This window comes from Ideonella sp. BN130291 (assembly GCF_036231905.1).
GTDB lineage: Bacteria > Pseudomonadota > Gammaproteobacteria > Burkholderiales > Burkholderiaceae_C > CAMLIZ01.
Map to the genome: position 1 here is coordinate 393,325 of NZ_JAZARE010000001.1, position 113,315 is coordinate 506,639.

Below are 113,315 nucleotides of genomic sequence, written 5' to 3' on the forward strand. Positions count from 1 at the left end.
CTCACCGAGCGCGGGCGCCTGGAACTCAGTGGACGGCAAGGACATGGAGACCCCGGGTGGACTTGACGCGCCGCATGCTAACAAGGCACAGTGATAGCAGGAAGCAGATCTATTCGTATGAAGTGATATACGAATTGCAATAACGGAGACCTCTCTTGCCCGAACTCAGACCGATTGCCGCCGAGCGGCTTGCCAGCTACCCCAGCCTGAAAGGCCAGCGGGTCTTCATCACCGGCGGCGGCAGCGGCATCGGTGCCAGCCTCGTGCAGGCGTTTGCGCGCCAGGGCGCCCATGTGGCCTTCGTCGACATCGCCGAAGCCGCCAGCCGGCAGCTGGCCGACGACATGGTGGCCGCCGGCCTGCCACCGCCCTGGTGGGAACGCTGCGACGTGCGCGACATCGCGGCCTTGCAGGGTGCGATCCGCCGCGCCAGCGATGCGCTGGGCGACTTCGGCGTGCTGGTGAACAACGTGGCGCGCGACGACCGGCACACCATGGACTCGGTGACCCTGGCGGACTGGGACGAGCGCATGGCGGTCAACCAGCGCCCCGCCTTCTTCGCCATCCAGGCGCTGGTGCCCGGCATGCGCCGCCTGGGCGGCGGCTCCATCGTCAACCTGGGCTCCTCCGGCTGGCAGCTCAAGGAGCCGGGCTACCCCTGCTACGCCATCGCCAAGTCGTCGGTGAACGGGCTCACGCGCGGCCTGGCCGCGGCGCTGGGGCCGGACCGCATCCGCATCAACACCGTCACCCCCGGCTGGGTGATGACCGAACGCCAGCTCACGCTGAACCTCACCGACGAGAGCGAGCGCGCGCTGCGCGCCGCGCAATGCCTGCCCGACCTGCTGCAAGGCGAGGACATCGCCCGCATGGTGCTGTTCCTGGCCTCCGATGACGCCGCGATGTGCTCGGCGCAGGAGTTCAAGGTGGACGCCGGCTGGATATAAGGACCACCCCGGAGCGCCTGCGGCGTTGACCCCTCGTTCCTCTCCCCTCAAGGGGCGCGGCCAGCGGCCCGGCAAAGCCGGTTCCGCGGCCGCCGCTGGGCTTTGAGCAGTGGTCGTCGACGATTTGGTCAGGCGGCCGCCAGCGACACGCCGTACACCTCGCTGGCCGCGGCCTTCAGCGCCTGCAGCATCACATTGGCCGCAGGGGACAGCGGGCGGTCGGTGCGGGTGATCACGCCGAAGGTGTCCATGCGGCAGGGCAACTCGATCGGCAGCACCGCCACGATGCCGTGCCGGGCGTAGTAATGGCCGACGTCGCTGGCCACCAGGCCCACCATGTCGCTCTGCTCGATCATCTTGGTGGTGAACAGCAGCGCGGCGGTCTCGATCAGGTCGGCCGGTGCGTCCATGCCTTCCTCGCTGAACATCAGGTCGAAGCGATGGCGCAGCACGCTGCCTTCGGGCGGCACGATCCAGCTGGCCGCCGCCAGGTCACGCAGGCCGAGCTTGGCCATGCCCAGCAGCGGATGGCCGGGCCGCACGATGGCCACCGCCGGCTCTTCGGCCAGCGCCTCGTAGCGCAGCGCGGTCTTGTCATGCTGGGCGAACAGGCGCGCCACCATCATGTCCAGCTTGCCCTGGGCCATGCGCTCCATCAGCACGTCGCTGGTCTCGATCTGCAATGACACCCGCAGGCTGGGGTGCGCCTGCTTCACCAGCGAGATGGCCTGGGGCATCAGCATGATGCCCGGCGTGGTGATGGCGCCCAGCGCCACCTGGCCGAAGCGCCCGGCCTTGAGCGACTGCACCTCGTCGTGCGCCTGGTTCAGGCTGGCGAGCGCCGCCCGGGCGTGGCGGATCATGGCTTCGCCGTACCAGGTGGGCCGCATGCCACGCGGCAGGCGGTCGAACAGCTGCACCTCCAGCACGTCCTCAAGGTCCTTCAGCAGCTTGGAGGCGGCCGGCTGCGTCATGTTGAGCACCTGCGCCGCGCGGTGGATGTTGCCCTCCTCGGCCAGCGCCACCAGCAGCAGCAGCTGCCGTGTCTTCAGGCGGGCGCGGATGAACCAGTGGGTGTAGTTGGTCATGCTCGGGTTTCCATGGATTCGAAATCCTATATCCCAGACGGGCAAAACACTATTAGGCGTATATCCCAGCCCTCCCTAGCATTCAGGCCCACGATGAGCACCCGCTTCAAGAACTTCATCAACGGCCGCTGGGACACCGGCGTGACCACCGGCACCAGCGAAAACCCGTCCGACCTGGGCCAGCCGGTGGGCGACTACGCCCGGGCCGACGCGCACCAGACCGAGATGGCGATCCGTGCCGCGGCCGACGCCGCGCCGCAATGGGCGCTGTCCACGCCGCAGCGCCGCTTCGATGCGCTGGACCAGATCGGCGCCGAAATCCTGGCGCGCAAGGACGAACTCGGCGAGCTGCTGGCGCGTGAAGAGGGCAAGACGCTGCCCGAAGCGGTGGGCGAAGCGGCACGCGCGGGCAACATCTTCAAGTTCTTTGCCGGCGAGGCCTTGCGCGGCGGCGGCGAGAAGCTGGCCTCGGTGCGGCCCGGCGTGGAGGTGGACATCACCCGCGAGCCGGTGGGCGTGGTGGGCATCATCGCGCCCTGGAACTTTCCGCTCGCGATTCCGGCCTGGAAGATTGCGCCGGCGCTGGCCCATGGCAACACGGTCGTCTTCAAGCCGGCCGAGCTGGTGCCGGGCTGCGCGTGGGCGCTGGCGGACATCATCAGCCGGGCCGGGCTGCCGGCCGGCGCCTTCAACCTGGTGAACGGCAGCGGCCGGCAGGTGGGCCAGGCGATCCTGGACAGCGAACTGGTGGACGCGGTGAGCTTCACCGGATCGCAGGCCACCGGTGCGGCGGTGCTGGCGGCGACATCGAAGCGCGGCGCCAAGGTTCAGCTGGAGATGGGCGGCAAGAACCCGCTGGTGGTGCTGGCCGACGCCGACCTGGACCTGGCGGTGGATTGCGCGCTGCAAGGCGCCTTCTTCTCCACCGGGCAGCGCTGCACGGCATCGAGCCGGCTGATCGTGGAGGCGGCGGTGCACGACGCGTTTGTCGCCAAGCTGCGCGAGCGCACCCGTGCGCTGAAGGTGGGCCACGCGTTGGACAAGGGCACGCAGATCGGCCCGGTGGCCAGCCGCGCCCAGCTGGAGCAGAACCAGAGCTACCTGGAGATCGGCCGCCAGGAAGGCGCCGAGCACCTGCTGGGCGGCGAGCAGCTGGAGCGGCCCACGATGGGCCACTACATGAGCCCGGCCCTGTTGCTGGCGAAGCCGGAGCACCGCATCGCCCGCGAGGAGATCTTCGGCCCGGTGGCGGTGGTGCTCAAGGCGGACGGCTACGAACATGCACTGGCGCTGGCGAACGACACGCCCTTCGGGCTGTGCGCGGGCATCTGCACCACGTCGCTCAAACACGCCACCCACTTCAAGCGCCATGCCAAGGTCGGCATGGTGATGGTCAACCTGCCGACCGCGGGTGTGGATTTCCACGTGCCCTTCGGCGGCCGCAAGTCCAGCAGTCATGGCCCGCGTGAGCAGGGCCGCTACGCCGCGGAGTTCTACACCACCGTGAAGACGGCCTATACGTTCACCTGACGCTTTCCTCGCAGACCGACCAACAACCACCGGAGACAACGCATGAAGATCACCCGCCGCATCACCCTCCTGGCCGCCCTGGCCGCCGCCGTCGTGGCGGGCATGCCCGCAACCGCCCTGGCGCAGAAGAAGCTGGTCGTCGGCTTCAGCCAGATCGGCGCCGAAAGCGAATGGCGCACCGCCAACACCGAATCCATCAAGCAGGCCGCCAAGGACGCCGGCGTGGAGCTGAAGTTCGCCGACGCTCAGCAGAAACAGGAGAACCAGATCAAGGCGATCCGCTCCTTCATCGCCCAGAAGGTGGACGTGATCGCGTTTTCCCCGGTGGTGGAAACCGGCTTCGAGACCGTGCTGCGCGAGGCCAAGGCCGCCAAGATCCCGGTGATCCTCACCGACCGCGCGGTCAATGTGAAGGACGACTCGCTGTACGTCACCTTCATGGGCTCGGACTTCCTGGAAGAAGGCCGCAAGGCCGGCCGCTGGCTGGTGGAGAAGATGAAGGACCAGAAGGGCGACGTGAACATCGTCGAGCTGCAGGGCACCGTGGGCTCCGCACCGGCCATCGACCGCAAGAAGGGCTTCGAGGAGGTGATCAAGGCGGACCCGAAGTTCAAGATCATCCGCTCGCAGACCGGTGACTTCACCCGCGCCAAGGGCAAGGAAGTGATGGAAGCCTTCCTCAAGGCCGAGGGCAAGAAGATCAATGTGCTCTACGCGCACAACGACGACATGGCCATCGGCGCCATCCAGGCCATCGAGGAAGCGGGCCTGAAGCCCGCCAAGGACATCACCATCATCTCCATCGACGCGGTGAAGGGCGCCTTCGAAGCCATGATGGCCGGCAAGCTGAACGTCACCGTGGAATGCAGCCCGCTGCTGGGGCCGCAGCTGATGGCGGCCGTGAAGGACCTGAAGGCAGGCAAGACGCTGCCCAAGCGCATCGTCACCGAAGAGGGCATCTTCCCGATGGAAGTGGCGGCCAAGGAGTTCCCGAAGCGCAAGTACTGAGCCAGGACGGCTGACCCACGGCGCCGGTGCGGCTGGGTGGCGCCGCACCGGGCGTGTTAGTACTGATTGATGTTCTGAACGTTACTTTAAGAATTCATAACGGCCGCTTCCCTCGGCGCCGCATTCACAGGAGACAGACGATGAAACGCAAGACCTTCCTGGTCACCCTTTTTGCAGCCGGCGCTGCCCTTGCCGCGCCGCTGGCCGCCCATGCCCAGGCCAAGGGCCTGGTGGCCATCTCAATGCCCACCAAGTCCTCCGCCCGCTGGATTGCCGACGGCGCCAACATGGTCAAGGAGTTCCAGGCCAAGGGCTACAAGACCGACCTGCAGTACGCCGAGGACGACATCCCCAACCAGCTGGCGCAGATCGAGAACATGGTCACCAAGGGCTCCAAGGTGCTGGTGATCGCCGCGATCGACGGCACCACCCTGAGCGACGTGCTGCAGAAGGCGGCCGACAAGGGCATCAAGGTCATCGCGTACGACAGGCTGATCAAGAACTCGAAGAACGTGGACTACTACGCCACCTTCGACAATTTCCAGGTGGGCGTGCTGCAAGCCAGCTCCATCGTCGACAAGCTGGGCCTGAAGGCCGGCAAGGGGCCGTTCAACATCGAGCTGTTCGGCGGCTCGCCGGACGACAACAACGCCTTCTTCTTCTACGACGGTGCGATGTCGGTGCTCAAGCCCTACATCGACAGCGGCAAGCTCGTGGTGCGCAGCAAGCAGATGGGCATGGACAAGGTGGGCACGCTGCGCTGGGACGGCGCGGTGGCGCAGGCCCGCATGGACAACCTGCTGTCGGCCTACTACGGCAATGCGCGCCTGGACGCGGTGCTGTCGCCGTACGACGGCATCTCGATCGGCATCATCTCCTCGCTCAAGGGCGTGGGCTATGGCACGCCCAAGCAGCCGATGCCGGTGGTGTCCGGCCAGGATGCGGAGATCCCCTCGGTGAAGTCCATCCTCGCCAAGGAGCAGAGCTCCACCGTGTTCAAGGACACGCGTGAACTCGCCAAGGTGACGGCCAACATGGTGGACGCGCTGCTGGCGGGCAAGCAAGTGCCGGTGAACGACACCAAGACCTACAACAACGGCGTGAAGGTGGTGCCGTCCTATCTGCTCAAGCCGGTGAGCGTGGACGCCAGCAACTGGAAGAAGGTGCTGGTGGACTCGGGCTACTACACCGAAGCGCAGGTCAAGTAAGAGGAGCCGCAAGGGTGGACGCGATTCTCGAGATGCGCGGCATCACGAAGACGTTTCCCGGCGTCAACGCGCTGGACAACGTCAACCTGGTGGTGCGCAAGGGCGAGATCCACGCGATCGTCGGCGAGAACGGTGCCGGCAAATCAACCCTCATGAAGGTGTTGAGCGGCGTCTACCCCTGCGACAGCTTCAGCGGCGAGATCCGCTACGAAGGCGAGCTGCGGCAGTTCCGCGGCATCGCCGACAGCGAACGGCTGGGCATCATCATCATCCACCAGGAACTGGCGCTGGTGCCCATGCTCTCCATCGCCGAGAACCTCTTCCTCGGCAACGAGCCGGCGCGCAACGGGCTGATCGACTGGTTCGAGGCCCATGCCCGCACCCGCGAACTCCTGGCCAAGGTGGGCTTGCGCGAATCGCCCTCCACGCTCATCACCGATCTGGGCGTCGGCAAGCAGCAGCTGGTGGAGATTGCCAAGGCCCTGGCCAAGCAGGTGAAGCTGCTGATCCTGGACGAACCCACCGCGAGCCTCAACGAAACCGACAGCGAGGCCCTGCTCAAGCTGCTGCTGGAGCTGAAGGCCCAGGGCGTGTCCTGCATCCTCATCTCGCACAAGCTGAACGAGATCGCCAAGGTGGCCGATGCCATCACCGTGCTGCGCGATGGCGCCACGGTGGAGACCATGGACTGCCGCGCCGGCGCGGTGAGCGAGGACCACATCATTCGCCAGATGGTGGGCCGCGAGATGGCCGACCGCTACCCGCAGCGCCACCCGCACATCGGCGAGACGGTGTTCGAGGTGCGGCAATGGCGGGTGCACCATGCCCTGCACCCGGACCGCGAGCTGATCAAGGGCGTGAATCTCAAGGTGCGCCGCGGCGAGATCGTGGGCATTGCGGGCCTCATGGGCTCCGGCCGCACCGAGTTTGCGATGAGCGTGTTCGGCCGCAGCTACGGCCAGCGCATCAGCGGAACCGTGCTGATGCATGGCCAGGAAGTGGACGTGCGCACGGTGGAGAAGGCGATCGCGCACGGCATTGCCTACGTCACCGAGGACCGCAAGGGCGCGGGCCTGGTGCTGCACGACGACATCCAGCACAACATCAGCCTGGCCAACCTGCCGGCAGTGGCGCACGGCGGCGTCATCTCCGAAGGCGAGGAATACCGCGTCGCCAATGACTACCGGCGCTCGCTGCGCATCCGCACGCCGCATGTGCGCCAGCCCGTGGTGAACCTCAGTGGCGGCAACCAGCAGAAGGTGGTGCTGGCGAAGTGGCTGTTCTCCAAGCCGGAGCTGCTGATCCTCGACGAGCCCACGCGCGGCATCGACGTGGGCGCCAAGTACGAGATCTACACCATCATCGATGAACTCGCCCAACAAGGAAAAGGCATTCTGATGATCTCCTCAGAGATGCCCGAGCTGCTCGGCATGTGCGACCGCATCTACGTGATGAACGAGGGCCGCTTCGTGGCCGAGATGAGCGGGAAAGAAGCCACGCAAGAGCGCATCATGCGGGCCATCGTCAACACCGGCGAGACGCTGACGGAGGCTGCACATGGCTGAGTCCACCGCGGGCAAGCTGCCCACCCCTTCCCCGGGCGAAGCAACCCCTTCGCATGCCGGCTTCCTGAAGAACAACCTGCGCGACTACGGCATGCTGCTTTCGCTGGTCGCGATCATGGGGCTGTTCGCCGTGCTCACCGACGGCACGCTGCTGCAGCCGCTGAACCTGACCAACCTGCTGCTGCAGAACAGCTACATCGTGGTGATGGCGCTGGGCATGCTGCTGGTGATCGTGGCCGGCCACATCGACCTGTCGGTGGGCTCGGTGTGCGGCTTCATCGGCGCATTGGCCGCCGTGCTGATGGTCAACTTCCAGTGGCATTACCTGCCCACCGGGCTGGTGTGCATTGCCGCCGGCGCGGTGATCGGCGCGGCGCAGGGCTGGTTCGTGGCCTATGCGCGCATCCCCTCCTTCATCGTCACGCTGGCCGGCATGCTGGTCTTCAAGGGCCTGAGCCTGGCGCTGCTGCAGGGCCAGTCGGTGGGGCCGTTCCCGGTAGAGTTCCAGAAGCTGAGCTCCGGTTTCATTCCCGAGCTCGCCTCCGGCAGTGAACTGCGCATCACCTCGCTGGTCATCGGGCTGGCAGCGGCCGCCGCGCTGGGCTTCTTCAGCCTGCGTGGTCGGGCCCAGCAGATCAAGCACGGCATGGAGACCGAGCCGCTGCCGTTTTTCGTCGGCAAGACCATCGCGTTCGTCGCGGCCATCGTGTACCTGAGCTATGTGCTGGCCTCGTACAAAGGCCTGCCCAACGTGCTGGTGGTGATGGCGCTGCTGATCGTGGTGTATGACTTCGTCACCCGCCGCACCACCGTCGGCCGGCGCATCTACGCGCTGGGGGGCAACGAGAAGGCGGCGCGGCTGTCGGGCATCAAGACCGAGCGGCTGGCGTTCATGACCTTCGTGAACATGGGTGCGCTGGCCGCCTTGGCCGGCCTGGTGTTCGCCGCGCGCCTGAACACCGCCACGCCCAAGGCCGGCCTGGGCTTCGAGCTGGACGTGATCGCGGCCTGCTTCATCGGCGGCGCGTCGGCCTCGGGCGGCGTCGGCAAGGTGGTGGGCGCGGTGGTGGGCGCCTTCGTGATGGGCGTGATGAACAACGGCATGTCCATCCTGGGCGTGGGCATCGACTACCAGCAGGTGATCAAGGGCCTCGTCCTGCTCGCCGCCGTCTTCATCGACGTCTACAACAAGAACAAGTAGCCATGCGCAGCGCTGCAGTGGATCCGGTCCTGGAACTTTCCGGCATCGGCAAACAGTTCGCGGGCGTGTGGGCCCTGAAAGGGGCCGGCCTGCGCCTGTTTCCGGGCGAGGTCCACGCCCTCATGGGCCAGAACGGCGCGGGCAAATCCACGCTCATCAAGGTGATGACGGGCGTTTACCGGGCCGATGCCGGTAGCGTCACGCTGCGCGGCGAACCGATCGCCCCGCGCTCGCCGATGGATGCCCAGCGCCTGGGCATCAGCACCGTCTACCAGGAGGTGAACCTCTGCCCCAACCTGTCGGTGGCGGAGAACGTCTTTGCGGGCCGCTATCCGCGCAAGCTGTGGCGCATCGACTGGGCGGCCATGAACGCCCGTTCGGCGGAGCTGCTCACGCGCCTGAACCTGCAGATCGACGTGACGCAGCCGCTGGGCAGCTTTCCGGTGGCGGTGCAGCAGATGGTGGCGATTGCCCGCGCGCTCAGCGTGTCGGCCGGCGTGCTGATCCTGGACGAACCGACGTCCAGCCTGGACGATGAGGAAGTGCAGCGCCTGTTCACCGTATTGCGCCGCCTGCGCGACGAGGGCATGGCGATCCTCTTCGTCACCCACTTCCTGGACCAGGTGTACGAACTGGCGGACCGCATCACCGTGCTGCGCAACGGCGAGCTGGTGGGCGAACACCTCACGCAGGACCTGCCGGCTCAAGCGCTGGTGTCGGCCATGGTGGGACGCGAGTTTGCGCAGTGCGTGGGCGAGTGGTGTGCACCGGCGACACAGGCCGAGGGCACGCCGATCGTGGAGATGAACGGCCTGGGCCAGCGCGGCCTGCTGCATCCGGTGGACCTGGCGGTGCGGCGCGGCGAAGTGGTGGGCCTGGGCGGCCTGCTCGGCTCGGGCCGCACCGAGCTGGCGCAGCTGCTGTTCGGCCTGCAACCCTCGGACGCCGGCGGCATGCAGGTGGGCGGCAAGCCGGCGCAGATCAAGGCACCCGCCGACGCGCTGCACCACGGCATCGGCCTGTGCCCCGAGGACCGCAAGGCCGATGGCATCGTGGCCGAGCTGTCGGTGCGCGAGAACATCATGCTGGCGCTGCAGGCGCGCCGCGGCCTCTGGCGCCGCGTGCCGGCCGACGAGCAGGTGCGCCTGGCGCAGCACTACGTGAAGGCGCTGGGCATCAAGGTGGCCGACATCGAGATGCCGATCGGCCAGCTTTCCGGCGGCAACCAGCAGAAGGCGGTGCTGGCGCGCTGGCTGGCCACCGACCCGCAGCTGCTGATCCTCGATGAGCCCACCCGCGGCATCGACGTGGCCGCCAAGCAGGAAATCATGGACGAGATCCTGCGCCTGGCCGGCGACGGCATGGCGGTGCTCTTCATCTCGTCGGAGATCGAGGAAGTGGTGCGCGTGTCGCACCGCATCGCGGTGCTGCGCGACCGCCGCCTGGTGGGCGAGCTGCCCGGCGGCAGCAGCGAGCAGGACGTGTACCAGATGATCGCGAGCCCGGCATGAGCCCATCGCCCACTTCGACCCTGCTGCACGCCGCGCGCCGGCATCCCCTGCTGTGGCCCCTCGCCACGCTGGCCATGCTGCTGGTAGTGAACGCCGCCTTCAACTCCAGCTTCCTGCACCTGGAGTGGCGCGACGGCCACCTCTACGGCAGCCTGGTGGACATTGCCAAGAGCGCCTCGCCGCTGATCCTGGTGTCGCTCGGCATGACGCTGGTGATCGCCACCCGCGGCATCGACATCTCGGTGGGTGCGGTGGTCGCGGTGTCCGCCGCCATTGCCGCCTGGATGGTGGGCGGCTCGCTGGTGGTGCAGGACGGCGTGGCCGTGCACGCCAGCCGCTTCCCGATGGCCGTGGCCATGGCTGCGGCGCTGGGCGTGGCCTTGCTGTGCGGCGCATGGAACGGGCTGCTGGTCTCCAAGGTGGGCCTGCAACCCATCATCGCCACCCTGGTGCTGATGGTGGCCGGCCGCGGCATCGCCCAGCTGATCACCGGCGGCCAGATCATCACCGTGTACTACCCGCCGTACTTCGTGCTGGGCAACGGCTACCTCTTCGGCCTGCCGGTGGTGGTGTACGTGGTCGCCGCGTTGCTCGCCGCGCTGCTGTGGCTGACGCGCCGCACCGCCCTGGGCCTGTTCATCGAAGCCGCCGGCATCAACCCCGCGGCGGCCCGCATCGCCGGCGTGCCCACCCGCCGCATCGTGTTCTGGGTCTATGCGTTCTGCAGCCTGTGCGCTGGCGTGGCGGGCCTGGTGATCAGCTCCAACGTGAAGAGCGCCGACGGCAACAACGCCGGCATGCTGATGGAGCTGGACGCCATCCTCGCGGTCACGCTGGGCGGCACTGCGCTCACCGGCGGGCGCTTCAGCCTGGGCGGCAGCGTGATCGGTGCGCTCTCGATCCAGACGCTCACCTATGCGATCTATTCGCTTGGCGTTCCTCCCGAGGTGAACCTGGTGGTGAAGGCGGTGGTCGTGTTCGCCGTGATGCTGCTGCAGTCGGCCGAGTTCCGACGCACGGTGGTTGGGTGGGCGCGTCGACCTCAAGCGGTCGGGGGAATGCAATGAACCCGTATTGCATGCGAAGGTTGGAGCTTGATCGGGCCGCCGGGGTGCTCTGCTGCGCTCATGTCCCCCGTCGTCGCCCTTCGGGCGCCGCCTCCTCCTTTACTTCGCTACGCAGAACACCCCACCGTCCCGATCCGGCACCACCGTGGCTGTTCGACGGTGGAGAACACCCAACGCACCGAATCGAGGACGGTGGGTACCCGACTCCGGGAAGTAAAGGAGGAGGCACGGGCGAAGCCCGGGCCGGGGGAGAGAGCCCGGACACAAACAGTCCAGTGGACTGTTTGTGCCTGGCGAGCGCCCGGGGCCCCCGCCCCGGGCATGAGCGGAGTCGGGTGCCCGCCGGCCTCGCCGCACCGCACTTCCGCGCACTATCCACCGAGCACTCAGCATGAGCGCCCAACTACAGATGCCCACGCCGACCGCGCTCCCGGCGACACCGTCACCCGCCGCGGCACGCCGCCTTGACGCACGTCTGCTGCCGCTGACGGTCACCATCGCGCTCTTCCTCGTCGCCGCAGCGGCCGGCTCGGTGATGTACACCGGCTTCCTGTCCCTGCAGGTGTTCCTCAACCTGCTGATCGACAACGCGTTCCTCTGCATCGTCGCAGTGGGCATGACCTTCGTCATCCTGTCAGGCGGCATCGATCTCTCCGTGGGCTCCGTGGTGGCGCTCACCACCATGGTGTCGGCCTCGCTGGTGGAGCGGCATGGCTGGCATCCGCTGGCGGTGATTCCGCTGGTGCTGCTGATGGGCACCGCGTTCGGCGGGCTGATGGGGCTGCTGATCCAACGCTTCCGCCTGCAGCCTTTCCTGGTGACGCTGGCCGGCATGTTCCTCGCGCGCGGGCTGTGTTATCTCATCAGCATCGATTCGATCAGCATCACGAATGCCTGGTTCTCCGATGTCTCGCAGCTGCGCGTGCCGTTGTGGGCCGATGCCAGCCTGTCGGTGGGCGCGATCATCGCCCTGGCGGTGGTGGCGGTGGCGATGTGGATCGCGCACTTCACGCAGTTCGGCCGCACCGTGTATGCCGTCGGCGGCAACGAGCAGTCGGCCGTGCTGATGGGGTTGCCGGTACCGCGCACGCTGATCGGCGTGTATGCCTTCAGCGGCTTCTGCTCCGCGCTGGGTGGCGTGGTGTTCACGTTCTACATGCTGTCCGGCTACGGCCTGCATGCGGTGGGCCTGGAGCTCGACGCGATCGCCGCCGTGGTGATCGGCGGCACCCTGCTCGCCGGCGGGGTGGGCACCGTGTTCGGCACGCTTTTCGGCGTGCTCACCTTGGGGCTCATCCAGACCTTGATCATGTTCGACGGCACGCTGAGTTCCTGGTGGACCCGCATCGTCATCGGCGCGCTGCTGCTGGCTTTCTGCCTGCTGCAGCGGCTGTTCGAACTTCGGCGACACCGGCGCAGCCCATGAGGCTGCACCGCGGCAGCGGCTGACCCAGCCGCTCTTTCCTTCCCCGTTCCCTTCATCGCAAACGCGGTGTTTCACCGCGCCGGGCAGCGCTTTGCCTTGGCGCATCCATTTGCAGACCAACAAAACGGAGACCTCACCTTGACCTTCACCTTCAAGACCACCGCCTTCGCGGCCGGCCTGGCCGCGCTGCTTGCCAGCGGCGCCGCGCATGCCCTGGACTACAGCGGCTACTTCCGCGCCGGCCCGGGCCTGACCTCGGCCAACAACACCTCACGCGCCTGCTACGGCCTGAACGGCGGCTCCTCGGGCATGAAGTACCGCCTGGGCAACGAATGCGACTTCTACGGCGAGTTCCAGCTCAGCCAGGGTTTCAAGAAGGACGGCATCGAGTACAGCGCCAACCTGATGGTCAACCACTACACACCGGCCACGCAGGACAGCCCCGACGAAGGCCTGAACATCGAGCAGATGTGGGCCGAGGCCAAGGGCTTCGACATCGCGCCGGAAGCCACCTTCTGGATCGGCAAGGAGCGTGGCCGCCGCAGCGACGTGCACATCGTGGACACCTTCTTCGTGGAGATGAAAGGCGTGGGCGCCGGCGCCAAGGGCTTCAGCGTGGGCCCGGGCAAGCTCGGCGTGGCGTTCTACAAGACCGACAGCGACGCGGAGCACCCCGGCAACCGCCTGAACGTGGAGTACGTGGACATCGGGCTCAACCCGGGCGGCACCTTGAACTTCTTTGCCACCGCCACGCAAGGTGACTTCGACGGCGGCACCAAAGGCGCGGGCCTCACCCTGCGCCACGACCAGAAGGACCTCTTCGGCGCCGGCAGCGGCGTGAACAACATGCTGTGGCTGCAGTTCGCCGCCGGCTCCACTGCCCTGAACGCCAACTTCGGCGACCTCACCCGCCCGTTCGACAACAAGAGCTGGCGCGTGGTGGAAAGCATCAACTGGCAGAAGGGCGCCTTCGGCGGCCAGGCGATGGCGCTGTTTGCACGCGAGAAGGATGCGGCTGGGGTCAATACCGACTCCACCAGCATCGGCGGGCGGGTGTCCTATGCGATGACCAAGAACTTCAAGCTCCTGGCTGAAGTGGGCGTGTCGCAGTACAAGCCCGACGGCGGCGAGAAGGCTCGCCTGACCAAGGTGACGCTGGCGCCGACGCTGTCGGTGGGCCCGGGCTTCTTCGACCGGCCGGAGTTCCGCCTGTACGTGACGCACGCCAACTGGAACACCGCCGCCGGCAACGTCACCGGCCAGCCGGCGTTTGCAGACAAGACCTCGGGCACCAGCTATGGTGCCCAGGTCGAGTGGTGGTTCTGAATCCGGCCCACCCCCGGAGCGCCTTCGGCGCTGCCCCCTCAAGGGGGCGCCGCCAGCGGCCCGGCGAAGCCGGTTCCGCGGCGGCCGCTGGGCTTTGCAATGGTTCATGCGCCGGGTGTGGCACCCCGGCCGCTAGGAGAATGGCGACATGAACACGTCGGCTCAACTTCCCAGCGGCATGCCCTATCGGCGCTGCGGCCACAGCGGCCTGTTGCTTGGCGCGGTGTCGCTGGGGCTGTGGCATAACTTCGGGGAGGGCGATGCCGTGGACACCATGCGGGCCACGCTGCGTACGGCCTTCGACCACGGCATCACCCACTTTGACCTGGCCAACAACTATGGGCCGCCTCCCGGGGCGGCGGAGGAACACTTCGGCCGGCTGTTCCGCGAGCACTTCGCGGCCCACCGCGACGAGGTCGTCATCGCGACCAAGGCCGGACACCCGATGTGGCCCGGCCCCTATGGCGACTGGGGCTCGCGCAAGCACCTGATCGCCAGCATCGACCAGAGCCTGAAGCGCCTGGGGCTGCCCTACGTGGACATCTTCTATCACCACCGGCCCGACCCCGACACGCCGCTGGAAGAGACCATGGGTGCGCTGGCGCACATCGTGCGCAGCGGGCGGGCGCTGTACGTCGGCCTGTCGAAATACGACGCGCCCCGGCTGCGCCAGGCGGCCGCCATGTTGCGCGACCTGGGCACACCGTGCGTCGTCCACCAGCAGCGCTACAGCCTGCTCGACCAGACGGCCACCGACCAGGTGCTGCACACGCTGGCGGAGGAACGCATCGGCGCCATCGCCTTCTCGCCGCTGGCCCAGGGCCTGCTGACCGAGCGCTACCTCGGCACCGACATCCCGGCCGATTCGCGCATCGCCAAAGGCGTGGGCTTCCTCACCCGCGAGCAGCTCACGCCGCAGCGGCTGCGCGTCATCCAGGCGCTGCATGCGGTGGCGCGGCAACGCGGGCAGCCGCTGGCGCAGATGGCGCTCACCTGGGTGCTGCGGCGGCCGGAGGTGAGCTCGGTGCTGATCGGCGCCAGCCGGCCCCAGCAGGTGCTGGACGCGGTGCGCGCCACCCGCGCCATGCCGCTGAGCGAGGCGGAGCTGCGCGACGTGGATGCGGCATTGGCGGTGGACTGATCACCCCGGGGCCGGCCGAATCAAAGCCCTGGTTCGCCGTCATCGAAGGCGTCGATCGCCCGCACCACCGCGTCCACCACCACGCTTTCGGCGATGGCGTCGGCCGCCGGCGTCTGCGCGGCCACGGTGCCGCCTGGCTGCAGGCGGAGCTCACCGTCCTGCAGCACGCTGGCGTTCCAGACCACGTTGCCGTCCTGGGTGCGGTACTCCGCGCGGTAGCTGTAGACCTTGCCGCTCTTGGCGTGCTGGTGGGTGCCTTCAAGGGGGATGGACATGGTTTGCCTCCGGAGTGCGCCTTCCGGCACAGCAAGCCACAGGCCCGGCCGGCCTAAAATGCCCCCTTCCCCCACAGCCCCTGGATCTACACCATGCTTCGCTGTGCACCCCTGGCCGCCTGTGCGGTGGCCCTTGCACTCGCCCTGCCCGCCGCTGCCCAGATGCAGCGCCCCTTCCCCCGCAACGCGCTGCGCGGCGACATGGTGTTCACCGCGCCGCCGGAGGTGCTGCTCAACGGGCAGCCGGCCCGCCTGGCGCCCGGCGCCCGCATCCGCGGCGAGAACAACATGCTCGTGCTGCAGGGCAACGTCGTTGGCGGCAAAGCGATCGTGCACTACACCACCGAAGGCAACGGCCTGGTGAAGGACGTGTGGATCCTCAACGCCGATGAGCTGGCCGTGAAGCCCTGGCCGCGCACGCTGCAGGAGGCCGAAACCTGGGAATACAACCCCGCTGCCCGCACCTGGAGCAAGCCATGAAAAAAGTCTTCATCAAGACCTTCGGCTGCCAGATGAACGAGTACGACTCGGACAAGATGGCCGACGTGCTGAAGGCCGCCGAGGGCTACGAGCCCACCACCGACGTGGAGCAGGCGGACCTGATCCTCTTCAACACCTGCTCGGTGCGCGAGAAGGCGCAGGAAAAGGTGTTCAGTGACCTCGGCCGCGTGAAGCACCTGAAGAACAAGGGCGTGCTGATCGGCGTGGGCGGCTGCGTGGCCAGTCAGGAAGGCGCCGCCATCGTGGAGCGCGCGCCTTATGTGGACATGGTGTTCGGCCCGCAGACGCTGCACCGGCTGCCGCAGATGATCAAGGCACGCACCGAAACACGCCGCCCGCAGGTGGACATCAGCTTCCCGGAGATCGAGAAGTTCGACCACCTGCCCCCTGCGCGCGTGGACGGCGCATCGGCCTTTGTCTCCATCATGGAAGGCTGCTCCAAGTACTGCTCGTACTGCGTGGTGCCCTACACCCGCGGCGAGGAGGTGAGCCGCCCGTTCGAGGACGTGTTGACGGAAGTGGCCGGCCTGGCCGACCAGGGCGTGAAGGAAGTGACGCTGCTGGGCCAGAACGTGAACGCCTACCGCGGCACCATGGGCGGCACCAGCGAGATCGCCGACTTTGCACTGCTGATCGAATACGTGGCCGAGATTCCCGGCATCGAGCGGATCCGCTACACCACCAGCCACCCGAACGAGTTCACCCAGCGCCTGATCGACGTGTACGCCAAGGTGCCGCAGCTGGTGAACCACCTTCACCTGCCGGTGCAGCACGGCAGCGACCGCATCCTGATGGCAATGAAGCGCGGTTACACGGCGCTGGAATACAAAAGCACCATCCGCAAGCTGCGCGCCGTGCGGCCCGACATCAGCATGAGCAGCGACTTCATCGTCGGCTTCCCCGGCGAGACCGAGGATGACTTCAACAAGATGATGAAGCTGATCGAGGACGTCGGCTACGACAGCAGCTTCAGCTTCGTGTTCAGCCCACGCCCCGGCACGCCGGCCGCCGCGCTGGAGGACAGCACGCCGCAGGACGTGAAGTTGAAGCGCCTGCAGCACCTGCAGGCCACCATCGAAGCCAACGTGCAGCGCATCAGCGCCAGCCGCGTGGGCACGGTGCAGCGCATCCTGGTGGAAGGCCCCAGCCGCAAGGACAAGACCGAGCTGATGGGCCGCACCGAGTGCAACCGCATCGTCAACTTCAAGGGCACGCCGCGCCTGGTGGGCCAGATGATCGACGTGACCATCACGCAGGCGCTGCCGCATTCATTGCGCGGCGAGGTGGTGGTGCGGGCCGACGAAACAGCGCCGGCTTAAGCATCTGGTTACACAGCTCCCCATACTGAGGGGGGCGGCACGCCGGGTTGCTCCCGGACAATCCCGCCGACCACGCGCCACAGCGTGGACGCAACACAGGGAGTGTCAATGCACGGCGTGTCGCCAACCGCCTTCCAGGCGGCAAGCAGTCGTCTTGTCGATGAGGGAAGCCAACTGGCGGCGCAACTGCTCGGCAGCGCCTTCGGCTTCCTCGATGTGCTGTCGCCGCAAGGCCGTCTGCTGCAGCTCGAGACCGCCCTGCCGCACAGCGCGCTCATCCCCGAGCGCGCCCACATCGTCGAACAAACCGACGCCCCGTTCCACATCGAGATCGAAGCGCTGTCCACCAGTGCCTACTTCGACCTCGCCGCGCTGATCGGCCAACAGATCACCCTGCGCCTGCGCACCGCCGACAGCACCTACCGCCCCTGGCACGGCTACGTCACCGAAGCCTCCCAGCTCGGCGGCGACGGCGGCCTGGCGCGCTACCGCCTGCTGATGCGCCCGTGGCTCGCCTTTTTGCAGCGGCGCGAGGACAGCTTCCTGTTCCAGGACAAAACCGCGCTGCAGGTCATCGAGGAGGTCTTCCGCGACCACCCCCAGGCCCACTGGCGCGTGGAAGTGAGCGACACCCTGCGCGTGCGCAGCATCTGCACGCAATACCAGGAAACCGACTTCGACTTCATCAGCCGCCTGCTCGCCGAAGAAGGCCTGAGCTACCACTTCGAGCACCTGGACGGCGACGCTGCCAGCGACGCCGACGCGCGGGCCCAGGCCCGCCACTGCCTGGTGATCCGTGACACCCGTGCTGAGCGGCCCTCCTTCGGTGCGATGCGCTTTGCGCCCGCACGCGACAGCGCCGAGCGTGGCGCGGCGGTGGACACCCTCACCCGCTTTGCCGCCACGCGCCAGGTGGTGACCAATGCAGTCACCCGCGGGTCGTGGGACTACAAACGCCTGGCCGGCGTGGCGGCCGAAGAACGCAGCGCGGTGGCCGGCGAACTGCCGCCGCTGGAACACTACGACGGCTCCGGCGCCTACCGCTACGAAAACACCGCCCACGCCCAGCGCGCCGCCACCCTGGCGCTGCAGGCGCACGAACAACACGCCCTGCGCTACGAAGCGCAAGGCACGGTGCGCGGCCTGGAGCCGGGCCAGCGCTTCGAGCTGGTGGAGCATGGATCACTCAGCGGCGACTACCTCGCCCTGCGGGTGGAACACGAAGCCGTCAACAACCTGGGCGCCCAGGCCGCCCGCCTGACCGGCCGCAGCGAGCTCGACAAAGGCAGCTACCGCAGCCGCCTGCTGGCCCAGCCGGCCGACGTGCCGGTGCTTCCCGCCCAACACCCGCGCCCCACTGCGCACGGCACCCAGACGGCGCTGGTGGTCGGCCTGGACGGCGAGGCGATCACCACCGAACGCGACCTGCGCGTGAAGCTGCAGTTCCACTGGCAGCGCGGCCAGCGGCCCAACCCCGGTGGCCTGCCGCACGACGACACCAGCGCACTGCCGGAAGGCAACGCCCCGGGTGACGAACGCAGCGGCGCCTGGGTGCGCGTGGCCCAGCCGGCGGCCGGCGCCAACTGGGGCGCGGTGTTCGTGCCGCGCATCGGCACCGAGGTGGTGGTCGACTTCGTCGAAGGCGACATCGACCGCCCCGTGGTGACGCGCCAGCTGCACAACGGCCGGGACACACCGCCCTTCGCAGCCGGTGTGGACTCCGGCGTCAACCATCCCGGCGTGATCAGCGGCGTGCACAGCCCCACGCTGGACCGCGGCGGCTACAACGAATGGACCTTGGACGATGCCACTGGCCAGTTGCGCATGCGCCTGCTGTGCAGCTACGCCGCCAGCGAAATCGGCCTGGGGCACTTGATCCAGCAAGCCCCGGCCCAGGGCCAGCGCGGCAGCGCCCGCGGGGCAGGTTTCGAAGTGACGACACAAGGCTGGGGCAGCCTGCGCGCCGCCCAAGGCCTGCTGATCAGCACCAGCGCGCGGGCCGGCACCTACGGCAGCGCTGAGTCCACCCAGATGGATGCGGCTGAAGCGGTGGCGCAGCTGAAGGCCGCCCAGGACCTGGGCGAACGCCTGAATGGCGCCGCGCAAGTGATGAAGGCGCAGGTGCTCAAACCGCACGAAGCCGAGCAATCCCTCCCTCGCCTGATCCGCAGCGTGGACCCGCAGCAGGACGGCAAACACGAGGGCACGGTCAACGGCCAGGACGCCCGCAAGGCCGACAGCCAGCGCCAGCCCACCGACCCGGTGGAGCGCCCTGCCACACCCACCGTGCTGATCGACTCGGCCAGCGCCATGGCGCTCACCAGTGAAGCCAGCATTGCAACCTTCGCGGGGCAGGACCAGGCCTGGGTGAGCCAAGGCGACTGGCAGGAAACGGCGGCCCACACGGCGAGCGTCGTGGCCGGGCGCACGGCCAGCTGGTACACGCACGACAACGGCATCCAGGTGAAGGCGGCCAACGGGCCGGTGTCCTTGCGCGCCCACACCGACCGGCTGGAGATCCTGGCCGATCAGGCGGTGCAGGTGGTCAGCGTGAACGACGAGATCTCGATCAGTGCGAAGACCAAGATCGAGCTGGTGGGCGGGGACAGCTCGGTGGTGCTGGATGGTGGCGACATCACGTTCAAGACGCCGGGTAGTTTTACGGTGAAGGCGGCCACGCATGACTGGCAAGGCGCGGCGAGCGCTAGAGCGACGTTGGACGCGCTGCCGATGGGCTCAACAGCCGAACTCATCCACTTCATCGAGATTGAGCGGAAGTACAACGACGGCTCACCTGTACAAGGAGCGCCGGTACAAGTCCGCTTTGAGGATGGGAGCATTCGCCGCACAACGCTCGGCGATGACGGGCAAGCCCGCATCGATGGGGTGCACAGTGGTCTTGCGACTGTCGAGATTGGCGAAGATCAACGCGCTTGGCAGCCTGACCCCGTCGAGGAATCTCCAGCGAATCCTGCGTATGGACGAACTGTAAACCCCGACCAGGCCGCGGCGCTCTACGCCCTGTTCTTTGGTGGTCGCACAACATGAATGACGCGCTTGATTGGTTTTGGGGCGTCCTGCAAGGCGACTTCAACGAAGATCCAAGCCTTTCCCAGACGATCGTTGGCGGAATCATCACAGCGATCCCGGTTGTCGACCAAGTTGCTGACGTGCGAGACGTCATCGCGAATCTTCACCAACTATCCAAAGACTCCAGCGACAAGTGGAAGTGGGTGGCACTGGCCATCACCTTGGTTGGGTTGATCCCTGTCCTCGGTAGCTTGCTTAAGGGCGTATTCAAGGTCTTGCAGAAGTTCTTGAAGCAAGGAGGAAAGCACGGCGATGAAGCGCTTGAAGTGATTCTCGCTATCGTGCGCGGAGCGGGCAAAGGCGATCCGGTGAAGTGGCTCAAGAGCCTACCTATCGACCAGTACAGCAAAACCGCACTCAAGCACTTTGATGAAATCACCCAGAAGATTGTTCTTGGGATTTCCGACGTTCGCCACATGTGGCTGGCTCGACAAGTCCTGGGCGACAACCTAAAGCGGTTGGAACTCGTAGAGCGACAAATCGCCCAATTACAGAAGCTCGGGCGAGAGAAAGTCCCTGAGGCTATGCGATTCCTCAAACAGGAACTGGACACACTGCTCGCCCGAGCAAAACCAGCAAAGCTAGAAGGGGCGACCGACACCGCGAACACACTCGCGCACAGCGCAAAGCCGCTTTTGCGTCTGGATTACGAAGTAGCGGTCAAGCGCCGCGTAGGTGGCATGGTCGACGGCATGAAGGCCGCTGGAAAGAGCGAAGAGGAAATTGCCAAAGCCGCGAATGCTGAACGGCGCGCTATAGGCAAGGAGTTCAAGGACAAGACCGACCCCGAGCTTCGTGAGGTCATCTATAAGCGCAACCAGGAGCTCTACGGCGACCCTCTTGGCCCCAAGTACGACGACCTTAAGCGGGGCTACGCCATTCACCCAAAAACGCGTGAACGAGTGCCCATCGGGAAAGGCAAGCCGAAGACGGACACGCAGATTATTGAAGGCGCTCAGAACCCTGGCGGAGGGGATTTTCCTTGGGACTTGATCATGGAGTTCCACAGGGAGAAGAAGACTGGAGACCCTGCAACGACAGCAGACCTCCTGAGGCGCATTGACGCCATTGTTAACCCTTCCCCCTAGGAGACCGCTGTGTGGCTCTATCGACATCACACTTGCAGCGACATCATCGACCTCGACCACTTGAGCGGCCGCTGGAGGCCCGTCGATGACTCAGAAAAGCCGGCTAGCGCGCGTGTGTTGGCTGACTTACCGGTTCGAGGCAGTTATACAGTTGAGGACGGCAGACGCTACTTCTCCTACTGGACCGACGATGACCGCTTTGTCTTTCGCGCGGATGACGGCACCGTTTTCGAAATCTGCCAGAAGCTGACGGACGGCAGAACCTTAGAGTCACGTCCCGGCATGCGTTGCCGGATTGAACCGGCGAAGCACGGCGACGGCCGTCTCCGTCAGGGACTGAGTACTGTGACCCTCGTTGACGCAGATGGTGCGCCGTTGTATGAGCTCACATACAACTCCGAGCATTACCTCAAGCTCTACGGCTCTGACTTCACCGCCGCGGCCATGGTGCAGGACCTCTCCGACTGGGACTTCTTCGTAGCGTTAAAGGGCGCTATCGAGATCTTCTCGGAAAGAGCTGCCTCGGGCAAAGTTCCATTGACCATCGACGACAAGGGCCGGGCGGAATTAAACGGCAACACAGTGCCGTATGACGAGCTTGTATTTGCGGATAGCGGGGCACCCTCCCCACGCAGTGGCATTTGGGTAACAGTCGACGATGTACGTTCAAGCGTCGAGGTTCGAAAGGGCGAGCCGCTGCCCTCGTATCGCGGAAACGAGGTACGTTGGGTATGGAGCCGCGAGCGGTAGCGCAGCCCATGACGGCCGTGCAACCCATGCACCGCAATCTGAGCCTCGAGGCACACCTTTGGTACACCGCAACGTCGTCGTCGTTCATGACGCGTCCACGTGATCTCGCGCAAGAAGCAGTGGTTACTTTGCTTGGCGGGGTGAGCTCGAATCCATGGGTCGCCGACTACAGACCCGTTCCCTATTGGGGAGGAGTGCTGGAGAGCTTGCTTCAGACATTCGATTCAGCCAAGGCGGCACTGGACCATGGTGAATTCGATCCAATGATCTCTTGGGGAGGTCGTTTGGAAGATGTCCCCCGCGGGCTTCGCGAGGGCAACGTGAACTGGATGGAAGGCGATCTGCAAGCGCTTTTCCTTGATCAGCTCAATGGAGCCTATTCCGTGTGCAGCACCTTTTGGTTCGCGCTTGTCATGAGCCAGATGTACACAAGTGACAGCTACAAGAACGGCACAGAAGACTGGCGGACCTGCGTTCCGCATGACTTGGGGCGCCCGAGCGATTTCATTCTCAACAGTCAAGAGGAACTGCTCACCTCCACCACGACCGCCATCCCTGAATATCGAGCAGATACCACCATGTCATGCCGCACGGGTGACATCGTCCCTTGGAGCGGCGTGTGGGTCCCATCCACTGGCATGGGGCGTGCAGCCCTTGTATTCGCACGTCAAGGCATTCAGATCATGCAACCGGCCTATGAAGTGCTTAGTATCGACGAGGACTACGGCACTGCTGACGAATTCGAACTGATTGAAGCCGTGTGGCACCCCGTACGCCCAACAGGTCGTACGGTGATGCTTAAACCGAACGACGAAACCAGCAGCTCAAGCGGCCGCGTCGAAGCCGGTCACCCGGCCGGCGGCCGCCGGCACTTCCAGCAAGCGAGGTAATGCCGACCTTCACCACTGACAACGGCGCGACCATCTGGCAGCGGGACGAGCGTCAAGGCTGACCAGCTGGTTGAGCCGGCCGCTCGCCACACCAGGATTCAGCATTGACATCGGCGTCCAAATTGTTGCCACTGCGCAATGAGGGCTGACATCAACGTGCACACACGCGGAGCTGCTCTGGAGGCAGGCCTGTCGTTGCAGCAGAAACGGCAGGCCACGCTGCTGTACCACTGGATGTCGCTGGACTACCTCAAGGCATTGAAGACCTTGATCGACGCCTTGCTCCACGGAGTGGATGTGGACCTCGAACTTGCCAAGCAACAGGGGCGAGACATATTGCTGACCAACGATCGTTGGGGAGTGCGCGACACAGCCACCAACTGGTCCACATTCGTTTACTCCTCGCTGGAGGACTTCCGCAAGGCGACCATCAAAGACATCGCGCTGCGGGCCGTCGAGTCATATGAATTTACCGGCGCGAATCAATGCTCTCGCATGATTGAAGAGCACTCTTCCCTTTGGATGACGCCAGACGAAGAGCAGCGCTTCAAGAAGCAGTGGGAAAAGGTCTATAGGTACGCAGGGAAGGTGGATAGCGCAGCAGGGACGGGGGGTGCCAGAAACTTGGACGACTTCGCTATGGTGATGGCCTGGGAGGAGAGCCGCACGCTTTTTCCCAGGCTGCCAAAGCTACGGGTCAGAACCGATGTTTTTGGAGTTTCCGGGAAGCGCCCGCCTCGGACAGGCGTTTACGTTGCCCAAGACGATCCACATGCCACTCTTCAATTTGCTTGGACGGGAAACGGCGATGGCGTCATTGGGCAGGCGCGCACTTTTAACGACATTGGCCTCCGCGCACTGGCTGCTGTTGGTCGGGACGCGCTCTGGGTAGACGGCTCCAAGATGGCCGCTTTTGCGTCGGATGCCTTTCGGCGCGGCGAAGTGACCGACCGGCATGGCTTCGACGTCGACGACGAGAAGGATCCGCGATGGGCTGGAACGATCGTAAGCATGCAGAGCTTCGTGAAGCGGCCTACCGATTGGTATTTTGTGGAGATGATCGACGGCGAATCCGATGAAGAGGATGGCGTCGAGAACACGAACGAGGTTGTGGCCACTCGATTGCGGTGCGCCGCGGGCCAGCCTTGCCCCCGTGAAGGGTGGTGGTTCACTCCGTCGAAGGCCAATAGCCGTCGCCCCTTTCATCAGGGCGAGGTGATGCCAGCCTTCACCACCGACTACGGCGCGACCCACTGGCAGTGGGACGAGCATCAGGGCTAACGGTTGACTCCCTCTCCAGCTGGCAGGACAGCCACATAGTCGATTCACAGCGGCGATCAGATGGACATGATCTTCCTTCAGCGTGCGTTCCTCTCCATCACGCTTCTCGTTCCGTCCTGCTACGCTGCCACACCTCTTCCCGATGGCTCGGCGCTGGCGATCTCGCTGTCAACCACCGGCACGGTATCCGTCGCATTGAGCGCCGATCGCCCGCGCGCCGTCTCCGTCGGCGCCGAACTCAACCGCGCATGGTCCAGTGCCAGCGAACTGCTGGTGGTCGGGCAGCGCGGCATTTCGGTCCAGGGCCGTGCGTTCGTCGTCGTTGCGATTGCAACGCCTTCGACGAAGCGGCACGGCGGTGGCCACTGCGGTGCGGGAACGGAAGACAAGCTCTTACTGCTGGAGTGGCAAGCAGCCGTGCGACGACTGCAGCTGCGCGACACGCTGTTGATGCAGAGCTGCTTGACCGCCCTCTCCCTGGTCGGCGACCAAGCTGCGAACGTCAAGGACTCGCTCGGCAAGATCTCAGACCCGACACGCCTGACGCTGCAATGGCTATCTCACCCTCGCCATGGCGCAATGCCTAAGACGGTGACGGTCAGGAACGGCAGGTTTCATCTATCGTGAACGCAATGGGCGCCGTGCAACGACGTGGCTGGTCGCTGCTGCTCGCCTGCCTACTGACCTGCGGGTGCGAACAGCATGGCGGTCCGAAGGTGAACGTCTCTGTGGCCGAACTGGGGACACACATCAAAGTTCCTGCTGCGGCGACCTCCGCCCAATGGGAGCTGGTGACCCTTCCGGAACAGGACTCCAGCAGCGTTCCCGGTCCGACCGACTACGTAAGCCTAGTCGCATTCATGCCACTCGACAGGGAAGCACTGGAGCGGTTTCAGAGCTCCACGCAACGAGCGCATCAGATAACAAGGATCCCACCGCAGTTCGTTCGAGCTTGGCTTCCTGGTGTAGCGGCGGCCGCTCTGTCGCAGCCATCTTCCAGCACCTCAGGCACTGTCCAGTACGACGTTACAAGCATCGTGCGCGGCCACCCCAAGCGCGCGTTTGCGGTAGCGGTTCCCGAAGGCGTCGCACTCTATGTGGAGTACGTCGGCCCTTCACCTCCGTCACAGTGACAATACGCCCGCTGCCACAACGCCCCTCCGCATCTGCCGGTCAACATGTCTGCACTGCTCTCTCCCCTGTCCTCCGCCGCCCCCTGCGGCGACGACCTCTCCTTCTCCCCCGAGTTCGACCACATCCAGGAGCTCCGCCGCGCCGACGATCCCACGCTCGACCAAGGCGAGTGGGTCACGGCACTGAAGTCCGCCGACTGGCCTGCCGTGGTGGCGCAGTGCGACGCCTTGCTGAAGGACCGCACCAAGGACCTGCGGCTGCTGGTCTGGCGGGTGGAGGCGCTGGCACAGGTGAAGGGCTACCCCGGCCTGGCGCAGGGGCTGGAGGATTGTGTGCAGGTGTGCGAAGCCTTCTGGGATGGCCTGCACCCGCTGCCCGATGGCGGCGACATGGAGCAGCGCGCGGGCTCGATCCGCTGGCTGCTGGCGCAGTTGCAGCGGCTGGCGCGCAGCCTGCCGGTGACCTCCGCGCCCAGCGGGCGCTTCACGCTGGCACAGATGGACGAGGCGCGGCAGTTGCAGATGGCGATCGAGCGCGACCCTGACCACGCAGCGGCGCTCGGCGAAGGCAAGGTCACGCTGGCCCAGGTGCAGCGCGCACGCAGCGACACGCCTGCGGCCTTTCTCCGTGCCAACGTGGCGGCGATGGCGGTTGCCCGCACGCAGCTGCAGGTACTGCAGGCGCTGATGGATCCGCGCCTGGGCGACGAGGGGCCGAGCTTCGTGCACGCCCGCCAGGCGCTGGACGACGCGTATCACGCGGTCGAAAAGCTCGCCCGTGACGCCGGCGTGATCACCGAGGCACGCAGCGATAGCGCCGCCGACGAGGCACAAAGCGCATCGGGCGACCCTTCTTCGGGTGCGGCGCGTCCGACCGGCACCTTTTCAGCGTCCGGCGAGCCGACCGACCGCGCCCAGGCCTTGCGCCAGCTGCGCGTGGTGGCCGACTTCTTCCGCCGTACCGAGCCGCACAGCCCCGTCGCACTGCTGGCCGACAAGGCCGCGCGCTGGGGCGAGATGCCGCTGGAGCAGTGGCTGCGCGAAGTGATCAAGGACCCCAGCAGCCTGGGTCACCTGGAAGAGCTGCTGGGCATGAAGCCGCCGGCTGATCCGGCGGGCTGACGCGGCACGACAGCCACTTCCGCAGACGCGCTACTGCGACACCCGGAACTCGATGCGCCGGTTGCGCGCCCGCCCATCGGGCGTGGCGTTGCTGGCCACCGGCCGGTCCGGCCCCGCGCCTGACGGCTCGATCATGTCGGCCGGCATCGCCTTGGCCACCAGGTAGGCCTTCACGCTGTCGGCGCGCGCCGCGGCCAGCGCGATGTTGGCGTCGCGGCTGCCCAGGTTGTCGGTGTGGCCGATCACCTGCACCTTGCGGCCGGGCGGCAGCGTCTTCATCGCGTTCAATACTTCGTCCAGCACCGCCACGCCGCGCGGTGTGAGCGTGGCGCTGCCCGACTCGAATTCGACGATGCGGTTGGCCAGCGCGTTGTCGATCACACCTTGTTCGTTGGACGCCACGCGCAGCCCGTTGCGCACGGTGTAGGTGGGGTTGAGTTGCGTCGACATGTCGCTCACCACCTGCTGGCGCAGCGCTTCGTTGCCCACTTCCCCTTTCAGGTCCACCGTGTTGCCGTTCACGGCCAGCTGGCCGCGGCTCACCTGCTTGAGCCCCGGGCCGATCAGGCGCTGTACATAGCCGCTCCAGTTGGGCGGGGCCACCACCGGGCCGATGGCGAGCTGGTCCACCACGCGGTCGGCGCCGTACACCTCGCGGGTGCGTTGCAGGATCGCCTGGCGCGTCGCTTCGTCCGGCACGGTGCCGGCCACCACCACCGCATTCGGCGTGGCGGGTGCGGCGGCGATGCGGGCGCTGGCGGCCGGCGCAGAGGCTTGCGCCCCGGCGGACGCTGCGCTGGCTGCCAGCGCGGCCGCTGCCACCGCGCGGAGGAATGAAGAACCGATCGTCATCGTCATTGCCCCAGGAACGCTTCGATGAAACTGTCGAACGCCGTCTGCAACGGCAGCTCCGGCTGCTGCAGATGGCTGGAAAGCTTGCGCAAGCCATAGGACTGGTCGACCATGTCCTCCACCCACTCAGCATCGCTCACGGCGATCAGGTCTTCCTGTGCGAAGCCGGGGTCCATCAGGGCCCGTAGGGTGCGGGCGGAGGCGCCGTTGAAGCCAACGATCAGCTGCTGCACCGGCTTCGCCCGCAGGAACACGGCCAGCTCGAAGTCATGCCGGCACAAAAAAGGCGTGATCAGCGCCAGCCAGAGCGAGCACACCAGCGGCCGGTACAGCGGATCCTGTGGCGCGGGCAACAGGAGCCCGCGCTCCAGTTGCGTGACACCCTGGGTGACCACAGGCTGCAACAACAGGCCGATGGCCAGCAGGGTCTGCCGCAGCGACAAGGTGTGGCCCGCCTGCCGCAGCTGCGCTTCCAGCCCGCCCAGCGTGTGGATGCCCAGGAAGTCGGCGAAGTTGGCCGCATAGGCCTGGGGCTCCACCTCCACCTCCACCGTGGTGCCGGCCACTTCAGCCAGCACCGGCCCCAGCTCGGCGCCCGAGCCGCAAGCCTGGCGCGACAGGCTCTCCAGCTTGGTCCACAAACGCGCCAGCGCAGTGGGTGAACACGCCAGGAACGCCTGCGACGCGGCCGGCACGTCAAACATGCCGGCCATCACGAACGGGAAGCGCCGGCCGGAGGCATCGGCGCTGGCGGTCAGGTGGCCGGCGAGTGCCACGCGGCCCTGTGTGCCCAGGAAGGCGAAATGCGCCGGCGGCACCTGGTCGTAATTGAGCTTCCAGCGCGTGTCCGCGGCCATCAGCTCCATGCCCTGCGTGAGCCAGCGGTCCAGCGTCTGGGTGAGCGGTGCCTGGCCCACGCTGCGCACGAAGTCGCCACGCGCGGGCAACTTGCCAAAGTAGGCCAAGGTCACCGGTGAGGCACTGCGGCTCATCGCGCAGCTCCCTGCGCCACCACCACGCCGCTGGCCGGCCGCGCGGGCGCGGCAGGCGGCGCACTGGCCGCCGGCGCGGGCGCGATGGCCTGCGTCACGGTGGCGGGCAGCTTCATGCCGCGCAGGCTGTTGGCGCCCGAGGCCGACTCGGCCGATGCGCCTGATGAGGTCACCTGCCCCGGCGTGCTCACGATGCGCAGCTTCACGGTGACGGCGAGCTTGTCCTTCGGCCAGGTGAGTTCGAACAGCGAGGGCTCCAGGCGCTTGCGCTGCGCCATCGCCACCATGCGCTCCAGGCCGAAACCGCCCGGCTCGTTGAGGAACTCGATGGTGCGGCCATCGAAGGCCACGCCGGTGATGCGCACACCGCCACCCGGCTTGGGGCCGGGCCAGACGAAGTCGCTCCAGGCCGGCGCGCTGTTGCGGTAGCGCAGCTGCTGGCCGTCGATCTCCAGCGTGTACTCGGACAGGCCCGAGATCGGCATGGGCTGGATCTGGAAGCGCGTCTGGGTCTCGGCGGCGCCCCCGCCGCTGGCAGCCGAGCCGCCGGCTCCGTTGAGCGGTGCCACCCAATGCGTGAACTGCGAGGTGAACTCGCTGTTCAGCCGCAAGCCCATCTCGGCCCATTGGCGCGGCGTGATCTCGTCACCCCGGCGCAGCACCAGCGTGCCCAGCGCCTCGCCCTGGAACTTGGCGATCGCACCGTCGGGGCCGAACATCTTGGCGATCTCCGCCGGTGCCGCCTCCACCCGCGAGCCGGTGTCGAAGGGGTACTTGGGCGCCAGGCTGCGCTGGAAGGGTTCGTAGATCTGTGCCGTCCACAGCCGGTTCACCTCGGCTTCGGCCGAGGGCACCAGGGTGGCAAAGGCCTGCATCAGCGGGCGCACCAGCAGCGGCCGCAGCGCGGCCTTGGCGCTGTCGCTCATGCCCACAAGCATCTGCTCGTCCACGAAGCGCAGCGCTTCCGACAGGTCCGAGCCGCTGCCGTCCAGCGTCTGCGCCATCAGCGTGCGCGCAGCCGGACCGGGGTCACCCTGGTTCTTGATCTGGTTGAACTTGGTGCGGATCTTCGACAGGTGCTCGAGGTAAGTCTTGGAGAGCGAAGCCCCGTCGCTGCGCGAATTCATCAGGCGCATCACGCCGGCGAACTCCTTGCCGATCGGCCCCATCGGGATCTCCGCCTGCGGGCCGCCCACCTTCAGGTCGACCTCCACGCGCGAAGGCGCCTGGCGCAGGATCACCTGCTTGAACCACTGGGTGAAGCCGCGCTGGGTGTCCTTCAGGCGCTCGTTCAGCAGCGAGGGGTTGTCCCAGGAGGTTTCGTTGTACAGCGTGTCCAGCACCTTGTAGACGGGTGACCCGGTGGGGTCGCCCAGGCGGTTCATGCGTGCCACCGCGTTGTCGAAACCGCCGAACTCGTTGACCGTGATGCCACGCAGGAACTTCTGCCACTCGGCCACGTACTCGGTCTTGTACATCTGCACCAGGGCCTTCTGGATCTGCTCCGGGCTGCCTTCGAGGGTGAGGTCATCGTGCGCCGCGGTCTTCAACACCCAGTCGGTGCTCTGCAGGTCCTTGCTGGCGGCCTCCTTGAACGCGGCTTCGATGTACTTGTCCCAGGCATCGCGGGTGAAGGCACCGTTGATCGAATAGGAGCCGGCCACCACCTCACGGTCCTGCTCGCCGACGATGCGGGCCACCGTCATCGGCGCGAAGCGGGTCGAGGCCCGCGACTTGATCTCGCTGTACACCCGCTCGCGCGCCGGCATGCCACGCACCACGCGGCGCAGGTTCTCCCGCGTGGTGTCCACCAGCGTGATGTTGTTCTTCAGCTGCGGGAAAGTGGGATCGGCGGTCTGCGCGAGCACGAAGCTCAGCATGCGCTCGGCGCTGCGGATCAGCTGTTCGCGCGGCATGGTGCCGCGGTTGGCCTCCAGCCAGCCGCGCCAGAAGCGGGTGATCTGGTCGGCGAGATGGCCCTGCTCCATGCGGGCACGGTCCCCCAGCATCAGGTAGGTCTTGAGCGCGTTGTAGGCGTCTTCCACGCTTTCGGTGGAGGCAGCCTGGTAGCTGCCGGGTGCGCTCACCCGCACCGCCTGCACGTTGGGGGCACCGGAGGCGGGCGTGCGGCTCACTGGCTGCAGCTGGTCGGCATGCGTGTTCACCTCGGTGAGGTAGGCCTCGATGCTCTCGGCCACCGGGCCCAGCATCACCTCTCGCACGCCGGCAAAGTATTCGTCGCGCAGCTTGCGCTCCACCGCGTCGCCTTGATAGAGCCCCAGGCTCACGCCCAGCGGCCGGCTGTCGCGCCAGGCGTGAAGCTGCTCGATGCGGTCCTGCAGGATCTCCAGCGCCTCGATGCGTGACTGCAGGTCGGTGCGTTCCTTCTGCAGCTTGGCCGCCTTGGCCACGTCGGCGTCCACATTGGCCAGCAGCTGCCGGTTGCCGGCATACGACCAGGCCCAGCCGCCCAGCACCACGCCGAGCGCCACCACCGAGGCGGCAAACACGCCGTAGCGCAGGCGCAGCTTGGTGCGGCTGGCATGCTGGCGCACCAGGTGGCGGTCCGCGAAGATCACCTTCTGGAACAGGTCCTTCAGGAAGAAGCCGTTCTGCGAATACACCGCCGCGGTGGTGCGGGGCTTCAGGTCCAGCGCGAACTGCTGCGCGATGCGCTCGCTGGCGCGGCTGTTGGAGGAGCCTTCCTGCACCGAGCTGGTGAAGTAGAAACCGCGGAAGATCGGCCGGTACTGGTAGGGGTTGTCCTCGAACAGGGTGCCGATGAAGGAGCGCAGCGCGGGCTTGAGCGCAGCGAACTCCAGCGGGAAGGTGAGCACGCCGGGTGGCAGGCCTTCGCCGCGGTGCATGGACATGCGCGTGACTGACATGTCCTTCAGGCCGGCGAACAGCTCGTCGAAGCGCGTGTCGAACTGCGCGATGGCGTCGATGCGGCCATCGGCCTGGTAGGGCAAGGTGGCGCCCCACACCCGGTCGCGCTCGGACGGGTCGCGGTCCTCGAAGAATTCGGCAAAGCCGGCGATCAGGTCGGCCTTGGTGAACATGATGTACACCGGCGCAAACACTTCCAGTTGCTCGGTGAGTTCCTGCACGCGCTGGCGCAGCTGCTTGGCCAGGGTGATCGCAAAGTCGGGCCGGCTGCCCACGACGTCGGCCACGCTGGCCGCGATGAGGATGCCGTTGATCGGCGCCTTCGGCCGGTGCTTCTTCAGCAGCGACAGGAAGCCGCGCCATTCCTCACGGTCTTCCTCATGCACCGCATAGCGGCCGGCGGTGTCCAGCAGGATGCCTTCGCTGGTGAAGAACCAGTCGCAATTGCGGGTGCCGCCGATGCCCTGGATGATGTTGTCGGTCTGCTCGGCAAAGGGGAACTTCAGTCCCGAGCGCACCACCGCCGTGCTCTTGCCGGCGGCCGGGTTGCCGATCACCATGTACCAGGGCAGCTCGTACAGCGCGGCCGAGCCGGAGAGCTGGCCCAGGCGCGAGGTCTTGATCGTCTTCACCGCGGCGCTCATGCGCGTGCGCAGGGCCTGCACATCGGCCTTCGCAGCACTGGGTGCGTTCTTGGCGGCGCGCTCGCCCTGCTGCTCCAGCGCCTGCTCCAGGCCTTGCGCGGCCTTGCGGGCGCGATAACGCTTGACGGCCCACACCACGAACCACAGCAGCAGCGCCACGCCCAGCGCCACACCCGCCCACACCAGCGCGATGCTCAGCGTGTCGGCCCCGATGAACAGGAAGGCAGCGAGGGCCAGGAAACCGAGCACGCACAGCACGCGGACGTCGGTGAGAAGGCTCCAGAATCGACTCATGATCTCGGGGTACAGCTTGGGTGCGGCAGGCCGCGGGTGGATCGGAACATGCGGGTCAGGCAGTGGGGTTGGCAGGAGCGCTGAGCACCACGGCCAGTCGGTCGAAAGGGTCGGCGTGGCTGAGCATCAAGGTCGGCGCCTGCCCGCGTTGCACCTGCGCTGCCGCCAGGGCCAGCGCCAACGGTGCGGCCGCGATGCCCACACTGCCGGTGGCGGCGCCGGCGCAGCGGCATAGCTCCATCTGGCCGAGTCGAGGCGCCACCTGTTGCAGGGCGTCGAAAAACTCGCTGGTGCGTGAGCGTTGCAGGTCGGTGTCGCTCACCGCGCGCGACAGCTGCTCCACGGGCACCTGCGACACCTCGATGGCCTGGCGCACCGCCTCGGTGAGCTCGGTGGCGGCCAGGTGGCCCGGCGCATCGGCCGACTTGTCGCGGCGCTGCGCCGACAGACGATGCAGCTGCACCGCCGGCGCGCCGCCGTCCGCGGCGGGCGTGCTGGTGTCGCGCGCGGGCGGCGCCAGCAACAGCGCGGCAGCCGCTTCGCCGGGCATCACGCCACTGGGCCGCTGCGCGGTGAAGAGCTGGCCGGCGGCGTCCAGCCGATCGACCAGCGCCTCGTCCACCAGGGATTCGGCGGCCAGCACCAGCAGGCGGTCGTCCCGCCCGTCGCGGTGGCTCATCACCAGGCGGCGCTCGGCTTGCAACAGCAAGGCCACGCCGCTGCGCACGGCGCTCACCTCCAGCTGCCAGTCGAAGGCCGGCAGTTGGGCCGCCCATTGCCCGAGCAGTGTGCCGGCCTGCTGGGCGATCGCCGCGCGCGCCTGCGCATCATGGCGTTCGTCCACGCCCCACAGCAGGTGCAGCGAGGGTTTGGCAACAGGCGCTGCCCGGCGCCGCGTCACCAGCGTGGGATGCTGGGCTTCGGCCTCTTCGGGCGCTGGCGGTTCGACGGGTGGCGCGGCCTGGTGCAACCACTGCAACACCGGCGCGATGGCCTGCTCGGCGAGTTGAACCGCACGCGCCGGTGCCTCACCCTCGATGCCGGTGCAGCGCCGCGAGAACACGCCCAGTCCATCACCGTCGCGGAAGAGCGGATCTAGTTGCACCGGCGGGGGTTCGTTGATCAGCTCCAGGGCGGAGTCTGTGTCGCCGGCCCCCGGCATTGCAATGCCCTGCGCCAGCACTTGCATCGTGAGCTGCCGCTCTGCCACCGGTGCAGCAGCCGCTGGCGCGGCCGCCGATGCAGCAGCGCTCGCGCGCGCGGCCTGCGCCAGCGCAGCGCGACGCCAGGCCCAGCGCAGGGCAAGCGCACCACCCACCACCAGCAGCGGCAGCAGCACCAGGTACAGCAGGATGTCCTGCGTGTCGATCGCGCGGCGGCTGGTCTGCCACTGCCAGACGACGATGGCCCACACCAGCGCCGTGGCCAACAGCGCCAGGAACAGCAGGCGGACCAGCTTCAGCATCGTGTGGCGCCTGGCGTCAGATATCGGTGCTGACGGACTGGGTGGCGATCAGCGTCGCACCGCAGGCCGTCTTGTCACCATGGCGCGCCGCCGGCTTGCCATCGATCAGCATCGTGGGATCGCCACTCACGATCACGGTCGGACCATGATTGCGTTTGGGGCAGGTGACCTTGTCACCCACACGCGCAATGCGCTTGCCACCGGTGTCGGTGGTGGCCGCGGCTTCGACGACTTCGCCGCCGTGATCCGTCTTGTCGCCCAGCACGATGAAAGGTCGTCCCATGATGTGTTCCTCCTCTTCGGGTGTTTCAGTTCGCCGGCGCCGTGGCGCGGCCGATGACGCCGGGGCGGCGCAGCTCCAGGTGGCCCAGGTCCACAATGGACGTCCAGCGCCCACCCCAGCCCAGCCCCACCGATTCCGCCACTTCGCCCATCAGCTCATAACCGCGCTTGGCCCACGGGTCCTTTTCGCTGATCACCAGCTTGCCGTCGCGGTAGAAGGCGCAGTCGGCCGCCAGGCCGAACTGGTGGTAGCTCTGGAAGGCGCCCGCCTGCGTGACATGGGCGCCGCGGCTGCGCAGCAGCTCCTGTCGCTCAGGGCTGCGATAGCCCTCCAGCAGGGCCAGCTCGTAGCCGTGTTTTTCACGCATCAGCTTGAACACCAGCAGCAGGCGCTGGCGGAAGTCGGCATCCAGCGCGGACCATTCGCGGCTGGCGCTGGCCAGCAGCGGACGTTCTGCCTCCACCTCGCGGGTGCTGAACACCTCCGGCGGCAATGGGGACGGCGGCACCAGTTGCTCACCTTGCAGCAAGGTGGCGATGTGCGGGTCGATGCGGCGCTGCGTGGCCTCGTCATAGCCTTGCAGCCAGCGGTCCGTGCCCAGCCACAGCGCCAGGATCGAAGGGGCCGCCAACGCGGTAAGCAGCGCGCCCGCGATGGCCCATTCGCGCGTGCCCCACTTCGCCAGCGAATGCGCCATGCGTCGCAGGAGACCTTGCAGGCCGGTGGCTGCGGCGCCCAGCACGCCGCCCGCATCGCATGCCGCCTGCCAGCAGCCGCTCACCTGGCGCTGCGTCCAGCCCAACACGCCGCGCCGCCACGCCGGCAGCACTAGCAAGGCTACAGCTGCAGTGAACAGCAACAGGTAGGCGACGAGCACCAGGCCAAGGTTCATGGCAGCGCCCTCATCGCCGGCCAGTTGCAGAAGGCTTCAAACAGGTGGTTGGCAACCGGCACCGCATCCCTACAATCGCGCCCCACGCCAAAACACGAGGAGAGGGATGTGGATGCGCCGCAAGAGAATCGACGTCCGCCTGCGGCGCGCCCCTCGCTGCTCGGCTCCGGAAATGCGGCCGCCACGAAGGGCGACGAGCTGAAGATCCTGTCCGCGCTGCAGGCTCCCGGCCGCCCGGCAGTGCGATCGAACAGGTGGCTGCCGGTGTCGTTGGGCGTGCTGGCGATCGCGGGCGTCGCCATGGCGGCATGGCAATACGCGCCCAACTCGCAGGCGGACGCCCCGGTGGTGGCGGCCACGCCGGCCGCCACCGCTGCATCCGCCGCAGCATCGTCGCCCAGCGCCGTGAAGGTGGCCGCCGCCGTGCCGCTCGCCGCAAGCGCGGCATTGATCGAGAACCTCCCGGCACCCGCAGCGGCAGCGTCCGCGGTGGTGGTTGCCGCCGCGTCTCCGGCCGAACGCATCGCCTCGGCACCCGCCTCCCCGCTGGCCGCACTGGCCGCTGCCGAACCGGCGGCCAGCGCAGTCACCCCACCGGCCGTTGCCACGCCGACGCGTGCGGCCAAGCCCGTGAAGCCCGCGGCGCGGCACGGCGACGTGCACACCGCCTCGGCCAAGTCCACGAAGCCGCCCAAGAAGAAGTCACCCGCCAACGAGCCGGCCAAGGCGCCGCCCGCCGGCAAGGACGCGGATGTGGACCTGCTGGAAGCCATGGTCGCCCATGTGCGCGGCAAGAACGCGGTAGCCAAGGGCAAGGCAGCCCCCAGCGCCACGGCCGAGCCGGCCCAGCGCTGAAGCGGCGCACCAGGCGCTGCGCGTTGCGCGTTGCGCATCACGGCAGCGTGATCGTCACGTTGGCCGCACGCGGGGCGAGCTTCACCAGCTGCGAATACGCCGCCAGTTGCTCCCCGGTGCTGCGCGCAAGGTGCGCACGCAGCCCGATGAAGGCCAGCAGCCCGCCCAGTGCAAACACCGACACCACCACCCACAGCGGCACGTCGTTGCGCAAGGTGTGGGCCACCCGGTCGGGCAGCAGCCCGTGCGGTGCAAAGCCCGGGCGTGTGCCCCGCAGGTGGGCGATCTCGTCGCCCAGGCGCACGGTGAGGTAGTTAAGCTTCTCCGTGCCTTCCAGCAGGTACTTGCCCTGGAAACCCAGCAGCAGGCACATGTGGAACACCTCCAGCACCTGCAGCTTGGCAGCGCCCTGGCGGCGCAGCTCTTCCAGCTTCTCGAAGAAGGTCTCGCCGGCCAGCTGGTCGCCGAAGTATTCGAGCTGCAGCGGCCGCAGCTGCCACTCGTCGCGGATCTTGAACTGCGACATCAGCACCGTTTCATCGACCAGCGCGCAGAACGCGTACTTGGCGTTGTAGATGTCCTCGGCGCTGCAATCGAGCTTGCGCGTGCCACGCTCGAACTGCGTCAGGAAGTCGCGCAGGCGCTGGCGAAAGTCCTCGAAGCCCAGCGGCGCATGCCGGTTCTTCAGCAGGAACAGCATGTAGAAGCCGTCGTACATCAGGTCCAGCAGCGAATGCGCATCGGCGATGAGCACGCCGCTGCGCGGCTGCGGCGCGGTGCCCGGACCGCTGGCACCAAAAAGAGAAGGCGGGTTGCTGGAAGCAGGGGCCATGGTGGACACGCTATTGCGTCACGGCCACCAGCTCGAGCTGGAAGCCCGAGCCGCTGGGGACGTAGAGGGAGATGGACTGCGCCTGCAGCATGCGTTCGTACAGCGCACCGCGCGGCTCGAGCAGGAAGTAGAAGTGGCCGGGCCGTACCGGGATCGCCGCCGGCACCTGTGGCGCATGCGTGAGGCGCACGCCCGGCATGGCCGACAGCACCAGCTTTTCCACGTCGTCCGGCGCACCGAGTTTGAAGCGCAGGGGCACCGCTTCCACCAGCTCGTTGGGCGGCATCGTGCCCGCCACGCCGAGGTACAGCGCGGTGCTGGCCGTGATCTTCTCGGAATCGAGCCGGCCCTGGTGGAACGACGGCTTGGCCTCCTGCAGCGCGATGGAGAAGCAGCGGGTGGAGATCACCGCCTCCAGCAGCTCGCGCACGATATGGTCGAGCTTGGCGAACGACGGCCCCGGATTCTCATGCTGGTAGGCCGGCAGGTCAGCCAGCGTGAAGCTGCGCGAAAAGGTCATCAGCGCACCGGCCAGCTCCAGCAGACGCTCGAACAGCCGCTCCGGATGCAGCTTGGGGTTCTGCAGGTAGTGCGACAGGCCGGCGAAGGCTGCGCTGGCGGTGTGCAGCAGCCAGAACGAGGCCACGTCGCCGGAGCGGAACTCGATCACGTTCTTCGACGGCTCACGATGGAAGCCGTAGAGCGCGTCCACCTTGGCCTGCAGCACATCGAGCAGGCGGCGCAGTGCCGCATGCAGCACCGGTGACGAAGCGATCGACAGCGAGGGCGGCACGAAGCGCGGGTCGAGCTCGAAATCGCCGGTGGAGGTGCGGCGCAGGCGCAGCAGCGGCAGGTTCACCAGGTGGTCGCGCGGCTCGGTGTCCGCCAGCAGGCGGGCATGTTTGCGCAGCGTGCTCACCTCGGCTTCCACAGCGCCCGTGAACCAGTCGGGCGCTTGTTCGTTGTGCTGCACGAAGCGCACGCCGCTGCTTGCACCGGCTTCGCCGGGTGCACTGAAGTTGGAACCCACGCTGCGCAACGGCGGCATCGCGAGGTAGAACACCACGCTGGTGGTGTTGGGCGGAAGCGAGGACAAGGACACCGGCGCGGGCAGCTCGTCTTCCTGCGGCGCGTTGTAGATCTCGCCGTCGGGCAGCACCACCTGCAGCTCGTTGAGCCGCAGCACGCCGGTTTGCAGCGCATCGGTGGCCACCTTGAGCGAGCGCACGCCCCAGGCATAGGGATGCAGCGCGCGGGACATTTCCACCAGGCGCCACTCGTGGTACGCGTCCTGGCGCTGGAAGTGCTGCGGCCGCAGGAACAAGCCTTCGCCCCACAGCACCTTGGATGACTGCATCACTTCACTCTCCTCGTCCGCACACGCTGCCGTTCAGGTCTCTCCGCAGCGCGTGCCTCCCAATCGTTGTGCGTCCAGCTGCGTGCCCACCGGCGCGCCTTGCGCGACAGTCAGCGCGCAGCCATGCGCTCCCAGCACCAGACCGCTTTTTTCAGCAGCACCGGCATCGAACACGTACTTCCAGCGCTGTGGCGACGGCGCATTGAACAACGCCACCACGCCCACTGCCACCGCATCGCGCGGCACTTTTTCTTCGGCTTCGTAGCGCTGCCCAGGCACCAGCGTGACCTCGCGCATGTCGAGCACGTCATCACCCAGGACCTCCTTCTCGCGGCCCGGGCTGGCAAAGGCCTCGTAGGGCGCCTGCAAAAAGGCCGCCGTGCTCTTGAGCTTGTAGATCCGCAGCACCAGCGACAGCGGCTTGTGGGCCGCGTCGTGGTTCAGCTCCTGGCCCGCGTGCACCCGCAGGGCCACCTTGCGCGGCAGCCTCAACGCCTCCGCCTGCGGCACCTCAGGCAGCTTGGGGGCCTCGGGCTTTTTCAAGCCAGTGGATTCGAGCAGGCTCTTGGTGAGGTCGCCCAGTGTCTCGTCGGCGACCTTGGTTGCAGCGCACCCTGTCAGCACGGAGAAGGCTGTGACCAAGGGCAACAAACGCAGTGTGCGCGGGGCGATGACGTGAGCTTGAAAAGACAACATCGCAAGGCCGCTCGGAATGCGCTCATGACCACAACAAAGGCGGCGAGTGTAATGACCAGCACCCCTGCGCGAACCCCCCACAAGAGGGGTTCGAAGGCACGAGGTCACACGCTTTACTTTGCTTACTTAAGGACACATAAAACACATCCCCACTTCGAGGGATCGCCTCCCGAAGGGGGATCACAAGGCCACTCGGCGTCGATATATTCCGCTCGCCTTCAACGACATGGAGTTCGTGTCGTGAAGAAGTACAGAAGGTCTTGTTGAGGGAGAAAGCGCGTGTCGCGTGTTGAGTTGTGCACCCCGTCCGGGGCGTTGTCCTTGCGTGTTCCTTTCACACGCGTTCCCCGTGCGGCGCGGCTTGCGTCCATCGTCCTGAGCGGTGCCCTGCTGGTGGCGTGTGCCAATGCGCCCAAGTCCGCAGACGCCGCACCCCCCCCCTACGAGCAACTGCTCGAGGACGGCCGCCAGGCCCAGAAGGCCGGCAACAACGTGCAGGCACTGGAAGCCTGGCGCACCGCCGCCAAGCAGAACCCGTCTGCCAAAGAACCGTGGCTGCGCATGGCGCAGCTGCACTTCGACGCGGCCGACTACGGCAATGCGATCACCGCAGCGCAGGAAGCCATGCAGCGCGACTCCACCGATGCCGTGGCCAACGGCCTGCTGGCCGTGAGCGGCCTGCGCGTGTCGTCCGCCGCGCTGGCGCGCATGCACACCGACAACCTGCAAGGCTCCACGCGCAACGAGGCCGAAACACTGGCCAAGACACTGCGCGAACTGCTCGGAGCGCCGGTGCTCGTGCCGCAGCCGGCCACGGCCTCCACGCCGGCCCCGCGCACCGCCCGTGCCGCGGCGCGCCCCACCGCCGCAGCAGCCTCGGCGGCAGCAGGCGCTGCGCCCAAGGCCGTTGCCGCCAAGCCAACCGACACCGCGCCGGCCGCCAAGCCGGCCGCTCCTGCGCCCTCGCGCGACCCATTCGGCGCGCTGCGCTGAGCCCTCCACCACCAGCCCAGAGAATTCCCATGGCCAAGAAAGACAGCATCCAGAAGCGGCTCGAGCGGGTGCGCCCGCCGCGTGTGCAGCTCACGTACGACGTGGAAAAAGGCGACGCCATCGAGCAGAAGGAACTGCCCTTCGTGATGGGCGTGCTGGGTGACTTTTCCGGCAACCCCAAGGAGCCGCTGCCCAAGCTGCGCGACCGCAAGTTTGTCAACGTCGACCTGGACAACTTCGACGAGGTGATGAAGGGCATCGCCCCGCGCGCCACCTACCGCGTGCCGAACGAGCTGAGCCCCGAGGGCGGTGAATTCGCCGTCGACATGACCTTCGAGAAGCTGGACGACTTCCGCCCGGAGGCCGTGGTGGAAAAGGTGGAGCCGCTGCGCAAGCTGCTGGAAGCCCGCACCAAGCTGGCCGACCTGCGCAACAAGCTCGCCGGCAATGAAAAGCTCGAGGACATCCTCAACGATGTGCTCACCAGCACCGAGAAGCTGGCCGAGCTGAGCAAGACCACCGCGTCCGAGGAATAAGCCATGAACAGCCCCGTACTCGACGCCTCTCGCAGCGCCGGCACCACCGAAGCGCAGAGCCTGCTCGATGACATCGTCGCGCAGAGCAAGGTGGCCGCCTCCACCGCCGAACACCACCGCGCCAAGGACCTGATCTCCGAGCTGGTGAAGGAGGTGCTGCAGGGCACCGTCGTGATGTCGAGCAACCTCTCGGCCACGCTGGATGCGCGTGTCGCCGAACTCGACCGCCTGATCTCCGCGCAACTGTCGGCCGTGATGCACGCGCCGGAGTTCCAGCAGCTCGAAAGCACCTGGACCGGCCTGCACTACCTGTGCAAGCACACGTCCACCGGCGAGTCGATGAAGATCAAGCTGCTGAACGCACCCAAGAAGGACCTGGTGCGCGACTTCAAGACCGCCATCGACTTCGACCAGAGCGCCCTGTTCAAGAAGGTGTACGAAGAAGAATTCGGCACCTTCGGCGGCGCTCCCTTCGGCGCGCTGATCGGCGACTACCAGATCGGCCGCCAGCCGGAAGACGTGTACTTCGCCGAGCAGATGGCCCACGTGGCCGCCGCCGCACACGCGCCCTTCATCTCCGCCGCATCGCCCGAACTCTTCGGCCTGGAAGGCTTCACCGACCTCGGCAAGCCGCGTGACCTGTCCAAGGTGTTCGACACCGTGGAATACGCCAAGTGGAAGTCCTTCCGCGAGTCGGAAGACGCCCGCTACGTCGGCCTCACGCTGCCGCGCTTCCTCGGCCGCCTGCCCTACAACCCCAAGGACGGCACCGTCACCGAGGGCTTCAACTACGTGGAGGATGTGGACGGCACCGACCACTCCAAGTACCTCTGGGTCAACACCGCGTATGCCTTCGGCGCGCGCCTGGTGGCGGCCTTCGAGAGCTACGGCTGGTGCGCAGCGATCCGCGGCGTGGAAGGCGGCGGCCTGGTCGAGGACCTGCCCACCCACACCTTCAAGACCGACGACGGTGAAGTGGCGCTGAAGTGCCCCACCGAGATTTCCATCACCGACCGTCGCGAGAAGGAGCTCAGCGACCTCGGCTTCATCCCGCTGGTGCATTGCAAGAACACCGACTACGCCGCGTTCTTCGGTGCGCAGTCGGCGCAAAAGGCCAAGAAGTACGACAGCGATGCCGCCAACGCCAATGCGTCGCTCTCGGCCCAGCTGCAATACATGTTCGCCGTCTGCCGCATCGCCCACTACATGAAGGCGATGATGCGCGACAAGATCGGCAGCTTTGCCTCGGCCGCCAACGTGGAGGATTTCCTCAACCGCTGGATCGGCCAGTACGTGACCTCCGACGACAACGCCACGCAGGCCGTCAAGGCGCAGTACCCGCTGCGTGAAGCCAGCGTGCAGGTGTCCGAAGTGCCGGGCCGCCCCGGCGTGTACCGCGCCGTGTCCTTCGTGCGCCCGCATTTCCAGCTCGACGAACTCTCGGTCTCGCTGCGCCTGGTGGCTGAGCTGCCCACGGGCGGCAAGGGCTGACCCTCATCCTGATGCAGTACGGCCGGGGTCCCGCTCGACCCTTTTTTCTCGCTCTCTGTAGGGAGCCTCACCAAGTGGAGGATTGATGAAAGATATCTATGTCGTTTTCAAGAACGGCGACATCAAGGGTGAAACCCGCGACGCCAGGCACTCGGCCGACAAGGCCATCGAAGTGCAATCGTGGAGCCACGTGATCCAGCAGCCGAAGTCGGCCACTGCATCCACCGCCGGCGGCCACACGGCCGAGCGCACCGAGCACGGCGAAATGATCTTCACCAAGGACATCGACGCCGCCAGCACCAAGCTGTGGCAAGCGGCGTCCGCCGGTACCGTCTACAAGGACGTCGAGATCTATTTCTACCGCGCCCTGGGCGGCTCTGACACCACGCAGACCGGCAACAAGCGCATCAACTACCTGAAGATCCAGCTCAAGAACGTGCTGGTCAGCAAGGTGGAAACCAACATCGGCGGCGGCAGCTCTGCCAGCGCCGACGAAATCCCCACCGAGACCTTCGGCCTGCGCTACTCCGCCGTGCAGTGGACCTACAACGATTCGCCGCTGGACGGCGCTTCGCAGAAGGCCACGAACGTGTCCGGCATGTGGAACCTGGCCAAGAACGAAGTCAGCTTCAACTGATTTCCTGCGGGGCTTGCCCTGCACCTTAGAAAGAGCGGCACATCGCTGCCGCTCTTTTTTCTTCCCCTCGCTGGACCGTTCATGGCCCGATTTGCGCCGTCCCTGCTGGACCGGCTGCTCGACGACACGCCCGCCGCGCCGGCCGAACATGCCACGCCGCAGGTGTCGCTGGAGCAGCTGAAGGACTCGGTCGTGCGCGACCTGGAGTCGCTGCTCAACGCACGTTGTGGGCTGCACCGCGACACGCTGTCGGCGCACCCGCAGGCCCAACGCTCCATCCTCAGTTTCGGCATGCTGGACTTCTCCAGCATGAGCCTGGCCAACACCGATGAGCGCGACTCGATCTGCCGCGCCATCGAAACCGCCATCACCGCCCATGAGCCGCGCCTGAAGCATGTGCGCGTGGGCCTGGGGCAGGACGGCAGCGCCAACCGGCTGCTGTTCACCATCCAGGCGCTGCTGGTCGTGAACCCGGCGCGCGAGCCGGTGAACTTCAACGCCATGCTGCAGCCGTCGACGCAGCTGTACTCCGTGAGCAAGGCGCGCCGCCCGGCGCTGTCCTGAACACCATGGACGACCTGCTGCACCACTACGAGCGCGAGCTGGCCTTCCTGCGCCAGCGCGCCAAGGGTTTTGCCGAGCGCTACCCCAAGATCGCCGGCCGCTTGCAGGTGTCCACCGAGATCGCGGAGGATCCACACGTCGAACGCATGATCGAATCGTTCGCGCTGCTCACCTCGCGCATCCACAAGCGGCTGGACGACGACTTTCCGCTGTTCACCGAGACCTTCCTCGAAGTCCTCTACCCGCACTACCTGCGGCCGATGCCCTCGGCCTCCATCGTGCAGTTCGACATCGAGGGGGCGCAGTCGCAGATGAGTGCGCCGGCCATCGTGCCGCGCGGCACGCAGCTGCAAAGCAAGCCGGTGCAGGGCGTGAACTGTCGCTTCCGCACCTGCGCCGACGTCACGCTGCTGCCGCTGAAACTGGCCACTGCCGCCTATCGCGCTGCGGTGAGCGCGCCGTCGGGCACACGCCTGCCGGATGGAGCCACTTCCATGCTGTCCTTGCGTTTCGAGCTGCAGTCGTCGCAGCTCACGCTGGGCGGGCTGGAGATGGATCACTTGCGGCTGTACCTGGACGGCGAAGCGGCGCAGGTGAGTGCGCTGCGCGAAGCGCTGGCCGCCCGCGCCGTGGGTGTGATGGTGCAACTCGATGAAGTGGGGCCATGGGCCACGCTGTCCGCCGCTGGCCGGCGTGCCCAGCCCCGGCTGGCCGGCTTCGAGGAGGAAGAAGCGCTGCTGGAGATCGACGCACGCTCGCACCCCGCGTACCGGCTGCTCACCGAGTACTTCGCCTTCCCCGAGAAGTTCAACTTCATCGACCTGCCGTGGCCGCGCGAAGCATTGCGAGGCAGCGCACGCCAGAGCCTCACCTTGCATGTGCTGTTCTCCCAGGTGCGCAGCGACTCGGATCAGTCCCGCCTGCTGGAAGCCGTGTCGCCGCGCCAGTTCGTGCTCGGATGCGCGCCGGTGATCAACCTGTTCAAGCAGCGCGCCGACCCGATTCGCGTCACGCACCAGGCGAGCGCCTACCCGCTGGTGGTCGACGCCCGCCGGGCCTATGGCCACGAGGTGTATTCGATCGACAAGGTGTGGCGGGTGCAGCAGACGCCGCAGGGCGACAGCGTGGTCGAGTTCAAGCCGTTCTACTCGCTGCAGCACACCGACCTCGACAGCGCCGGGGGCCGCTACTGGCATGCACACCGCGACGAATCGATCGCGCAGCAAAGCCCCGGCTACGAAACCGAGCTGTCCATCGTGGACGTGGATTTCAACCCCGCTGCGCCCCACGCCGACACGCTGTCGGTGGAGGTGACCGCCACCAACCGCGACCTGCCCACCTTGCTGGCGATCGGCCACCCAGGCGGCGACCTCACCATGGACGGTGGCAGCGTGGCGCGCGCCATCCGTCTGCTGCGCAAGCCGACGCCCAGTGCGCGCTTCGAGCGCGGGCGTGGGGCCTTGTGGCGCCTGATTTCGCACCTGTCGATCAACCACCTGTCGCTGGCCGCGGGTGGCGCCGACGCGCTGCGCGAAATGATCCGCCTGTACGACCTGACCCGCGGCGCGAGCACGCGGCGGCAGGTCGATGGCATCACCGCGCTGGAATACCGCCCCGCCACCGCCTGGCTGCCGGGGCAGCCGTTTGCCACCTTCGTGCGTGGCATGGAAGTGCGCATCACGGTGGACGAAGAAGCCTTCGTGGGCAGCGGCCTGTCGGTGTTCGTGGAGGTGATGGACCGGTTTTTTGCGCTGTACGTGAACGCCAACAGTTTCACGCAGCTCGTGGTCTTGTCAGACCGCAGTGGGGAGGAGTTGTTCAAGTGTCCGGCACGAAGCGGCGAGAGCCCGTTGGTGTGATCGACCGGCTGCTGGAGCAGCCGTACCGGTTCGAGTTCTTCCAGTCCTTGCGGATGCTGGAGCGCTGGCATGCGCGCAGCGCCGGCACGCCGCGTCGCGAGGTGCTGGGTCAGCACGTGCACTTTCGCAACTCGCTGGCGTTGACCTTTCCGCCCAGCGAGATCGAGTCGCTGCGTGTGTTGCCGCAGCCGCGGCGCACGGACGCTGGCGACGCCAGCGTGCCGGCTGGCCTGCCGGGCGTGGAAATCGTGCCGGCCTTCTTCGGCCTGCTCGGCGTGGGCGGCGCACTACCCCTGTTCTACACCGAGCTCTTCGCCCAGCGGGAGCTCTACCAGAAGGACACCGCCGCCCGCGCCTTCCTCGACGTGTTCCAGCAGCGTGCCGTGTCGCTGTTGTACGAGGCCTGGCGCAAGCACCGCCTGCCGCTGCACTATGAGGAAGACCGGCGCCAGCATTTCCTGCCCGGCGTGCTGGCCCTCACCGGCCTGGGCGCCACGCCGCGCAAACCGGGCAGCGCCGTGTCCGATGAAGCCATCGCCTATTTCGCCGGCACCTTCCAGCAGCGCGCCCGCTCCGCGGTGCAGATGCGGCGCGTGCTGGCCGAGCACTTCGGCGTGGCGGTGCGCATCGACCAGTTCGTGGGGCGCTGGCACAGCCTGCCGCAGGAGGCGCAGACCTCGCTGGGCTTACGCGGTGGCGTGCTGGGGCAGTCAGCCCTGGTGGGCGCGCGCGTCTGGCAGCGCGACCTGCGCCTGCGCATCACGCTGGGGCCGCTCAGCCGGGCCCAGTTCGACGATTTCCTGCCGCAAGGCCGCAGCGCCGCCGCGCTGCGCGAGCTGCTCACGCTCATGTCCGGCATGACGCTGGAATACGAGGTGCAGCTGCTGCTCAAGGCCGAAGAAGCGCCCGCCCTGGTGCTGGGCGCCGGCCCCGCGCCCGCGCGCCTGGGCTGGGACAGTTGGCTGCACGGCACCCCGCCGGCCCGCGCGCTCAACGATGCCCGCTACGACATCCACGCCGCCGCCTAAGAAGTACGACATGACGACCACGCTGAAAACGCTGATTTCCAAGCTGAACGACACCACCCGCAAGGCGGCCGAACGCGCCGCCAGCCTGTGCATGGCCCGCGGCCACTACGAGGTGGACCTGGAGCACCTGTTCCTGGCTTTGCTGGAGCAGCCGCAGAGCGACCTGGCACTGCTGTGCCGGCATTTCGATGTGTCCACCACGGGGCTGCAACGCGACCTGGAGACCGAGATCGGCCGCTTCAAGACCGGCAACAGCCGCACGCCGGTGTTTTCGGCCCACCTGCCCACGTTGCTGGAGCATGCCTGGCTCATCGCCTCGCTGGACGCGCACACCGCCCGCATCCGCAGCGGGCACCTGCTGCTCGCCTTGCTCACCGAGCCCGACCTGCAGCAACTGGCCTTCCGCGGCTCCAAGCTGTTCGTGAAGTTCAAGGCCGATGAACTGAAGCACCGCCTGGCGGAGCTGACCACCGGCTCGGTGGAAACAGTGGATGCGGTCAGCGTGCCGGATGCTGCGGCCGCGGACGACGGCGCCACACCGGCCGGCAACAAGACACCGGCGCTGGACCAGTTCACCACCAACCTCACCCAGCGTGCCAAGGACGGCAAGCTCGATCCGGTGATCGGCCGCGACACCGAGATCCGCCAGGTGATCGACATCCTGATGCGGCGGCGGCAGAACAACCCCATCCTCACCGGCGAAGCAGGCGTGGGCAAGACGGCGGTGGTGGAAGGCCTGGCCCTGCGCATCGCCGCCGGCGACGTGCCGCCTCCCCTGCAAGGCGTGGCGCTGCATGTGCTGGACATGGGCCTGCTGCAGGCCGGTGCGTCGGTGAAGGGCGAGTTCGAAAACCGGCTGAAGAACGTGATCGACGAGGTGAAGAAGAGCGCGCACCCGATCATCCTGTTCATCGACGAGGCGCACACCATGATCGGCGCCGGCGGCCAGGCCGGGCAGAACGACGCAGCCAACCTGCTGAAGCCTGCGCTGGCGCGTGGCGAGCTGCGCACCGTGGCCGCCACCACCTGGAGCGAATACAAGAAGTACTTCGAGAAGGACGCCGCGCTCGCCCGTCGCTTCCAGGTGGTGAAGGTGGAAGAGCCCAGCGAGCCGGTGGCCGCCAGCATGCTGCGTGCGATGGCCGCGCTGATGGAGCAGCACTTCAAGGTGCGGGTGCTCGACGAAGCGATCACCGAAGCCGTGCGCCTGTCGGCGCGCTACATCAGCGGCCGCCAGTTGCCCGACAAGGCGATCAGCGTGCTGGACACCGCCTGCGCCAAGGTAGCGCTGGGCCAGAGCGCCACGCCAGCCGCGATGGAAGACGCCACCAAGCTGCTGGATCGCATCGGCGCGGAAATCAGCGCGCTGGAACGCGAAGCGGCCACCGGCCTGTCGCACGGCGAACGCCTCGCCGAGCTGCGCGCACAACGCGCGGCCAAGCAGGCGGAGCTGCAGGGCTTGAGCCAGCGCTTCGAGCAGGAGAAGGTCCTATCCGAAGAGATTCGTGCGTTGCGCGCCGAGCTGGAGGCCGAGGGCGTGGAAGCACCCGCCACCACGTCGCCCGCGGTGAAATCGCGTGGCAGGAAAGAACCGCCCGCCCCCGCGCTCACGCCCAAGCAGGCCGCGCTGAAAGGCAAGCTCGACGAGCTGGCCGCCATCCAGGGCGACACGCCCATGCTGCCGCTGCAAGTGGACGGCCATGTGGTGGCCGAGATCGTCGCCGCCTGGACCGGCATTCCGCTGGGCAAGATGGTCAAGGACGAGATCAAGACCGTGCGCGAGCTCAAGCCCCTGCTGGAGCAGCGCGTGATCGGCCAGGCGCATGCGCTGGAGGCGGTGGCCCAGCGGGTGCGCACCTCGCGCGCCAACCTGGAAGACCCGAACAAGCCCAAGGGCGTGTTCCTCTTCGTGGGCCCGTCGGGCGTGGGCAAGACCGAGACGGCGCTGGCCCTGGCCGACGTGCTCTATGGCGGCGAGCGCAACCTGATCAGCATCAACATGAGCGAGTACCAGGAGGCGCACAGCGTGTCCGGCCTGAAGGGCTCGCCCCCGGGCTACGTGGGCTATGGCGAGGGCGGCGTGCTGACCGAAGCGGTGCGGCGCAAGCCCTACAGCGTGGTGCTGCTCGACGAAGTGGAGAAGGCCCACCCCGACGTGCTGGAGCTCTTTTTCCAGGTCTTCGACAAGGGGGTGATGGACGATGCCGAAGGCCGGGAGATCGACTTCCGCAACACCATCATCATCTTGACCTCCAACGTCGGTTCCTCGGCAATCATGCAGGCCTGCATCAACAAGCCGGCGGCCGAGCTGCCGGAACCCGACGCGCTGGTGGACGCGCTGCGTCCGCAGCTGTTCAAGGCCTTCAAGCCGGCCTTCCTGGGCCGCATGAAGACGGTGGCGTTCTACCCCATCGCCGACGAGGTGATGCTGTCCATCATCCAGCTCAAGCTCAACCGCATCGCGCAGCGTGTGCGCCACAACCACAAGGCGGAGTTCGTGTTCGACGACAGCCTGGTGGACGCCGTGCTCGCGCGCTGCACCGAGGTGGACTCCGGCGCGCGCAACGTGGACCACATCCTCAACGGCACCCTGCTGCCCGAGCTGGCCGACAGCGTGCTGGGCCGCATGGCCGAGGGTGAAGCGATCAGCCAGATCAAGGTCACCGCGGCCAAGGACGGCCGCTTCAAATACAAGGTGAGCTGATGATGGATCTGGTGCAGCAGATCCTCGATGCACTGGGCCTCGCCGGCCCCGGCCAGCATGAGCGCCTGTTGCGGCTGCATACGCCGCTGGGGCCCGATGTGTTGCTGGCCGAGCGCGCTGAAGTGGTGGAAGGCATTGGCCCGGGGAGCGCCGACCACGCCGGCTTCAGCGTGCGCGTGACCGCGCTGTCTACCGACCCCGCGCTGGACTTCGACGAGCTGATTGGCCAGCCGATGTTGCTGGAGCTGCTGACCGCTGACAGCCGCACTGACCTACGACCCTGGCACGGCCACGTCACCCGCTTTTCCCAGTTGGGCAGCGATGGCGGCCTGACGCGCTACGAGCTGACCGTCGAGCCCTGGCTGGCCTTCCTGCGCTGGCGCACCGACAGCTTCGTGTTCCAGAACATGACTGTCATGCAGATCGTGGAAGCGGTGTTCGCGCGCCACGCGGGCCAGGGCCGGCTGCTGCCTCAGTGGCGCTGGGAACTGGCCGATGCGAGTGTGTATGCCGAGCGCTCGCTGTGCCTGCAGTACCGTGAGACCGACCTCGAATTCGTGCAACGCCTGCTGGCAGAGGAAGGGCTGTTCTGCTGGTTCGAGCATGAGGGCGACGCCAGTGCCGATGGCCTCGGCCAGCACACGCTGGTGATCGCCGACCACAATGGCTGTTTCACCCCGGCGCGGGAGCCGCGTGTGCGCTACACGCAGTCCGGCGCGGCCTCGTTCAGTGAGGACGGCTTGCAGCGCTGGCAGGTTGCGCGGCGCGTGCGCACACATGCGGTCGATCTCTCCAGCGCGGACTACCGCGGCCTCGGGCTGCGCCCGGTGAGCGCGGCCGCTGTCGCCGTGGGCGATGTGGGGCTGACGGCGGTGGACGTGCCGGGTCAATACAGTTACGAAGACAGCGCGCGGGGCGAGCGCCTGGCCGCCATGTGGCTGCAGGCCTTGCAGGCACCAGCGCAGCAGTGGCAGGGCAACGGCAGCGTGCGCGCCATCGCACCAGGCACCACCTTCGAGGTGCTGGACCACCCCCAGGCGCAGCCGGGCCCCCACGTGGCGTTGACGCTCACGCACCGCGCGCGCAACAACCTGAGCGGCGATGTGCAGGCGCAGTTGCAGCGCTGGCTGGGCGACCTGCCGCACTGGGGACGCGTGCATGCCGACTCGCGCGGCCGACGGGCCAACGCCAGTGACGAGCCGCTGTACCGCGTGGAGCTGCGGGCGCAGCCGGCTGCCGTCCCGGTGCGCGCACCCGCCAGCGCCCGCGGCCTGGCGGCGCGGCCCAAGGTGCACGGCACCCAGACTGCCATCGTGGTGGGCCTCGACGCGCCGGTGCACGCCGATCGCGACCACCGCGTGAAGATCCAGTTCCATTGGCAACGCGGCTCTGCATCCAGCCATGGGCTGGACCACGACCAGGGCTGCAATGCACCGGCGTCGGACGCCTCGGGCACCTGGGTAAGGGTGAGCGAGGCGCTGGCCGGCGCCAACTGGGGCAGCCACTTCGTGCCGCGGCTGGGGCAGGAAGTGCTGGTGGGCTTTGCGCACGGGGACATCGACCGGCCGGTGGTGGTGGGTGCCGTCTACAACGGTGTGGGGCAGGCGCAAGCGAACGGTGGCGTGGATGCGCAGGGCAACCAGGTGGCCGCAGGCAACGCCACGGCCACCGGCGACGCGCCCGCATGGTTCCCGGGATCGCAGGCGCAGGGGGCGCTGCAAGGGCATCAGCACACGGCCGTGTTCACCGGCATCAAGAGCCAGGAATTGGCCGCCAGCGCCAACGGCTCCGGCGGCTACAACCAGTGGGTCCTTGACGACACGCCTGGTGCCAACCGCATCGAGCTGTCATCCACCAGCGCCGCCACCCGGCTGCAGCTGGGGCACTTGCTGATGCAGAAGGACAACCAGCGGCTGCAGCCGCGCGGGCACGGCTTCGATGCGGTGTCGGCCGGCTATGGCGCGGTGCGTGCAGGCTCGGGGCTGCTGGTGAGCGCCCATGGGCGCCAGGCCAGCACGACGAGCAGCCAGCAGATGGACAGCCGCGAGGTGCAGGCCTCGCTGCAGACGGCGCAGGAGCTGATGCTGACGCTGGCGGACTCCGCACACCAGCACCAGGCGCAGTTGGGCGCAGAGCCGGCAAGCAAGGAGATGCTGACTGCCAAGGCGAAGGGCGCCCTGCTGACGAGCCTGCAAGCCACCGAGGGCGGCGAAGGCGCCAGCGACGCTGATGAGACAACAGTCGGTGGTGGACAGGGCACCACGGCAGCCTTCGGCAGGCCCGACGTGGCCATGGCCGCCCCGGGTGGCATCGGCACCTTCACGCCAGCCAGCACCATCGCCAGCGCAGGCGCCACCGTGAGCCTGACTGCGGGGCAGGACATGACACTGACTGCCCAACGTCACCACAGCACCATCGCCAAGGACGGCATCGTCTGGTTCACCTACGGCAAGGCGCAGAACGCAAACAAGCCGAATGCCGAGACCGGGATCAAGCTGCATGCGGGCACCGGCAGCGTCAGCGTGCAGGCAGCAAGCGCCAAGAGCTTGTGGGCGGCTGACAAGAAGATCGACGTGGCGTCCACCACGGACGCCGTCACCGTGGGGTCACCGCAGAAGGTACTGCTCAACGGCGGCGGCAGTGCGATGACCATCACGAATGGAAGCATCACGCTCACCACCTCAGGGTCGGCCACCTTTAAGGCGGCGATGAAGGAGTTGACCGGGGCTGGCAGCGCGTCGTCCAACTCGGCCTTGCCACTACCGGGCGAGTTCAAGCCGTGCCAGTTCAGGGTGGCGGCGGCCGCGCAAGCTCACGGTAGCGCAGTTCCTGTCTAGCGCCATGTTGCTGGAGCTTCGGTTCTTCCGCGAACACCCTTTCGCCTTGTTCGATCCCGTGCACTGCGGCGACTCACCGCTGATGGAGGCCCAAGCTGCGCAGGTGCGCCACCCGTCGCTCGAGCTTGCCGACCACCTCGTGCCGAGACTGGTAGATCTGCAGCGTGCGGGCAACGAACTCTTAGACCGTATGCATGACGCGCTCGACCGCCGCAGTGTTGCGTCGGGCAGCCCCGTTTTGGACGGCGCGCTCGACTCTGAAGCGTCTCTTACGGAGCTTGCAAGCCACCTTGGCCATCAGTCCATTCGCAACCTGGGACCCTTTGGGCGGCATCTCGTTCGGGTCTGGGATCCGCTTGTATTGATGCATCTGCTGTGGCTATGGCCCGGGCCGGAGTTGCGCAAACTATTTGGTCCAATACGCAGTTGGGCGCTGTTCCTGCCGAAGGAAGTGGCGGTGATCGACCGCTCCGCGCTTGACGGCCCCGGTGTGACCATCGAGACCACGGACCGCCACCAGGCCGTAATTGACGTGTCCATCATCAACATCGTCCTTCGGGAGATCGATTGGCGCTTTGGCGACATTCCTCGCCTCGGCCGACAGTTGTGGACCCACATCATGCGTGCGCGCCAAGTGCACTCACTTCAGGACGAAACGGACCTCGCCCTCTTTGCGCAACATTCACACCGTTGGGGCACCGGCTTCACCGCACATCCTGAGATTCAACGGGCACTGACGCTGTCATCCGATGGCGAGACACGGTATCGCGACGCGTTGGCCCAGATCGATGAAGGGCGGTGGCGAACTGTCGAGGCCGAGCTGTCGGCTTCTTTAAAGAAATAGCATCTCATGTCTACCACCTGTCCCTTTTGTGAACGCAGTGGCATCCCGCTGCTGCCTGCCCGTCTGGCACTAGCCACCTCGGACAATCCGATGCCGGCGGTGGCGGAACCGTTCGTCTTCAATGCACCGAAGGCCGACAAGGACAACGGACTATTCAAATACGTGCTGCGCACGCTGCGCACCGGCTACCTCTACGTCTATGACGAGGTACGTCGCGAGTGGGCGGGCTATGTGGTCACGCCCGATGGCTACTACTTCCACTTCGATCCCGAGCGCGAGCCCCCGCGCGCCGACACCGTAATCTTTTCTTGCTCGCGAAGCCCAGTGGACAGGGCTCTGGCGTCATGCATCACCGTCAAGCACAGCGCGGCGCTACCCGCGGGCCGCGTCTTCCTGGGATTCAGCGACGTAGCATGGACGCCCGCAGTTTTCGCTCGGCACAAGGATGACGCGTTCCGGCAAAAGGCTATGCGCTGGGTAGATCTGAAGGCTTGGACGGGGAACCACGCGCAAAACTTCTGTGCGCCGATCGATCAAGCCGAGGCCGTGGTGTCGGAGTTCCGCCTTGGCGCGAAGACCGGCGAGGCGCACTATTCGTGGAGTCCGTTTGCCTTCGCGGGCAAAGGCATCACCGGGCCGGACGGCAAGCCGGTACCCTTTGTGAAGGCGATCGCCGAGGCGGCGGCCGCCAAGAGCCAGGAGCGTGTGAAGTCGGGCTTGTCCCCCAGCGGGCTGCAGGCGCACCACGGCGTCATTGTCAGGATCAAGGATCCGGTCGCCATCGCCCGGGAAACGACGCGGCTGCTCCAGTCCAAGACACAAGAGTTTCTGAACCATCCCAGCCGCGTGCGGCAGGTGACTCTTGCCAACCACATCGAGGCGATCAAGGTGGCGGTCGGTGACCAGGCGGTGAAGGACGAGATCGCGGCAGCCGAAACACTGGCGAACGACCAGATGTCCGGCAATCCGCTGGGGCACCTGCTCTTCGAGTCCACACGCCGCCGCACGGAGGACATCCGGCACGTAACTCCGCAGGAAGCGGCGAAGGCGCGCGCCTCCAGCTGGGACAAGTACGCCAAGAAGCTGCGTCCAAACGCGATGGAGGGTTTCACAGAGGTTTTCAAGAAGGATCTGGCCGAATTCGACCGGACCTGGGCCTTCACCTTGGCGGACTTCCACACCAAGTGGATGCAGGACGATTCCACGCACGACTATTTCGATTTCAACTTTGACGCCGCAAGCGTCGCCAATGGCTTCTCCTACCAGGCCCTTGTGAGTCTGTGTATCGAGAACATGGCCGATCAAAAGGCCTTCGTGGAGTGGGCGTCGAAGCTTTTGCCGGGCGACATGCTGGACCGGAAGAACGTGCTGCTACGTGCGCTGGTGGTCAACAACGACGAGCTTGCGAAAAAGGTGGTGGCAGCAGCCAACGCGCCACTCGACTGGCGCACGCCCGGCTGGGAAAACGTGGGGGGCTGGTTCAAGGAAGCATTCGCCGCCGTAGACAAGGCCGCGTACGAGCTATGGGCGGGCGGCAAGGGGCCGGCCGACGTGACAGCTCGGTTCTTCGTGCAGCTGGCGGGGCCGCTGGTCAAGTTCATCGCTCCCCAGTTGCACAGTCCTGGCCTACAGGCCCGTGCAGCGTTGCTGGCAATGGGCGTTACGAGCAATACGCACATCGTGCCTGTCGACGTGGTGGGGTCCAAGGATGCCTTTCGCCGCATGCTGGTCAGGCAATTGGTCAAGAGCACCGGCCAGACGTTCAAAGGCAAACAGCTGGACAAGGCTGTGGCCGATGAACTGCGGCGGCTCGAAGTGGAAGGCGTGCCGATGCACGGCCAGTCGCGCCAGCGATGGCTGATCGCCGTGAATGAACAGACAGCACGGCAGATCGTGTCTGACATGCCGAGGGGTCTGACTCCCACCGAGCGTGCGCGGCGTATCGTGTCGGCGATACAGACGCCAGAGTCGCTGGAGGCAGCCACGTCAAGGAACAAGCTCGGCACAGTGCTCAACATGGAGGTACGCCTGGGCGTCCTCACAGCAATCCTCCAATGCATTTCCTTGAAAAAGGCGATGTCCGACGAAGAGTCGGCAATGCAGCACGAAAGCGAAGAAGTCCGCTGGAAACTGCGTGCCGCCTGGATGGGGTTAGCGGGCACCATCACCGAAACCACCATGGTGGCTGTCGGCAGAATGCCGGCGCTAACGCTGAGAGCGGCGCAGGGGCTGACCGCCGCTCGCGGAGCGGCCGTCGCCGCTAAGGCGGTCGGCATCGCAGGCAAGGTGGCAGGTGCCGCGGCGGGCATCATCGCTGCCTTCTTCGACGCCCTGCATGCGCGGGAGGAGTTCAAGCAGGCGAACTGGAGCATGTTCGGCCTGTACGCCGCATCCGCCGCAACCGGCACAGTGCTCGCTGTCGGGCTGGCTGCCGGCTTGATCTCCGGAGGGGTCGCCATCGTGTTGCTGATCATCCTCGTCGCGCTGGCAGTCATCATCGAGCTGTTCAAAGACAACAAGATCCAAGATTGGCTAGAGCGCACGCTTTGGGGAATCGAGGGCGATCGGTTTGGCTCGATGGAGGTCGAAGTGAAGCAGCTTGAAGTGGCCATCGCAGGCTGACAATGGAATACGACGGCATCGCGGTGAAGTACCCGGTCAACCGACCGTTGACCGGTGAAGAGCGCTTGCGCCACCTTGAAGTGAAGGTCGACACCAAGGCCCCCCCTTCGGAAGCGATGTGCTCCATCTGGCAGAACCCGCAGTGCGCCGAGTTTGTCGACAAGTACTACGCCTGGAAGGGCGCGCTCTGCGCGATATTCCTGGCGCCGTTGGGGGGCATGGTTTGGCTAGCAACGACACTGCCTGCGGCATTTGCGGAAGGGCTCGAAAAGACGCCGGATTCCGAACGATGGATGGCCTGGACGGCTGCCGCGTTCGGCGTGTTGATGTTCGCACTCATCATCGGCCTGTTGGTGTGGGTGGTGCTACGCGAGTCTTTCACGCTGACGCACTTCCCAATCCGGTTCGACCGAAAAAACCGCATGGTCTACGTGTTCCGGCTGAGGCGGCACGGCGACATCTTGCGCGTGCGCTGGGATGATGTTTATTGGCACATCCGCCGCAACAGGAACCGGCAGTTCGGTCGCCACAACTGGTTTCTTGCCGGCCACGTTATGGCCAAGGACCAGAAGACCGTACTCGAGACCTTCGCGTTCGGCCACGTGGGCAGCAGTCCGGAGGACCTCCATCCTCTTTGGGAGTACGTGCGCCGCTTCATGGAAAACGGGCCTTCAGCGGTGCCTGCACCCACGCTGTATCTGCCAATCAAGAGCAGATCCGAAAGGTTCTGGTGGGGAGCGCAGACGATCGTCCTCCACGCGCCGGGTTCCATCGCGGCCGCCCTGCTACTCCTTCCAATCACCGCGCCGGGTGCGGTGGCACGCTGGCTATGCATGCGCACCAACCGCTTGCCAGTGTGGCCGGCTGACATCGACACGGCATGCGGAGCCGACGCCGCGCAACAGCGAACGCCAGTGAGGGCAGCGCAGCCGGAGTACCGAAAGCTAGGCATTTGCCTGGTGGCCGGTCTGCTGATCGATACAGCAATCGGGGCTTGGCTGTATGCGGTCGTTCCCTGGACGACGTAGAACCAATCGCACCAAAACAGCGAACCGACCCTCTCAGCCACTGACAGACTGCCAGTTGAGCTTTAGTCATCCAAGAAAGCTGTGCAGACACTCGCGCTCCACCTAGCGCTGCTCACCGCTGCGACGGCGGGTGTCGCTCACGAACGCTTCACGGACCATAAAGCCTTCTATCAGTACGTGGAACAGACACAGGGGTGGTCGCGGCCCTTCTTTCCGCGCACGGTTGAGGCTGGAACGCCAGCCGACTCCAGCGTGCGCGTGCGCGGGCTTTCCCCAGCCTGGGGTACGGTCAAGATCGGTCGCAACAGCATCCTCATTGCCGGCAGGCGCCTTCCTTGGATGCGTGCTTCTTGGCCGATGAGTCGCCCGATGTCGTTTCGGATGGACATCGAACTCGTGCGGGCGTGGGAACAGCCCAACGAGCCACGTCTGTGCCTTCAGTCACCCGCGGGCGACAGCGGCGGGAGCGCACGCACTCAGCACGTTGTTGTGGTACATCGACCGCGAACACCTGCGACGAGGATGAGGCTGTTCGCTTGGACAAACCCCTATGCGTCGTGCGAATCGCTTTTCTTTGACAAAGAAGGGCGCCTGTTGGTCGGCCTGTTTCAGCTCCAGATGGAGTCGGCGCGCGCCATCAGCTCCGCATCATTCTCGGTGCGCGATTTGATGACCGGACATGAAACCAAGCACTTCGCGCTCACACTGGCAGACGCCGACAACGCCTTCGACTTTTGGGTAACACCGTCCACGGTCCCATCGGCCAGATGACCACCGGCAGAACCGTTGATCGCGAGACAGTTAGTTGAAGATTATTCTGCTTTTGCCATTGCTTGCGAGCTGCATGGCCGCTATGGCACAAGAGCTCGTGCCCAGATCGGCGCAAGATGCGTGCAAGGTGTACTCGCGCACGTCCGAGCCCCAAATGTATGACACGGTCGATCGGTCCGGTCCTGCAGCAGCGCATAACATCAAACCGATCGCTGGGTCACCCCGCCAATACGTTGTCGGAGTAGTCGACGCGCAAGCCTGCGCCGCCATCTCTGCAAAGGATCAGTCGTACTTCATACACTTGAGCCCCTGGTATCGCGCCAGCGACTTCATCACGGACGCGGAGCTCGAGCCCATCGACCACTGGACGACACGGTACTACCTGTCCATCGACAACCGAGTCGAATTTGGCCCCGTGGAGTACTCCGATACTTGGGGCCCGCGTGAGCGATGGTTGGAAAACTCTCAGAGAGAGATCGACCAGTACCGGGTGGACAAAGCGGCCCGACATGTGCAGCTGTTTACCCGAGACGGCCGGTACGTTGACACGACCAATGGCGTCGTCTGGAAGATGCACTTGGCGCCAAATGGAAGCGTCCAACTGAAGGATCCCTCCGGAAAACTGTTGCCGATGTACGGGGGTGTCCCTGAGTGCACACGGGACGCCAGCGGCATGGCGATCTGCGGGCACAAGCGCGAAAGCGCCCCTGAGCACTTCATTTATTCCGCACAGCATGGCCCTTTGCCGAACCCCGTTGCAGCATTCCGTGTTTTGCCACATCGCATCGTCATCACCCGCCGACCTCAAGGCATTCGCCACCCCGAGGACGGTGCTCCCCTGGAAATCTCGGCACGCTTCTCTGACCCGGTGCGGCCGGTCATCTTTGCTTCTGGCGTGCTGTTCAGGGCGACCGCAAAACCGAACCCGAAAGCTGCGTACCGACCGGCCGACTTTGCTCCGAAGGAAACCTGTGTCGCGGATTGCGCCGAACAACTCAGGCTTCAGGGGGAGTTGGAGCGCCATTGAACTTTGAACCGCAAGCGGACACATCACGTGCGCATTCAGCCTCTATTGCTCGTGTGCTCAGCATTGACACTGCTGCATGGGGCAGCCGGGGCGCAACACAAAGGTGGTGGTCGGGCTCTCGAACCGGCCGTCGATCATGAAGGCACAGCGTCCGCATGGAACACTGCGGCCCTTGAAGGGATGAAGCCATCTCGGCTTCCCTTCAGTGTGTATGAGTACATCACCCGTTGTGGCGCGAGCCTTCCCACTGTCAAAGGCGTCCCGCAAGCCACCACAAGGTGCGCACCGACCTACTTTCCTTACGTGGCATCAAGGCAAAGCCGGGGGACCATTGGCAAGCTGGTCGGAGCGCACGCCTATCAAAAAGGCGGCGCACGAAACGACTCGGAAGACGACAACAACCCGGTCGCCAACAACCTTCATCCGGTGTTCCTTGTTTTCCCCCCGCTCGGTGACGTCGTGCTCGTGCGTGTGGATGATGTGGAGCGCGCGGAGGATCGAGACGTGATCAAGGGGGCCTACCTCTCCATCAAGGATGGAAAGGTGGTCGATCAGCTCAACTCGAACTGCAACTTTGACGCCGAGTACGTCTGCACCACGGCGGACACGCAGCGGAAGGTCAGGTTGACGCAGACCGGGAAGTTCGTGCGCCTGGAGTAGTCATCCACCGATCGCGCAGGCAACGTCCTGCAGCGCAGTGCACAAGGCCTTCACATCCTCCATCCGCTGCTCCGCCGACAAGGTAATGCGCAAGCGCGCCGTTCCCACCGGCACCGTCGGTGGCCGGATCGCCGGCACCCAGATGCCGCGCGCTTCCAGCGCCTGCATCACCGCCAGTGCCGTGCCGTTGTCACCCAGCAGCAGCGGCTGGATGGCGGTGATGGACGCGGGCGCCTGCCAAGGCAAGCCGGCCAAGCCGTCACGCAACGCATCGTGCAAGGCCCCCAGCCGCTCGCGCCGCCAGCCCTCGGCCTCGATCACCTTCAGGCTCGCCCGCAAGGCCTCCACGATGGGCGCCGGCGCCGCGGTGGCGAACATGTAGGTGCGGGCGCGCTGCAGCAGCCACTGCATCACCGGCGCACTGCCGGCCACGAAGGCGCCTGACACGCCGGCGGCCTTGCCCAGCGTGGCCATGTAGATCAGGCGCGACATGTGCCGGGACGGCACCAGGCCCCAGTGCGACAGGCTGCCGCGTCCGCCCTCGCCGAGCACGCCGAAGCCGTGGGCGTCGTCCACCATCAGCCAGGCGTCGTGGCGTTCGCACAGCGCCAGCAGTTCGGGGATGGGCGCCAGGTCGCCGTCCATGCTGAACACCGCGTCGGCCAGCACCAGCTTGCGCCGTGCGCCGGCGTGCGCGCTCAGTGCGCGGTCCAGCGCCGTCAGGTCGTTGTGGGGATAGACATGGATGTCCGCGCGCGACAGCCGTGAGCCGTCGATCAGGCAGGCATGGTTCAGCGCGTCGGAAAAGATGGCGTCACCGCGCTCCACCAGCGCGGCCACGCAGCCGGTGTTGGCGGCGTAGCCGGCATAGAAGTAGAGCGCCTTCGGCAGGCCGACGAACTGGGCCAGCTCATGCTCCAGCGCTTCGTGGGCCGGACTGTGGCCACACACCAGCGGGGACGCGGTCGCGCCCACGCCGTAGCGCTCGATAGCGTTGCGCATCGCTTCGGCCAGCGCCGGGTGCTGCGACAAGCCCAGGTAGTCGTTGCTGCAGAACGCCAGGCGCGGCTGGCCATCGACGCGCAGGCGGCCTTCGCCGGCCGGTTCCGCCACGCGGCGGCGGCGCAGCAGCTGTTGCACCTCCAATTGGCCGAGCGCAGGTGTGAAGACGTCGTTGAGGTCAGGCATCGGCGGGCAGCTCCAGGCTCAGGGTGTGTGGCGCCGCGTCGGGCTGCCAAGGCCAGCGGGCCAGCAGCGGCGCGGCGATGCGCCGTTGCAGGAACTCCAGGTTGGCTTCGGGTTCCAGCAGGTCGGGGTCGACCTGGTTCGCCACCCAGCCGGCCAGCCGCAGGCCACGCGCGGCAATCGCTTCCTGCGTGAGCAAGGCGTGGTTCAGGCAACCGAGCCGCAAGCCCACCACCAGGATGACCGGCTGGGCCAGGGCCACCGCCAGGTCGGCACCGGTGAGCGTGTCGGTCAAGGGCACGCAAAAGCCGCCAGCGCCCTCCACCACCACCGCATCGGCGTGCTCCTGCAGTTGCAGGAAGCGCTCGCACAGGAGGTCCACGCTGAGGGTGACCCCTTCGCGCTGCGCCGCGATGTGGGGCGACACCGGTTGGCGCAGCAGGTAGGGGTTGTCCAGCTCGGGCGGCACCGCCACGTCGCTGGCCGCGCGCAGCCCGATCACGTCGTCGTTGTGCCACTGGCCGCTGGAGCCTTGCTCCGCACCGGCTGCCACGGGTTTCATGCCCACCGCCATGTGGCCCATGCGCCGCAAGGTGTGCAGCAGCGCCACGCTGACGCGCGACTTGCCGATCCCGGTGTCGGTGCCGGTGACAAACCAGGCGCGCTTCATGCGGGCAACACCGCTTGCAGGGCGCGCAATGCACCATCGGCCAACTGCTGCATCGCGGGCTCGTCCATCACGTAGGGCGGCATGAAGTACAGCGTGTTGCCGATAGGGCGCAGCAGCAGGCCCCGTTCCAGCGCGGCCTGGTGGTAGCGCGCGGAGAACGACGGATCGTCGGTCTGGATGTCATAGGCCCAGAGCATGCCGAGCTGGCGCGCATGCCGCACGCTGGGGTGGCCGGCGAGCGGCGCAACCAGGTCATTCAGGCGCTGCGCAGTGGCCTGGTTGCGCTCGAACACCGGCTCCTGCTCGAACACATCCAGCACCGCCAGCGCCGCCCGGCACGCCAGCGGGTTGCCCGTGTAGGAGTGCGAATGCAGGAAGCCGCGCGCGGTGCGGTCGTCGTAGAAGCTGTCGTACACGGCGTCGGTGGTCAGCACGGCAGACAGCGGGAGGCTGCCGCCGGTCAGCCCCTTGGACAGGCAGATGAAGTCGGGCCGGATGCCGGCCTGCTGGTGCGCGAACAGGCTGCCGGTGCGGCCGAAGCCCACCGCGATCTCGTCGCAGATGAGGTGCACTTGGTAGCGGGTGCACAGCGCGCGCGCCATGCGCAGGTATTCGGGGTGGTGCATCGCGAAGCCGGCGGCGCACTGCACCAGCGGCTCCACGATGAGGGCGGCGGTGCGATGGTGGTGCTGTTCGAGGTACAGCTCCAGCGCCACGGCCGCACGGCGCGCCACCGCGGCACCGTCTTCGCCCGCGTGGGCACCGCGTGCATCGGGCGCCGGCAAGGCAGCGCTCAAGCGCAGCAGCGGCGCGTACGCCTCGCGAAAGATCGGGATGTCGGTCACCGAGAGCGCGCCCACGGTCTCTCCGTGGTAGCCCCCGGCCAGCCCGACGAATTCGCACTTCTGCGGCTGCCCGAGGTTGCGCCAGCCGTGGGCGCTCATCTTCAACGCAATCTCGGTGGCGCTGGCGCCGTCGCTGCCGTAGAACGCATGCCCCAGGCCCGTCAACGCCTCCAGGCGTTCGGACAGCTCGATCACCGGCTCATGCGTCAGGCCGGCGAGCATCACATGGTCGAGCCGGTCGATCTGGTCCTTCAGAGCCGCACCGATGCCCGCATGGCCGTGGCCAAAGAGGTTGACCCACCAGGAGCTCACGCCGTCGAGGTAGCGCCGGCCTTCGGCGTCGATCAGCCACACGCCATCGGCGCGCACGATGGGCAGCAGCGGTTCGCGCTCGTGGCGCTTCATCTGCGTGCACGGGTGCCACACGGCACGGCGGCTGCGCTCGCTGAGCGCGGCGTTCGACGTCGCGCTGCTCATTGCGGACGGTAGGTGCAACGGTCGCCGCTGGCACTGCGGTAGACGCTGACGGCGCTCACCCCCGGCACCTGTGCGGACACCTGACGATGGATGTACAGGCACAGGTTTTCCAGCGTGGCGGGGCCGAGGCCGGCCACGTCGTCGAGGAAATGATGGTCCAGGGCGTCGCGCACGGCGGCAATGGCGCCGCGCAGTACGGCCAGGTCCACCACCATGCCGTTGCGGTCGGGCACACCACTCACCTGCACCTCGGCGCCGTAGGTATGGCCGTGGATGCGGCGGCTGGATTCAGTTTCCAGCCGCCGCTCCAGGGTGTGGGCGGCCTCGAAGTAGAAGGTCTGGCTCAGTTCGAACATCGGAGCGGGGGAAGTGGAAGCGCTCAGCGGATGCCGAGCAGCTTGTGGGTCTGCAGGCTCAAGCTCCAGCCGGGGTGGTCCAGGCACCATTGCACCGCCCAGGCGGTGTTGGCCTGCACCTGCGGGCCGTCCATCGGCTGCACCCGGCGGCTGCGGAAGGCCAGCGACTCCAGCTCGGCCAGGTCCAGCCCCGGCTGCGGCACCACCACCTTCAGTTCGTCGCCCTGCCGCTGCACCAGCGGTGCGCCCGCCTTGGGGCTGATGCACAGCCAGTCGATGCCGTCCGGCGCCGCCACGGTGCCGTTGCTTTCCACCGCGATCTCGAAGCGCTGCGCATGCAGCGCGGCAATCAGCGGCGGGTCCAGCTGCAGCAGCGGCTCACCGCCGGTGCACACGACGAAGCGCTGGCCGGTGCCGCCGGCCGGCCAGTGGGCGGCCACGTGGGCAGCCAGTGCCTCGGGCGAATCGAACTTGCCCCCACCGGTGCCGTCCGTGCCCGCGAAATCGGTGTCGCAGAAGCGGCAGACCGCGCTCGCGCGATCGGCCTCCCGCCCGGTCCAGAGGTTGCACCCGGCAAACCGGCAGAACACCGCCGGGCGCCCGGCCTGCTGGCCCTCGCCCTGCAAGGTGTAGAACACTTCCTTGACGCTGTAAGTCACTCGGTCTCTCGTTGAGGGCTAGCGACGCCCGGGGGCCCAGCCGGCGACCAGCAGCGCCAGCGCGCAGGCCAGCACCATGGCGCCGTAGGTGGCCATCTTGCCGTCGCGGCCAAACACCACCAGGCCGGCGAGCAACACCGCCACACCGGCCGCGCTGGCCCAGCCGGCCAGTTTCAGCAGAGGCACGCCCCGCAGCTGCGCGCGCCACAGCAGCTTGCTCAGCAGCGCGGCGACCACGCCGACGCCTAGCGCCGGCATCACGAAGTTCGCCAGATGAACCAGCGCATCCCAGGGGCCCACCGCAGCGCTCCCACGCAAAATTGACGGAAATCAACCACGCGCGCTGCCGCTATCGCCGCGATAAGTGCTTGATCGAACGGCAAATTTTATAATGCGCCGCATGAGTGTCCTTGCCCTGGGCCTGAACCACACCACCGCGCCGCTGGACCTGCGCGGCCGGTTTGCGTTCTCGCTCGAGCAGATTCCGCAGGCGCTCCATGGCTTGCGCGGCAGACTGCAGCGTGCTGGCGCGCCCGAAGCCGCGCTGCTGTCCACCTGCAACCGCACCGAGCTGTACGTGGCCGACCAGCCCGGCGACGGCCGCGCCCTGCTGCAGCCCGCCATCGAATGGCTGGCGGCCCACGGCGGCGTGGCCCCCGGCCAGCTGATGGACCACACCTACGTGCTGGAAGACCGCGGCGCCGCCCGCCATGCCTTCCGCGTGGCCTCCGGGCTGGATTCCATGGTGCTGGGCGAGCCCCAGATCCTCGGCCAGATGAAGCAGGCGGTGCGCGAGGCGGATGCCGCCGGCACCCTGGGCAGCACCTTGCACCAGCTGTTCCAACGCTCCTTCTCGGTGGCCAAGGAGGTGCGCAGCTCCACCGAGATCGGCTCGCATTCCATCAGCATGGCGGCCGCCTCCGTGCGGCTGGCGGCCCAGCTGTTCGAGGACCTGGCCGACATCAACGTGCTGTTCGTGGGCGCCGGCGAGATGATCGAGCTGGTCGCCACCCACTTTGCAGCGCGCACGCCCAAGACGATGGCAGTGGCCAACCGCACGCTGGAGCGCGGCGAGAAGCTCGCCAGCCGCTTCGGCGCCCAGGCCATCCGCCTGGCGGACCTGCCGCAGCGCCTGCAGGAATTCGACGCGGTGGTGTCCTGCACCGCCAGCTCGCTGCCCATCATCGGGCTGGGCGCGGTGGAGCGGGCGCTCAAGGCGCGCAAGCACCGCCCGATGTTCATGGTGGACCTGGCCGTGCCGCGCGACATCGAGCCTGAAGTGGCCCGCCTGTCGGACGTGTACCTCTACACCGTGGACGATCTGTCGCAGCTGGTGCAGTCGGCCGGCGAAAAGCGCCAGGCGGCCGTGCAGCAGGCCGAAGCCATCATCGAGAGTGGCGTGCAGAGCTTCGCCCACTGGCTGGACCAGCGCGCCACGGTGCCGCTGATCCAGGCGCTGCGCGCGCAGGCCGACGACTGGCGCGCGGTGGAGATCGCCCGCGCCCGCAAGCTGCTGGCCAAGGGTGAGGACGTGGACGCCGTGCTCGACGCCCTGTCGCGCGGGCTCACCCAGAAGATGCTGCACGGCGCGCTGGCCGAGCTGCACGCCAGCGACGCCAGCCAGCGCGAGCAGGTGGCACAAACCGTGTCGCGCCTGTTCCTGCGCACCACGCCGCGCGACCCCGGCCGCGACGAGCGTTAGCGCCGCGTCGCCCGCCTTCCGCGCCTGCCTGGCGCGGCGTCGTCGTCGCTGCTGCTGCCCATCCGCCCCATGAAAGATTCGCTCCGCCAACAATTCGAACGCCTCGGCATGCGCCTGGCCGAGCTGGACGCCAGCCTGGCCGACCCGCGGGTGGCCAGCGACATGAAGCGCTACCGCACGCTGTCGCGCGAACAGGCCGAGGTCAACGGCGTGGTGCAGCGTTTTCGCCAGTACCAGCAGCGGGAAAGCGACCTGGCCGCCGCGCGGGAGCTGCTCGACGACCCCGACATGGCCGAGATGGCGCGCGAGGAGATCACCGGCGCGCAAGCCGACCTGGAGCGGCTGCATGCCGAACTGCAGACCGCCCTGCTGCCGCGCGACCCGGACGACGACCGCAACGCCTTCCTCGAAATCCGGGCCGGCACCGGCGGCGACGAATCGGCGCTGTTCGCCGGCGACCTGGCGCGCATGTACCTGCGCTTCGTGGAGCGCCAAGGGTGGCGCGCCGAAGTGATGAGCGAAAGCGAGTCCGACCTGGGCGGCTACAAGGAGCTGGTGCTGCGCATCGAGGGGGATCGCGCCTACGAAAAGCTCAAGTTCGAGTCCGGCGGCCACCGGGTGCAGCGGGTGCCGGCCACGGAGTCGCAAGGCCGTATCCACACCAGCGCCTGCACCGTGGCGGTGATGCCGGAGCCCGACGAAGCCGCCGAGATCACGCTCAACCCGGCCGACCTGCGCATCGACACCTTCCGCGCCAGCGGTGCCGGCGGCCAGCACGTGAACAAGACCGACAGCGCCATCCGCATTACCCACCTGCCCACCGGCCTGGTGGCCGAGTGCCAGGACGACCGCTCGCAGCACCGCAACAAGGCCAAGGCGATGGCGGTGCTGGCCGCCCGCCTGCGCGACAAGGAACGCAGCGAGCGCGCCGCCAAGGAAGCCGCCACCCGCAAGAGCCTGATCGGCAGCGGCGACCGCTCCGACCGCATCCGCACCTACAACTTCCCGCAGGGCCGGCTCACCGATCACCGCATCAACCTCACGCTGTACCGCCTGGGCGCCATCATGGACGGGGACCTGGACGAGGTGATCACGGCACTGCAGGCCGCGCAGGCGGCGGAGCAGCTGGCCGCGCTGGAAAGCGGCACGTGAACCCTCCGCGCACCGTGGCCGAGGCGCTGGCTGCAGCGCGGGCGCTCGGCGTGGAGCGGCTGGACGCGCACCTGCTGCTGTCGCACCTGCTGGCGCGGCCCCGCAGCTGGCTGCTGGCCCACGGCGAAGACCCGTTGCCGGCGGCGAGCGCAGAAGCGTTCGCGGCGCTGCTGCAGCGACGGGCGGCCGGGGAGCCGCTGGCCTACCTGGTCGGCGAGCGCGAATTCCATGGCCTGGCGCTGCGGGTGACGCCGGCGGTGCTGGTGCCGCGCCCCGACACCGAAACCCTGGTGGACTGGGCGCTGGAGCTCCTGCCGCACGGCAGCGTTTCCCCTTCGGAACCGGCTCGCCGGGTCATCGACCTCGGGACCGGCAGCGGCGCCATCGCACTCGCCATCCAGCACCGCCGCCCGCACGCCGAGGTGCAGGCGGTCGATGTCAGCGAGGCCGCGCTGGCCGTGGCACAAGACAACGCCCGCCGCCTGGCGCTGGACGTGACATTCCAGCGCAGCGACTGGTGGTCGGCTTTGAAAGGCCAGCGCTTCCACCTGGCCGTGAGCAACCCGCCCTACATCGCGCAAGACGATCCGCATCTGGCCGCCCTGACGCACGAGCCGCTGTCCGCCCTCACGCCCGGCGGCAACGGCTTGTTGGCGCTGGAGCAGTTGATCCAGCCCGCCGCCGAGTACCTGCTGCCTGGCGGCTGGCTGCTGCTGGAACATGGCCATGACCAGGGCAGCGCGGTGCGTGAGCGGCTGCTGGCAGCCGGTTTCCTGGACGTGAGCACCCGCCGGGACATCGAATCGCGGGAGCGCTGCAGCGGCGGACGCCGGCCCGGCTGAGTCGTGGACGCAACGGCCATGACTTTGGCCGCAGAACTGCCGGAAACAGTCTCCACAAAGCGAACCTGGCGACGTAGCATGGGCTCAAACACAGCTGAAGACGCTGATCACGAACCCTGGCGACACCGCCGGGACAAGGAGGCGACGATGCGCACGCGTTTGTTTCATGCCGTCCTGGTGCTGCTCGGCTGCACCGCCGGTCCGGTGTGGGCCGATGGCGGGCTCACGGTCGATGCCGACAAGGTGCCCTGGCCCCGCCTGCAGACGCGGGTCGGCCTGGTCACCACCAACCCGCTGGCGGCGGATGTGGCTTCGGCCAACCCTTATGCCCTGCAAGGTGGGCAGATCCTGGGCGACTACTACTTCAGCCGCGGGCCCCTGTTCGGCAGCCAGCGCGTGAGCGGCGGCTTCCGCGCCACCAGCGGCTGGCTGCTCAACTCCCATGGTGTGTCCCTCAGCATGCCGGCCGTGCCACGCCCCGGTGGCGCCTTCACCGTCTCACAGCAGAACACCGCCGGCAATGGCCCGGCCGACCTGGCCGGCGAGGGCGGGCACGCCGCGCCCTACCTGGGCGTGGGTTACACCGGCTTGTCGCTCAAGGGCGGCTGGGGCTTCACGGCCGACGTGGGGGTGCTGGCGCTCGGCTCCGGCTCCGGCCTGCGGCCGGGCAAGCTCGGTCTGGGCAATACCAGCCTGGATGAGCAGTGGCGCGACTTCCGCCTCACCCCGGTGCTGCAACTGGGCGTGTCCTACTCGTTCTAAGGCTTCGGCCGCTGCGCGGGCCGGGTGGCATGCGGAATGCCGTATAACTCGCGCATTCCTCGTATTCACCGCCGCAGAGGCGAGACGATCATCATGAGCGACGTGCAGCAACGTATCGACGACCTGGTCAAGACGAACCGGGTGGTGCTTTTCATGAAGGGTACCGCCCAGTTCCCGATGTGCGGCTTTTCCGGACGCGCCATCCAGATCCTGAAGGCCTGCGGTGTCAACGACCTCAAGACGGTGAACGTGCTGGAGGACGAAGAGATCCGCCAGGGCGTGAAGGACTACGCCAACTGGCCGACCATCCCTCAGCTCTACGTCAATGGCGAGTTCGTCGGCGGATCGGACATCCTGATGGAGATGTACCAGGCCGGCGAGCTGCAGCAGATGCTGGGCGGCAACGCCGCATGAGCCTCGCTCCGCTGTTCGAAGAGGCGAACCGCCCCGCGGCGGGAACACGCGCAGCGCACAGGGTGGCCCGTTGACCATCATGCCGCCCACGGCGGTGCAGCGCACCGTCGTGGTGGGCATCACCGGCGCCTCGGGCGCGGTGTACGGCGTGCGCCTGCTGGAGCGCCTGCGCGAACTGGGCGCACAAACCCATCTGGTGGCCACGCCGGCGGGCGTGCTGAACGTGCATCACGAACTGGGCATGGATCGCAGTGCGCTGGATGCTCTGGCTGATGCGGTCTATGCGCCGGGCGACATCGGCGCCTGCATCGCCAGCGGCAGCCATCGCGTGAACGCGATGGTGGTGGCGCCCTGCTCCATGCGCTCGCTGGCGGCGATCGCGCACGGGCTTTCCGACAACCTGCTCACGCGGGCCGCCGACGTCACGTTGAAGGAGCGCCGCCGCCTGGTGCTCATGGTGCGGGAGACCCCGCTGAACCTGGCGCATCTTCGCAACATGACCGCGGTGACGGAGATGGGCGGCATCGTCTTCCCGCCGCTGCCGGCGTTCTACAACAAGCCGGAGTCGATCGACGACCTGATCGACGACACCGTAGAGCGCGTGCTGGACCTCCTGGGCTTCGAGGACGCCCACCCGCTGGAGTGGGAAGGCCTGCGCTAGGGCGCGGGCCGCTTCAAGCTACCCAGCGCTGGCGCAAACCCAATACCGCGGTGGGGTACTCCGCCCGCCCGCGGCTGCCGTTGTAGCGGCCGAGCGCCAGGAAAAGGTCACCCTTTTCGCGTTCCAGGTAGTGGCGCAGGATCACGCAGCCGAAGCGCAGGTTGGTCTGGGTATGGAACAACTTGGACGGATCACCGTCGCCGATCAGCTTGGACCAGAACGGCATCACCTGCATGTAGCCGCGCGCGCCCACGGAGCTGATGGCGTACTTGCGAAAACCGCTTTCCATCTGGATCAGGCCCAGCACCAGCGCAGGCTCCAGGCCGGCGCGCTTGCTTTCGTACCACACCGTTTCCAGGAACTCCAGCCGCGTCTGGGCCTCCTTGGCCAGGCGCTTCATGCGCTCGCTCTGGGTACCCAGCCAACGCAGGTAGCTCAGGCGGTGGTCGAGTTCGTCGAACACCGGCTTGGGCGGGCCGTCGCTGGCGATGGCCGCGGCCAGCGCAGAGCGCACCGAATCGGCCAGCGGCTCTTCCACCTGGCCGCCGGCATGGGCCGGCATGCCGGCGCCGATCAAAGGGACACCGATGGCCGCAGACAGCAAGCGGCGACGGGACAAGCTCATGATGCCAATCGACTTCCAACAAAACTGACGATGTCACCCACGGCGACCGAGGTGGCCTGCGCATCGCGCCGGCCCTGGTATTCCAGCTTGCCTTCCTTCAGGCCGCGGTCGGAGATGACCACGCGGTGCGGCACGCCCACCAGCTCCCAGTCGGCGAACATGGCGCCCGGGCGCTCGCCGCGGTCGTCCAGCATCACGTCGATGCCACTGGCGGCCAGCTCGTCGTGCAGGCGGTCGGCCGCTGCCTTCACGTCCGCATTGCGGTCGTAGCCGATGGGGCACACCACCACGGTGAAAGGCGCGATCGCGGCCGGCCACACGATGCCGCGCTCGTCATGGTTCTGCTCGATCGCCGCACCCAGGATGCGCGTGACGCCAATGCCGAAGCAGCCCATCTGGAGCAGCTGCGGCTTGCCGTTCTCGTCGAGGTAGGTCGCGTTCATGTCCTTGCTGTACTTGCTGCCGAGGAGGAACACATGCCCCACCTCGATGCCGCGCTGGATCGCCAGCACGCCCTTGCCGTCAGGCGACGGATCACCGGCGACCACGTTTCGGATGTCGGCCACTTCATCGGGCTCGGGCAGGTCGCGCCCCCAGTTGACGCCGGTGAAGTGGAAATCCGCGTCGTTGGCGCCGCAGACGAAGTCGCTCATGTTCGCCACCGTGCGGTCGGCGATCACCTTCACCGGCTTGCGGGTGGCTATGGGCCCCAGGTATCCCGGTTTGCAGCCGAAATGGTCCTCGATTTCGGCCCCGGTTGCGAAGCGAAAACCGGCCTTAAAACCGTGCAATTTTCCCGTTTTGACTTCGTTCAACTCATGGTCGCCCCGCACAAGGAGCAGCCAGACGGTGGTTTTGGCGACGTCACCCTTGTCGTTTTTCTCGTCGGTGGCCAAAACCAGCGACTTCACCGTGCGCTCCAGCGGCAGGCCCAGCAGGGCGGCCACGTCCTCGCAAGTGCTCTTGCCCGGGGTGGGCGCCTTGGTGAGTGGCTCCTTCGCGATGGCGCGCGCAGAAATCAAAGGCAGCGCCTCGGCGAGCTCGATATTGGCCGCGAAATCGCTCGTCGGGCAGTAGACGATGGCGTCCTCGCCGGTGTCGGCAATCACCTGGAACTCGTGCGAAGCATCGCCGCCGATGGCGCCGGTGTCCGCCGCCACCGCGCGGTACTGCAAGCCCATGCGGTCGAAGATGGCGCAGTAGGCGTCGTACATGCGCTGGTAGCTCAGGCGGGCGGATTCCAGGTCGCGGTCGAAGGAATACGCGTCCTTCATCGTGAACTCACGCCCGCGCATCACGCCGAAGCGCGGCCGACGCTCGTCGCGGAACTTGGTCTGGATGTGATAGAAGTTGCGCGGCAGCTGGCGATAGCTGCGCAGCTCCTGCCGGGCGATGTCGGTGATCACCTCTTCGCTGGTCGGCTGGATGATGAAGTCGCGCTCATGCCGGTCCTTCACGCGCAGCAGCTCCGGCCCCATCTTCTCGAAGCGGCCGGTTTCCTGCCACAGCTCGGCCGGCTGCACCACCGGCATCAGCAGCTCCACGGCGCCGGCGCGGTTCATCTCCTCGCGGATGATGTTTTCCACCTTGCGGATCACCCGCAAGCCCATCGGCATGTAGGTGTAGATGCCGGCGCCCAGCCGCTTGATCATGCCGGCCCGCATCATGAGCTTGTGGCTCGTGATTTCCGCGTCGGCGGGGGCTTCCTTGAGGGTGGAGATGAAGAACTGGGTTGCTTTCATGGTGCTGGCCCGCACCGGTCAGCCCACCCGGAGGTCGGGGCAGGGAAAGCGAGCTTGAAGCCCCCCGTCACACCGGTGCAATAATGATTTCAGTTCAAAAATTGGGGTCCGATTATGCTCGACCGTGAAGGCTTCCGGCCGAACGTCGGCATCATCCTGCTCAACTCCCGGAACCAGGTGTTCTGGGGCAAGCGGCTGCGCACCCATTCGTGGCAGTTCCCGCAGGGCGGCATCAAGCACGGCGAAACGCCGGAGCAGGCCATGTACCGCGAGCTTCACGAGGAAGTGGGGCTGCTGCCGGAGCATGTGCGCATTCTGGCGCGCACGCGCGACTGGCTGCGCTACGAGGTTCCGGAGCATTTCATCCGGCGCGACGCCCGCGGCCACTACAAGGGCCAAAAACAGATCTGGTTCCTGTTGAAGCTGATGGGCCGCGACAGCGACATGAACCTGCGCGCCACCGACCATCCCGAGTTCGACGCCTGGCGCTGGAACGACTACTGGGTTCCGCTGGACGTGGTGATCGAGTTCAAGCGCGGGGTGTACCAGATGGCGCTCACCGAGCTCGCGCGCTTCCTGCCGCGGGTGAACCACCACAACCGCTACCTGCGCTCCGGCATGCGGCCGCACCGGCACGACGACGAAGAGGCCGACACACAGGACGGCGACCCGGCGCAGCACACTCGCGCGGGTTGAGCAGTGGCTCCCTCGTGATCGCTATGCGAGCACGAGGTTGTCGCGATGGATCATCTCCGGCTCCGCCGCGTAACCCAGCAAGCGGTTGATCTCGCTGGACGCATGCCGGGCAATCAGCCGAGCCTCCGCGCTGGAGTAGTTGGCCAGGCCACGCGCCACTTCCATGCCCGCGGCGCTGCGCACCGCGATGACGTCGCCACGGTGGAAGTCGCCTTGCACCTCCACCATGCCGATGGGCAGCAGGCTCTTGCCCTCGCCGCGCAGCTTCTGCACTGCGCCGTCGTCAATCAGCACGCTGCCGCGCAGCTGAAGGTGGTCGGCCATCCATTGCTTGCGCGCCGCGAGCTTCTGCGTGGCCGCGGTCAGGGCAGTGCCGATGGACTCGCCGGCCGCCAGCCGAACCAGCACGTCCGGCTCGCGCCCCCAGGCGATCACGGTGCTGGCGCCGCTGCCCGCGGCGCGCTTGGCGGCCAGCACCTTGGTGATCATGCCGCCGCGGCCAATGCTCGAGCCGGCGCCGCCGGCCATCTGCTCCAGCTCCGGCGTGCCGGCCACCGCCTCATGGATGAAACGGGCGCCAGGGTCCTTGCGCGGGTCGGCCGAATACAGGCCCTTCTGGTCGGTCAGGATCACCAGCGCATCGGCTTCCACCAGGTTGGCGACCAGGGCGCCCAGGGTGTCGTTGTCACCGAACTTGATCTCGTCGTTGACCACGGTGTCGTTCTCGTTGATGACCGGAATCACCTTCAGCGACAGCAGCGTCAGCAGGGTGGAGCGTGCGTTGAGGTACCGCTCCCGGTCGGCCAGGTCGGCATGCGTGAGCAGCACCTGCGCGCTGTGCAGGCCTTGTTCGCTCAGCTTGCTCTCGTACATCCGCGCCAGCCCCATCTGGCCCACCGCAGCGGCCGCCTGCAGCTCGTGCAGCTCCTTGGGCCGCGACGACCAGCCCAGGCGTTTCATGCCTTCGGCGATGGCACCGCTGGAGACCATCACCACCTCACGCCCCTGCGCCGCCAATGCGGCCAACTGGCGGCACCAGTTGCCGATGGCCTCGGCGTCCACCCCCCGGCCTTCATTGGTGACCAGGCTGGAGCCGACCTTGACGACAATGCGCCGGGCCGGCTTGAGCACCTCAGCCATTCGCCGCTCCGTCGGTGGCCCCCGGGGTATCGAAGCGCGGGTCCACGTCCGGCTCTTCATGCTGGAAGGTGGCCACATGCTCCCAGATCGCACGGATCAGCGGCTCCAGGCCGTCACGGGTGAGCGCGGAGATCTGGAACACCGGCCCCTTCCACTTGAAGCGCTTGATGAAGTCCTTCACCCGCTTCTCGCGCTCCTCGGCGGGCACCATGTCCAGCTTGTTGAGCACCACCCAGCGCGGCTTTTCGTGCAGGCTCTCGTCGTACTTCTTCAGCTCGGCAACGATCGCCTTGGCCTGCTGCACCGGATCGACGCTGTCGTCGAAGGGCGCCATGTCGATCACGTGCAGAAGCAGCCGCGTGCGTTGCAGGTGGCGCAGGAACAAGTGCCCCAGGCCGGCGCCCTCGGCCGCGCCCTCGATCAGGCCGGGCAGGTCGGCGACCACGAAGCTGCGCTCGGGACCCACGCGCACCACGCCCAGCTGCGGATGCAAAGTGGTGAACGGATAGTCGGCAATCTTCGGCCGGGCGTTCGATACCGCGGTGATCAGCGTGGACTTGCCCGCGTTCGGCATGCCTAGCAGCCCCACGTCGGCCAGCACGCGCAGCTCCAGCTTCAGCTTCTTGTGCTCGCCGGGCCAGCCGGGTGTCTTCTGCCGCGGCGCGCGGTTGGTGCTGCTCTTGAAGTGCATGTTGCCGAAGCCGCCATCGCCGCCCTTGGCGATCAGCACTTTTTCGCCCGGCACCAGCAGTTCGGCGATCACCTGGTTGGTGTCCAGGTCGGTGATGATGGTGCCCACCGGCATGCGCAGCACGATGTCGTCGGCCGCTGCGCCGAACTGGTCGGAGCCGCGCCCGTGCTCGCCGTTGCGGGCCTCGTGGCGGCGCGCATAGCGATAGTCGATCAGGGTGTTGAGGTTGCGGTCGGCCACGGCGTACACGCTGCCGCCGCGCCCGCCGTCGCCGCCATTGGGCCCGCCGAAGGGGATGAACTTTTCGCGGCGGAAGCTCACGCAACCAGCTCCGCCGTCACCGGCGGCCACGTCGATGGTGGCTTCGTCTACGAATTTCATGATGGGGCGATCTTAGAACGTTACAAAGCAAAACCCCGGCGCGCGGCCGGGGTTCGCTGGGGAGCGACGAACGTTCAGACCGGCGTGACGAACACGGTCTGGCGGTTCAGCGAGCCCTTGGTGGCAAAGGACACCGTGCCGTCGACAAGTGCGAACAGCGAGTGGTCCTTGCCCATGCCGACATTGGTGCCGGCGTGGAACTTGGTGCCGCGCTGGCGCACGATGATCGAGCCGGCCGAGATGGTCTGGCCGCCGAACACCTTGACGCCCAGCATCTTGGGTTGAGAGTCGCGGCCGTTCCGGGTGGAACCGCCGCCTTTTTTCTGTGCCATGGTGGATTAACTCCTGAAATGCGAGCCGTGCCGCTTTAGACGTTGACCGCGCTGATCTGCAGCTCGGTGAAGTTTTGGCGGTGGCCCTGGCGCTTCTGATAGTGCTTGCGACGGCGCATCTTGAAGATGCGCACCTTGTCGTGCCTGCCATGCGCCACCACCGTGGCCTTGACGATCGCGCCGGCAACCAAGGGAGCCCCGATCTTGAAGTCCGAGCCGTCTACGACAGCCAGCACCTGGTCGATCTCGATCTCTTGGCCCACGTCCGCAGCAATCTGTTCTACCTTGATCTTTTCGCCGGCTGCAACCTTGTATTGCTTGCCACCGGTTTTTATGACCGCGTACATATGTGACCTTTCATGTGAACTTGCTCCGCGCGCTGACCCGAACTGCAGGCCAAAAGACGCAGAGCCCGACATTCTAGCACGTGCGGGCAACCATGCGAAATCGCGCCTGGACGCGCCGGCACGGGGGCCCGGCGTTTCTATAATCGACGACCCTCACGGAACCCTCGTCCAGCGTGTCTTCCGCAGTCCCCAAGACCCATGCCGGCCCCGCGCCGGCTCCCGATTTCATGGCGGCTGAGATGCGCGAGGTGGACCGGGTGATCCAGGATCGGCTTCGCTCGGACGTCGCCCTGGTCAACCAGATCTCCCACTACATCATCAGCGCGGGAGGCAAGCGCATCCGCCCGCGCCTGGTGCTGCTGTTCGCCAATGCACTGAGCTTTGAAGGCCCGGAACGCCACACGCTGGCGGCGGTGGTGGAGTTCATCCACACCGCGACGCTGCTGCACGACGATGTGGTGGACGAGTCGTCGCTGCGGCGCGGCCGGCAGACGGCCAATGCGCTGTTTGGCAATGCGGCCAGCGTGCTGGTGGGCGATTTCCTGTATTCCCGCGCCTTCCAGATGATGGTGTCGGTGGACCGCATGCGCATCCTCGAGGTGCTGGCCGACGCCACGAACGTCATTGCCGAAGGGGAGGTGCTGCAGTTGATGAACATGCACGACCCGGACATTTCGGTCGAGGACTACCTGCGTGTCATCCGCTACAAGACCGCCAAGCTGTTCGAAGCCAGCGCGCGCCTGGGTGCCGTGCTGGCACACGCGCAACCGGCTCTCGAGGAGGCCTGCGCGGCCTACGGCCGCTCGCTGGGCACGGCCTTCCAGCTGGTGGACGACCTGCTGGACTACGAAGGTGACACGCATGCGCTTGGTAAGAACGTGGGTGACGACCTGCGCGAAGGCAAGCCCACCCTGCCGCTGCTGGTAGCGATGGAACGTGGCAGCGAAGAGGAACGCGCTGTGATTCGCCATGCCATAGAGCACGGCGAGGAAGCACGCCTGGCCGAGATCGTGGCCATCGTGCGCCGCACCGGCGCGCTGGAGGTCACGCGCGAGGCTGCGCGCGCCGAAGCCGACAAGGCACGCGCGTGCCTGCATCAGCTGCCCGCGTCGACACACCGCGAAGCTCTGCTACACTTATGTGTTCAGTCAGTTGATCGGTCGTCTTGAGCGCCGATTGACACGGCAGAAGTGAATAGAAGGAAATGGCAGGCGCAATGCCTTGCCACATCGGGGTGTAGCTTAGCCTGGTAGAGCGCTACGTTCGGGACGTAGAGGCCGGAGGTTCGAATCCTCTCACCCCGACCAGTTTTCCTTCGCCCGCCACCATATCTTTTGCACCGGCTGCCAACAAGTCCGCAGCTTCGGCCAACCCCGGGTAACCGCCTGTGTCCGCGGCGAGCAAGACCCGTGCCGCTCGGGTTACATTGGCGCGCTGATCGGCGGACCCGCCGGTTTTTCATATGGCGAACTGACTTCCCGTGGACACGCTCACCGAAGCACCTTCATCTTCCCTCTCGGGCGTGGCCCGGGTGCTGGTGCATGCCGGGAAGCTGAACTCCAAGACAGCTGAGGATCTGGTCAAGAGCGCCAAGGAGCGGCGCGCCAGCTTCGTCTCGGCCGTCATCGGTGCGGGTGCCGTCACGCCCTTCGACCTGGCGCACACGCTGTCCAGCGCACTGGCGGTCCCGCTGCTCGACCTGAGCGCGGTGGACCTCGAGCGCCTGCCGCGCGACATCATCGACACCAAGCTGGCACAGCAGTACCAGGTCCTGGTGCTGGGCAAGCGCGGCAACCGGCTGTTCATCGGCGGCGCCGACCCCACCGACCAGGAGGCCGTGGAGCGGATCAAGTTCGCCACCCAGCTGTCGCCTGAGTGGGTGATCGTCGAATACGACAAGCTCTCCAAGCGGCTGGAATCACAAGCCAGCTCCGCCACCGAATCGCTGGAATCGCTCACCTCCGGCGATTTCGAGTTCGACGTCACCGAAGAGGACACGAGCGCCCAGGACAACAGCGACGCGACTGCGGAGGTCGAAGATGCGCCGGTTGTGCGCTTCCTGCAAAAGATGCTGATCGACGCGATCAACGCACGCGCCTCCGACCTGCACTTCGAGCCTTACGAATACCACTACCGGGTGCGCTTCCGGGTGGACGGCGAGCTGCGCGAGATCACCCAGCCGCCGATCGCCATCAAGGACAAGCTGGCGTCGCGCATCAAGGTGATCAGCCGGCTGGACATCTCCGAAAAACGCGTGCCGCAGGACGGCCGCATGAAGCTGAAGTTCGGCCAGAAGGCGATCGACTTCCGCGTCAGCACCCTGCCCACGCTGTTCGGCGAAAAGATCGTGATCCGTATCCTCGACCCCTCGAGCGCCAAGCTGGGCATCGATGCGCTGGGCTACGAGAAGATCGAAAAAGAACGGCTGATGCATGCCATCCAGCGGCCGTACGGCATGGTGCTGGTCACCGGCCCCACTGGCTCGGGCAAGACGGTGTCGCTCTACACCTGCCTGAACATCCTGAACCAGCCGGGCGTGAACATCTCCACTGTGGAAGACCCCGCGGAAATCAACCTGCCGGGCATCAACCAGGTCAACGTGAACGACAAAGCGGGCCTGACCTTCGCGGCCGCGCTGAAGTCGTTCCTGCGCCAGGACCCGGACATCATCATGGTCGGCGAGATCCGCGACCTGGAAACGGCTGACATCGCGATCAAGGCCGCGCAGACCGGCCACATGGTGATGTCCACGCTGCACACCAACGACGCGCCCACCACGCTGACCCGGTTGTTGAACATGGGCGTGGCGCCCTTCAACATCGCCTCCAGCGTGCTGCTGATCACCGCCCAGCGCCTGGCGCGGCGCCTGTGCGAGAACTGCAAGACGCCGGCCGAATACCCGCGGGAATCGCTCAAGCGCGCCGGCTTCAAGGACGAAGACCTGGATAGTGGCCTGAAGCTCTATCGTGCGGTCGGCTGCGGCTCCTGCAGCAACGGCTATCGCGGCCGCGTCGGCATCTACCAGGTGATGCCCGTCACCGAAGCGATACAGCGCATCATCCTCTCCGAAGGCACCGCCATGGACATCGCGCAGCAGGCCCAGGCGGAAGGCGTGCGTGACCTGCGTCAGTTCGGGCTGGTCAAGGTGAAGCTGGGCGTCACCACACTGGAAGAAGTGATCACCTGCACCAACGAGTGACCAGGGCGATCGGCACAACAACGCGTTAGGGAAGGCTCCTTCCGGAGGCTCATATGGCTACAGCAGCACTATCTCGCGACGGCAAAGAGTTCGTCTTCGAATGGGAAGGCAAGGACAAGAACGGCAAGGTGGTACGTGGCGAGCTGCGCACCGGCGGCGAAGCCGCGGTCAGCGCGACCCTGCGCCGCCAGGGCATCCGGGTCACGAAGGTCAAGAAGCGCAAGCTCTCGGGCGGCAAGTCCATCAAGCAGAAGGACATCGCGATCTTTACCCGGCAGCTGTCCACCATGATGAAAGCCGGCGTGCCGCTGCTGCAAGCCTTCGACATCGTGGCGCGCGGCAGCACCAACCCCAAGATGACGCGGCTGTTGAACGACATCCGCTCCGACGTGGAGACCGGTACCAGCCTGTCGGCGGCCTTCCGCAAGCACCCGCTGTACTTCGACGCGCTCTACTGCAACCTGATCGAAGCCGGCGAGGCCGGGGGCATCCTGGAACAGCTGCTGGACCGCCTGGCGATGTACCAGGAAAAGACCATGGCGCTGAAGAACAAGATCAAGTCGGCGCTGACTTATCCGATCGCGGTGATGATTGTCGCCTTCATCGTGCTGACGGTGATCATGATCTTCGTGATCCCGGCCTTCGAGGACGTGTTCAAGAACTTCGGTGCCGAATTGCCAGCGCCCACCTTGATGGTGATTGCGATGTCGAAGTTCTTCGTCGCCTATTGGTGGCTGATCTTCGGCATCCTGGGCGGCGGTGGCTACTTCTTCTTCCAGAGCTGGAAACGTTCCGAGAAGATGCAGAAGACCATGGACCGCCTGCTGCTCAAGATTCCCGTGTTTGGCGACCTGATCAACAAGTCCGTGATCGCCCGCTGGACGCGCACCTTGTCCACCATGTTCGCGGCCGGCGTGCCGCTGGTGGAAGCGCTTGACTCGGTGGGTGGTGCCTCGGGCAATGCGGTGTATTCCGATGCCACCGAGCAGATCCAGCGGGATGTGTCGACTGGCTCGGCGCTCACGACGTCCATGCAAAGCACAGGCGTGTTCCCCACCATGGTGCTTCAGATGGCCGCGATCGGGGAGGAATCCGGCTCGTTGGACCACATGCTGGCCAAGGCGGCAGAGTTCTACGAGGACGAGGTCGATGAAATGGTCAAGGGCCTGTCCAGCCTGATGGAGCCCTTCATCATCGTGATCCTGGGTGTGCTGATCGGTGGCATCGTCGTGTCGATGTACCTGCCAATCTTCAAGCTCGGTGCGGTGGTCTGATCGAAGATGTCCGGTTCTGTACCCTCCGATGTCTGGCTGTCCATCCCCGTTCTCGCCCTGCTGGGCTTGTGCGTCGGCAGTTTCCTGAACGTCGTCATCCACCGTCTGCCGCTGATGCTGGAGCGGCAGTGGTGGCAGGATGTGGCGCATCAGCTGGCTGATCTTGAATCCTGGCGGCGTGTGTTCGGCAGCAAGGCAAAACCCGCCGCTGAGTTGCAGCGCAGCAGTGAGGCGCTGTCCGGCGCTATCACGGCCCTGCCACGCCTGGGGCTCGCCAAGCCCGCTTCGCGCTGCCCGGCGTGCGGCCACCAGATCAAGTGGCACGAAAACATTCCGCTGCTGAGCTGGCTGCGGCTCAAGGGCCGCTGTTCCGCCTGCGGGGCACGCATCTCTGCCCGCTATCCGCTGGTGGAGCTGCTGACCGCCGCCTTGTTCGCCGGGGTGGCGTGGCGCTTCGGCCCGCAGCCGGCAACGCTGCTCTGGTGCGGGGTGGTTGCCGTGCTGGTGGCACTGGCCGGCATCGACTGGGACACCACCGTGTTGCCCGACCTGCTTACCCTGCCGTTGCTGTGGGCCGGCCTGATCGCCAGCGCACTCGGCTGGGTCGCGCTGCCGTTGCCGGCTGCACTGTGGGGCGCCGTGGCGGGTTACCTCTCCCTCTGGTCGGTGTACTGGCTGTTCAAGCTCACCACCGGCAAGGAGGGCATGGGCTTCGGCGACTTCAAGCTCATGGGCGCGCTCGGCGCCTGGCTGGGCTGGCAGATGATCGTGCCCATCCTGCTGGGGGCGTCCATCATCGGCGCGGTGGTCGGCATCGCGATGAAGATGAACCAGTCCCTGCGTGAGGGCCGTTACGTGCCCTTCGGTCCGTTCCTGGCCGGCGCCGGCATTGCCGTGCTGCTGCTCGGCGAACCGCGCGTGCTGGGCTGGCTCGGCTGGTGAGGCGATGAGCCGCAGCGCACCGCACGGCGGGGCGGCCTCCGTGTTCCGCCCGCCGCGCATCGGCCTGACCGGCGGCATCGGAAGTGGCAAGAGCACCGTGGCGGCGGTGCTGGTCCAGCTGGGCGCGGTGCTGGTGGACACCGACGCCATCGCACGTGAACTCACCTTGCCGGGTGGTGGGGCCCTGCCGGCGCTGGCCCAAGCCTTCGGTGAGGCCGTCATCGGTGCCGATGGCGCCCTCGACCGTGAGCAGATGCGCACCTTGGTGTTCGCCGATGCCGCCCATCGCCGCCGCCTCGAAAGCATCCTGCACCCCCTGATCGGCGAAGAATGCAGCCGGCGCGCCGAAGCGGCGGCGCAGCACCCCATCGTCTTCGACGTGCCGCTGCTCACCGAGTCCGGCCACTGGCGCCAGCGCGTGGACCGGATCCTGGTGGTCGACTGCGCCGAAACCACCCAGGTGCAGCGCGTGATGCAGCGCTCCGGCTGGACCGAAGATGCGGTGCGGCGGGTCATTGCACAGCAGGCGCCGCGCGCCACGCGCCGCGCCATCGCCGACGCCATCATCCACAACGAAGCGCTCAGCCTGGCGCAACTGCAGGCTGAGGTGGCCGCCGTGTGGGCGCACTGGCTGCCGCCCCTCATGGAAACGCCGGGCCCCTCCGAAGTTTCCTCGCCCCCTCGCGGGCCCTGACGCGCAGCGGCAGGTCTGGGGCACTCGGTAGACGGCTGCTTGCATCCCTGCTGAAGCGCTGTGGAACAATCCACGGCTTCCGCGGCGTTCGTCGCGGATGTTTCACGAGAGAAGCCGCCGTGGTCCGCTACGAATACCCGTTCAACGAGAGCATCCGCACGATGCTGCGGCTGGAGCACCTGTTCGACCGGCTCGGCCAGCTGATCGCCCGCGACGCTGCGGTCGACCACCACTTCGCGCTCGCAACCATCTTCGAAATCATCGACGTCGCCTCGCGCGCCGACCTGAAGTCGGACCTGATGAAGGAGCTGGAGCGCCACAAGAACCAGCTCAATGCCTACCGCGGCAACCCCGCCATTTCCGAGGCGGCGCTCGACGAGATCGTGGGCCGCATCGACCACGCGTTCAACGGCGTCAACGCGCTGCAGGGCAAGGCGGGCCACACGCTCACCACCAACGAGTGGCTGATGAGCATCCGCAGCCGCATCAGCATTCCGGGCGGCACCTGCGAGTTCGACCTGCCCTCCTACTACGCCTGGCAGCAGCTGCCCGCCACGCGCCGCCGGGCGGACCTGCTGCAATGGATCAGCACGCTCACGCCGCTGGCAGAGGGCCTCACCGTGCTGCTGGGCCTGCTGCGTGACGCAGGCGTGCCGCACCGGGCCGTGGCCCCTGGCGGCCAGTACCAGCAGAGCCTTCCGCAGGGCAAGCAGTACCACCTGCTGCGGGTGAAGCTGAATCCCGAGGACGGGCTGGTGCCGGAGATCAGCGGCCACCGGTTGATGGTGTCCATCCGCTTCATGAAGAGCGACGCCGAAGGGCGGCTCAAGCCGGTCACCGAGGACTGCAGCTTCGAGTTGACGCTCTGCGCCTGACACCATGGCCACTGACCCCACCCGCCCGGTGAAGCAGGTGCCCTGCCCCCATTGCGGCACGCTCACGCCCTTCAGCCCGCAGAACCGCTGGCGGCCCTTCTGCAGCGAGCGCTGCCGCAGCCTGGACCTGGGCGCCTGGGCCAGCGAAAGCTACCGCGTGCCCACCCGGCCGTCGGAGGACGACGAAACTCCCGACACGCCGCCCGAAGACCAACGGCATTGATTCTGATGACCCCCGCCATCGACGACCCCCTGCACGACCGCGAAGTCGGCTCTGCCGACTCCACCCGCGACACCACGCGCATCGACGACGTGCGCATCCGGGCGGTGCGGCCCCTCATCTCACCCGCGCTGCTGCAGGACGAACTGCCGGTACCGGAAACCGCGCAGGCCCTGGTGGAGCGCTGCCGCGCGGCCATCGCCGATGTGCTGCACGGCCGCGACGACCGCCTGATCGCCGTGGTGGGCCCCTGCTCCATCCATGACCACGAGCAGGCGATCGCCTACGCCCGGCTGCTGCGGCAAGCGGCCACCGCGCTGAAGGACGACTTGCTCATCGTGATGCGGGTGTATTTCGAGAAGCCACGCACCACCGTCGGCTGGAAGGGCTACATCAACGACCCGCGCCTGGACGGCAGCTTCCGCATCAACGAAGGCCTGCGCCGCGCGCGCCAGCTGCTGCTGGAGATCACCGAGCTCGGCCTGCCCACGGGCACCGAGTTCCTGGACCTGCTGAGCCCTCAGTACATCGCCGACCTGATCGCCTGGGGCGCGATCGGCGCGCGCACCACCGAGAGCCAGAGCCATCGCCAGCTGGCCTCGGGCCTGAGCTGCCCCATCGGTTTCAAGAACGGCACCGACGGCGGCGTGCAGATCGCGGCCGACGCGCTGGTGGCCTCTCGTGCGAGCCATGCCTTCATGGGCATGACCAAGATGGGCCAGGCCGCCATCTTCGAAACCCGCGGGAACGACGACGGCCATGTGATCCTGCGCGGCGGCAGCAAGGCGCCCAACTACGATGCCGCCGCCATCGAAGCGGCTTGCGCCGTGCTGCGCAAGGCCGGCCTGCGCGAGCAGGTGATGGTGGACTGCTCGCACGCCAACTCCAGCAAGCAGCACCGCAAGCAGATCGAGGTGGCCGCCGACCTGGCACAGCAGATCAGCCACGGCGAGCACCGCATCGTCGGCGTGATGATCGAAAGCCATCTGGACGAGGGCCGCCAGGACTTGAAACCCGGCGTGGCGCTGCAGCGTGGTGTCTCCATCACCGACGCCTGCATTGGCTGGGCGCAGACCGAGCCGGTGCTGGTGCAGTTGGCGCAGGCGGTGCGCGCGCGGCGCGCCGGCGCTACGGCCCGCTGACCGGGATCACGCGGTCGGGCGCATCACCGCGCTCCATCGCATCGCGGTCCGGGTAGATGCGCCAGCTGCCGTCGCGCACCTCCAGCCAAGGATCGCTCCACGCTTGGTTCGCTGACGGTTGCAGCACATGGTGCCGGCCCTGTGCGGCATCCACCACCAGCAGGCCCATCACCGCGCCCAGGTCTGCGCCGATGGGGAATGCCTGCGCCGGATGGTCCATCGGCCCCTGCACAGCCACGGCGAAAAAGCGCGCGTCGGCCCAGCGGCCGGCCTTGGCGCAATAGGGCGACGGCGTCTCGGCACCGAGGGCCACTTCCGCACCATCGACCCACAAACATGTCCCCGGCCAGTCCGGCTCGCTCCACAGGATGGCGCGGTGCGCTGCGTCCGGGCTGTCGGTCACCAGCACGCTGAACTGGCTGCCGACGCGATAGGCGTAGTGCGGTTGCCCACTGTCGGAGGCCAACCCAGCGGCGGCAAGATCGCGCCAGTGTGCCGCCTGCAACAGCGCCAGCACGGCGCCCCGATAACCGTCACGGCCCAGCACCGCCACGTACTTCAGCGGGTCCTCCAGCCATTCCACCAGCTGCAGCCCGCGCGGCGAGCCGCGCAGCCAGTCGAGGTGCTGCCACACCGGCGGCGGCCAGCGCAGCATGGCCCGCTCCAGCGGTGTGCGTGTGTCGGAGGAAGGCGAAGGCGGCGGCTGGGTGCTCATGCGGGCGGGCGGCACAACGAGGGCGGGCCCGCATCGTAGCCGCCCGCGACGGCGCCCCTCAGAACCATCCCTTCACCGAGTCGGCCCAACCCGACACGGTGTTGGCAATCGCGTCGCGCGCACCTGAGATGTGGGCGCCATAAGCCACGCCGACGCCGACCGCCAGCCCCACCACCGCGCCCACCGCGGTGCCGGCCACCGGCACCACCGAGCCGATGGCTGCACCCGCGGCCACCGACGCCGCCACCGACGCCGCACCCACTGTGGTGTCGGCCGCCACGTTGCCGATCGCCTTGGAGTCGCCGCGGGCCAGGCCCTGCCGGTTCTCGTAGGCCGACACGCCGGCCGAGATCACGACACCGACCGCGGTGGAGCCCGCCACCCGGGTGGCCAGTGTGCGGGTGGCCACACCCACGCTGGCGGCTTCGGCCGCGGTGCTGCCGGCAACACGCGTCGCCACGCTGGTACCCGCGCGCTGGGCGGCTGGCCCGACGGCGCGGTCCACCACCGGCGCCACCCAGCGCTCGCCTTGCGCGGCCGCCGCACCCAGCAATGCACCACTGGCGGTGTGCGACGCGATCTCGCCGGCCTTGGAAAAACTCAGCTCGCCATTGCGGGCCAGCGTGATCATGGTGACCACCCCGGCCGCCGCACCGCCCAGCGCGGCGCCCTGGCGCATGTTGGGCAGCTCCGGCTGGGGCAGCCGCTGCAAGGTGGGCACCGGCTCGCCGTACTGCCTGCCCAAGGCCGCCATCGTGCGCTCGGGCGTGCTCATGTGCTCCTGGTAGTAGCTGCGCGGCGCGAAAGTCTGGCCAGGGTTGCGCGCCTCCCATTCGGCGCGGAAGGCCGGCATCTCGGTCTTGGCCTTGGCGACCGCGTCGGTGCCCATCTGCTTGAGTTCGTTGACCGAATACGCGCGGTCGCCGATCACCACCCGGCGGGCATCCGCATCGCCGATCGCCTTCTCCAGTCGGGCGGTATTGCGGGGGTCCAGCAGCGCCGTGAAGTCGGCCTGCTTGTCGAACATGTAGAAGCCGGTCGCGCGCGGCGCATCGGGCGTGCTCCGGGCCTGCCATTCAGCCTGCCGGCTGGTCTGAGAGGTGGTTTTGCTGCCTTCCTTGGCCAGCGTGTCGGCCAGGGTGTTGGCGCCGTACTTCGTGCTCTCGATGTGCACCGTGCCGTCGCGCGTCTGGAAGTACAGGTCGGCGTCGATGTCGGGGATGTCCAGCAGCGGCAGCTTGCTGTTGCCCAGGGCCTGCCCGGCCGCGGGGTCATAGGCCAGCTGGGTGCCGCGTGCCAGCTCCACACGGTCCAGCACCTCGGCCGCGCGGGTCATCTGCGCCATCGCGCCGTTGAACCGGTCGCTGCCGGCCGGCTGCGTGGCCAGGTCGTACAGGTGCTCGCGAAACTGGTTGTTGATGTGCGGATCGATCTTGCCGTCGATCACCGCGTTGCCGAGGTGCTCCACCACGTTGCGCAGGTGCTGCGCCTGCTGCGGCGGCAGGTCGGTGCGCGCGAGTGCAGTGCGTGCGTTGGCGGCGGCATCGGCGACGGCCTGGGCGCCGGGGCCGGCACCGGGCGGCGTGGTGCTGGCCGCAATGCGAAAGCCCTCGACGGCGCGCGCCGTGGGGTTGAGCGGCTGGGTGGCGATGGCGGCGGCTTGTGCCGACGCGGCGGCCGTGGCGTCGTCGGCCGCGCTGGGCCGCGGCGACAGGTTGACGCCGACGCGGAAGTCTTCTGGACGCATGTGCTGTTCTCCCTGGCGAATCAATCACAGGCCGGCGCCGCTCGGGCGCGCGGCCTCTCATGCGATTGAACGCGGCAGGGCAGCGCCGCGCCAGCTGGGTCGATTCCCAGCTGGGAACGTTCCCAGGGCGGCGCGTCAGCCGCGCTTGGCCACCAGCGTCAGGATGTCGTAGCTGGCCACCAGCTCGCCGTGCTGGTTCATCACCTGCACGTCCCACGCGACCACGCCCTGCGGCGCCTGGTCCTTGCGCGGGGCCTTGTCGATCTTGCGCTTGGCGGTCAGGCGCGCCTGGATGGTGTCGCCGATGGCCACCGGCTTGACGAAGCGCAGCGTGTCCAGGCCATAGTTCGCCAGCACCGGGCCGGGCGCCGGCGAGACGAAGAGGCCCGCCGCCGCCGACAGCACGAAGTAGCCGTGCGCGATGCGCTGGCCGAACTGCGTTTCCTTGGCCGCGATCTCGTCGAAGTGCATATAGAAGTAGTCGCCCGACACACCGCCGAAGTTGACGATGTCCGCCTCGCTCACCGTGCGCCGATGCGTGAGCAGCGAGTCGCCGATCTGCAGATCCTCGAAGTGCCGGCGGAAGGGGTGCACCTCCGATTCACGCACCGCGCCGCCGCGCACGTACTCGCCAGTGATCGCTGTCAGCATGGTGGGTGAACCCTGTACCGCCGCGCGCTGCAGGTAGTGCTTCACCGCGCGCAGCCCGCCCAGCTCCTCGCCGCCACCGGCGCGGCCCGGGCCGCCGTGCTTCAGCAATGGCAGCGGCGATCCATGGCCGGTGGACTCGGCGGCCGCTTCGCGGTCCAGCACATGCAGGCGGCCATGCCAGGCCGCCAGGCGCGGCACCGCCTGCGCCGCCACTTGCGGCGAGTGGGTCACCAGCGTGGCCACCAGGCTGCCGCGGCCACGCGCGGCGAGCACCAGCGCCTCGTCGAAATCGCCATAGGGCATCAAGGTGCTCACCGGGCCGAAGGCTTCCACGTCGTGCACCGCGTCGTTCGTCATCGGCTGCTCGCACAGCAGCAGCGTGGGCGAGAAGAAGGCGCCTTCGCGCACGCCCTCGCCCACCGGCCTGAAGCCGTCGCGTTCGCCGAACACCAGCTGGTTGCCTTGGAGCAGGCGCGCCACGCGCTCGCTCACGTCGGCCTGCTGGCTGCGCGAAGCGAGCGCACCCATGCGCACCCCCTCCACCGACGGGTCGCCCACCACCACCTTGGCCAGCCGCGCCTTCAGCGCCTGCGCCACGGCATCGAGCTGCGCGCGTGGCACCAGCGTGCGGCGGATCGCGGTGCACTTCTGCCCCGCCTTGACCGTCATCTCGCGCACCACCTCCTTCACGAAGAGGTCGAACTCCGGGGCATCGGGCGTCACGTCCGGGCCGAGGATGGCGCAATTGAGCGAATCGGCTTCGGCATTGAACGGCACCGAGTGGCGGATGAGATTGGGATGCACCCGCAACTTGGCCGCCGTGTCGGCCGAGCCGGTGAAGGTGACCACATCCTGCCCGTCCAGCCGGTCCAGCAGGTCGCCGGTGCTGCCGATCACCAGCTGCAGGCTGCCCGCAGGCAGCAGGCCGGACTCGTGCATCAGCCGCACCACCGCCTCGGTGAGGAACGACGTGCTGGTCGCCGGCTTGGCGATGCACGGCATGCCCGCCAGGAAGCTGGGCGCGAACTTCTCCAGCAGGCCCCAGATCGGGAAGTTGAAGGCGTTGATGTGCACCGCCACGCCGCCGCGCGGCACCAGGATGTGCGTGCCGGCGAACTTGTTCTGCTTGCCCAGCGGCACGGCCGGGCCTTCATGCACCAGGTTGCCCGAGGGCAACTCGTTGCTGCCGACGCTCGCATAGGCGTAGAGCGTGCCGGTGCCACCTTCGATGTCGATCCAGCTGTCGGTGCGGGTGGCGCCGGTGTGCATGGACAGCGTGTACAGCTGCTCCTTGCGTTCGTTGAGGTAAGCGGCCAGCGCTTTCAGGCGCGCGGCGCGCTGCTGGAAGTCCAGCGCCAGCAGGCCGCTCACCCCTTCGCGGCGCGCATGCTGCACCGCCTCGCCGAAGTCGATCGTCTCGGCATGGGTCAGTGCCACTGGTTGCCCATTGACCGCACTGGCCAGCGCCTGGCCGGGTTGGCCACCCAGCCAGCGGCCGGCGATGAAGCTCTGCAATTGCAGCGGAGAGGGCATGTTCATGAGGGTTCCTTCATTCGTTCCACGGTGCCCGTGGCAGCGCTGCCGCCGCCCAGGCCCAGATAGGTCTGCACGATGCGCGGATCGCGCGCCAGTTCGCCGGCCGGGCCGCTCAGCGCGACGCTGCCCATTTCCAGCACGTAGCCCCGGTCGGCGATCTGCAGCGCGGCGCGTGCGTTCTGTTCCACCAGCAGCACCGCCACGCCGCGCTCGCGCAGGCCGGCCACCACCTGCAGCACCTCGCGCACGATCAGCGGCGCGAGGCCCAGCGAGGGCTCGTCCAGCATCAGCAGCCGGGGCGAGGCCATCAGCGCACGGCCGATGGCCAGCATCTGCCGCTCGCCGCCCGACAAGGTGGCCGCGAGCTGGGTACGCCGCTCCTTCAGGCGCGGGAAGATGCCAAACACTTCGTCCATGCGCGCGCGCTGGTCTCGCTGGCCGGCTCGCCACCGGGCAAAACCACCGAGCAGCAGGTTGTCCTGCACCGACATCTCGCCGAAGAGTTCACGCTTTTCCGGCACCAGGCCGACGCCACGCGCCACCATCGCTTCCACCGTCACGCGCGGCAGGCGCTCGTCCTGCCACGCCAGCGCCCCGCGCGAGGGCAGCAGGCCCATGGCCGCGGACAGCAGCGTGGTCTTGCCGGCGCCGTTGGGGCCGATCACGGTGACGATCTCGCCTTCGCGCACCGCCAGGTCCACGTGGTGCACCGCCTCCACCGGACCGTAGGAGACGCAGAAGTCCTTGAGTTCGAACAGCACGCTCATGCCGCCGCCCCTTCTTCCACGATCAGCGCATCGGCGCCGCCCAGATAGGCTTCGAGCACGCGCGGGTCGGCTTGCACTTCGCGCGGCGAACCGTGCGCGATGACCTGGCCGAATTCCAGCACCGTCACCCGGTTGGCCAGCTGCATCACGAACTCCATGTCGTGCTCCACCACCAGGATGGCCAGCCCCTCGCGCCGCAGTTGCGACAGCAGTTCGGCCAGCGCGCGCTTTTCCAGGTGGCGCAGGCCGGCGGCCGGTTCATCCAGCAGCAGCACGCTGGGTTGGCCGGCCAGCGCCCGCGCGATCTCCACGATGCGCTGCTGGCCCAGCGGCAGCGAGCCCGCCGCTTCGCCAGCCTGTGCGATCAGGCCGCAACGTTCGAGCTGCACGCGCGCCTCGTTCAGCAGCGCCGCCTCCTCGGCACGGTCCAGCCGCAACATGGCCTTGAGCCAGCCGCTATGCCCACGCAGGTGCGCGCCCAGCGCCACGTTGTCCAGCACGCTGCGCTCCTTGAGCAGGCGCACATGCTGAAAGGTGCGGCCCACGCCGTGGCGGGCGAACTCGCGCGAAGGTTTGCCGGTCATCGGTTGGCCGCCCAGCCGGACCTCGCCCGCGCTGGGATCGTCAACGCCCGAGATCATGTTGAAGAAGGTGCTCTTGCCGGCACCGTTGGGGCCGATCAGCGCATGCACCTCGCCGGCCTTCACCGCCAGGCTCACGTCCTGGTTGGCCACCAGGCCGCCGAATCGCTTGGTGACCTGCTGCGCCTGCAGCACCACCTCGCCATGCGCCGGCAAAGGCCGGCGCGACAGGGGCAACGGCGCCGCGTGCAGCGCCGAGGTCGGCTGCCGCAGCCAGCGGCGCGCCTGTCCTGCCAGTGCGGGCCACAGGCCACCCGCCGCGCGCTGCAGCACCAGCAACATCAGCATGCCGAACACGATGACTTCGAAGTTGCCGCTGGCGCCCAGCAGGCTGGGCAGCACGTCCTGCAGCGTCTGCTTCATCATCGTGATGACGGCAGCGCCCAGCACCGCACCCCACAGGTGGCCGGAGCCACCCACCACCGCCATGAAGAGGTATTCGATGCCCAACCCGAGGTTGAACGGCGTCGGGTTCACGAAGCGCTGCAGGTGCGCGTAGAGCCAGCCGGACACCGCCGCCAGCATGGCCGCCAGCACGAACACCTTGATGCGCTGGCGCGCGGTAGCCACGCCCATGGACTCGGCCATCACCCGACCGCTCTTGAGCGCGCGGATCGCCCGCCCCTCGCGTGAATCCAGCAGGTTGTGCAGGCCCCACAGCGCCAGCAGCAGCACGGCCCAGATCACACCGCCCAGCACCCGGCCGGAGCCCAGGCTCCAGCCGGCGATCTGCAGCGGCGGAATGCCGCCGATGCCGGTGTGGCCACCCAGCAGCTCGAGGTTGCCGAACAGGAAATACAGGCTCAGGCCCCAGGCGATGGTCGCCAGCGGCAGGTAGTGGCCGCCCAGCCGCAAGGTGACGGCGCCCAGCGCCCAGGCCACCACCCCGGTGATCACCAGCCCCAGCACCAGCCCCACCCAGGGCAGCAGCGCCGAGCCTGCGGGCAGCCCCAGTGCCGCACCGGCCGCCGGCGCGGTACACACCCAGGCGGTGGCATAAGCCCCCAGCCCGACAAACGCCGCCTGTCCGAACGACGTGATGCCCGCGATGCCGGTGAGCATCACCAGCCCCACGGCCACGATGGCGTACAGGCCGATGTAGCACAGCAGGGTGATGGTGAACGGCGGAAGGAAGCCCCAGGCGGCTGCCAGCAGGGCGACCGCGACCAGCGTGAGGTGGCGCGCCCTCATCACTCGTCCTCCTCGACGTGGCGGCTGCGCAGTGAGCGCCACAGCAGCACCGGGATGATGAGCGTGAAGACGATCACCTCCTTCAAGGCACTGGCCCAGAAGGCGGAGAAGCTTTCCAGCAGCCCCACCAGCACCGCGCCGGCCATCGCCAGCGGGTAGCTCGCCAGGCCGCCGATGATGGCCGCGACGAAGCCCTTCAGGCCCATCAGGAAACCGGTGTCGTACTGGATGGTGGTGATGGGCGCCACCAGCATGCCGGACACCGCGCCGATCAGCGCCGCCAGTGCAAAGCTCAGGTCACCGGCCAGCGAAGTGGGGATGCCCATCAGCCGCGCGCCCACCCGGTTGACCGCGGTGGCGCGCAAGGCCTTGCCCACGATGCTGCGCTCGAAGAACACGAACAGCAGCGCCGACAAGGCCGCGGCCACACCCACCACCACCAGCGACTGCCCGGTGATCTGGATGCCATTGCCCACGTCGAAGCGCGCCTCCGAAAACCGGGAGGTGCTGAAGCCTTCGGGCCCGAACAGGTACAGCCCCAGCCCCACCAGCACGCCATGCAGCGCCACCGCGGCGATCAGCAAGGTGAGCACGGTGGCATCGGCCAGCGGGCGAAACGCGAGCCGGTACAGCAACGGCCCCATCGGTGTGATGAGCAGCAAGGTGGTGCCCACCTGGCCCGCCAGCCCGGTGGGCTTGAGCGCCAGGCTCATCAAAGCGGCGGCGCCTGGCAGCAACAGAGTCCACACCAGGGTCACGGGCCAGTCCACCGCCAGGCCGCGCTGCTGCCGCACCAGCTCCACCAGCAACACGCCGGCGGCCAGCGCGAGCAGCAGCCACAGCGTGGGCGGCGTGTGGCCGGCCTGCAAGGTGGCCAGCGACAGCGCCCCCAGCGCCACCAGCTCGCCCTGCGGCACGAAGATCACGCGCGTGACCGAGAACACCAGCACCAGCGCAAGCGCCAGCAGCGCGTAGATCGCGCCATTGACGATGCCGTCCTGCGCCAGCAGGGCGGAGATTTGCAAGTCCATCGGGGTCCTGTGGCGGCGTTGGACAACACGCCCGCCGAAGCGGGCGCTGCACATGGCGGTCAGTTGTCGTATTTCCAGGTGCCGTTTTCGATCTTCACCATCACGCGGCCGCGCTTGTCCAGGCCCAGGTGGTCGTTGGGCGAGGTGTTGAACACACCGTGCGCACCCGGCATTTCCTTGATGCCTTCCAGGCCGTCGCGCAGGGCGGCGCGGAACTCCGGCGTGCCAGGCTTGGCCTTTTTCAGCGCCGCGGTGGCCGCGTTCTGGAACATCAGGCCGGCATCCCAGGCATGCGCGCCGAAGGTGGACACGGTGCCCTTGCCGAAGGCCGCTTCGTACTTGGCGATGTAGTCCAAAGCGCTCTTGCGCGTGGGGTGGGTGGCCGGCAGCTGGGTGGCCACCAGCACCGGGCCGGCGGGCAGGAAGGTGCCTTCCACGTCCTTGCCGCCCACGCGCAGGAAGTCGTTGTTGGCCACGCCGTGGGTCTGGTAGTACTTGCCGGCATAGCCGCGTTCCTTCAGGCCCTTTTGCGGCAGCGCGGCCGGGGTGCCCGAGCCGGCGATGAGCACCGCGTCGGGCTTGGCGGCCACCAGCTTGAGCACCTGGCTGGTCACCGAGGTGTCGGTGCGGTTGTAGCGTTCGTTGGCCACGATCGTCAGGCCCTTGGTGCTGGCGATCTTGTTGAACTCGTTGTACCAACCCTCGCCGTACGCGTCGGCAAAGCCGATGAAACCCACCGTCTTGACACCGCCGTTCTCCATGTGGGAGGCGATCGCCAGCGCCATCATGATGTCGTTCTGCGGCGTCTTGAACACCCACTTCCGCTTGGCGTCCATGGGCTCCACGATGCGCGAGCTGGCCGCCATGGAGATCATGGGCACCTGTGCTTCGGACACCACGTCGATCATCGCCAGCGAGTTGGGGGTGATGGTGGAGCCGATCACGATGTCCACCTTGCTCTCGCCGATCAGCTTGCGGGTGTTGGACACCGCCGTGGTGGTGTCGGACGCATCGTCCAGCACGATGTAGTTGACCTTCTCGTTGCCGATCTGCTTGGGCAGCAGGGTGAGGGTGTTCTTCTCCGGAATGCCCAGCGACGCGGCGGGGCCGGTGGCGGACACGGTGACGCCGACAGTGATGTCGGCGAGCGCGGCACACGAGCCGAGGGCGAGCAGCGCGGCGGCTGCGATGCGGGACAAGGTCTTCACGGGATGTCTCCTTCTGTAGAGGAATCGTTGGCCAGGGCCAGCGTAGCAGTTGCAGTGCGCCGGCGCACCGCGGTTTTACGAGGAGCAGCGGCCTTCAGCTTCACGGCGGCCAGGCCACCGAAGAACAGGTCGGCCACCACTTCGCTCATGGCCTCGTGCGTGAGCGCGCCGTCCGGGCGCAGCCAGGTGAACAGCCAGTTCATCATGCCGAACAACAGCATGGTCAATGGCTTGTGCAGCCCGGCCCTTTCGGTGCCCGGCCGCACTGCGGCGATGGCATCCGCAAAGGCGCCCACCACGCGGCGCTCGCCATCGAGCACCCGCTTGCGATGAGGCGCGGGCAGGAACTTCACGTCCTGCGTGAGCACCCGGTGCTCATGCTGCGAATGGGCATAGTCCCGCACGAAGCGCAGGATCAGCTCGCGCAGGTGGGCTTCGGGCGCCAGCTGGAGCGCGCCCACTTCCGCCACGATCGCCTCCAGGTGGTCGATATGGTTCTGCGCGATGCCGGCCAGCAGGTCGTCCTTGTCCCGGAAGTAGTGGTACAGCGCGGGCTTGGTCACGCCGCAGGCCGCGGCCACCTCATTCATCGAGGTTCCGGGGTAGCCGCTTTGTGCAAACAGCTGCGCCGCGCGCGCGAGCATCTCGTCGCGCTGCTGGTCGTAGGTGGCGGAGCGGCCGCGTGCCATCAGGTTTCAGCGTTCATCGAAGCTCACCACCACGCGCTCGGTGAGCGGATGGGATTGGCAAGTGAGCACGAAGCCGGCCTCCACCTCGGCCTTTTCGAGCGCGAAGTTGCGGTCCATGCGCACCTGGCCTTCCAGCACCTTGGCGCGGCAGGTGGAGCACACGCCGGACTTGCAGGAATACGGCACGTCCATGCCGGCGGCCGCGGCGGCGTCCAGGATGCTGGGGTCGGTCTTGCGGAAGGTGATCTCGCGTTGCAGGCCGTCGCGCACGATCACCACGCGGGCGCCATCGGCGTCCTCCGGGCGGGCCTCGTGCTTCATCGCGTCGGCCGGCGTGGGCAGCGGTGCGCCGAAGCGCTCGATGTGGATGCGCTCCTCGGCCACACCGGCCTCGCGCAGCGCCACTTCCACCTCGTCGTTCATCTGGAACGGGCCGCACACGAACGCATGGTCGATGCGCGTCGCATCCACCACCGTGGCGAAGAACCGGCTCAGCTTCTCGCGATCCAGGCGGCCGGCATACAGCGGCGCATCCACATGCTCCTGCGTGAACACATGGTGCAGCGAGAGGCGCGTGAGGTAGCGGTTCTTCAGGTCCTCGATCTCTTCCTTGAACATCGTCGTCGCCGGGCGGCGGTTGCTGTAGATCAAGGTGAAGTGGCTGCGCGGCTCGCGCGCGAGCACCGTCTTCATGATCGAGAGGATGGGCGTGATGCCGCTGCCACCGGCCACGCCCAGGTAGTGGCGCTCGGCATCCGGGTCCAGCGGCACGAAGAAGCGGCCTTGCGGCGGCATGACCTCCAGCGTGTCGCCTGCCTTCAGCCCCTGGTGCACCCACTGGGAGAACGCACCGCCAGCCACCTTGCGCACGCCCACGCGCAGGCAGGGATCGTCCATGCCGGCGCAGATGGAATACGAGCGCCGCAGGTCCTGGCCGCCAACCAGCGTGCGCAGGGTGAGGTACTGGCCGTGCTGGAAGCGGAAGATGTCCTTCAGCTCGGCCGGAACGTCGAAGGAGACGATCACCGCTTCCTCGGTGTCGGGCTGCACCTCGCGCACCTTGAGCGGATGGAAATGGAGCGAACTCATCATGCCTCCCGCCGGGCCGCCCCAAGGGAGGCATGCGCCCCCGCGGGGGGCAGCGAACGATAGTGAGCGTGGGGGTTCATCAGATCGGTTTGAAGTGTTCGAAGGGTTCGCGGCAGGCGACGCAGCGATAGAGCGCCTTGCAGGCGGTGGCGCCAAAGGCGGACAGGCGCTCGGTGTTGGCGCTGCCGCAGCGTGGGCAGGCAACCGCCTCGGCGTTGCGCCGCACCATGCGGATCGGTGTGCCCTGCGACGCATCCACCGGCCCCGGCGGCGCGATGCCGTATTCACGCAGCTTGCGCTTGCCTTCCGGCTGGATCCAGTCGGTGGTCCAGGCGGGTGCGCGCTGCAAGGTCATGCGCATGGGCCCCAGGCCGGCGGCTTCCAGCGCCTTGCGCACATCGGCTTCGATCACCTCGGTGGCCGGGCAGCCGCTGTAGGTGGGCGTGAGCACGACCTCCAGCTCGTCGGCGTGATCGCGCACCTCGCGCACGATGCCCAGCTCCACCACCGACACCGCCGGCACTTCGGGATCCAGCACCCCGTCCAGCACGCGCCAGGCCTGCTGCACCCGCGTCGACGCGCCGGGCTGCGGCCCGATCACCACACGCCCCCGGGATAGGCGCGTTGCAGATACTGCATCTCGGCCAGCAGGTAACCCATGTGCTCGGTGTGGCGGCCGCGCTTGCCTTCGCTGACGAAGGGTGTGTCGGCCGGGATCGCCAGGCCCGCTTCGCGCAGCACGCTGGTCATGTCGAGCAGCCAGGCCTCCCGCAGCTCGGCGCCGCTGGGCCCGAGGCCGCTGCGTGCGGCCGCTTCGTCCACAGCGTCAGCGGCAAACAGCTCCGAGGTGTACGGCCACAGCATCTCCAGCGCAGCATGCATGCGGCGGGTGGACTCTTCGGTGCCGTCGCCCAGGCGCACCACCCAGTCGGCGGCGTGCTCCTGGTGGTAGCGCGCCTCTTTCACCGCCTTGCCGGCGATGGCGGCCAGCTCCGCGTCGGAGGATTCGGCCAGCCGCTCCCACATCAGCTTGAGCCAGGTGGCCACGGCGAGGTTGCGCAGCACGGTGAAACCGAAGTCACCACGCGGCAGCTCCACCAACGTCATGTTGAGGAAGTCGCGTTCGTCGCGCAGGAAGGCAAGCTGGTCCTCGTCATGGCCGCGGCCGTCCAGCCGCGCCGCATGGGCGAGCAGCGCACGCGCCTGGCCCAGCAGGTCCAGCGCCATGTTGGCCAGTGCGATGTCTTCTTCCAGGATGGGCGCATGGCCGGCCCATTCGCCCAGGCGTTGCGCGAGGATGAGGCAGCTGTCGCCCAGGCGCAGCACGTATTGCACTTCTGGCGCGGTGCCGACGGAGATGCTTTGCGTCATTGTCTGGGCCTACATGTGGTCGACTTCAGACGGCAGCGCGTAGAAGGTGGGGTGGCGGTACACCTTGTCTTCCATCGGGTCGAAGTACATGTCCTTGTCGCCCGGGTCGGAGGCCACGATCTGGTCGGAGCGCACCACCCACACGCTGGTGCCTTCCTGGCGCCGGGTGTACACGTCGCGCGCCAGCTGGATCGCCATCTGCGGGTCGGCCGCATGCAGGCTGCCGCAGTGCTTGTGGTCCAGGCCAGCCTTGCTGCGCACGAACACTTCCCACAGCGGCCATTCATTCTTGGGCGCAGTCATGCGGCCTCCTTCATCTTCGATTGCTTCTCGGCATGCGCGAGCGCGGCTTCGCGCACCCAGGCGCCGTCGTCCCAGGCCTTGACCCGCATGGCCAGCCGCTCCTTGTTGCAGGGCCCGTGGCCGTTGACCACGCGCCAGAACTCGCTCCAGTCGATGGCGCCGAAGTCCCAGTGGCCGCGCTGCTCGTTCCACTTCAGGTCCGGGTCGGGCAAGGTCACGCCGAGCAACTTGGCCTGCTCCACCGTGGCGTCGACGAACTTCTGGCGCAGGTCGTCGTTGCTGATGCGCTTGATGCCCCAGCGCATGCTTTGTGCGGTGTTGGGGCTTTCGGCATCGGGCGGGCCGAACATCATCAGGCTGGGCCACCACCAGCGGTTGGTGGCGTCCTGCACCATCGCGCGCTGGGCGTCGGTGCCCTTCTGCATCATGGTCAGCAGGGACTCGTAGCCTTGGCGCTGGTGGAAGCTCTCCTCGCGGCAGATGCGCACCATCGCGCGCGCATACGGCGCATAAGAGCAGCGGCAGATCGGCACCTGGTTCATGATGGCCGCGCCATCCACCAGCCAGCCGATCACGCCCACGTCCGCCCAGGTGAGCGTGGGGTAGTTGAAGATCGAGCTGTACTTGGCGCGGCCGGTGTGCAGCGCGTCCAGCATCTGGTCGCGCGAGGTGCCCAGCGTTTCGGCGGCGGCATACAGGTACAGGCCATGGCCACCTTCGTCCTGCACCTTGGCCAACAAGATGGCCTTGCGCTTGAGGGTGGGCGCACGGCCGATCCAGTTGCCCTCGGGCAGCATGCCGACGATCTCCGAGTGCGCGTGCTGGCTGATCTGCCGCACCAAGGTCTTGCGATAGTTGTCCGGCATCCAGTCTTTCGCCTCGATGAACTCGCCCGCATCGATGCGCTCGTCGAAGCGCTGCTGCAGCTGGTGTTCCTCGGCCGTCTTGAGTCCCTTGCCCTCTTCCTTGGGGGCAAGGTCCATGGCTTGCGTGTACATGATGGTTCCCTTACTTCGGTCGCTTGTCGATGACGCGGCGCGCCTTGCCGACCAGCGTGCGTTCGATGGATTCGGGCAGGCCCACGCTCACCGTGGTGCTCACGCCGATCAAGGTCTTGATGCGCTGCTGCAGCTGCTGGCCGATCTGCTCGCGGTTGGCGCCGGCATGCTCGGGCAGCAGCTCGCAGCGCACCTCCACCTCGTCCAGCCGGCCTTCCCGCGTGACCACCAGCTGGTACTGGCCGCTGAGCTGGCCATGCTTGAGCACCAGCTCCTCCACCTGGGTGGGGAAGAGGTTGACGCCGCGGATGATCAGCATGTCGTCCGAGCGGCCCACGATCTTGCCCATGCGGCGCATGCTGCGCGCGGTGGGCGGCAGCAGGCGGGTGAGGTCGCGCGTGCGGTAGCGGATGATGGGCAGCGCTTCCTTGCTGAGCGAGGTGAACACCAGCTCGCCCTCGCTGCCATCGGGCAGCACTTCGCCGGTGTCGGGGTGGATGATCTCCGGGTAGAAATGGTCTTCCCAGATCACGGGGCCGTCCTTGGTTTCCACGCACTCGTTGGCCACGCCAGGGCCCATCACTTCGCTCAAGCCGTAGATGTCCACCGCGTCGATGCCGGCGGCGGCCTCGATCTCCTGGCGCATCGCCTCGGTCCAGGGCTCGGCGCCGAAGATGCCGATGCGCAGCGAGCTCTCGCGCGGATCCAGCCCCTGGCGCCGGAATTCCTCGATGATCACCTGCATGTAGCTGGGCGTCACCATGATGATGTCGGGCTGGAAGTCGACGATCAGCTGCACCTGCTTCTCGGTCTGCCCGCCCGACATGGGGACCACCGTGCAACCCAGCTTTTCCGCGCCGTAGTGCGCGCCCAGCCCGCCGGTGAACAGGCCGTAGCCGTAGGCGATGTGCACCATGTCCCCCGGCCGGCCACCCGATGCGCGGATGGACCGCGCCACCAGGTCGGCCCAGGTGTTGATGTCGTTCTGCGTGTAGCCCACCACGGTGGGCTTGCCGGTGGTGCCGGAAGAAGCGTGGATGCGCACCACCTGCTGGCGCGGCACGGCGAACATGCCGAAGGGATAGTTGTCGCGCAGGTCCTTCTTGGTGGTGAAGGGGAACTTGGCCAAATCGGCCAGCGAGCGGCAGTCCGAGGGATGCACACCCTTGGCATCGAAGACCTGCCGATAGTGCGGCACATGTTCATAAGCGTGCTGCAGCGTCCACTGCAGGCGCTTGAGCTGCAGGGCCTGCAGCTCGTCCTGGCTGGCACGTTCGATCGGATCAAGGGGCGCGGGATGCCGCATGCGTCAACTCCTGCGGTCAATGGATTCGCTGACCGACCGGTAAGTAAATCTTAGGACTGATTGGAGTTTGTGGCAAGTCAAAGCAGCGCGGGAAAACCCCAGCTTCCGGCCACGACTGTCGGCGCTGCTGCAGCAAGTGGAGGGGTGCTGGGACAGTTGGCCGATTTGATCGACCGTGCAGGCCCAGTGACGCCCCTCAACAACGGAATGCCATTGATTCAAACGCGTGAATAGATATCACCTATGATGCGCTTCGTAGGTATGCACAAGACCTTCTCTCTGTAAGTCCCTCTGCAAGTCGTCGGCCTCTCAAGCCGGCCAGTTCGGTCGAATTTCCATCGGTGAGCTTCTTGGCGTTTCTGCACTGCGCAGCATGTGCTGCGCATCACTGAAAGGAAATTGATATGACGACTGAAACCGGTACCGTGAAGTGGTTCGATGATGGCAAGGGCTTCGGGTTCATCACCCCCGATCGTGGCGGCAAGGACCTCTTTGCCCACTTCAGCCAGATCCAGGGCGCCAATGGCTTCAAGAGCCTGGCCGAAAGCCAGCGCGTGGAATTCGAAGTGACCCAGGGCCAGAAGGGCCCCCAGGCTTCGAACATCCGTTCGCTCGCCGCCTAAGGCTTGTTTCGGCTCCCTCGGGGGCCGGCCAGCGAAGAAAGCCGCGGTTCATACCGCGGTTTTTTTTCGTCCGTGCGCGCCGCGCGCCATCCGGGAAAATGGCTGATTCACTTTTCTTGAACTCACCGGACACGCACCGATGACCGACACGCCCGAAAAGCCCCCGCTGCCCGACCACCTCAGCGCCGATCCGCGCAGCCCACATCACGTGGCTGCCGTGTTCGAGCACGACATCGGCATCCGCTTCAACGACAAGGAGCGCTCCGACGTGGAGGAGTACTGCATCAGCGAGGGCTGGGTGAAGGTGCCCGCCGGCAAGACGCGTGACCGCAAGGGCCAACCGCTGCTGATGAAGCTCAAGGGCAAGGTGGAGGCGTTCTACCGCTGAGTGCCGGCCCCCGCGTCAGCAAGCGCTGACAAGCAGACGGGGGATTCGCCGTCACCGGCGGCATGGCCTTCCGGCGTTGAATCGCTGTGTTCGATTCACTCCATGAAGGCACTTCCATGAAGAAAACCGCACTCATCTCCGTACTGCTCGCTGGTGGCCTGGCGACGGTTGCCGCCGTGGCGGCGCCGGATCCCAACGCCAAGGGCGTCACCGAAAGCACTGACCCGGCGCGTGTGGCCGAAGTGGAGCGCCACGCCCAGGCGCTGGGCTACAACGGCAGCGCCAATGCCAGCGGCACCGAGCAGGCCACCGGCAGCAAGCCTGCGCCCAAGCACCACAGCAAGCACAAGGCGAGCAAGCGCCACGGCTCCAAGTCGAACAAGGCGCCCAAGGCCGAGGCGGGCAGCACGCCGGCGCAGCAATAACTGCAGGGCCGGGCTTCCTGCCCGGCCTCATGCCATCGCACCGCCGAGGCGGTGCACCAGCTTCTTTCCATGATCGCAGGCGCGGCGCTTCGTATCCCGCAGGGCCGCGCCCGCGCCCACTGTCCGGCGTGCCCCCGGGTGGATCGCAAGAGGGCTCCGCTGCCCGGGGAGGGCACGTGCGTTGCATGCCACTTCGCACACTCCCCCAAAGGACGCGCCATGGACGCCAACACCGCATTTCAGGCCCTGCGCCGCTGGGATGACCAGCGCGTGGACATCCCGGCCGAACCCTGGATCAAGCTTGCGCTGGGCATTGGCCTGCTGCGCTCCGGCGGGCGCGGCTCGCTGCTCGGGCGCACGCTCTCGCTGGTGGCGGGTAGCGCCCTGGTCTATCGGGCGATCTCCGGGCGCCAGGGCCTGGCCGCATTGTTCAGCCGCGATGTGCCCCCGGTGCCGGGGCGGCGCGCCACCTTGGTGGAGGGCCACCTGGTGGCGTCTGCGGCCGAGCCCGAGCCGCTGGAAGGCGTGCGCCGGCCGGAGGATGTGCCGGCGCAGCTGCGGTCCGCCGGCTGACGGCGCCCGCCGCGCGCGGCTCAGAGAATCAGGATCGCGCGGAAGTCGTTCACGTTGGTGCGCGTGGGCCCGGTCACCAGCAGCTGGCCGAGGCGATCGAAAAAGCCATGGCCATCGTTGTTGTCAAGCATGGCCTTGGCGTTGACGCCGAGCGCGGCCGCTTCTTGCAGCACGTCCGGGCCGAACCAGGCGCCGGCGTTGTCCTCGGAGCCGTCGATGCCGTCGGTGTCCGCGGCCAACGCCCACACGCCAGGCACCGCTCGCAGTTCGACCGCCAGGCTGAGCAGGAACTCGGCATTGCGGCCGCCGCGGCCCTGGCCGCGCACGGTGACCGTCGTTTCGCCGCCTGACAACAGCACGCACGGCCGGCGCAACGGCTCACCGCGGCGCACGATGTGGCGCGCGATCGCGGCATGGACCTTGGCGACCTCGCGCGCTTCGCCCTCGACCTCGTCGGACAGCACATGTGCAGCCAGGCCCATCGCCCGGGCCCGTCGTGCGGCGGCCTGCAGCGCGTCCTGAGCCGTGGCGATCACCCGCACTTCGTTGCGCGCCAGGCGCGGGTCGCCCGGCTTGGGCGTTTCATGCGTCGGCTGCTGCAGGTGCGACAGCACCTGCGCCGGCACGTCGATGGCATAGCGCTGCAGCACGGCCAATGCCTGCGCTGCGGTGGTGTCGTCGGCCAGCGTGGGGCCGCTGGCCACCACTGCCGGGTCATCGCCCGGCACGTCGGACAGCACCAGCGTGAACACACGCGCCGGCGCACAGGCCAGCGCCAGCCGCCCGCCCTTGATGGCCGACAGGTGCTTGCGCACGCAGTTCATCTGGTCGATGGCCGCGCCGCTTTTCAGCAGCGCCCGGTTGATGTTGCGCTTGTGCTCCAGCGTGATGCCTTCGGCCGGCGCACTGAGCAAGGACGAACCGCCACCGGACATCAGGCACAGCACCAGGTCCTGCTCGCTGAGGCCGGACACCAGCGCCAGGATGCGCCGGGCGGCCGCGGCGCCGGCTTCATCGGGCACTGGATGGCCGGCCTCCACCACCTCGATGCGCTTGCAGGGCGCGCCGTGGCCATAACGCGTGATCACCAGCCCCTGCATCGCCTGATCGGGCCAGCGCGCCTCCACCGCCGCGGCCATGGCCGCAGCCGCCTTGCCGGCGCCCACCACGACCACTCTGCCCTCGCGCGGCGGATCAGGCAGGTGCGGCGGCACGCATTGCTGCGGGCTCACCGCATTCACCGCGTTGCTGAACAACGATTCCAGGATCTCGCGCGGCGATGGGCTCATGGCGGTTCAGGCAGTCACGGTGGCAAAGCCGATGGTATGCGCGGACTTCAGCCCGATCGCGCGGTGCAGCGCCAAACGGGCGCACCCGCTGGGCAAGGCCCAGGTCTTGGCGTGGGGACATGAGCGGCATGACGTCGCCGCCATGCGCGCCCGATGGAGGGCTCATGCGTCATGGGCCCGCGGCGCAATGTCGAAATGGAGCACTTCCTCGCGGACGCCCAGTTTGGAGTACAGCCCTATGGCAGGCGCGTCCCCATGGTCGGCCTGCACAAAGATGACGTAAATGCCTCGTGCGGTCGCCAGGCTCTGAAGCCTCTGGATCATGGCCGTGGCCACACCGCGCCGGCGGTGAGCCTCATCGACCGCCAAGTCATAGATATACAGCTCGGCTCGTGCTTGCTCAAACTTTTGCAGCACATAGCCGGCCAAGCCACCAACAACATGCGCTCCCTCGAGCGCAGCGATCGCCACAAACGTTTGACTTTCCAGCAGGCGCTCAAGATACGCGTCGTCCGGCTGGTGGGCTGTGTAGGTCGGCACGTCTTCGAACGCCTGGCCGAAGACGGCGAGCATGTTTCGAAGGACAACGACGTCTTTCGAAGTGAGAACCCGGATATCGAGATCTTCGTTCATGCAGTGGCCTCAGCCAGGCGCCGTCCCCGCCGCCAGCCCCTGCGCCACCACCCTCACCTGCTCGCGCAGCCAGCGCATCGGCGCGGCGCCATGGCTGCGGTCGTGCCACAGCTGGTAGTAGGTCAGCGGTGGAAACGCCACCGGGCAGCGCACCATGCGCAGCGGCAGCGCGTCCATGTAGCGCAGGCAGAACTGGCGGCCGGTGGTCAGCACCAGCAGGCTGTGCGCCACCATCAGCGGGATCAGGCTGAAGTGCGCGCTGCGCACCACCACCTTGCGTTGCAGGCCTTCGTTGGCCAGGTGCTCGTCGATCACGCCGCGCGCGCCGGGGTGCAGCGGCGCGGGCGCCACGTGCTCGCTGTCCAGGTAACGCTGCACCGACCAGCTGCCGCGCTGGTCAGCCCGAACCGCCGGGTGGTCTTGGGCCACCAGGCACACGACCTGGTCGCTCAGCAGCTGCCCCAGGTGCAGCTCGGCAGGCGGCTGCAGCCAGTTGCCGATCACCAGGTCGATGTCGCCGCTGGCCAGGCTGCGGCGGTAATCGAATTCCTGCGACAGCCCGTGCAGGTCCAGCACGGCCTGCGGTGCCAGGCGCTTCACATGCGTCACCAGTTGCGGCAGGAAGAAGGGATCCAGGTAATCGCTGGCGCCGATGCGGAAGGTGATCTGTGCGTTGGCGGGGTCGAAGGCGGCGCCGCGCTGCTGCGGGTTGAACAGCCGGTCGGCGGCATCGAGCACGCGCTGGGCGTCCACCATCATCTCGAGCGCGCGCTCGGTGGGCATCAGGCCGGGGCCGCTGCGCACCAGCAGCACATCACCGGTGAGCTCGCGCAGGCGCTTGAGCTGCGCGCTCACCGCCGGCTGTGTGCTCTGCAGCTTCATCGCGGCGCGGGAGACGCTGCGTTCGCTGATCACGGTGTGCAGCACCTTCACCAGCTGTAGGTCGATCTTGGCGAGCGGCGAACGGGGCGGCATGCCTGCTGCCTCTAGCGCGTGGCCGCCTGCTCGCTCACCCACCGGCCGAGCAGCGCACGCTCCTCGTCGGTGATGCCGGTGGCGTTGTTCAACGGCATGGTGCGCGCCACCACCGCCTGCTGGTAGATCGCCTGTGCATGCTGGCCGATCAGGGCCTCGGTGTGCAGCATCACGTTCTTGTTGCTCAGCTGCGCGTTGTGGCACACCACGCAGCGCTGGTCGATCACCGCTTTCACCTGCGCCAGGCTCACAGGGGCGGCCTGCGCCGCCGCGCGCGGTGCCGGTGCGGGCGCCAGGGCCACCACCAGCGCGGCCAGCAGAGCCGTCCCCACGGCGGCCGCAGCCCAAGGCGGCCGCCGGCCCTGCACCTTGGCCTTGTGCCGCGCCACGAAGAAGTGGCGGATCAGCGCACCGCCCAGCATCAGCACCACCAGCACCAACCAGTTGTGGCGGCCGCTGTAGAGAAAGCCGTAGTGGTTGCTCAGCATGGCCACCAGCACGGGCAGGGTGAAGTAGGTGTTGTGCACGCTGCGCTGCTTGCCGCGCTGGCCGTGCACCGGGTCGGGCTGCTCGCCGGCACGCAGCTGCGCCACCACCTTGCGCTGACCCGGGATGATCCAGAAAAACACGTTGGCGCTCATGGCCGTCGCCATCATGGCGCCCACCAGCAAAAAGGCCGCGCGGCCGGCAAACAGCTGGCAGGCCAGCCAGGCCGCCGCGGCCAGGATCAGCGTGATCAATGCACCGGCGATCGCATCGCCGTGGCGGCGTGGCCCGACCACGCGGCACACCGCGTCATACGCGAACCAGAACACCACCAGGAAGCCGAGCGAGGCAGCAATGGCCGCCGCGGCCGACCAGTCATGCACGCTCTTGTCGATCAGGAAGCTGCCCGCGTTGAACAGGTACAGCACCGTGAACAGGGCAAAGCCGGTGAGCCAGGTGGAATAACTTTCCCAGTAGAACCAGTGCAGGTGCTGCGGCAGCTGCGGCGGGGACACCATGTACTTCTGCGGGTGGTAGAAGCCACCGCCGTGCACGGCCCACAGCTCGCCATCCACGCCTTTGGCCACCAGGTCGGGCGCGGTCGGGCGGGTCAGGCTGTTGTCCAGGAAGACGAAGTAGAACGAGGAGCCGATCCAGGCGATCGCGGTGATCACATGGGCCCAGCGGAGCAGCAGGTTGGCCCAGTCGAGCAGGTAGGTTGTGTCCATGCGATCTCGCCCTAGAACAAGCGCGCCGTCAGCACCGTGAAGCCACAGAACACCGACCACTGGCCGTCGCCGGCACGCAGGCTGTGCGCCAAGCCGGCGTCCAGCGCCAACGTTTTCGATACGGTGTAGCTCGCCGCCACCAGCGCCTGCCGTGTCGCTTCAACGCCGCGCTGCTGGGTCCCCGAAAGCTCCCCCACCCACCCCCAGCGCTCGGTGAGCGAGCCCGACAGCGAGGCCGCCCACAAGGCCTGCAGGCGGCTGGCACCGCCTTCCACCCGGCCCAGGCGGGTGGCGGCGAGGTTGAGGTCAGTGTGCAGGCTACCGACGTCGGCGCTGTAGATGCCGTTGAGGGTGTAGTCCGACTTCCCGCTGGAGACGGCGTGGTGCCCGGTCGGCAGGGTTGCACCGAGTTCGACACCAAAGGCACGGGCCTCATCGACGGCGAAGCGGCGTTTCAGCACCAGGCTGGTGTCGCCCACGCCGCTGAGGCGCTCGCCTGCGCCGGCGTCCTGCCGCACCCAGGCCTCGCCGCCCAAGCGGATGCCCCAGTCCGGCGTGAACGCCAGCTTCAGGGCATAGGGCAGGCTGTCCCGCCGGGCCGAGCGCGCGGCATGGTCGCTCTGCAGCCCCACCTCCACCTCCAGCCACCCAGGGGCCGACAAGGCCGCCGGCGTGGACACGCTGGGGCGGTACGGCGTGACGGCGGGTTCGTCGTCCGCGTGCGCCGCCGTGGCCAGCAGGGCCAGCACGGCACCGGCCAGCACACGGTGCCGCGGCGTGGCGGGGAATGACAGGCGCAGCACACCACGCGGCACAGCGAGTGGAGGCCGCGCCGGCGTGGGGAAGTCGGGATGCACGATCACCCCTTCAGGCCAGCAGGTCGAACAGGGTGCGGGCCACCACCTGGGTGGCGCGGCGCAGGTCGTCCAGCACCAGGTGCTCGTCGGCACGCTTGGCGTTCGACTCCAGCACCGTGCGCGGCCCGGCGCCGTAGATCACCGCCGGGACGCCCTGCGCACAGTACAGCCGCACGTCGGTGTACAGCGGCGTGCCGCTGGTGGGAATCGGCTCACCGAACACGGCCTCGCCATGTTTCTGCAGCGCGGCCACCAGCGGCGCATTGCCGGGCAGCGGCGTCAGCGCATTGGCGAGCAGCAGGCGCTTGATCTCCACGCTCACGCCGGGCCGTGCTGCTGCCGCCTCCTCGATCACCCGCCGCACCTCGGCTTCGACCTCGGCCGGGTTCTCTTCCGGGATCATGCGGCGGTCCAGTTTGAACACCACCTTGCCGGGCACCACGTTGGTGTTCGTGCCGCCTTCGATGCGGCCCACGTTGAGGTAAGGATGCGTGATGCCGGGCACCTTGGACGTGATGCCCTGGTAATGCACGTTGCGCGCATACAGCGCGTTGAGGATGGCCACCGCCGCCTGCAAGGCGTCCACGCCTGTGTGGGGAATCGCCGCATGCGCCATCTTGCCGTGAACAGTGACCTCCATCTGCAGGCAGCCGTTGTGGGCGGTGACGACCTGGTAGCTGAAACCCGCGGCGATCAGCAGATCGGGTCTCGTGAGGCCTTGCTGCAGCAGCCAGCCGGGGCCCAGCTCGCCGCCGAACTCCTCGTCGTAGGTGAAGTGCAACTCCACCCCGCCCTTGAGCGGCAGACCCAGCGCTTCGAGTGCGCGCAAGGCGAACGTGTAGGTGGCGAAGTCGCTCTTGCTCACCGCGGCGGCGCGGCCGTAGAGCCTGCCGTCCACCACCTCGCCGCCATAGGGATCGTGGGTCCAGCCCTCCCCGGGGGGCACCACGTCGCCATGCGCGTTGAGCGCAATCACCGGGCCACCCTCGCCATAACGGCGACGCACGATGAGGTTGGTGAGGGACTGCAGGCCATAGGCCTTCACCGCGTCCGCCGGCACAGTGTGCGCTTCGGCCTGCAGGCCGAACTGCGACAGCAGCTCGGCGGTTCGTTGCGCATGCGGCGCGTTGTTCCCGGGCGGCGTGTCGGTGGGCACACGCACCAGTTCCTGCAGGAAATGCACCTCTTCGTCGAAGTGGGCGGCGACCCAGTCGTCCAGGGCTTGGTAGGAGTGGCTCATGAGGGCTCCGCGGCCAATAGGTCCAGCAGCTGCGCAAAGGCCTGCACACACAGCTCGGCGTCGTCGCTGGAAATCGTCTCCAGCGGGTTGTGGCTGATGCCCGAGTTGCCGCCGCGCAGGAACAGCATCGCCTGCGGCAGGATCTCGTGCAGCTTCATCGCGTCGTGGCCGGCGCCGCTGGGCATGCGGTGCACCGGCAGGCCCAGGCTCTGCACCGCGCGCTCCCAGCGCTGCTGCATGGCCGGGTCGCTGGGCGCGGCGGCGGCGCGCATCGTTTCTTCCAGCGTGCACTGCAGGCCGCGGCGCTGCACGATGGCGCCGAGCTCCCGGCGCACGTCGGCCACCAGAGCGTCGCGGGCCGCGTCGGTGGTGGCGCGCAGGTCCAGGCTGAACAGGCAGCGGCCGGGAATCACGTTGATGGAGCCATTGGGCACCTGCAGCTGGCCCACGGTGCCCACCACGTCGGGCACCGCACTCGCACGCCGTTCGACGTAAAGCACGAGCTCGGCCACGGCCGCGGCGGCATCGCGGCGACGGTCCATCGGCGTGGTGCCGGCATGGCTGGCCATGCCGGTGACCTCGCCGACGAAACGCATGCCGCCGTTGATGGAGGTCACCACGCCCAGCGGCAGGTCCATCTCGTTGAGCACCGGGCCCTGTTCGATGTGCACCTCCACGAAGCCGAGGTAACGCGCGGGGTCTCGTTTCAGCGACGCGATCTGCGTGGGGTCCAGCCCCGCCTGCTGCATCGCCTGGCGCATGGGGATCCCGTCGGCGTCCTGCTGGTCCAGCCAGGCGGCGTCGAAGTGGCCGGTGAGCGCACCGGAGCCCAGGAAGGTGGCCTTGTAGCGCTGGCCCTCCTCTTCCGCAAAACCCACCACCTCGATGCCATAGGGCAGGCGCCGGCCGGCGCGGTGCAAGGCCCGCACGCAGGCCATGGGCACGAAGATGCCGAGGCGGCCGTCGTACTTGCCGCCGTTGCGCACGGTGTCGTAGTGCGAGCCGGTGAGCAGCCGGCGCGCCTTCGGGTCGCTGCCGTGATACACCCCGACCACGTTGCCCACTGCGTCGATGTGCACCTCGTCGAAACCGCACTCGGCCATCCACGCTTGCAGCTGCGCGGCGCAGGCGCGGTGGGCCTCGGTGAAGTAGGTCACCGTCAGTTCACCGCGTTCGGCATACCCCGGGTCGCTGTGGCGGGCCAGCGCTTCGGCCCAGTCCCACACCTGTTCGCCCTGCGTGGGCGTGGCGCCGAACTTGTCGTTCAGGCGGATCTCCGCAATGCGGTGGATGTTGCGCAGGCACTCGGCGAGTTCATGGTCCGGGTGGCCGGCCAGGCGGCGCTGGAAGGTCTGGATGATCTCCTGGCGTGACAGCCCGGTGCCGCGCGGCCCGCGCACCGCCAGGATGAAGGGCCAGCCGAAGCGCGCGTTGTAGTCGGCGTTCAGGCGTTGCAGGGTGTTGAACTCGTCGGGCGTGCATTGGGTGAGCCCGGCCGCGCTTTGTTCGTGGGTGGATTCGGCGGTGAGCGCGTTCGCCACCATGGCCTTGCCGGCCAGCTCCGGGTGCGCCCGCACCAGCGCCAGCTGCTGCCCGCGCGGCGCCTCGCGCACGATGCGGGCCAGCGCATGTTTCAGCTGCGCCAGCGACACGAACGGCCGGTCGCGCCAGGCGCCCTCGGCCACCCAGGGCGAGTGTTCATACGTGCCGTCCAGCAGCGCGACGAACTCCGCTGCGGTGGCCTGGTTCAGCCGGTCCAAGGTCAACATCAGGTTCACTCCCAGACAAAGGCGGTGGCGGGGTCGAAGGGATGCACCTGCTTCCAGTGGCGCGCGATGTCGATGCGCCGGCACACCCACACCCTGTCGTGCGCCGCAATGTGGTCCAGGAAGCGTTGCAGCGCCCGCATGCGGCCGGGCCGGCCGAGCAGCCGGCAATGCATGCCGACGCTCATCATCTTCGGCGCGTGCTCGCCTTCGGCATACAGCACATCGAAGCTGTCGCGCAGGTAGTGGAAGAAGTCCTCGCCGGTGGCGAAGCCCTGTGCGCTCGAGAAGCGCATGTCGTTGACGTCCAGCGTGTAGGGCACCACCAGGTGCGGCGCCAGCGTGCCGTCGGTCTTTTTCACCTGAAGCCAGTAGGGCAGCTCGTCGGCATAGGAATCGCTGTCGTATTCAAAGCCGCCGAAGTCCGCCACCAGGCGACGGGTGTTGGGGCTGTCGCGGCCGGTGTACCAGCCCACGGGCCGCTCACCGGTGAGGCGCTCGATGATCTGCATGCCGCGCGCCATGTGCGCCCGCTCGGTGGCCTCGTCCACGGTCTGGTAGTGGATCCAGCGCCAGCCGTGGCAGGCGATCTCATGGCCCAGTTCGCGAAAGGCGGCCGTGACTTCCGGATGCCGCTCCAGCGCCATGGACACGCCGAACACGGTGAGCGGCAGGCCGCGCTGCTCGAACTCGCGCAGCAGGCGCCACACGCCCACGCGCGAGCCGTATTCGTAGATCGACTCCATGCTGAGGTGTCGGGCCGGGTAGGCGGCCGGGTTGAACATCTCCGACAGGAACTGTTCGCTGCCAGCATCACCATGCAGCACCGAGTTCTCGCCGCCTTCTTCGTAGTTCAGCACGAACTGCACCGCCACACGGGCCTGGCCCGGCCACTGTGCGTGCGGTGGATGGCGGCCGTGGCCGATCAGGTCGCGGGGATAGCGCGGTGTGGTCATGAGGTCATGCCATCAAGGCGGTGGCGAGGTCGCTGGCGCGCGGATGCAGCCGCAGGTTCTGCTCGACGTTGGCCAGGTGCGATTCCATCAACTTGACGGCCGCACGGGTGTCGCGGCGCTCCAGCGCATCGACGATGGCCACGTGCTCGTCCTGCGAGTGTTCGGCGGAGTGCGACGACTGGTACATCAGCGAGATGAGCGAGCTGCGGCTCAGCAGGTCGGCCAGCAGCTGCGCCAGCACCTCGTTGCCCAGCATGCGCGCCAACAGCACATGGAAGTCCGCGAGCAGCCGGGTGCGGCCCGGCACATCGGTGCGGTTCACCGCTTCCCGCTCGCGCTGGAGGTGGGTGCGCAAGGCGGCGACCTGGTGCGGCGTGATGGCGGGCGCCAGCTGCCTCACCAGCGCGGCTTCCAGCAGCTTGCGCACCTCGAACACCTGGCGGGCCTCCTCCACGCTGGGTTCGGCGACGAAGGCGCCGCGCGCGGGCTGCAGGGTCACCAGGCGATCCCGGCTCAGCTGGTTGAGCGCCTGCCGCACCACCGTGCGCGACACCTTGAACAGGTCGGCGACCTGCTGCTCGGCCAGCTTGGTGCCGGGCATCAGGCGCCGCTCGACGATGGCGGCGGTGATGGCGTCGACGATGCGCTGCGTGGTGGTGGCGCCCGCCTCATCGTCCGGCGCGCCGCGCGCCGCCGTGCGCGGCTTGAGCGTCTTCAAGGGGGCGGGCGTGCGCGCCATGAGTGGGCCGAAATGGAAGCTGGTTGCGCTGTATGCCCAAGTGTATACACTTTGCGGCAACCGCAAACAGGCACCCGCCAAGGCATCCATGAGCAAGCTCACCACCCATGTGCTGGACACGATGAATGGCTGCCCCGCCGCCGGCATGGCGGTGGCGCTGTTCCGGCTGGAAGCGGGCAGCGTGCAAGCGCTGAAGTCGCTGACGCTGAACCTTGACGGCCGTGCCGACGCGCCGCTGCTGGCCGGTGACACCTTGGTGACCGGGCGCTACCGGCTGGTGTTCCAGGTGGGCGCGTATTTCAAGGCACGCGGCTGCGCCTTGCCCGAGCCGAGCTTCCTCGACGAGGTGCCCATCGAGTTCGGCATTGCGGACCGCCACGCGCACTACCACGTGCCGCTGCTGGTCAGCCCCTGGTCGTACTCCACCTACCGGGGCAGCTGAGCCGCTTGTGGCCGGCGGGCGATAACCCTGTCGCCCGCGCGGACCGCTTGCCCGGTCTGCCGGCGTGGCGCATCGTGCGGGACATGACGGCTTTGCAGGAGTTCGCAATGCACCAGCCCACCCCGCTTCCCGCCACCGCGCCGGCTGCCACGCTGCAGCCGGACACTGCACGCATCGAGATGCGTCGCGACACGGACATCGCCTACTGGTGCCGCGTGCTGGACGTGAGCCCGGCCGAGTTGCGGCGCGCCGTGCAGCATGTCGGGCCGCAGGTCGCGGCCGTCCGGCGGCATCTGCGGCGCGAGCCGCCCCTGTGGGTGCACGACAGCGGGTTCTAAGCGCCCCCAGACCTGCAGCAGCGAGGGCTTACCGGCTCAGAACTGCACGCCCTGCGCGAGCGCCACGCTGCGCGAGTAGTTGATGGTGTTGGTGGCGCGGCGCATGTAGCCCTTCCAGGCGTCGGAGCCGCTCTCGCGGCCGCCGCCGGTTTCCTTCTCGCCACCGAAGGCGCCGCCGATCTCGGCGCCGCTGGTACCGGCGTTGACGTTGGCGATGCCGCAGTCGCTGCCGGCCGCGCTGAGGAAACGCTCGCTCTCGCGCAGGTCGTTGGTGAAGATGGCGCTGGACAGGCCGTGCGCGGCCGCGTTGTTGAGCGCGATCGCTTCATCCACGGTCTCGAAGGCCAGCACGTAGAGGATGGGCGCGAAGGTCTCCTCCAACATCGGGCCGCATTGCGACGGCATTTCCACCAGCGCCGGGCGCACGTAACAGGCGTTGGGCGCACCGGCCACGTCCACCCGCTCGCCGCCGAACACCTTGCCGCCGGCATCACGCGCCGCCTGCAGCGACGCCTGCATCGCCTCGAAGGAACGCTGCTCGAACAGCGGGCCCACGCGGGTGGCGTCGTCCAGCGGGTTGCCGATGGTCAGGCGCCCGTAGGCCGCCTTGATCTCGTTGACCACCTGTTCGTACTTGGAGCGGTGCACGAACAGGCGCCGCGTGCTGGTGCAGCGCTGGCCCGCCGTGCCGGCGGCTGCGAACACCACGGCCGGCAGCGCCACCGACAGGTCGGCGCTCTCGCACACGATGGCGGCGTTGTTGCCGCCCAGCTCCAGGATGCTGGGCTTGAAGCTCTTGGCGCAGGCCAAGGCGACGGCGCGGCCCATGCGGGTGCTGCCGGTGGCACTGACGTTCTTCACGCCCGGGTGGCTCACCAGTTGCTCACCCAGGTCGGCCTGGCCGATCAGCAGCTGGCTCAGGCCGGTCGGGTCCACACCGGCGTCGCGCGCGGCGCGCTCGAACAGGCCCTGCATGGCCAGCGCCGACAGCGGCGTCTTCTCGCTCGGCTTCCACAGCAGGGTGTTGCCGCACACCAGCGCCAGGCTGGCGTTCCAGGCCCACACCGCCATCGGGAAGTTGAAGGCGCTGATCACCAGCGTGGGGCCCAGCGGATGCCACGACTCCAGCAGCTTGTGGCCGGGGCGCTCGCTGGCGATCAGCAGGCCATGCAGCTGGCGCGACAGGCCGACGGCGAATTCACAGATGTCCACCACCTCCTGCACTTCGCCCAGGCCTTCGGTGCGGATCTTGCCCACCTCGATGGAGATGATTTCGCCCAGCGCCGCCTTGTGCTGGCGCACCAGCTCGCCGAAGGAGCGCACCACCGCGCCGCGCACCGGCGCCGGCACTTCGCGCCAGGCGACGTAACGTTCGTGGGCGGTGGCCACGGCCAGGTCGGCCGCCTTGGCGTCGTGGGTGGCCACGCGGGCGATCACCTCCTGCGTGATGGGCGAGCGGACTTCGAGCGTGCCCTGGTTGGGCACCGGCAGGCCGAGCTGGTCGAAGAGGGAAGCAATGCGTTGGGCCAGGTTCATGGGGGTCACCAGTTGAATGTCTCGAAGTTGTTCTCAGGCGGTGCGCAGCGCCTGCCGCAGCACACGCGCCAGGCGTTGCGCGCCGGTGTGCAGGCGCTCGACCGATGGGTGCGCAAAGCTCAGGCGCAGGTGGCCGGCATCGGAGCCGTCGGCACTGAATTCGCGGCCCGGCACGAAGAGCACGCGGTGCTCGCGGAACAGCGCCTTCCAGTCGGTGCCGGCAGGCGCTTTGCCGCGCAGTGTGCCCCAGATGAACATGCCGCCGCGCGGCGGCTGCCAGCTCATCAGGTCGGCCGCATGGGTTTGCAAGGCGGCATGCAAAGCCTGGCCCTTGGTGGCGTAGTGGCGGCGCAGCGCGGCCAGGTGGCCGGCCAGCCAGTCGCCCCGCAGCAGCTGCACCAGCACGCCCTGGTCGACCAGGCCGGAGTGGATGTCGGCGGCCTGCTTGGCCAGCACCACGGCGCGGCGCAGCGCCGGCGGCGCGAGCAGCGCGCCCACGCGCAAGGCCGGCGCGATCGTCTTGCTGAAGCTGGTGAGGTACACCACCTGCGCGCCGAGGCGGTGCTCTTCGTTGAGCTGGTGCAGGGTAGGCGGCGCAGCGGCTTCGTCGAAACCGAGGCAGCGATAGGGGTCGTCCTCGATCAGCACCGCGCCGGCCGAGGCCGCGGCCTTCAGCAGCTCGATGCGCCGCTGGGTGCCCATGAGCGCGCCGGTGGGGTTGCCGTAGGTGGGCACCAGGTAGATGGCCTTGACGCGCTGGCGGCCGGCCAGATCGGCCAGTGCCTGGGGCAGCATGCCCTGCTCGTCGGCCGCCACGCCGGCGATGCGCGCCTCGCAGAAACGAAAGGCCTGCAGCGCTGCCGGATAGGCATGCGCTTCCACTGCCACCGTGTCACCCGCGTCCAGCAGGGTGCGCGCCGCCAGGTCGATACCCTGCTGGGAGCCGGTGGTGATGACCCAGTCCTCCGGCCCATGCGGCCCCAGGTGCGTGGCGAGGAAGCCGGCGATGGCTTCTTTGCAGGCCGGCAAGCCATCGGTCGGGCCGTACTGCAGCACTGAAGGGTTGTCGCTCGCGAGCGCGCGCGCGTAGGCCTCGCGCACCGGCGCCAGCGGCAGCAGCGCCGGGTCGGGCATGCCGCCGGCCAGCGACACCATGTCGGGCTCCTGCGCCAGCAAGCCGAGTTCGCGGATGGCCGAGCCCTGGGCCTTGGCGAAGAGCGCGCGAACGCTCACGCCGCCACCTCTGCCGCGGTCATCTTGAAGATGCCGGTGGCGTTGCCGCTGTCGAAGCTCAGGTCCAGCGGCGCACCGGCGGCCGCCTCGATGCGGTCGCGGCTGATGAACTCGTAGAAGGAGCCCGGCACCGCCCGTGTCACCAGCTGGCCTTCGTGCACGAAGGAGCGCATCACTTCGGCGGCCTTGAGCGCCGTCTGCCGCACCCGGCCGGTGGCCGATACCTCCACGCTCGCCTTGATGCTGTAGCGCTCGCGCCTGAGCTGCTCGGCCAGCCGGTGCACGTCGGCCACCCGGTCGGTGGCGTGGTTGAACACGTTGCCTTCGGTGGCAATCCAGGCCATCTCGGGCGACTCGGCCAGCAGGGTGTCATAGTCGGCCAGCCGCACATCGGCATGCTGGCGGTCGAAGCAGCGCACCAGCGCCTCCAGCAGGCGGCGCGCTTCGTCGAGCTGCAAGGCCTTGTCGCGCCGCAGGCGCTCCACCAACGCCAGATCCGCCGGGCTCAGCGGATCGCCGGAGCTGCCCACGACGCGGCTGACCGCCTGCTGGAAGCGCTCGCTGAAGCGCTCGGGGTGCAGCTCGGACACGAAGTACTGCGGCAGGTCCTCCGGCAGGTCCTCATGCACATAGGAGCGGCCGGTCATCTTCAGCCGCGGCAGCGGATAGGTGCCACCCAGGCGATACCCCAGCGCGCTCAG

107 protein-coding genes and 1 tRNA gene (2 of these 108 only partly in view) are annotated in these 113,315 nt (G+C 67.4%); 58 read left to right on the forward strand and 50 right to left on the reverse strand.

The features are described from left to right. Positions 1-45, reverse strand: the beginning of a protein-coding gene (locus VPH43_RS01850; RefSeq protein ID WP_328575941.1) for an SMP-30/gluconolactonase/LRE family protein. 882 nt of this gene lie to the left of the window's left edge; the window shows 45 of its 927 coding nt (coding positions 1-45); it begins with the start codon at positions 43-45; the stop codon falls past the left edge of the window. Between the two features lie 110 nt (positions 46-155). Between VPH43_RS01850 and VPH43_RS01855 the strand changes: the two genes are divergently transcribed. Continuing rightward, positions 156-947, forward strand: a complete 792-nt coding sequence (locus tag VPH43_RS01855) for an SDR family NAD(P)-dependent oxidoreductase (RefSeq protein ID WP_328575942.1) — start codon at positions 156-158, stop codon at positions 945-947. Between the two features lie 128 nt (positions 948-1,075). Here the strand turns inward: VPH43_RS01855 and VPH43_RS01860 are convergent, their stop codons facing one another. Then, positions 1,076-2,035 carry a LysR family transcriptional regulator gene (locus VPH43_RS01860; RefSeq protein WP_328575943.1) on the reverse strand — a complete coding sequence of 320 codons (960 nt, stop codon included), beginning with the start codon at positions 2,033-2,035 and terminating at the stop codon, positions 1,076-1,078. Between the two features lie 93 nt (positions 2,036-2,128). Here VPH43_RS01860 and VPH43_RS01865 point away from each other — a divergent pair, with 93 nt between their 5' ends. The 10 genes from VPH43_RS01865 (at position 2,129) to VPH43_RS01910 (ending at position 15,018) form a co-directional block, all read left to right on the forward strand. Further along, positions 2,129-3,565 (forward strand): aldehyde dehydrogenase family protein, encoded by a 1,437-nt coding sequence (locus VPH43_RS01865; protein ID WP_328575944.1) that lies wholly within the window; start codon positions 2,129-2,131, stop codon positions 3,563-3,565. A 42-nt stretch (positions 3,566-3,607) separates the two neighbouring features. Continuing rightward, positions 3,608-4,573 (forward strand): ABC transporter substrate-binding protein, encoded by a 966-nt coding sequence (locus VPH43_RS01870; RefSeq protein WP_328575945.1) that lies wholly within the window; start codon positions 3,608-3,610, stop codon positions 4,571-4,573. Positions 4,574-4,713: 140 nt separating this feature from the next. Continuing rightward, positions 4,714-5,781 carry a multiple monosaccharide ABC transporter substrate-binding protein gene (chvE, locus tag VPH43_RS01875; protein WP_328575946.1) on the forward strand — a complete coding sequence of 356 codons (1,068 nt, stop codon included), beginning with the start codon at positions 4,714-4,716 and terminating at the stop codon, positions 5,779-5,781. 32 nt (positions 5,782-5,813) lie between these two features. Continuing rightward, positions 5,814-7,346: a multiple monosaccharide ABC transporter ATP-binding protein gene (gene mmsA, locus VPH43_RS01880; protein ID WP_328576196.1), complete on the forward strand. Its 1,533-nt coding sequence runs from the start codon at positions 5,814-5,816 to the stop codon at positions 7,344-7,346. Then, on the forward strand, positions 7,339-8,547 hold the full coding sequence (gene mmsB / locus VPH43_RS01885; RefSeq protein ID WP_328575947.1) for a multiple monosaccharide ABC transporter permease: 1,209 nt from the start codon (positions 7,339-7,341) through the stop codon (positions 8,545-8,547). Before mmsA ends, mmsB begins: the two co-directional genes overlap by 8 nt. Positions 8,548-8,549: 2 nt before the next feature. Continuing rightward, positions 8,550-10,058, forward strand: a complete 1,509-nt coding sequence (locus VPH43_RS01890) for a sugar ABC transporter ATP-binding protein (RefSeq protein WP_328575948.1) — start codon at positions 8,550-8,552, stop codon at positions 10,056-10,058. Further along, complete coding sequence (locus VPH43_RS01895; protein ID WP_328575949.1) at positions 10,055-11,125, forward strand: ABC transporter permease; 1,071 nt, start codon at positions 10,055-10,057, stop codon at positions 11,123-11,125. Before VPH43_RS01890 ends, VPH43_RS01895 begins: the two co-directional genes overlap by 4 nt. A 391-nt stretch (positions 11,126-11,516) precedes the next feature. Next, positions 11,517-12,551 carry a galactofuranose ABC transporter, permease protein YjfF gene (gene yjfF, locus VPH43_RS01900; RefSeq protein WP_328575950.1) on the forward strand — a complete coding sequence of 345 codons (1,035 nt, stop codon included), beginning with the start codon at positions 11,517-11,519 and terminating at the stop codon, positions 12,549-12,551. Positions 12,552-12,689: 138 nt separating this feature from the next. Further along, positions 12,690-13,877, forward strand: a complete 1,188-nt coding sequence (locus VPH43_RS01905; protein WP_328575951.1) for a maltoporin — start codon at positions 12,690-12,692, stop codon at positions 13,875-13,877. Positions 13,878-14,025: 148 nt separating this feature from the next. Continuing rightward, positions 14,026-15,018 (forward strand): aldo/keto reductase, encoded by a 993-nt coding sequence (locus VPH43_RS01910; RefSeq protein ID WP_328575952.1) that lies wholly within the window; start codon positions 14,026-14,028, stop codon positions 15,016-15,018. Positions 15,019-15,038: 20 nt separating this feature from the next. Here VPH43_RS01910 and VPH43_RS01915 read toward each other — a convergent pair whose 3' ends face one another. After that, complete coding sequence (locus VPH43_RS01915) at positions 15,039-15,293, reverse strand: hypothetical protein (RefSeq protein ID WP_328575953.1); 255 nt, start codon at positions 15,291-15,293, stop codon at positions 15,039-15,041. Between the two features lie 93 nt (positions 15,294-15,386). On the opposite strand from VPH43_RS01915, the gene VPH43_RS01920 reads away from it, so the two are divergent. The 9 genes from VPH43_RS01920 (at position 15,387) to tssA (ending at position 26,467) form a co-directional block, all read left to right on the forward strand. Next, complete coding sequence (locus VPH43_RS01920) at positions 15,387-15,773, forward strand: hypothetical protein (protein ID WP_328575954.1); 387 nt, start codon at positions 15,387-15,389, stop codon at positions 15,771-15,773. Next, entirely contained in the window at positions 15,770-17,113 is a 1,344-nt protein-coding gene (gene miaB, locus VPH43_RS01925; RefSeq protein WP_328575955.1) for a tRNA (N6-isopentenyl adenosine(37)-C2)-methylthiotransferase MiaB, read from the forward strand. Before VPH43_RS01920 ends, miaB begins: the two co-directional genes overlap by 4 nt. A 117-nt stretch (positions 17,114-17,230) precedes the next feature. Next, positions 17,231-20,161: a type VI secretion system Vgr family protein gene (locus VPH43_RS01930; protein WP_328575956.1), complete on the forward strand. Its 2,931-nt coding sequence runs from the start codon at positions 17,231-17,233 to the stop codon at positions 20,159-20,161. Beyond that, a complete protein-coding gene (locus VPH43_RS01935) occupies positions 20,158-21,291 on the forward strand; it encodes a hypothetical protein (protein WP_328575957.1) in 1,134 nt (377 codons plus the stop codon). The genes VPH43_RS01930 and VPH43_RS01935 overlap by 4 nt, the downstream gene beginning before the upstream one ends. Positions 21,292-21,300: 9 nt before the next feature. Then, positions 21,301-22,041: a hypothetical protein gene (locus VPH43_RS01940; RefSeq protein ID WP_328575958.1), complete on the forward strand. Its 741-nt coding sequence runs from the start codon at positions 21,301-21,303 to the stop codon at positions 22,039-22,041. Between the two features lie 8 nt (positions 22,042-22,049). Then, entirely contained in the window at positions 22,050-22,931 is an 882-nt protein-coding gene (locus tag VPH43_RS01945) for a hypothetical protein (protein WP_328575959.1), read from the forward strand. A 138-nt stretch (positions 22,932-23,069) separates the two neighbouring features. Then, positions 23,070-24,212 (forward strand): hypothetical protein, encoded by a 1,143-nt coding sequence (locus tag VPH43_RS01950; RefSeq protein WP_328575960.1) that lies wholly within the window; start codon positions 23,070-23,072, stop codon positions 24,210-24,212. A gap of 60 nt (positions 24,213-24,272) precedes the next feature. Then, on the forward strand, positions 24,273-24,839 hold the full coding sequence (locus VPH43_RS01955) for a hypothetical protein (protein WP_328575961.1): 567 nt from the start codon (positions 24,273-24,275) through the stop codon (positions 24,837-24,839). Between the two features lie 551 nt (positions 24,840-25,390). Next, on the forward strand, positions 25,391-26,467 hold the full coding sequence (gene tssA / locus VPH43_RS01960) for a type VI secretion system protein TssA (RefSeq protein WP_328575962.1): 1,077 nt from the start codon (positions 25,391-25,393) through the stop codon (positions 26,465-26,467). 30 nt (positions 26,468-26,497) lie between these two features. On the opposite strand, the gene VPH43_RS01965 is transcribed toward tssA, so the two are convergent. Genes VPH43_RS01965 through VPH43_RS01990 form a run of 6 tightly spaced genes read right to left on the reverse strand, consistent with a single transcriptional unit; the run spans position 26,498 to position 34,778 of the window. Then, positions 26,498-27,325 (reverse strand): OmpA family protein, encoded by an 828-nt coding sequence (locus tag VPH43_RS01965; RefSeq protein ID WP_328575963.1) that lies wholly within the window; start codon positions 27,323-27,325, stop codon positions 26,498-26,500. Then, on the reverse strand, positions 27,322-28,311 hold the full coding sequence (gene tagF, locus VPH43_RS01970; RefSeq protein WP_328575964.1) for a type VI secretion system-associated protein TagF: 990 nt from the start codon (positions 28,309-28,311) through the stop codon (positions 27,322-27,324). The genes VPH43_RS01965 and tagF overlap by 4 nt, the downstream gene beginning before the upstream one ends. Next, positions 28,308-32,138: a type VI secretion system membrane subunit TssM gene (tssM, locus tag VPH43_RS01975; protein ID WP_328575965.1), complete on the reverse strand. Its 3,831-nt coding sequence runs from the start codon at positions 32,136-32,138 to the stop codon at positions 28,308-28,310. Before tssM ends, tagF begins: the two co-directional genes overlap by 4 nt. 55 nt (positions 32,139-32,193) lie before the next feature. Continuing rightward, positions 32,194-33,603 (reverse strand): hypothetical protein, encoded by a 1,410-nt coding sequence (locus tag VPH43_RS01980; RefSeq protein WP_328575966.1) that lies wholly within the window; start codon positions 33,601-33,603, stop codon positions 32,194-32,196. Positions 33,604-33,619: 16 nt separating this feature from the next. Beyond that, the gene (locus VPH43_RS01985) at positions 33,620-33,886 is read right to left on the reverse strand and encodes a PAAR domain-containing protein (RefSeq protein WP_328575967.1); all 267 of its coding nucleotides are present in this window, start codon (positions 33,884-33,886) and stop codon (positions 33,620-33,622) included. A gap of 25 nt (positions 33,887-33,911) precedes the next feature. Next, a complete protein-coding gene (locus VPH43_RS01990) occupies positions 33,912-34,778 on the reverse strand; it encodes a M15 family metallopeptidase (RefSeq protein WP_328575968.1) in 867 nt (288 codons plus the stop codon). 108 nt (positions 34,779-34,886) lie between these two features. On the opposite strand from VPH43_RS01990, the gene VPH43_RS01995 reads away from it, so the two are divergent. Then, positions 34,887-35,633: a hypothetical protein gene (locus VPH43_RS01995; protein WP_328575969.1), complete on the forward strand. Its 747-nt coding sequence runs from the start codon at positions 34,887-34,889 to the stop codon at positions 35,631-35,633. 37 nt (positions 35,634-35,670) lie between these two features. On the opposite strand, the gene icmH is transcribed toward VPH43_RS01995, so the two are convergent. The 3 genes from icmH to tssJ are packed head-to-tail and all read right to left on the reverse strand — an operon-like array spanning position 35,671 to position 38,470. After that, positions 35,671-36,465, reverse strand: a complete 795-nt coding sequence (icmH, locus tag VPH43_RS02000; protein WP_328575970.1) for a type IVB secretion system protein IcmH/DotU — start codon at positions 36,463-36,465, stop codon at positions 35,671-35,673. Between the two features lie 10 nt (positions 36,466-36,475). Beyond that, positions 36,476-37,825 (reverse strand): type VI secretion system baseplate subunit TssK, encoded by a 1,350-nt coding sequence (gene tssK, locus VPH43_RS02005; RefSeq protein ID WP_328575971.1) that lies wholly within the window; start codon positions 37,823-37,825, stop codon positions 36,476-36,478. Positions 37,826-37,855: 30 nt separating this feature from the next. After that, positions 37,856-38,470 carry a type VI secretion system lipoprotein TssJ gene (tssJ, locus tag VPH43_RS02010; protein ID WP_328575972.1) on the reverse strand — a complete coding sequence of 205 codons (615 nt, stop codon included), beginning with the start codon at positions 38,468-38,470 and terminating at the stop codon, positions 37,856-37,858. Between the two features lie 369 nt (positions 38,471-38,839). On the opposite strand from tssJ, the gene VPH43_RS02015 reads away from it, so the two are divergent. The 15 genes from VPH43_RS02015 (at position 38,840) to VPH43_RS02085 (ending at position 58,119) form a co-directional block, all read left to right on the forward strand. Next, positions 38,840-39,511: a hypothetical protein gene (locus VPH43_RS02015; RefSeq protein WP_328575973.1), complete on the forward strand. Its 672-nt coding sequence runs from the start codon at positions 38,840-38,842 to the stop codon at positions 39,509-39,511. A 29-nt stretch (positions 39,512-39,540) separates the two neighbouring features. Continuing rightward, positions 39,541-40,047, forward strand: coding sequence for a type VI secretion system contractile sheath small subunit (gene tssB, locus VPH43_RS02020; protein WP_328575974.1), 507 nt, complete (start codon positions 39,541-39,543; stop codon positions 40,045-40,047). 3 nt (positions 40,048-40,050) lie between these two features. After that, on the forward strand, positions 40,051-41,538 hold the full coding sequence (tssC, locus tag VPH43_RS02025) for a type VI secretion system contractile sheath large subunit (protein ID WP_328575975.1): 1,488 nt from the start codon (positions 40,051-40,053) through the stop codon (positions 41,536-41,538). 85 nt (positions 41,539-41,623) lie between these two features. Beyond that, positions 41,624-42,175: an Hcp family type VI secretion system effector gene (locus tag VPH43_RS02030; RefSeq protein ID WP_328575976.1), complete on the forward strand. Its 552-nt coding sequence runs from the start codon at positions 41,624-41,626 to the stop codon at positions 42,173-42,175. A gap of 81 nt (positions 42,176-42,256) precedes the next feature. Beyond that, positions 42,257-42,739, forward strand: a complete 483-nt coding sequence (gene tssE / locus VPH43_RS02035) for a type VI secretion system baseplate subunit TssE (RefSeq protein ID WP_328575977.1) — start codon at positions 42,257-42,259, stop codon at positions 42,737-42,739. Between the two features lie 5 nt (positions 42,740-42,744). Then, the gene (tssF, locus tag VPH43_RS02040) at positions 42,745-44,598 is read left to right on the forward strand and encodes a type VI secretion system baseplate subunit TssF (protein WP_328575978.1); all 1,854 of its coding nucleotides are present in this window, start codon (positions 42,745-42,747) and stop codon (positions 44,596-44,598) included. Beyond that, a complete protein-coding gene (tssG, locus tag VPH43_RS02045) occupies positions 44,562-45,626 on the forward strand; it encodes a type VI secretion system baseplate subunit TssG (RefSeq protein ID WP_328575979.1) in 1,065 nt (354 codons plus the stop codon). The genes tssF and tssG overlap by 37 nt, the downstream gene beginning before the upstream one ends. 10 nt (positions 45,627-45,636) lie before the next feature. Beyond that, positions 45,637-48,330, forward strand: coding sequence for a type VI secretion system ATPase TssH (tssH, locus tag VPH43_RS02050; RefSeq protein ID WP_328575980.1), 2,694 nt, complete (start codon positions 45,637-45,639; stop codon positions 48,328-48,330). After that, entirely contained in the window at positions 48,330-51,167 is a 2,838-nt protein-coding gene (locus VPH43_RS02055; RefSeq protein WP_328575981.1) for a type VI secretion system Vgr family protein, read from the forward strand. The genes tssH and VPH43_RS02055 overlap by 1 nt, the downstream gene beginning before the upstream one ends. Positions 51,168-51,171: 4 nt before the next feature. After that, complete coding sequence (locus VPH43_RS02060; protein WP_328575982.1) at positions 51,172-52,011, forward strand: hypothetical protein; 840 nt, start codon at positions 51,172-51,174, stop codon at positions 52,009-52,011. 6 nt (positions 52,012-52,017) lie between these two features. Then, the gene (locus VPH43_RS02065; RefSeq protein WP_328575983.1) at positions 52,018-54,633 is read left to right on the forward strand and encodes a T6SS effector BTH_I2691 family protein; all 2,616 of its coding nucleotides are present in this window, start codon (positions 52,018-52,020) and stop codon (positions 54,631-54,633) included. 2 nt (positions 54,634-54,635) lie between these two features. Continuing rightward, entirely contained in the window at positions 54,636-55,661 is a 1,026-nt protein-coding gene (locus VPH43_RS02070; RefSeq protein ID WP_328575984.1) for a DUF6708 domain-containing protein, read from the forward strand. Between the two features lie 81 nt (positions 55,662-55,742). Further along, positions 55,743-56,432: a hypothetical protein gene (locus VPH43_RS02075; protein WP_328575985.1), complete on the forward strand. Its 690-nt coding sequence runs from the start codon at positions 55,743-55,745 to the stop codon at positions 56,430-56,432. A 34-nt stretch (positions 56,433-56,466) separates the two neighbouring features. Beyond that, on the forward strand, positions 56,467-57,459 hold the full coding sequence (locus VPH43_RS02080) for a hypothetical protein (protein WP_328575986.1): 993 nt from the start codon (positions 56,467-56,469) through the stop codon (positions 57,457-57,459). A gap of 27 nt (positions 57,460-57,486) precedes the next feature. After that, positions 57,487-58,119, forward strand: coding sequence for a hypothetical protein (locus VPH43_RS02085; protein WP_328575987.1), 633 nt, complete (start codon positions 57,487-57,489; stop codon positions 58,117-58,119). On the opposite strand, the gene bioF is transcribed toward VPH43_RS02085, so the two are convergent. Genes bioF through VPH43_RS02115 form a run of 6 tightly spaced genes read right to left on the reverse strand, consistent with a single transcriptional unit; the run spans position 58,120 to position 62,611 of the window. Beyond that, entirely contained in the window at positions 58,120-59,307 is a 1,188-nt protein-coding gene (gene bioF, locus VPH43_RS02090; protein ID WP_328575988.1) for an 8-amino-7-oxononanoate synthase, read from the reverse strand. Continuing rightward, positions 59,300-59,974, reverse strand: coding sequence for a dethiobiotin synthase (bioD, locus tag VPH43_RS02095; RefSeq protein WP_328575989.1), 675 nt, complete (start codon positions 59,972-59,974; stop codon positions 59,300-59,302). The genes bioF and bioD overlap by 8 nt, the downstream gene beginning before the upstream one ends. Continuing rightward, positions 59,971-61,296, reverse strand: coding sequence for an adenosylmethionine--8-amino-7-oxononanoate transaminase (bioA, locus tag VPH43_RS02100; protein WP_328575990.1), 1,326 nt, complete (start codon positions 61,294-61,296; stop codon positions 59,971-59,973). The genes bioD and bioA overlap by 4 nt, the downstream gene beginning before the upstream one ends. Next, the gene (locus tag VPH43_RS02105; protein ID WP_328575991.1) at positions 61,293-61,652 is read right to left on the reverse strand and encodes a 6-pyruvoyl trahydropterin synthase family protein; all 360 of its coding nucleotides are present in this window, start codon (positions 61,650-61,652) and stop codon (positions 61,293-61,295) included. Before VPH43_RS02105 ends, bioA begins: the two co-directional genes overlap by 4 nt. Before the next feature lie 23 nt (positions 61,653-61,675). Beyond that, positions 61,676-62,311 (reverse strand): 7-carboxy-7-deazaguanine synthase, encoded by a 636-nt coding sequence (gene queE / locus VPH43_RS02110; RefSeq protein ID WP_328575992.1) that lies wholly within the window; start codon positions 62,309-62,311, stop codon positions 61,676-61,678. Positions 62,312-62,329: 18 nt separating this feature from the next. Beyond that, on the reverse strand, positions 62,330-62,611 hold the full coding sequence (locus VPH43_RS02115; protein WP_328575993.1) for a hypothetical protein: 282 nt from the start codon (positions 62,609-62,611) through the stop codon (positions 62,330-62,332). A 100-nt stretch (positions 62,612-62,711) separates the two neighbouring features. Between VPH43_RS02115 and hemA the strand changes: the two genes are divergently transcribed. The 6 genes from hemA (at position 62,712) to VPH43_RS02145 (ending at position 67,844) form a co-directional block, all read left to right on the forward strand. Next, entirely contained in the window at positions 62,712-64,013 is a 1,302-nt protein-coding gene (hemA, locus tag VPH43_RS02120) for a glutamyl-tRNA reductase (RefSeq protein WP_328575994.1), read from the forward strand. A gap of 69 nt (positions 64,014-64,082) precedes the next feature. Next, positions 64,083-65,165, forward strand: a complete 1,083-nt coding sequence (gene prfA / locus VPH43_RS02125; protein WP_328575995.1) for a peptide chain release factor 1 — start codon at positions 64,083-64,085, stop codon at positions 65,163-65,165. After that, positions 65,162-66,007, forward strand: coding sequence for a peptide chain release factor N(5)-glutamine methyltransferase (prmC, locus tag VPH43_RS02130; RefSeq protein WP_328575996.1), 846 nt, complete (start codon positions 65,162-65,164; stop codon positions 66,005-66,007). The genes prfA and prmC overlap by 4 nt, the downstream gene beginning before the upstream one ends. Before the next feature lie 147 nt (positions 66,008-66,154). Further along, a complete protein-coding gene (locus VPH43_RS02135) occupies positions 66,155-66,769 on the forward strand; it encodes a hypothetical protein (RefSeq protein ID WP_328575997.1) in 615 nt (204 codons plus the stop codon). A 93-nt stretch (positions 66,770-66,862) separates the two neighbouring features. After that, positions 66,863-67,183 (forward strand): Grx4 family monothiol glutaredoxin, encoded by a 321-nt coding sequence (gene grxD / locus VPH43_RS02140; protein WP_328575998.1) that lies wholly within the window; start codon positions 66,863-66,865, stop codon positions 67,181-67,183. Between the two features lie 79 nt (positions 67,184-67,262). Further along, positions 67,263-67,844, forward strand: a complete 582-nt coding sequence (locus VPH43_RS02145; protein WP_328576197.1) for a UbiX family flavin prenyltransferase — start codon at positions 67,263-67,265, stop codon at positions 67,842-67,844. A gap of 13 nt (positions 67,845-67,857) precedes the next feature. Here VPH43_RS02145 and VPH43_RS02150 read toward each other — a convergent pair whose 3' ends face one another. Together VPH43_RS02150 and VPH43_RS02155 are read right to left on the reverse strand one after the other, a co-directional pair. Further along, on the reverse strand, positions 67,858-68,469 hold the full coding sequence (locus tag VPH43_RS02150) for a transglycosylase SLT domain-containing protein (RefSeq protein ID WP_442909184.1): 612 nt from the start codon (positions 68,467-68,469) through the stop codon (positions 67,858-67,860). After that, positions 68,466-70,211: a proline--tRNA ligase gene (locus tag VPH43_RS02155; RefSeq protein WP_328575999.1), complete on the reverse strand. Its 1,746-nt coding sequence runs from the start codon at positions 70,209-70,211 to the stop codon at positions 68,466-68,468. Before VPH43_RS02155 ends, VPH43_RS02150 begins: the two co-directional genes overlap by 4 nt. 114 nt (positions 70,212-70,325) lie before the next feature. Between VPH43_RS02155 and VPH43_RS02160 the strand changes: the two genes are divergently transcribed. Further along, positions 70,326-70,907 (forward strand): RNA pyrophosphohydrolase, encoded by a 582-nt coding sequence (locus VPH43_RS02160; RefSeq protein WP_328576000.1) that lies wholly within the window; start codon positions 70,326-70,328, stop codon positions 70,905-70,907. Positions 70,908-70,928: 21 nt separating this feature from the next. Here the strand turns inward: VPH43_RS02160 and proB are convergent, their stop codons facing one another. The 4 genes from proB to rplU all read right to left on the reverse strand — a co-directional run bounded on the left by proB (position 70,929) and on the right by rplU (position 73,798). Next, complete coding sequence (gene proB / locus VPH43_RS02165; protein ID WP_328576001.1) at positions 70,929-72,047, reverse strand: glutamate 5-kinase; 1,119 nt, start codon at positions 72,045-72,047, stop codon at positions 70,929-70,931. Beyond that, positions 72,040-73,119, reverse strand: coding sequence for an Obg family GTPase CgtA (gene cgtA, locus VPH43_RS02170; RefSeq protein WP_328576002.1), 1,080 nt, complete (start codon positions 73,117-73,119; stop codon positions 72,040-72,042). Before cgtA ends, proB begins: the two co-directional genes overlap by 8 nt. A 74-nt stretch (positions 73,120-73,193) precedes the next feature. Beyond that, complete coding sequence (rpmA, locus tag VPH43_RS02175; protein ID WP_328576003.1) at positions 73,194-73,451, reverse strand: 50S ribosomal protein L27; 258 nt, start codon at positions 73,449-73,451, stop codon at positions 73,194-73,196. 35 nt (positions 73,452-73,486) lie between these two features. After that, entirely contained in the window at positions 73,487-73,798 is a 312-nt protein-coding gene (rplU, locus tag VPH43_RS02180) for a 50S ribosomal protein L21 (protein WP_328576004.1), read from the reverse strand. A gap of 227 nt (positions 73,799-74,025) precedes the next feature. On the opposite strand from rplU, the gene ispB reads away from it, so the two are divergent. The 9 genes from ispB (at position 74,026) to VPH43_RS02225 (ending at position 82,144) form a co-directional block, all read left to right on the forward strand. Beyond that, positions 74,026-74,967: an octaprenyl diphosphate synthase gene (ispB, locus tag VPH43_RS02185; RefSeq protein WP_328576199.1), complete on the forward strand. Its 942-nt coding sequence runs from the start codon at positions 74,026-74,028 to the stop codon at positions 74,965-74,967. A 61-nt stretch (positions 74,968-75,028) separates the two neighbouring features. Then, positions 75,029-75,105, forward strand: a tRNA-Pro gene (locus tag VPH43_RS02190). Positions 75,106-75,278: 173 nt separating this feature from the next. After that, the gene (gene pilB / locus VPH43_RS02195; protein ID WP_328576005.1) at positions 75,279-76,997 is read left to right on the forward strand and encodes a type IV-A pilus assembly ATPase PilB; all 1,719 of its coding nucleotides are present in this window, start codon (positions 75,279-75,281) and stop codon (positions 76,995-76,997) included. A 53-nt stretch (positions 76,998-77,050) separates the two neighbouring features. Further along, complete coding sequence (locus VPH43_RS02200) at positions 77,051-78,271, forward strand: type II secretion system F family protein (RefSeq protein WP_328576006.1); 1,221 nt, start codon at positions 77,051-77,053, stop codon at positions 78,269-78,271. A 6-nt stretch (positions 78,272-78,277) separates the two neighbouring features. Beyond that, positions 78,278-79,213, forward strand: coding sequence for a prepilin peptidase (locus tag VPH43_RS02205; protein ID WP_328576007.1), 936 nt, complete (start codon positions 78,278-78,280; stop codon positions 79,211-79,213). A 4-nt stretch (positions 79,214-79,217) separates the two neighbouring features. Further along, positions 79,218-79,907, forward strand: coding sequence for a dephospho-CoA kinase (gene coaE / locus VPH43_RS02210; RefSeq protein ID WP_328576008.1), 690 nt, complete (start codon positions 79,218-79,220; stop codon positions 79,905-79,907). A gap of 119 nt (positions 79,908-80,026) precedes the next feature. After that, a complete protein-coding gene (zapD, locus tag VPH43_RS02215) occupies positions 80,027-80,782 on the forward strand; it encodes a cell division protein ZapD (RefSeq protein WP_328576009.1) in 756 nt (251 codons plus the stop codon). Positions 80,783-80,786: 4 nt separating this feature from the next. Then, complete coding sequence (locus tag VPH43_RS02220) at positions 80,787-81,005, forward strand: DNA gyrase inhibitor YacG (protein ID WP_328576010.1); 219 nt, start codon at positions 80,787-80,789, stop codon at positions 81,003-81,005. A 5-nt stretch (positions 81,006-81,010) separates the two neighbouring features. Beyond that, complete coding sequence (locus tag VPH43_RS02225) at positions 81,011-82,144, forward strand: 3-deoxy-7-phosphoheptulonate synthase (protein WP_328576011.1); 1,134 nt, start codon at positions 81,011-81,013, stop codon at positions 82,142-82,144. Here the strand turns inward: VPH43_RS02225 and VPH43_RS02230 are convergent. The 14 genes from VPH43_RS02230 to paaK form a co-directional block, all read right to left on the reverse strand. Continuing rightward, complete coding sequence (locus VPH43_RS02230; protein WP_328576012.1) at positions 82,131-82,799, reverse strand: hypothetical protein; 669 nt, start codon at positions 82,797-82,799, stop codon at positions 82,131-82,133. The genes VPH43_RS02225 and VPH43_RS02230 overlap by 14 nt on opposite strands. A gap of 118 nt (positions 82,800-82,917) precedes the next feature. Further along, entirely contained in the window at positions 82,918-84,606 is a 1,689-nt protein-coding gene (locus tag VPH43_RS02235) for a hypothetical protein (protein ID WP_328576013.1), read from the reverse strand. A gap of 135 nt (positions 84,607-84,741) precedes the next feature. Continuing rightward, positions 84,742-86,796 carry a phenylacetic acid degradation bifunctional protein PaaZ gene (gene paaZ / locus VPH43_RS02240; protein WP_328576014.1) on the reverse strand — a complete coding sequence of 685 codons (2,055 nt, stop codon included), beginning with the start codon at positions 86,794-86,796 and terminating at the stop codon, positions 84,742-84,744. Next, the gene (locus tag VPH43_RS02245) at positions 86,793-87,560 is read right to left on the reverse strand and encodes an ABC transporter ATP-binding protein (RefSeq protein ID WP_328576015.1); all 768 of its coding nucleotides are present in this window, start codon (positions 87,558-87,560) and stop codon (positions 86,793-86,795) included. The genes paaZ and VPH43_RS02245 overlap by 4 nt, the downstream gene beginning before the upstream one ends. Then, positions 87,557-89,392 (reverse strand): branched-chain amino acid ABC transporter ATP-binding protein/permease, encoded by a 1,836-nt coding sequence (locus VPH43_RS02250; protein ID WP_328576016.1) that lies wholly within the window; start codon positions 89,390-89,392, stop codon positions 87,557-87,559. Before VPH43_RS02250 ends, VPH43_RS02245 begins: the two co-directional genes overlap by 4 nt. Beyond that, positions 89,392-90,423 carry a branched-chain amino acid ABC transporter permease gene (locus tag VPH43_RS02255; RefSeq protein ID WP_328576017.1) on the reverse strand — a complete coding sequence of 344 codons (1,032 nt, stop codon included), beginning with the start codon at positions 90,421-90,423 and terminating at the stop codon, positions 89,392-89,394. The genes VPH43_RS02250 and VPH43_RS02255 overlap by 1 nt, the downstream gene beginning before the upstream one ends. Before the next feature lie 59 nt (positions 90,424-90,482). Continuing rightward, on the reverse strand, positions 90,483-91,631 hold the full coding sequence (locus VPH43_RS02260) for an ABC transporter substrate-binding protein (RefSeq protein ID WP_328576018.1): 1,149 nt from the start codon (positions 91,629-91,631) through the stop codon (positions 90,483-90,485). Continuing rightward, positions 91,628-92,320, reverse strand: a complete 693-nt coding sequence (locus VPH43_RS02265; protein ID WP_328576019.1) for a TetR/AcrR family transcriptional regulator — start codon at positions 92,318-92,320, stop codon at positions 91,628-91,630. The genes VPH43_RS02260 and VPH43_RS02265 overlap by 4 nt, the downstream gene beginning before the upstream one ends. Positions 92,321-92,326: 6 nt before the next feature. Next, positions 92,327-93,409 carry a 1,2-phenylacetyl-CoA epoxidase subunit PaaE gene (gene paaE / locus VPH43_RS02270; protein WP_328576020.1) on the reverse strand — a complete coding sequence of 361 codons (1,083 nt, stop codon included), beginning with the start codon at positions 93,407-93,409 and terminating at the stop codon, positions 92,327-92,329. 79 nt (positions 93,410-93,488) lie between these two features. Further along, complete coding sequence (gene paaD, locus VPH43_RS02275) at positions 93,489-94,010, reverse strand: 1,2-phenylacetyl-CoA epoxidase subunit PaaD (RefSeq protein WP_328576021.1); 522 nt, start codon at positions 94,008-94,010, stop codon at positions 93,489-93,491. After that, positions 94,007-94,780, reverse strand: coding sequence for a 1,2-phenylacetyl-CoA epoxidase subunit PaaC (paaC, locus tag VPH43_RS02280; RefSeq protein ID WP_328576022.1), 774 nt, complete (start codon positions 94,778-94,780; stop codon positions 94,007-94,009). Before paaC ends, paaD begins: the two co-directional genes overlap by 4 nt. Before the next feature lie 9 nt (positions 94,781-94,789). Further along, positions 94,790-95,083 carry a 1,2-phenylacetyl-CoA epoxidase subunit PaaB gene (gene paaB, locus VPH43_RS02285; RefSeq protein WP_328576023.1) on the reverse strand — a complete coding sequence of 98 codons (294 nt, stop codon included), beginning with the start codon at positions 95,081-95,083 and terminating at the stop codon, positions 94,790-94,792. Continuing rightward, a complete protein-coding gene (gene paaA, locus VPH43_RS02290) occupies positions 95,080-96,081 on the reverse strand; it encodes a 1,2-phenylacetyl-CoA epoxidase subunit PaaA (RefSeq protein ID WP_328576024.1) in 1,002 nt (333 codons plus the stop codon). The genes paaB and paaA overlap by 4 nt, the downstream gene beginning before the upstream one ends. A gap of 10 nt (positions 96,082-96,091) precedes the next feature. Beyond that, complete coding sequence (gene paaK / locus VPH43_RS02295) at positions 96,092-97,387, reverse strand: phenylacetate--CoA ligase PaaK (RefSeq protein WP_328576025.1); 1,296 nt, start codon at positions 97,385-97,387, stop codon at positions 96,092-96,094. Between the two features lie 404 nt (positions 97,388-97,791). Here paaK and VPH43_RS02300 point away from each other — a divergent pair, with 404 nt between their 5' ends. From VPH43_RS02300 to VPH43_RS02315, 4 genes are all read left to right on the forward strand, one after another. Then, positions 97,792-98,010, forward strand: coding sequence for a cold-shock protein (locus VPH43_RS02300; protein WP_328576026.1), 219 nt, complete (start codon positions 97,792-97,794; stop codon positions 98,008-98,010). A gap of 139 nt (positions 98,011-98,149) precedes the next feature. Beyond that, entirely contained in the window at positions 98,150-98,398 is a 249-nt protein-coding gene (locus VPH43_RS02305; protein ID WP_328576027.1) for a DUF3297 family protein, read from the forward strand. A gap of 116 nt (positions 98,399-98,514) precedes the next feature. Then, complete coding sequence (locus VPH43_RS02310; RefSeq protein ID WP_328576028.1) at positions 98,515-98,823, forward strand: hypothetical protein; 309 nt, start codon at positions 98,515-98,517, stop codon at positions 98,821-98,823. Positions 98,824-99,042: 219 nt separating this feature from the next. Next, positions 99,043-99,396 (forward strand): hypothetical protein, encoded by a 354-nt coding sequence (locus tag VPH43_RS02315; RefSeq protein WP_328576029.1) that lies wholly within the window; start codon positions 99,043-99,045, stop codon positions 99,394-99,396. Positions 99,397-99,416: 20 nt separating this feature from the next. Here the strand turns inward: VPH43_RS02315 and VPH43_RS02320 are convergent, their stop codons facing one another. The 9 genes from VPH43_RS02320 to VPH43_RS02360 all read right to left on the reverse strand — a co-directional run bounded on the left by VPH43_RS02320 (position 99,417) and on the right by VPH43_RS02360 (position 109,065). After that, positions 99,417-100,685, reverse strand: coding sequence for a glycerate kinase type-2 family protein (locus VPH43_RS02320; protein WP_328576030.1), 1,269 nt, complete (start codon positions 100,683-100,685; stop codon positions 99,417-99,419). Between the two features lie 162 nt (positions 100,686-100,847). Further along, positions 100,848-101,318, reverse strand: coding sequence for an AAC(3)-I family aminoglycoside N-acetyltransferase (locus VPH43_RS02325; protein WP_328576031.1), 471 nt, complete (start codon positions 101,316-101,318; stop codon positions 100,848-100,850). Positions 101,319-101,327: 9 nt separating this feature from the next. Further along, positions 101,328-102,293, reverse strand: coding sequence for a LysR family transcriptional regulator (locus VPH43_RS02330; protein WP_328576032.1), 966 nt, complete (start codon positions 102,291-102,293; stop codon positions 101,328-101,330). 11 nt (positions 102,294-102,304) lie between these two features. After that, on the reverse strand, positions 102,305-103,507 hold the full coding sequence (locus tag VPH43_RS02335) for a urate hydroxylase PuuD (RefSeq protein WP_328576033.1): 1,203 nt from the start codon (positions 103,505-103,507) through the stop codon (positions 102,305-102,307). Between the two features lie 11 nt (positions 103,508-103,518). After that, complete coding sequence (locus tag VPH43_RS02340; protein WP_328576034.1) at positions 103,519-104,364, reverse strand: transporter; 846 nt, start codon at positions 104,362-104,364, stop codon at positions 103,519-103,521. 10 nt (positions 104,365-104,374) lie between these two features. Then, positions 104,375-105,604: a M20 family metallopeptidase gene (locus tag VPH43_RS02345; protein ID WP_328576035.1), complete on the reverse strand. Its 1,230-nt coding sequence runs from the start codon at positions 105,602-105,604 to the stop codon at positions 104,375-104,377. After that, positions 105,601-107,376 carry a 2-oxo-4-hydroxy-4-carboxy-5-ureidoimidazoline decarboxylase gene (gene uraD, locus VPH43_RS02350; RefSeq protein ID WP_328576200.1) on the reverse strand — a complete coding sequence of 592 codons (1,776 nt, stop codon included), beginning with the start codon at positions 107,374-107,376 and terminating at the stop codon, positions 105,601-105,603. The genes VPH43_RS02345 and uraD overlap by 4 nt, the downstream gene beginning before the upstream one ends. A gap of 2 nt (positions 107,377-107,378) precedes the next feature. After that, on the reverse strand, positions 107,379-108,326 hold the full coding sequence (puuE, locus tag VPH43_RS02355; protein ID WP_328576036.1) for an allantoinase PuuE: 948 nt from the start codon (positions 108,324-108,326) through the stop codon (positions 107,379-107,381). A gap of 4 nt (positions 108,327-108,330) precedes the next feature. After that, a complete protein-coding gene (locus VPH43_RS02360) occupies positions 108,331-109,065 on the reverse strand; it encodes a GntR family transcriptional regulator (protein ID WP_328576037.1) in 735 nt (244 codons plus the stop codon). Positions 109,066-109,153: 88 nt separating this feature from the next. Here VPH43_RS02360 and uraH point away from each other — a divergent pair, with 88 nt between their 5' ends. Both uraH and VPH43_RS02370 read left to right on the forward strand, forming a co-directional pair. Continuing rightward, positions 109,154-109,507, forward strand: a complete 354-nt coding sequence (gene uraH, locus VPH43_RS02365) for a hydroxyisourate hydrolase (RefSeq protein WP_328576038.1) — start codon at positions 109,154-109,156, stop codon at positions 109,505-109,507. Between the two features lie 107 nt (positions 109,508-109,614). Further along, positions 109,615-109,845: a DUF3606 domain-containing protein gene (locus VPH43_RS02370; RefSeq protein ID WP_328576039.1), complete on the forward strand. Its 231-nt coding sequence runs from the start codon at positions 109,615-109,617 to the stop codon at positions 109,843-109,845. A gap of 36 nt (positions 109,846-109,881) precedes the next feature. Here VPH43_RS02370 and amaB read toward each other — a convergent pair whose 3' ends face one another. The 3 genes in view from amaB to VPH43_RS02385 are tightly spaced (at most 33 nt apart) and all read right to left on the reverse strand, a layout consistent with a single transcriptional unit that may run on beyond the window. Next, positions 109,882-111,381 carry an L-piperidine-6-carboxylate dehydrogenase gene (gene amaB / locus VPH43_RS02375; RefSeq protein ID WP_328576040.1) on the reverse strand — a complete coding sequence of 500 codons (1,500 nt, stop codon included), beginning with the start codon at positions 111,379-111,381 and terminating at the stop codon, positions 109,882-109,884. 33 nt (positions 111,382-111,414) lie between these two features. Continuing rightward, a complete protein-coding gene (locus VPH43_RS02380) occupies positions 111,415-112,614 on the reverse strand; it encodes an aminotransferase-like domain-containing protein (RefSeq protein WP_328576041.1) in 1,200 nt (399 codons plus the stop codon). Next, a protein-coding gene (locus tag VPH43_RS02385) for a 2-oxoadipate dioxygenase/decarboxylase family protein (RefSeq protein WP_328576042.1) crosses the window boundary here: on the reverse strand, positions 112,611-113,315 show its 3' portion. 324 nt of this gene lie beyond the right edge of the window; 705 of the gene's 1,029 nt are visible here — the last part of the coding sequence; its start codon lies off the right edge, out of view; its stop codon occupies positions 112,611-112,613. The genes VPH43_RS02380 and VPH43_RS02385 overlap by 4 nt, the downstream gene beginning before the upstream one ends.

What these genes read in the sequence shown, in the direction of transcription:
- VPH43_RS01860 (WP_328575943.1), bottom strand. Translation starts at nt 2,035, where the DNA reads ATGACCAACTACACCCACTGGTTCATCCGCGCCCGCCTGAAGACACGG.
- VPH43_RS01865 (WP_328575944.1), top strand. Translation starts at nt 2,129, where the DNA reads ATGAGCACCCGCTTCAAGAACTTCATCAACGGCCGCTGGGACACCGGC.
- VPH43_RS01870 (WP_328575945.1), top strand. Translation starts at nt 3,608, where the DNA reads ATGAAGATCACCCGCCGCATCACCCTCCTGGCCGCCCTGGCCGCCGCC.
- chvE (WP_328575946.1), top strand. Translation starts at nt 4,714, where the DNA reads ATGAAACGCAAGACCTTCCTGGTCACCCTTTTTGCAGCCGGCGCTGCC.
- mmsA (WP_328576196.1), top strand. Translation starts at nt 5,814, where the DNA reads ATGCGCGGCATCACGAAGACGTTTCCCGGCGTCAACGCGCTGGACAAC.
- mmsB (WP_328575947.1), top strand. Translation starts at nt 7,339, where the DNA reads ATGGCTGAGTCCACCGCGGGCAAGCTGCCCACCCCTTCCCCGGGCGAA.
- VPH43_RS01890 (WP_328575948.1), top strand. Translation starts at nt 8,550, where the DNA reads ATGCGCAGCGCTGCAGTGGATCCGGTCCTGGAACTTTCCGGCATCGGC.
- VPH43_RS01895 (WP_328575949.1), top strand. Translation starts at nt 10,055, where the DNA reads ATGAGCCCATCGCCCACTTCGACCCTGCTGCACGCCGCGCGCCGGCAT.
- yjfF (WP_328575950.1), top strand. Translation starts at nt 11,517, where the DNA reads ATGAGCGCCCAACTACAGATGCCCACGCCGACCGCGCTCCCGGCGACA.
- VPH43_RS01910 (WP_328575952.1), top strand. Translation starts at nt 14,026, where the DNA reads ATGAACACGTCGGCTCAACTTCCCAGCGGCATGCCCTATCGGCGCTGC.
- VPH43_RS01915 (WP_328575953.1), bottom strand. Translation starts at nt 15,293, where the DNA reads ATGTCCATCCCCCTTGAAGGCACCCACCAGCACGCCAAGAGCGGCAAG.
- VPH43_RS01920 (WP_328575954.1), top strand. Translation starts at nt 15,387, where the DNA reads ATGCTTCGCTGTGCACCCCTGGCCGCCTGTGCGGTGGCCCTTGCACTC.
- miaB (WP_328575955.1), top strand. Translation starts at nt 15,770, where the DNA reads ATGAAAAAAGTCTTCATCAAGACCTTCGGCTGCCAGATGAACGAGTAC.
- VPH43_RS01935 (WP_328575957.1), top strand. Translation starts at nt 20,158, where the DNA reads ATGAATGACGCGCTTGATTGGTTTTGGGGCGTCCTGCAAGGCGACTTC.
- VPH43_RS01945 (WP_328575959.1), top strand. Translation starts at nt 22,050, where the DNA reads ATGACGGCCGTGCAACCCATGCACCGCAATCTGAGCCTCGAGGCACAC.
- VPH43_RS01950 (WP_328575960.1), top strand. Translation starts at nt 23,070, where the DNA reads ATGAGGGCTGACATCAACGTGCACACACGCGGAGCTGCTCTGGAGGCA.
- VPH43_RS01955 (WP_328575961.1), top strand. Translation starts at nt 24,273, where the DNA reads ATGGACATGATCTTCCTTCAGCGTGCGTTCCTCTCCATCACGCTTCTC.
- tssA (WP_328575962.1), top strand. Translation starts at nt 25,391, where the DNA reads ATGTCTGCACTGCTCTCTCCCCTGTCCTCCGCCGCCCCCTGCGGCGAC.
- VPH43_RS01965 (WP_328575963.1), bottom strand. Translation starts at nt 27,325, where the DNA reads ATGACGATGACGATCGGTTCTTCATTCCTCCGCGCGGTGGCAGCGGCC.
- tagF (WP_328575964.1), bottom strand. Translation starts at nt 28,311, where the DNA reads ATGAGCCGCAGTGCCTCACCGGTGACCTTGGCCTACTTTGGCAAGTTG.
- tssM (WP_328575965.1), bottom strand. Translation starts at nt 32,138, where the DNA reads ATGAGTCGATTCTGGAGCCTTCTCACCGACGTCCGCGTGCTGTGCGTG.
- VPH43_RS01980 (WP_328575966.1), bottom strand. Translation starts at nt 33,603, where the DNA reads ATGCTGAAGCTGGTCCGCCTGCTGTTCCTGGCGCTGTTGGCCACGGCG.
- VPH43_RS01985 (WP_328575967.1), bottom strand. Translation starts at nt 33,886, where the DNA reads ATGGGACGACCTTTCATCGTGCTGGGCGACAAGACGGATCACGGCGGC.
- VPH43_RS01990 (WP_328575968.1), bottom strand. Translation starts at nt 34,778, where the DNA reads ATGAACCTTGGCCTGGTGCTCGTCGCCTACCTGTTGCTGTTCACTGCA.
- icmH (WP_328575970.1), bottom strand. Translation starts at nt 36,465, where the DNA reads ATGGCCCCTGCTTCCAGCAACCCGCCTTCTCTTTTTGGTGCCAGCGGT.
- tssB (WP_328575974.1), top strand. Translation starts at nt 39,541, where the DNA reads ATGGCCAAGAAAGACAGCATCCAGAAGCGGCTCGAGCGGGTGCGCCCG.
- tssC (WP_328575975.1), top strand. Translation starts at nt 40,051, where the DNA reads ATGAACAGCCCCGTACTCGACGCCTCTCGCAGCGCCGGCACCACCGAA.
- VPH43_RS02030 (WP_328575976.1), top strand. Translation starts at nt 41,624, where the DNA reads ATGAAAGATATCTATGTCGTTTTCAAGAACGGCGACATCAAGGGTGAA.
- tssE (WP_328575977.1), top strand. Translation starts at nt 42,257, where the DNA reads ATGGCCCGATTTGCGCCGTCCCTGCTGGACCGGCTGCTCGACGACACG.
- tssF (WP_328575978.1), top strand. Translation starts at nt 42,745, where the DNA reads ATGGACGACCTGCTGCACCACTACGAGCGCGAGCTGGCCTTCCTGCGC.
- tssH (WP_328575980.1), top strand. Translation starts at nt 45,637, where the DNA reads ATGACGACCACGCTGAAAACGCTGATTTCCAAGCTGAACGACACCACC.
- VPH43_RS02055 (WP_328575981.1), top strand. Translation starts at nt 48,330, where the DNA reads ATGATGGATCTGGTGCAGCAGATCCTCGATGCACTGGGCCTCGCCGGC.
- VPH43_RS02060 (WP_328575982.1), top strand. Translation starts at nt 51,172, where the DNA reads ATGTTGCTGGAGCTTCGGTTCTTCCGCGAACACCCTTTCGCCTTGTTC.
- VPH43_RS02065 (WP_328575983.1), top strand. Translation starts at nt 52,018, where the DNA reads ATGTCTACCACCTGTCCCTTTTGTGAACGCAGTGGCATCCCGCTGCTG.
- VPH43_RS02070 (WP_328575984.1), top strand. Translation starts at nt 54,636, where the DNA reads ATGGAATACGACGGCATCGCGGTGAAGTACCCGGTCAACCGACCGTTG.
- bioF (WP_328575988.1), bottom strand. Translation starts at nt 59,307, where the DNA reads ATGCCTGACCTCAACGACGTCTTCACACCTGCGCTCGGCCAATTGGAG.
- bioD (WP_328575989.1), bottom strand. Translation starts at nt 59,974, where the DNA reads ATGAAGCGCGCCTGGTTTGTCACCGGCACCGACACCGGGATCGGCAAG.
- bioA (WP_328575990.1), bottom strand. Translation starts at nt 61,296, where the DNA reads ATGAGCAGCGCGACGTCGAACGCCGCGCTCAGCGAGCGCAGCCGCCGT.
- VPH43_RS02105 (WP_328575991.1), bottom strand. Translation starts at nt 61,652, where the DNA reads ATGTTCGAACTGAGCCAGACCTTCTACTTCGAGGCCGCCCACACCCTG.
- hemA (WP_328575994.1), top strand. Translation starts at nt 62,712, where the DNA reads ATGAGTGTCCTTGCCCTGGGCCTGAACCACACCACCGCGCCGCTGGAC.
- prfA (WP_328575995.1), top strand. Translation starts at nt 64,083, where the DNA reads ATGAAAGATTCGCTCCGCCAACAATTCGAACGCCTCGGCATGCGCCTG.
- VPH43_RS02135 (WP_328575997.1), top strand. Translation starts at nt 66,155, where the DNA reads ATGCGCACGCGTTTGTTTCATGCCGTCCTGGTGCTGCTCGGCTGCACC.
- grxD (WP_328575998.1), top strand. Translation starts at nt 66,863, where the DNA reads ATGAGCGACGTGCAGCAACGTATCGACGACCTGGTCAAGACGAACCGG.
- VPH43_RS02145 (WP_328576197.1), top strand. Translation starts at nt 67,263, where the DNA reads ATGCCGCCCACGGCGGTGCAGCGCACCGTCGTGGTGGGCATCACCGGC.
- VPH43_RS02150 (WP_442909184.1), bottom strand. Translation starts at nt 68,469, where the DNA reads ATGAGCTTGTCCCGTCGCCGCTTGCTGTCTGCGGCCATCGGTGTCCCT.
- VPH43_RS02155 (WP_328575999.1), bottom strand. Translation starts at nt 70,211, where the DNA reads ATGAAAGCAACCCAGTTCTTCATCTCCACCCTCAAGGAAGCCCCCGCC.
- VPH43_RS02160 (WP_328576000.1), top strand. Translation starts at nt 70,326, where the DNA reads ATGCTCGACCGTGAAGGCTTCCGGCCGAACGTCGGCATCATCCTGCTC.
- proB (WP_328576001.1), bottom strand. Translation starts at nt 72,047, where the DNA reads ATGGCTGAGGTGCTCAAGCCGGCCCGGCGCATTGTCGTCAAGGTCGGC.
- cgtA (WP_328576002.1), bottom strand. Translation starts at nt 73,119, where the DNA reads ATGAAATTCGTAGACGAAGCCACCATCGACGTGGCCGCCGGTGACGGC.
- rpmA (WP_328576003.1), bottom strand. Translation starts at nt 73,451, where the DNA reads ATGGCACAGAAAAAAGGCGGCGGTTCCACCCGGAACGGCCGCGACTCT.
- rplU (WP_328576004.1), bottom strand. Translation starts at nt 73,798, where the DNA reads ATGTACGCGGTCATAAAAACCGGTGGCAAGCAATACAAGGTTGCAGCC.
- ispB (WP_328576199.1), top strand. Translation starts at nt 74,026, where the DNA reads ATGGCGGCTGAGATGCGCGAGGTGGACCGGGTGATCCAGGATCGGCTT.
- VPH43_RS02200 (WP_328576006.1), top strand. Translation starts at nt 77,051, where the DNA reads ATGGCTACAGCAGCACTATCTCGCGACGGCAAAGAGTTCGTCTTCGAA.
- VPH43_RS02205 (WP_328576007.1), top strand. Translation starts at nt 78,278, where the DNA reads ATGTCCGGTTCTGTACCCTCCGATGTCTGGCTGTCCATCCCCGTTCTC.
- coaE (WP_328576008.1), top strand. Translation starts at nt 79,218, where the DNA reads ATGAGCCGCAGCGCACCGCACGGCGGGGCGGCCTCCGTGTTCCGCCCG.
- VPH43_RS02220 (WP_328576010.1), top strand. Translation starts at nt 80,787, where the DNA reads ATGGCCACTGACCCCACCCGCCCGGTGAAGCAGGTGCCCTGCCCCCAT.
- VPH43_RS02225 (WP_328576011.1), top strand. Translation starts at nt 81,011, where the DNA reads ATGACCCCCGCCATCGACGACCCCCTGCACGACCGCGAAGTCGGCTCT.
- VPH43_RS02230 (WP_328576012.1), bottom strand. Translation starts at nt 82,799, where the DNA reads ATGCTGCGCTGGCCGCCGCCGGTGTGGCAGCACCTCGACTGGCTGCGC.
- VPH43_RS02235 (WP_328576013.1), bottom strand. Translation starts at nt 84,606, where the DNA reads ATGCGTCCAGAAGACTTCCGCGTCGGCGTCAACCTGTCGCCGCGGCCC.
- paaZ (WP_328576014.1), bottom strand. Translation starts at nt 86,796, where the DNA reads ATGAACATGCCCTCTCCGCTGCAATTGCAGAGCTTCATCGCCGGCCGC.
- VPH43_RS02245 (WP_328576015.1), bottom strand. Translation starts at nt 87,560, where the DNA reads ATGAGCGTGCTGTTCGAACTCAAGGACTTCTGCGTCTCCTACGGTCCG.
- VPH43_RS02250 (WP_328576016.1), bottom strand. Translation starts at nt 89,392, where the DNA reads ATGAGGGCGCGCCACCTCACGCTGGTCGCGGTCGCCCTGCTGGCAGCC.
- VPH43_RS02255 (WP_328576017.1), bottom strand. Translation starts at nt 90,423, where the DNA reads ATGGACTTGCAAATCTCCGCCCTGCTGGCGCAGGACGGCATCGTCAAT.
- VPH43_RS02265 (WP_328576019.1), bottom strand. Translation starts at nt 92,320, where the DNA reads ATGGCACGCGGCCGCTCCGCCACCTACGACCAGCAGCGCGACGAGATG.
- paaE (WP_328576020.1), bottom strand. Translation starts at nt 93,409, where the DNA reads ATGAGTTCGCTCCATTTCCATCCGCTCAAGGTGCGCGAGGTGCAGCCC.
- paaC (WP_328576022.1), bottom strand. Translation starts at nt 94,780, where the DNA reads ATGACGCAAAGCATCTCCGTCGGCACCGCGCCAGAAGTGCAATACGTG.
- paaB (WP_328576023.1), bottom strand. Translation starts at nt 95,083, where the DNA reads ATGACTGCGCCCAAGAATGAATGGCCGCTGTGGGAAGTGTTCGTGCGC.
- paaA (WP_328576024.1), bottom strand. Translation starts at nt 96,081, where the DNA reads ATGTACACGCAAGCCATGGACCTTGCCCCCAAGGAAGAGGGCAAGGGA.
- paaK (WP_328576025.1), bottom strand. Translation starts at nt 97,387, where the DNA reads ATGCGGCATCCCGCGCCCCTTGATCCGATCGAACGTGCCAGCCAGGAC.
- VPH43_RS02300 (WP_328576026.1), top strand. Translation starts at nt 97,792, where the DNA reads ATGACGACTGAAACCGGTACCGTGAAGTGGTTCGATGATGGCAAGGGC.
- VPH43_RS02305 (WP_328576027.1), top strand. Translation starts at nt 98,150, where the DNA reads ATGACCGACACGCCCGAAAAGCCCCCGCTGCCCGACCACCTCAGCGCC.
- VPH43_RS02310 (WP_328576028.1), top strand. Translation starts at nt 98,515, where the DNA reads ATGAAGAAAACCGCACTCATCTCCGTACTGCTCGCTGGTGGCCTGGCG.
- VPH43_RS02315 (WP_328576029.1), top strand. Translation starts at nt 99,043, where the DNA reads ATGGACGCCAACACCGCATTTCAGGCCCTGCGCCGCTGGGATGACCAG.
- VPH43_RS02320 (WP_328576030.1), bottom strand. Translation starts at nt 100,685, where the DNA reads ATGAGCCCATCGCCGCGCGAGATCCTGGAATCGTTGTTCAGCAACGCG.
- VPH43_RS02325 (WP_328576031.1), bottom strand. Translation starts at nt 101,318, where the DNA reads ATGAACGAAGATCTCGATATCCGGGTTCTCACTTCGAAAGACGTCGTT.
- VPH43_RS02330 (WP_328576032.1), bottom strand. Translation starts at nt 102,293, where the DNA reads ATGCCGCCCCGTTCGCCGCTCGCCAAGATCGACCTACAGCTGGTGAAG.
- VPH43_RS02335 (WP_328576033.1), bottom strand. Translation starts at nt 103,507, where the DNA reads ATGGACACAACCTACCTGCTCGACTGGGCCAACCTGCTGCTCCGCTGG.
- VPH43_RS02345 (WP_328576035.1), bottom strand. Translation starts at nt 105,604, where the DNA reads ATGAGCCACTCCTACCAAGCCCTGGACGACTGGGTCGCCGCCCACTTC.
- puuE (WP_328576036.1), bottom strand. Translation starts at nt 108,326, where the DNA reads ATGACCACACCGCGCTATCCCCGCGACCTGATCGGCCACGGCCGCCAT.
- VPH43_RS02360 (WP_328576037.1), bottom strand. Translation starts at nt 109,065, where the DNA reads ATGGCGCGCACGCCCGCCCCCTTGAAGACGCTCAAGCCGCGCACGGCG.
- uraH (WP_328576038.1), top strand. Translation starts at nt 109,154, where the DNA reads ATGAGCAAGCTCACCACCCATGTGCTGGACACGATGAATGGCTGCCCC.
- VPH43_RS02370 (WP_328576039.1), top strand. Translation starts at nt 109,615, where the DNA reads ATGCACCAGCCCACCCCGCTTCCCGCCACCGCGCCGGCTGCCACGCTG.
- amaB (WP_328576040.1), bottom strand. Translation starts at nt 111,381, where the DNA reads ATGAACCTGGCCCAACGCATTGCTTCCCTCTTCGACCAGCTCGGCCTG.